At 51.7% G+C, this 115,053-nt stretch carries 103 protein-coding genes, 5 tRNA genes, 1 other RNA gene and 2 pseudogenes; 63 read left to right on the top strand and 48 right to left on the bottom strand.

Going from position 1 to position 115,053, the window contains the following annotated elements; all coding sequences use genetic code 11:
• Position 1 precedes the first annotated feature (1 nt).
• Positions 2–466, bottom strand: coding sequence for a type IV pilin protein (locus SIB68_RS00490; RefSeq protein ID WP_063399651.1), 465 nt, complete (start codon positions 464–466; stop codon positions 2–4).
• Between the two features lie 367 nt (positions 467–833).
• Here SIB68_RS00490 and SIB68_RS00495 point away from each other — a divergent pair, with 367 nt between their 5' ends.
• The 7 genes from SIB68_RS00495 (at position 834) to SIB68_RS00525 (ending at position 6,073) form a co-directional block, all read left to right on the top strand.
• A complete protein-coding gene (locus SIB68_RS00495) occupies positions 834–1,331 on the top strand; it encodes a hypothetical protein (protein ID WP_236068863.1) in 498 nt (165 codons plus the stop codon).
• Positions 1,328–1,756, top strand: coding sequence for a hypothetical protein (locus tag SIB68_RS00500; RefSeq protein WP_063399650.1), 429 nt, complete (start codon positions 1,328–1,330; stop codon positions 1,754–1,756). The genes SIB68_RS00495 and SIB68_RS00500 overlap by 4 nt, the downstream gene beginning before the upstream one ends.
• A complete protein-coding gene (locus tag SIB68_RS00505) occupies positions 1,753–2,295 on the top strand; it encodes a GspH/FimT family protein (protein ID WP_063399649.1) in 543 nt (180 codons plus the stop codon). Before SIB68_RS00500 ends, SIB68_RS00505 begins: the two co-directional genes overlap by 4 nt.
• Positions 2,282–2,887, top strand: coding sequence for a prepilin-type N-terminal cleavage/methylation domain-containing protein (locus tag SIB68_RS00510; RefSeq protein WP_063399648.1), 606 nt, complete (start codon positions 2,282–2,284; stop codon positions 2,885–2,887). Before SIB68_RS00505 ends, SIB68_RS00510 begins: the two co-directional genes overlap by 14 nt.
• A 386-nt stretch (positions 2,888–3,273) precedes the next feature.
• Complete coding sequence (locus tag SIB68_RS00515) at positions 3,274–4,890, top strand: sensor histidine kinase (RefSeq protein ID WP_236068861.1); 1,617 nt, start codon at positions 3,274–3,276, stop codon at positions 4,888–4,890.
• Positions 4,891–4,933: 43 nt separating this feature from the next.
• Positions 4,934–5,749 (top strand): ABC transporter permease, encoded by an 816-nt coding sequence (locus tag SIB68_RS00520; RefSeq protein ID WP_074160274.1) that lies wholly within the window; start codon positions 4,934–4,936, stop codon positions 5,747–5,749.
• Positions 5,750–5,812: 63 nt separating this feature from the next.
• Complete coding sequence (locus SIB68_RS00525; RefSeq protein WP_063399646.1) at positions 5,813–6,073, top strand: hypothetical protein; 261 nt, start codon at positions 5,813–5,815, stop codon at positions 6,071–6,073.
• A gap of 15 nt (positions 6,074–6,088) precedes the next feature.
• On the opposite strand, the gene trmH is transcribed toward SIB68_RS00525, so the two are convergent.
• Entirely contained in the window at positions 6,089–6,778 is a 690-nt protein-coding gene (trmH, locus tag SIB68_RS00530) for a tRNA (guanosine(18)-2'-O)-methyltransferase TrmH (RefSeq protein WP_063399645.1), read from the bottom strand.
• On the opposite strand from trmH, the gene SIB68_RS00535 reads away from it, so the two are divergent.
• Entirely contained in the window at positions 6,777–7,178 is a 402-nt protein-coding gene (locus tag SIB68_RS00535; RefSeq protein WP_063399644.1) for an MGMT family protein, read from the top strand. The two genes, trmH and SIB68_RS00535, sit on opposite strands and share 2 nt — an antisense overlap.
• Positions 7,175–8,530 carry a 16S rRNA (cytosine(967)-C(5))-methyltransferase gene (locus tag SIB68_RS00540; RefSeq protein WP_155724908.1) on the top strand — a complete coding sequence of 452 codons (1,356 nt, stop codon included), beginning with the start codon at positions 7,175–7,177 and terminating at the stop codon, positions 8,528–8,530. Before SIB68_RS00535 ends, SIB68_RS00540 begins: the two co-directional genes overlap by 4 nt.
• A gap of 6 nt (positions 8,531–8,536) precedes the next feature.
• Here SIB68_RS00540 and SIB68_RS00545 read toward each other — a convergent pair whose 3' ends face one another.
• From SIB68_RS00545 to SIB68_RS00555, 3 genes are read right to left on the bottom strand one after another with little or no spacing between them, the layout of a single operon-like run.
• Positions 8,537–10,513, bottom strand: a complete 1,977-nt coding sequence (locus SIB68_RS00545) for a transglycosylase domain-containing protein (protein WP_063399642.1) — start codon at positions 10,511–10,513, stop codon at positions 8,537–8,539.
• Positions 10,510–11,463 (bottom strand): chlorophyll synthase ChlG, encoded by a 954-nt coding sequence (gene chlG / locus SIB68_RS00550; protein WP_063399641.1) that lies wholly within the window; start codon positions 11,461–11,463, stop codon positions 10,510–10,512. Before chlG ends, SIB68_RS00545 begins: the two co-directional genes overlap by 4 nt.
• Before the next feature lie 10 nt (positions 11,464–11,473).
• On the bottom strand, positions 11,474–11,692 hold the full coding sequence (locus SIB68_RS00555; RefSeq protein ID WP_063399640.1) for a DUF2862 domain-containing protein: 219 nt from the start codon (positions 11,690–11,692) through the stop codon (positions 11,474–11,476).
• Positions 11,693–11,748: 56 nt separating this feature from the next.
• Between SIB68_RS00555 and hisF the strand changes: the two genes are divergently transcribed.
• From hisF to SIB68_RS00570, 3 genes are all read left to right on the top strand, one after another.
• A complete protein-coding gene (hisF, locus tag SIB68_RS00560) occupies positions 11,749–12,519 on the top strand; it encodes an imidazole glycerol phosphate synthase subunit HisF (protein ID WP_063399639.1) in 771 nt (256 codons plus the stop codon).
• 146 nt (positions 12,520–12,665) lie between these two features.
• Positions 12,666–13,367, top strand: a complete 702-nt coding sequence (ubiE, locus tag SIB68_RS00565; RefSeq protein ID WP_063399638.1) for a bifunctional demethylmenaquinone methyltransferase/2-methoxy-6-polyprenyl-1,4-benzoquinol methylase UbiE — start codon at positions 12,666–12,668, stop codon at positions 13,365–13,367.
• Between the two features lie 78 nt (positions 13,368–13,445).
• The gene (locus SIB68_RS00570) at positions 13,446–13,796 is read left to right on the top strand and encodes a hypothetical protein (RefSeq protein ID WP_063399637.1); all 351 of its coding nucleotides are present in this window, start codon (positions 13,446–13,448) and stop codon (positions 13,794–13,796) included.
• Between the two features lie 959 nt (positions 13,797–14,755).
• Here SIB68_RS00570 and SIB68_RS00575 read toward each other — a convergent pair.
• Positions 14,756–15,196: a hypothetical protein gene (locus tag SIB68_RS00575; protein ID WP_063399779.1), complete on the bottom strand. Its 441-nt coding sequence runs from the start codon at positions 15,194–15,196 to the stop codon at positions 14,756–14,758.
• Between the two features lie 855 nt (positions 15,197–16,051).
• Here SIB68_RS00575 and SIB68_RS00580 point away from each other — a divergent pair.
• Both SIB68_RS00580 and SIB68_RS00585 read left to right on the top strand, forming a co-directional pair.
• On the top strand, positions 16,052–18,376 hold the full coding sequence (locus SIB68_RS00580) for a class I SAM-dependent methyltransferase (RefSeq protein ID WP_063399636.1): 2,325 nt from the start codon (positions 16,052–16,054) through the stop codon (positions 18,374–18,376).
• Positions 18,377–18,525: 149 nt separating this feature from the next.
• On the top strand, positions 18,526–18,780 hold the full coding sequence (locus SIB68_RS00585; protein ID WP_155724907.1) for a hypothetical protein: 255 nt from the start codon (positions 18,526–18,528) through the stop codon (positions 18,778–18,780).
• Between the two features lie 385 nt (positions 18,781–19,165).
• Here the strand turns inward: SIB68_RS00585 and SIB68_RS00590 are convergent, their stop codons facing one another.
• A complete protein-coding gene (locus SIB68_RS00590) occupies positions 19,166–19,840 on the bottom strand; it encodes a TVP38/TMEM64 family protein (protein WP_081215470.1) in 675 nt (224 codons plus the stop codon).
• A gap of 204 nt (positions 19,841–20,044) precedes the next feature.
• Here SIB68_RS00590 and glyQ point away from each other — a divergent pair, with 204 nt between their 5' ends.
• Entirely contained in the window at positions 20,045–20,947 is a 903-nt protein-coding gene (gene glyQ, locus SIB68_RS00595) for a glycine--tRNA ligase subunit alpha (RefSeq protein ID WP_063399633.1), read from the top strand.
• A gap of 166 nt (positions 20,948–21,113) precedes the next feature.
• Positions 21,114–22,727: an iron uptake porin gene (locus SIB68_RS00600; protein ID WP_063399777.1), complete on the top strand. Its 1,614-nt coding sequence runs from the start codon at positions 21,114–21,116 to the stop codon at positions 22,725–22,727.
• Positions 22,728–23,081: 354 nt separating this feature from the next.
• Here SIB68_RS00600 and SIB68_RS00605 read toward each other — a convergent pair whose 3' ends face one another.
• Positions 23,082–23,330, bottom strand: a complete 249-nt coding sequence (locus tag SIB68_RS00605) for a hypothetical protein (protein ID WP_063399632.1) — start codon at positions 23,328–23,330, stop codon at positions 23,082–23,084.
• A 96-nt stretch (positions 23,331–23,426) separates the two neighbouring features.
• A complete protein-coding gene (locus SIB68_RS00610) occupies positions 23,427–24,092 on the bottom strand; it encodes a Fe2+-dependent dioxygenase (RefSeq protein ID WP_063399631.1) in 666 nt (221 codons plus the stop codon).
• A gap of 3,154 nt (positions 24,093–27,246) precedes the next feature.
• Here SIB68_RS00610 and SIB68_RS00615 point away from each other — a divergent pair.
• The 8 genes and pseudogenes from SIB68_RS00615 (at position 27,247) to SIB68_RS00650 (ending at position 36,674) form a co-directional block, all read left to right on the top strand.
• On the top strand, positions 27,247–28,275 hold the full coding sequence (locus SIB68_RS00615) for a Fe(3+) ABC transporter substrate-binding protein (protein WP_063399626.1): 1,029 nt from the start codon (positions 27,247–27,249) through the stop codon (positions 28,273–28,275).
• A gap of 126 nt (positions 28,276–28,401) precedes the next feature.
• Positions 28,402–29,262, top strand: coding sequence for a hypothetical protein (locus SIB68_RS00620; protein ID WP_413681863.1), 861 nt, complete (start codon positions 28,402–28,404; stop codon positions 29,260–29,262).
• Positions 29,205–30,557 (top strand): annotated as a pseudogene (locus tag SIB68_RS00625) (ComEC/Rec2 family competence protein). The gene SIB68_RS00620 and the pseudogene SIB68_RS00625 overlap by 58 nt, the downstream one beginning before the upstream one ends.
• Positions 30,558–30,584: 27 nt before the next feature.
• Positions 30,585–30,669, top strand: a tRNA-Ser gene (locus SIB68_RS00630).
• Positions 30,670–30,724: 55 nt separating this feature from the next.
• Positions 30,725–31,369, top strand: a complete 645-nt coding sequence (locus tag SIB68_RS00635) for a TVP38/TMEM64 family protein (RefSeq protein ID WP_063399625.1) — start codon at positions 30,725–30,727, stop codon at positions 31,367–31,369.
• 333 nt (positions 31,370–31,702) lie between these two features.
• Entirely contained in the window at positions 31,703–32,542 is an 840-nt protein-coding gene (locus SIB68_RS00640; RefSeq protein ID WP_063399624.1) for a DUF4912 domain-containing protein, read from the top strand.
• Between the two features lie 913 nt (positions 32,543–33,455).
• A complete protein-coding gene (locus SIB68_RS00645; protein ID WP_063399623.1) occupies positions 33,456–34,271 on the top strand; it encodes a hypothetical protein in 816 nt (271 codons plus the stop codon).
• A gap of 1,563 nt (positions 34,272–35,834) precedes the next feature.
• Positions 35,835–36,674: a DUF4912 domain-containing protein gene (locus SIB68_RS00650; protein ID WP_063399622.1), complete on the top strand. Its 840-nt coding sequence runs from the start codon at positions 35,835–35,837 to the stop codon at positions 36,672–36,674.
• 109 nt (positions 36,675–36,783) lie between these two features.
• Here SIB68_RS00650 and SIB68_RS00655 read toward each other — a convergent pair whose 3' ends face one another.
• Positions 36,784–40,458, bottom strand: a complete 3,675-nt coding sequence (locus SIB68_RS00655) for a hydantoinase B/oxoprolinase family protein (protein WP_063399621.1) — start codon at positions 40,456–40,458, stop codon at positions 36,784–36,786.
• A 78-nt stretch (positions 40,459–40,536) separates the two neighbouring features.
• On the bottom strand, positions 40,537–40,779 hold the full coding sequence (locus tag SIB68_RS00660; RefSeq protein ID WP_011129688.1) for a hypothetical protein: 243 nt from the start codon (positions 40,777–40,779) through the stop codon (positions 40,537–40,539).
• Positions 40,780–40,869: 90 nt separating this feature from the next.
• On the opposite strand from SIB68_RS00660, the gene SIB68_RS00665 reads away from it, so the two are divergent.
• Complete coding sequence (locus SIB68_RS00665) at positions 40,870–42,102, top strand: glycosyltransferase (protein WP_063399620.1); 1,233 nt, start codon at positions 40,870–40,872, stop codon at positions 42,100–42,102.
• Between the two features lie 30 nt (positions 42,103–42,132).
• Positions 42,133–42,891 (top strand): sugar transferase, encoded by a 759-nt coding sequence (locus SIB68_RS00670; protein WP_063399619.1) that lies wholly within the window; start codon positions 42,133–42,135, stop codon positions 42,889–42,891.
• 10 nt (positions 42,892–42,901) lie between these two features.
• Here SIB68_RS00670 and SIB68_RS00675 read toward each other — a convergent pair whose 3' ends face one another.
• The 6 genes from SIB68_RS00675 to SIB68_RS00700 form a co-directional block, all read right to left on the bottom strand.
• Complete coding sequence (locus tag SIB68_RS00675; RefSeq protein ID WP_063399618.1) at positions 42,902–43,099, bottom strand: hypothetical protein; 198 nt, start codon at positions 43,097–43,099, stop codon at positions 42,902–42,904.
• Positions 43,100–43,107: 8 nt separating this feature from the next.
• Positions 43,108–44,100 carry an adenosylcobinamide-phosphate synthase CbiB gene (gene cbiB / locus SIB68_RS00680; RefSeq protein WP_413682004.1) on the bottom strand — a complete coding sequence of 331 codons (993 nt, stop codon included), beginning with the start codon at positions 44,098–44,100 and terminating at the stop codon, positions 43,108–43,110.
• Between the two features lie 2 nt (positions 44,101–44,102).
• Positions 44,103–45,098 carry a ketol-acid reductoisomerase gene (gene ilvC / locus SIB68_RS00685; RefSeq protein ID WP_063399616.1) on the bottom strand — a complete coding sequence of 332 codons (996 nt, stop codon included), beginning with the start codon at positions 45,096–45,098 and terminating at the stop codon, positions 44,103–44,105.
• Positions 45,099–45,202: 104 nt separating this feature from the next.
• Positions 45,203–45,805, bottom strand: a complete 603-nt coding sequence (locus SIB68_RS00690) for an ATP-dependent Clp protease proteolytic subunit (RefSeq protein WP_011826624.1) — start codon at positions 45,803–45,805, stop codon at positions 45,203–45,205.
• 91 nt (positions 45,806–45,896) lie between these two features.
• Positions 45,897–46,568: an ATP-dependent Clp protease proteolytic subunit gene (locus tag SIB68_RS00695; protein ID WP_011129694.1), complete on the bottom strand. Its 672-nt coding sequence runs from the start codon at positions 46,566–46,568 to the stop codon at positions 45,897–45,899.
• 30 nt (positions 46,569–46,598) lie between these two features.
• Entirely contained in the window at positions 46,599–47,768 is a 1,170-nt protein-coding gene (locus SIB68_RS00700; RefSeq protein ID WP_063399615.1) for a PIN/TRAM domain-containing protein, read from the bottom strand.
• Between the two features lie 49 nt (positions 47,769–47,817).
• Here SIB68_RS00700 and hemW point away from each other — a divergent pair.
• Positions 47,818–48,822, top strand: a pseudogene (gene hemW, locus SIB68_RS00705) (radical SAM family heme chaperone HemW); the annotation flags it as partial.
• Between the two features lie 181 nt (positions 48,823–49,003).
• Here hemW and panB read toward each other — a convergent pair.
• Positions 49,004–49,822 carry a 3-methyl-2-oxobutanoate hydroxymethyltransferase gene (gene panB / locus SIB68_RS00710; protein ID WP_074160272.1) on the bottom strand — a complete coding sequence of 273 codons (819 nt, stop codon included), beginning with the start codon at positions 49,820–49,822 and terminating at the stop codon, positions 49,004–49,006.
• Positions 49,823–49,865: 43 nt separating this feature from the next.
• Between panB and ffs the strand changes: the two genes are divergently transcribed.
• Positions 49,866–49,962, top strand: an RNA gene (gene ffs, locus SIB68_RS00715) — signal recognition particle sRNA small type.
• Positions 49,963–49,976: 14 nt separating this feature from the next.
• Here the strand turns inward: ffs and ftsZ are convergent.
• The 6 genes from ftsZ to SIB68_RS00745 form a co-directional block, all read right to left on the bottom strand.
• Positions 49,977–51,086, bottom strand: coding sequence for a cell division protein FtsZ (ftsZ, locus tag SIB68_RS00720; protein ID WP_196757088.1), 1,110 nt, complete (start codon positions 51,084–51,086; stop codon positions 49,977–49,979).
• A gap of 188 nt (positions 51,087–51,274) precedes the next feature.
• Positions 51,275–52,084 carry a cell division protein FtsQ/DivIB gene (locus SIB68_RS00725; RefSeq protein WP_063399612.1) on the bottom strand — a complete coding sequence of 270 codons (810 nt, stop codon included), beginning with the start codon at positions 52,082–52,084 and terminating at the stop codon, positions 51,275–51,277.
• Positions 52,081–52,491 carry a hypothetical protein gene (locus SIB68_RS00730; RefSeq protein WP_036911846.1) on the bottom strand — a complete coding sequence of 137 codons (411 nt, stop codon included), beginning with the start codon at positions 52,489–52,491 and terminating at the stop codon, positions 52,081–52,083. Before SIB68_RS00730 ends, SIB68_RS00725 begins: the two co-directional genes overlap by 4 nt.
• Positions 52,492–52,539: 48 nt before the next feature.
• Positions 52,540–53,601 (bottom strand): D-alanine--D-alanine ligase family protein, encoded by a 1,062-nt coding sequence (locus tag SIB68_RS00735; protein ID WP_063399611.1) that lies wholly within the window; start codon positions 53,599–53,601, stop codon positions 52,540–52,542.
• A gap of 40 nt (positions 53,602–53,641) precedes the next feature.
• Positions 53,642–55,084 (bottom strand): tRNA (N6-isopentenyl adenosine(37)-C2)-methylthiotransferase MiaB, encoded by a 1,443-nt coding sequence (miaB, locus tag SIB68_RS00740; protein ID WP_063399775.1) that lies wholly within the window; start codon positions 55,082–55,084, stop codon positions 53,642–53,644.
• A gap of 303 nt (positions 55,085–55,387) precedes the next feature.
• Positions 55,388–55,460 (bottom strand) — tRNA-His (locus SIB68_RS00745).
• A gap of 39 nt (positions 55,461–55,499) precedes the next feature.
• On the opposite strand from SIB68_RS00745, the gene SIB68_RS00750 reads away from it, so the two are divergent.
• The 3 genes from SIB68_RS00750 to SIB68_RS00760 all read left to right on the top strand — a co-directional run bounded on the left by SIB68_RS00750 (position 55,500) and on the right by SIB68_RS00760 (position 59,022).
• Positions 55,500–55,934 (top strand): DUF4359 domain-containing protein, encoded by a 435-nt coding sequence (locus SIB68_RS00750; RefSeq protein WP_063399610.1) that lies wholly within the window; start codon positions 55,500–55,502, stop codon positions 55,932–55,934.
• Positions 55,931–57,184, top strand: coding sequence for an amidohydrolase family protein (locus tag SIB68_RS00755; protein WP_063399609.1), 1,254 nt, complete (start codon positions 55,931–55,933; stop codon positions 57,182–57,184). The genes SIB68_RS00750 and SIB68_RS00755 overlap by 4 nt, the downstream gene beginning before the upstream one ends.
• Before the next feature lie 458 nt (positions 57,185–57,642).
• Positions 57,643–59,022 carry an FAD-binding oxidoreductase gene (locus SIB68_RS00760; protein ID WP_081215478.1) on the top strand — a complete coding sequence of 460 codons (1,380 nt, stop codon included), beginning with the start codon at positions 57,643–57,645 and terminating at the stop codon, positions 59,020–59,022.
• Between the two features lie 11 nt (positions 59,023–59,033).
• On the opposite strand, the gene SIB68_RS00765 is transcribed toward SIB68_RS00760, so the two are convergent.
• From SIB68_RS00765 to murA, 5 genes are all read right to left on the bottom strand, one after another.
• Positions 59,034–59,573, bottom strand: a complete 540-nt coding sequence (locus tag SIB68_RS00765) for a pentapeptide repeat-containing protein (protein WP_063399608.1) — start codon at positions 59,571–59,573, stop codon at positions 59,034–59,036.
• A gap of 21 nt (positions 59,574–59,594) precedes the next feature.
• Positions 59,595–60,836 (bottom strand): bifunctional folylpolyglutamate synthase/dihydrofolate synthase, encoded by a 1,242-nt coding sequence (locus tag SIB68_RS00770; RefSeq protein WP_063399607.1) that lies wholly within the window; start codon positions 60,834–60,836, stop codon positions 59,595–59,597.
• On the bottom strand, positions 60,837–62,018 hold the full coding sequence (locus SIB68_RS00775; RefSeq protein ID WP_063399771.1) for an aspartate aminotransferase family protein: 1,182 nt from the start codon (positions 62,016–62,018) through the stop codon (positions 60,837–60,839).
• A gap of 8 nt (positions 62,019–62,026) precedes the next feature.
• Positions 62,027–62,108: transfer RNA gene (locus SIB68_RS00780), tRNA-Leu, on the bottom strand.
• 23 nt (positions 62,109–62,131) lie between these two features.
• The gene (gene murA / locus SIB68_RS00785) at positions 62,132–63,436 is read right to left on the bottom strand and encodes a UDP-N-acetylglucosamine 1-carboxyvinyltransferase (RefSeq protein ID WP_063399606.1); all 1,305 of its coding nucleotides are present in this window, start codon (positions 63,434–63,436) and stop codon (positions 62,132–62,134) included.
• 158 nt (positions 63,437–63,594) lie between these two features.
• Here murA and SIB68_RS00790 point away from each other — a divergent pair.
• The 7 genes from SIB68_RS00790 (at position 63,595) to SIB68_RS00820 (ending at position 68,599) form a co-directional block, all read left to right on the top strand.
• A tRNA-Leu gene (locus SIB68_RS00790) sits at positions 63,595–63,678 on the top strand.
• A 36-nt stretch (positions 63,679–63,714) separates the two neighbouring features.
• Positions 63,715–63,963, top strand: a complete 249-nt coding sequence (locus tag SIB68_RS00795; RefSeq protein WP_063399605.1) for a hypothetical protein — start codon at positions 63,715–63,717, stop codon at positions 63,961–63,963.
• 31 nt (positions 63,964–63,994) lie between these two features.
• Positions 63,995–64,822, top strand: a complete 828-nt coding sequence (locus SIB68_RS00800) for a TrmH family RNA methyltransferase (RefSeq protein WP_063399604.1) — start codon at positions 63,995–63,997, stop codon at positions 64,820–64,822.
• A gap of 5 nt (positions 64,823–64,827) precedes the next feature.
• Positions 64,828–66,297: a dihydrolipoyl dehydrogenase gene (locus SIB68_RS00805; RefSeq protein ID WP_063399603.1), complete on the top strand. Its 1,470-nt coding sequence runs from the start codon at positions 64,828–64,830 to the stop codon at positions 66,295–66,297.
• 63 nt (positions 66,298–66,360) lie between these two features.
• Complete coding sequence (gene trpC / locus SIB68_RS00810; RefSeq protein ID WP_063399769.1) at positions 66,361–67,266, top strand: indole-3-glycerol phosphate synthase TrpC; 906 nt, start codon at positions 66,361–66,363, stop codon at positions 67,264–67,266.
• Between the two features lie 329 nt (positions 67,267–67,595).
• Positions 67,596–67,814, top strand: a complete 219-nt coding sequence (locus tag SIB68_RS00815) for a hypothetical protein (protein WP_236068880.1) — start codon at positions 67,596–67,598, stop codon at positions 67,812–67,814.
• A gap of 104 nt (positions 67,815–67,918) precedes the next feature.
• The gene (locus tag SIB68_RS00820) at positions 67,919–68,599 is read left to right on the top strand and encodes a hypothetical protein (protein WP_063399767.1); all 681 of its coding nucleotides are present in this window, start codon (positions 67,919–67,921) and stop codon (positions 68,597–68,599) included.
• A gap of 20 nt (positions 68,600–68,619) precedes the next feature.
• Here the strand turns inward: SIB68_RS00820 and sodX are convergent, their stop codons facing one another.
• The 5 genes from sodX to SIB68_RS00845 all read right to left on the bottom strand — a co-directional run bounded on the left by sodX (position 68,620) and on the right by SIB68_RS00845 (position 71,687).
• Positions 68,620–68,976, bottom strand: coding sequence for a nickel-type superoxide dismutase maturation protease (gene sodX, locus SIB68_RS00825; RefSeq protein ID WP_063399601.1), 357 nt, complete (start codon positions 68,974–68,976; stop codon positions 68,620–68,622).
• A 10-nt stretch (positions 68,977–68,986) separates the two neighbouring features.
• Positions 68,987–69,460 (bottom strand): superoxide dismutase, Ni, encoded by a 474-nt coding sequence (gene sodN / locus SIB68_RS00830; protein ID WP_063399600.1) that lies wholly within the window; start codon positions 69,458–69,460, stop codon positions 68,987–68,989.
• Between the two features lie 89 nt (positions 69,461–69,549).
• Positions 69,550–70,182, bottom strand: a complete 633-nt coding sequence (locus tag SIB68_RS00835; RefSeq protein ID WP_063399599.1) for an FKBP-type peptidyl-prolyl cis-trans isomerase — start codon at positions 70,180–70,182, stop codon at positions 69,550–69,552.
• Between the two features lie 1,040 nt (positions 70,183–71,222).
• Positions 71,223–71,417, bottom strand: coding sequence for a class IIb bacteriocin, lactobin A/cerein 7B family (locus tag SIB68_RS00840; protein ID WP_196757087.1), 195 nt, complete (start codon positions 71,415–71,417; stop codon positions 71,223–71,225).
• A 111-nt stretch (positions 71,418–71,528) separates the two neighbouring features.
• Entirely contained in the window at positions 71,529–71,687 is a 159-nt protein-coding gene (locus tag SIB68_RS00845) for a hypothetical protein (protein WP_196757086.1), read from the bottom strand.
• 633 nt (positions 71,688–72,320) lie between these two features.
• Here SIB68_RS00845 and SIB68_RS00850 point away from each other — a divergent pair.
• Positions 72,321–73,796 carry an apolipoprotein N-acyltransferase gene (locus tag SIB68_RS00850; RefSeq protein ID WP_063399597.1) on the top strand — a complete coding sequence of 492 codons (1,476 nt, stop codon included), beginning with the start codon at positions 72,321–72,323 and terminating at the stop codon, positions 73,794–73,796.
• A 4-nt stretch (positions 73,797–73,800) separates the two neighbouring features.
• Here the strand turns inward: SIB68_RS00850 and mnmA are convergent, their stop codons facing one another.
• Positions 73,801–75,030: a tRNA 2-thiouridine(34) synthase MnmA gene (mnmA, locus tag SIB68_RS00855; RefSeq protein ID WP_236068878.1), complete on the bottom strand. Its 1,230-nt coding sequence runs from the start codon at positions 75,028–75,030 to the stop codon at positions 73,801–73,803.
• Positions 75,031–75,080: 50 nt separating this feature from the next.
• Between mnmA and SIB68_RS00860 the strand changes: the two genes are divergently transcribed.
• Together SIB68_RS00860 and SIB68_RS00865 are read left to right on the top strand one after the other, a co-directional pair.
• Entirely contained in the window at positions 75,081–76,682 is a 1,602-nt protein-coding gene (locus SIB68_RS00860) for a bifunctional ADP-dependent NAD(P)H-hydrate dehydratase/NAD(P)H-hydrate epimerase (protein WP_063399596.1), read from the top strand.
• A gap of 112 nt (positions 76,683–76,794) precedes the next feature.
• On the top strand, positions 76,795–77,736 hold the full coding sequence (locus SIB68_RS00865; protein WP_063399595.1) for an RpoD/SigA family RNA polymerase sigma factor: 942 nt from the start codon (positions 76,795–76,797) through the stop codon (positions 77,734–77,736).
• A 61-nt stretch (positions 77,737–77,797) separates the two neighbouring features.
• Here SIB68_RS00865 and pdhA read toward each other — a convergent pair whose 3' ends face one another.
• Entirely contained in the window at positions 77,798–78,889 is a 1,092-nt protein-coding gene (pdhA, locus tag SIB68_RS00870) for a pyruvate dehydrogenase (acetyl-transferring) E1 component subunit alpha (RefSeq protein ID WP_063399594.1), read from the bottom strand.
• 104 nt (positions 78,890–78,993) lie between these two features.
• Between pdhA and SIB68_RS00875 the strand changes: the two genes are divergently transcribed.
• From SIB68_RS00875 to SIB68_RS00895, 5 genes are all read left to right on the top strand, one after another.
• Positions 78,994–80,979, top strand: coding sequence for an ARC6/PARC6 family protein (locus SIB68_RS00875; RefSeq protein ID WP_063399593.1), 1,986 nt, complete (start codon positions 78,994–78,996; stop codon positions 80,977–80,979).
• Positions 80,980–81,048: 69 nt separating this feature from the next.
• Complete coding sequence (gene ffh, locus SIB68_RS00880) at positions 81,049–82,524, top strand: signal recognition particle protein (RefSeq protein WP_063399592.1); 1,476 nt, start codon at positions 81,049–81,051, stop codon at positions 82,522–82,524.
• A gap of 80 nt (positions 82,525–82,604) precedes the next feature.
• Positions 82,605–82,973 (top strand): 30S ribosomal protein S16, encoded by a 369-nt coding sequence (rpsP, locus tag SIB68_RS00885; RefSeq protein ID WP_063399591.1) that lies wholly within the window; start codon positions 82,605–82,607, stop codon positions 82,971–82,973.
• A gap of 8 nt (positions 82,974–82,981) precedes the next feature.
• Positions 82,982–83,953, top strand: a complete 972-nt coding sequence (locus SIB68_RS00890; RefSeq protein WP_063399590.1) for a PhoH family protein — start codon at positions 82,982–82,984, stop codon at positions 83,951–83,953.
• A gap of 76 nt (positions 83,954–84,029) precedes the next feature.
• A complete protein-coding gene (locus SIB68_RS00895) occupies positions 84,030–84,770 on the top strand; it encodes a Bax inhibitor-1 family protein (protein WP_011129731.1) in 741 nt (246 codons plus the stop codon).
• Positions 84,771–84,842: 72 nt separating this feature from the next.
• On the opposite strand, the gene SIB68_RS00900 is transcribed toward SIB68_RS00895, so the two are convergent.
• Positions 84,843–85,364 carry a hypothetical protein gene (locus tag SIB68_RS00900; protein ID WP_063399589.1) on the bottom strand — a complete coding sequence of 174 codons (522 nt, stop codon included), beginning with the start codon at positions 85,362–85,364 and terminating at the stop codon, positions 84,843–84,845.
• On the opposite strand from SIB68_RS00900, the gene era reads away from it, so the two are divergent.
• From era to larB, 4 genes are all read left to right on the top strand, one after another.
• The gene (gene era, locus SIB68_RS00905) at positions 85,335–86,366 is read left to right on the top strand and encodes a GTPase Era (RefSeq protein WP_074160267.1); all 1,032 of its coding nucleotides are present in this window, start codon (positions 85,335–85,337) and stop codon (positions 86,364–86,366) included. The genes SIB68_RS00900 and era overlap by 30 nt on opposite strands.
• Before the next feature lie 177 nt (positions 86,367–86,543).
• Complete coding sequence (gene trmD, locus SIB68_RS00910) at positions 86,544–87,776, top strand: tRNA (guanosine(37)-N1)-methyltransferase TrmD (RefSeq protein WP_074160266.1); 1,233 nt, start codon at positions 86,544–86,546, stop codon at positions 87,774–87,776.
• On the top strand, positions 87,773–88,207 hold the full coding sequence (locus tag SIB68_RS00915; protein WP_063399588.1) for a TIGR03792 family protein: 435 nt from the start codon (positions 87,773–87,775) through the stop codon (positions 88,205–88,207). Before trmD ends, SIB68_RS00915 begins: the two co-directional genes overlap by 4 nt.
• Positions 88,204–88,887, top strand: a complete 684-nt coding sequence (gene larB / locus SIB68_RS00920) for a nickel pincer cofactor biosynthesis protein LarB (RefSeq protein WP_063399587.1) — start codon at positions 88,204–88,206, stop codon at positions 88,885–88,887. The genes SIB68_RS00915 and larB overlap by 4 nt, the downstream gene beginning before the upstream one ends.
• Here the strand turns inward: larB and SIB68_RS00925 are convergent.
• From SIB68_RS00925 to SIB68_RS00950, 6 genes are all read right to left on the bottom strand, one after another.
• Complete coding sequence (locus SIB68_RS00925; protein WP_196757085.1) at positions 88,881–89,048, bottom strand: hypothetical protein; 168 nt, start codon at positions 89,046–89,048, stop codon at positions 88,881–88,883. The genes larB and SIB68_RS00925 overlap by 7 nt on opposite strands.
• A gap of 65 nt (positions 89,049–89,113) precedes the next feature.
• Positions 89,114–89,281, bottom strand: a complete 168-nt coding sequence (locus SIB68_RS00930) for a hypothetical protein (RefSeq protein WP_155724905.1) — start codon at positions 89,279–89,281, stop codon at positions 89,114–89,116.
• Positions 89,282–89,409: 128 nt separating this feature from the next.
• Positions 89,410–90,387, bottom strand: coding sequence for a DUF1517 domain-containing protein (locus tag SIB68_RS00935; protein ID WP_063399586.1), 978 nt, complete (start codon positions 90,385–90,387; stop codon positions 89,410–89,412).
• A gap of 25 nt (positions 90,388–90,412) precedes the next feature.
• Positions 90,413–90,625, bottom strand: a complete 213-nt coding sequence (thiS, locus tag SIB68_RS00940) for a sulfur carrier protein ThiS (protein WP_063395495.1) — start codon at positions 90,623–90,625, stop codon at positions 90,413–90,415.
• Positions 90,622–91,683 carry a thiamine phosphate synthase gene (locus tag SIB68_RS00945; protein WP_063399585.1) on the bottom strand — a complete coding sequence of 354 codons (1,062 nt, stop codon included), beginning with the start codon at positions 91,681–91,683 and terminating at the stop codon, positions 90,622–90,624. Before SIB68_RS00945 ends, thiS begins: the two co-directional genes overlap by 4 nt.
• Positions 91,684–91,858: 175 nt before the next feature.
• Entirely contained in the window at positions 91,859–92,791 is a 933-nt protein-coding gene (locus tag SIB68_RS00950) for a bifunctional riboflavin kinase/FAD synthetase (RefSeq protein WP_074160265.1), read from the bottom strand.
• Positions 92,792–92,836: 45 nt separating this feature from the next.
• Between SIB68_RS00950 and SIB68_RS00955 the strand changes: the two genes are divergently transcribed.
• On the top strand, positions 92,837–93,400 hold the full coding sequence (locus tag SIB68_RS00955) for a DUF3611 family protein (protein WP_063399584.1): 564 nt from the start codon (positions 92,837–92,839) through the stop codon (positions 93,398–93,400).
• Here SIB68_RS00955 and surE read toward each other — a convergent pair.
• Entirely contained in the window at positions 93,385–94,194 is an 810-nt protein-coding gene (gene surE / locus SIB68_RS00960) for a 5'/3'-nucleotidase SurE (protein WP_063399583.1), read from the bottom strand. The two genes, SIB68_RS00955 and surE, sit on opposite strands and share 16 nt — an antisense overlap.
• Before the next feature lie 88 nt (positions 94,195–94,282).
• On the opposite strand from surE, the gene pheS reads away from it, so the two are divergent.
• From pheS to SIB68_RS00975, 3 genes are all read left to right on the top strand, one after another.
• Complete coding sequence (gene pheS, locus SIB68_RS00965; protein ID WP_063399582.1) at positions 94,283–95,290, top strand: phenylalanine--tRNA ligase subunit alpha; 1,008 nt, start codon at positions 94,283–94,285, stop codon at positions 95,288–95,290.
• A 102-nt stretch (positions 95,291–95,392) separates the two neighbouring features.
• The gene (locus SIB68_RS00970) at positions 95,393–96,301 is read left to right on the top strand and encodes an NAD(+) kinase (RefSeq protein WP_063399581.1); all 909 of its coding nucleotides are present in this window, start codon (positions 95,393–95,395) and stop codon (positions 96,299–96,301) included.
• Positions 96,298–96,825, top strand: coding sequence for a DUF192 domain-containing protein (locus tag SIB68_RS00975; protein WP_236068857.1), 528 nt, complete (start codon positions 96,298–96,300; stop codon positions 96,823–96,825). Before SIB68_RS00970 ends, SIB68_RS00975 begins: the two co-directional genes overlap by 4 nt.
• Here SIB68_RS00975 and SIB68_RS00980 read toward each other — a convergent pair.
• Positions 96,822–98,117 (bottom strand): bifunctional cobalt-precorrin-7 (C(5))-methyltransferase/cobalt-precorrin-6B (C(15))-methyltransferase, encoded by a 1,296-nt coding sequence (locus SIB68_RS00980; RefSeq protein ID WP_063399580.1) that lies wholly within the window; start codon positions 98,115–98,117, stop codon positions 96,822–96,824. The two genes, SIB68_RS00975 and SIB68_RS00980, sit on opposite strands and share 4 nt — an antisense overlap.
• Positions 98,118–98,194: 77 nt before the next feature.
• Here SIB68_RS00980 and SIB68_RS00985 point away from each other — a divergent pair, with 77 nt between their 5' ends.
• From SIB68_RS00985 to ribD, 5 genes are all read left to right on the top strand, one after another.
• Entirely contained in the window at positions 98,195–98,461 is a 267-nt protein-coding gene (locus SIB68_RS00985; protein WP_063399759.1) for a hypothetical protein, read from the top strand.
• A 128-nt stretch (positions 98,462–98,589) separates the two neighbouring features.
• Positions 98,590–98,835, top strand: a complete 246-nt coding sequence (locus SIB68_RS00990; RefSeq protein ID WP_063399579.1) for a hypothetical protein — start codon at positions 98,590–98,592, stop codon at positions 98,833–98,835.
• A gap of 102 nt (positions 98,836–98,937) precedes the next feature.
• Positions 98,938–101,451, top strand: coding sequence for a GH116 family glycosyl hydrolase (locus tag SIB68_RS00995; protein ID WP_063399578.1), 2,514 nt, complete (start codon positions 98,938–98,940; stop codon positions 101,449–101,451).
• 81 nt (positions 101,452–101,532) lie between these two features.
• Positions 101,533–102,069: a DUF3122 domain-containing protein gene (locus SIB68_RS01000; protein ID WP_413681872.1), complete on the top strand. Its 537-nt coding sequence runs from the start codon at positions 101,533–101,535 to the stop codon at positions 102,067–102,069.
• A 3-nt stretch (positions 102,070–102,072) separates the two neighbouring features.
• A complete protein-coding gene (gene ribD / locus SIB68_RS01005) occupies positions 102,073–103,179 on the top strand; it encodes a bifunctional diaminohydroxyphosphoribosylaminopyrimidine deaminase/5-amino-6-(5-phosphoribosylamino)uracil reductase RibD (protein ID WP_063399577.1) in 1,107 nt (368 codons plus the stop codon).
• Positions 103,180–103,443: 264 nt separating this feature from the next.
• Here ribD and SIB68_RS01010 read toward each other — a convergent pair whose 3' ends face one another.
• Positions 103,444–104,238: a potassium channel family protein gene (locus SIB68_RS01010; protein ID WP_063399755.1), complete on the bottom strand. Its 795-nt coding sequence runs from the start codon at positions 104,236–104,238 to the stop codon at positions 103,444–103,446.
• Between the two features lie 392 nt (positions 104,239–104,630).
• Positions 104,631–105,287 carry an SOS response-associated peptidase gene (locus tag SIB68_RS01015; protein ID WP_063399576.1) on the bottom strand — a complete coding sequence of 219 codons (657 nt, stop codon included), beginning with the start codon at positions 105,285–105,287 and terminating at the stop codon, positions 104,631–104,633.
• 1,418 nt (positions 105,288–106,705) lie between these two features.
• On the opposite strand from SIB68_RS01015, the gene ftsH reads away from it, so the two are divergent.
• From ftsH to SIB68_RS01035, 4 genes are all read left to right on the top strand, one after another.
• A complete protein-coding gene (gene ftsH, locus SIB68_RS01020; RefSeq protein ID WP_063399575.1) occupies positions 106,706–108,583 on the top strand; it encodes an ATP-dependent zinc metalloprotease FtsH in 1,878 nt (625 codons plus the stop codon).
• 54 nt (positions 108,584–108,637) lie between these two features.
• Entirely contained in the window at positions 108,638–109,594 is a 957-nt protein-coding gene (argF, locus tag SIB68_RS01025; protein WP_063399574.1) for an ornithine carbamoyltransferase, read from the top strand.
• Between the two features lie 141 nt (positions 109,595–109,735).
• Positions 109,736–110,353: a transcriptional repressor LexA gene (gene lexA, locus SIB68_RS01030; protein ID WP_413681874.1), complete on the top strand. Its 618-nt coding sequence runs from the start codon at positions 109,736–109,738 to the stop codon at positions 110,351–110,353.
• A gap of 61 nt (positions 110,354–110,414) precedes the next feature.
• A tRNA-Ala gene (locus SIB68_RS01035) sits at positions 110,415–110,487 on the top strand.
• Between the two features lie 355 nt (positions 110,488–110,842).
• Here the strand turns inward: SIB68_RS01035 and SIB68_RS01040 are convergent.
• On the bottom strand, positions 110,843–114,766 hold the full coding sequence (locus SIB68_RS01040) for a beta strand repeat-containing protein (protein WP_413681875.1): 3,924 nt from the start codon (positions 114,764–114,766) through the stop codon (positions 110,843–110,845).
• Between the last annotated feature and the right edge of the window lie 287 nt (positions 114,767–115,053).

Below are 115,053 nucleotides of genomic sequence, written 5' to 3' on the forward strand. Positions count from 1 at the left end.
TTCAGCTTGCTGCTTGGGTAATTTGCCCGCTGTCTTTGTCTACAGTGATCTTGCATGCTTTGCCTGCAGCTAATGCTTTGCCGTTGCATTTTGCTCTGCCACCAACAGCGTCTGCTTCGGTTGTGTAAGTTACATCCTTCGTAGGTGCTTTTGTTGTATCTCCGCCATTGCAATTGCCTGAGATTGTTAGGCCTGTTGATGTGGTGGGGTAAGTGTCTGGATAAGGGCCATCTGTGATGATGGCTGCGGCACATTCTTTGGCAAGCCCAGCTCCTTCACCGAGTTGTGTGTTGAGCTCAGCTTTTTCTTTAATCCCGGTGAATTGCGGCAGGGCAACCGCACTCAGGATGCCAACGATCACAATCACGATCATCAGCTCCACCAGGGTGAAGCCTTGCTGTAAAGCACTAGCTCCCTTCTGGCGTCTCAACAGCGCAAGCTTTAGCTGTTGGTTGAGGATGCTCATGGTGATATGCGATTTCAATATTGGCCACATCATATTGCCTTGATATGGCGAATTTGTGGTGAAGGATCGTCTAAGGCTTCTCTGAGAGTTTTCTTTGAGCCGGCTTAGAGGCTTATTCACTGTTGGCGCGAGATGTTTTTTTTTTTTGTGCCCCTGAGCTGATCTGCTCTCACCTCTGGCCCCTCAGGCTTTTAGCAATCCGCAGCTTGTTTGCCGATTGCTATCGCTTTTGATTGATTTCAACACCTTTTTAAGAATGCTTTTGCCGGACTGATCTATTGGCTTCTTACTGATCAAGGTCATCATCGTCAGCGATTGCTGCTTGCCTGCGCCGGCGGGGAATCCTTGTCGTAGTTGTTGTTTAGAGATGACTTCCTATCGCCAGCGGGGCTGTTGTCAAAACACCACCGCTGGCTTGGTGTTGCCCCTGGCGCTTTCGGCTGCGTTTGTGATTTTGCTTGGCAGCACTTCACTACATTCGCTTGCGCTCCTGAGCCGTAGTCGCATGCGCATCAGCACAGCTGAGCGGATGCGCGCCGATGAGCTTCGCTCCGCTGCTCAGCAGTTCGCACAGCTGGCTACAGACTCCCACGCCTGCCTTCTCACTTGGCCTTCCAGCAGTTGGAATGATTCGGCCTCTCAATGCGCTGATGCTGATCCCGGGCGTCTTCAACAAGGCTTGATCGGCGAGGACGTTTGGCGCTTGATCGATTGGGTTCCCAGTGGTGACACAGGTCGTTTGAGGCTGCGTCTTGCCGCTGGTGCTCGAGCTGCGTTTCTGCTCGCATTAGACCCTGATGGACCAGTTGTGCGTGAGGTTGGTGCGATGCAACCTCTGGTCACCCTTGAGCAGAAAAGGTCATGAGTTTGACCGAGCTGATGGTGGCTTCACTGTTGTTAGCGGGCACGGCAACGAGCGGACTGCACGTTTGGGGGCAGGCCGGCCTGGCTGCTCGTGTGGGTTGGCTCAAAGAGGAGCAGCTTGAGTCTGTTGAGTTGCAGTTGTTGGCCGGCCAGCGCTGGTTGTCAGGTGTTGCCCATGGTTCTGAGCTGCTCACTGCCAAGGGAAGTTGTCGTTTTGATCTTGCCGCCGTGTCTCGTTCAGCAGATATAGCTTTGCCTTTGCCGGAGGGGCTTCAGCGGCATTGGCAAGCTTATGGGGCTGGACTTTGGCTTGAGATTGAGGCTCATCCGCCTAAGGATTCGCTTGTTGAGCCGCTTCGACGTCGCCAGTTGCTTACGCCCGCGGGGAATGGTTGGTGCAGGCCCAGTCTGACGGCGCAGCCATGAGCCGTTTGTCCTATGCAGCCTCTGCTGAGCAGGGATTCAGCTTGTTGGAGCTCTTGCTGACTCTCTCGATCCTGGCAGTTCTGGCTGGCTTCAGCTTGGTGAATGCTGGTGAGTACCGCCATCGATTGCAGGTGGATTTTGCTGCTCGACAACTGCAGCTTGGCTTGGAGCGCGCTCGACTGTTTGCTTTAAGTCAGCGGCAGCCTTGCGGGTTGCGTGTTTCTGCTGAGGGTTGGCAGAAGCCGCTTGTTAGTGAGTTGCCGGCGTGTTTGTCCTCTCGATTGAGCCTGCAGGAACCATTCGCTGCAGTGCCATTGACTTGGCAGAGCAACTTGCCTCAGCTGATGCGCTTTGCGGCGAATGGTTTGACGTTGGATGGTGGAACCGTTGTTTTGGGCAGCCTTCACAGCCCTTATCGACGTTGTTTGGTGATCAGCCTGCCCTTGGGCGTGAGCCGTGTTGGCCGTTACGACGGCGATCCCCTCGATCCAGCAATTGGTCTTAGCAGTTCACTTTGTTTACCTGATGAAGCGCTCTAAAGGCAATGACGGTTTTGATGGCTTCACCTTGGTGGAGCTGATGCTGGTGATCAGTGTGGGGATGGTGTTTGTTGCGATGGCCCTTGGCGTGATCACTCGAGATCTTTCCCTTGGGAAGGCAATGGCCCAGCGCCTGCGTGAGCGGGGCCTTCAGCAACGCACCCTGATGTTGATCAAGGCTGACTTGGCGCGCGGCTATGGCTGGCTGGCTGATCCGCAAATCTCCAACCTTTGGCCTTGTTCCTTGGCCGGTCGTCAGCCTGTGTTGGCAATCGCTACAGCACAAGATGATCCCGAAGCCCGTCGAAGGGCCATCATCTACTCGGTTGGCTCTGCTCCATCGCCGATCTGGCGCAGCCAGGTGTTGATGCGCTGTGGCCCGGCGTTTGACATCAACGGCGAGCCTAACCTCGCAGGTGGCTTCCAGAATCGTGTGCTGATCGATGGTTTGTCTTCCTCTCTCAGCAATGGCGAGCTTGGTTTTATGGCTCGTCCAGACCCTCTCCTGCCGGTGTTACGCCTTGAACTGGAGCAGCAGTTTCAGACCCCTGACGGGAAGATGCAGCGAATCCGTTCAGCTGCCTCTGCTTGATGCCCTTACACACTTTGATGCTTGATTGACGTATGTAAAATCATGCTTTTTAAATTATAGATGTTGTATTTGGATCAGATGTGAACTGTTGAGAGGTAATTATTCGATATTAATGATGCTTAAATTGTTCGCAGCATGGCTTTCCGCAATACTCTTTCTTTGTGCGGAATTTGTGATGCCAGTAAGCAACTATTTTCACGATGGAGTTTCACTCTTGCTTGTTTTGATAAAAGATCAGCAATGCCATTAATACCCTTCATTTGAAGGGTTGCGTTAGGGGGGAGGAATTTAGGGTTGAATGATAAATATATTAGGAGAATAATTTGGCAAACTTTTGAGATTAGACCCTTCCCTCTTTGGGGGTGTGAGCTAGATCACAGGGATGAATGATCCCGGTCACTGCTGTAGTCGTTGAGGACGGCAAAACTATCTATTACCCAGTGATGAGTTCTTGTTTGGACATTAACCGTTTAGGCAAATCATTAAGCGTAAGAGGGGCTTGGGTCAATCTTAGGAGTCCGCCCTATTCGATCCGCCGCGTTCTAGAGCGCACCAGCCTGATGGCTGTGTTGCTTGGATATGGGCTATTGCTGTTATTTAACGTTCAGCTACCCGCTGAACAGCGACGGCAGAGTCAACTAGAAGCTCTTGAATATGCCAAGGCTGTGCTTAGAAAGTCGAAGGATTCGATCCTTCGCTCGGACCCCGCATCAGCCTCTGGGGAAAGTATTGATCCACTGTTGCTGAAGCGATTGCTCAGCAATTTCTCATCTTTTCGCCTTGTGCTTTGGATGCATCCAAAGGGATTTGAGGCTGGCTTGGTGCGGCCTGATGTGATAAGTAATGTGAGCCTTGGCAGGGTTCTTGCTCTTCGCTATTTGCAGAATCACCAAGGTGATTCGCAATATGGACCCATCCTTATTGATGTTGATTCAGCTCACTATTCAATCGCCAAAGATGAAATTAAGTTGCATGGAAATACATGGAATATTTATCTGCTAGAAGATGTTAGTAGGCAGATTCGTCAGCAAAAAATTCTAACCTTGGTTATTGTTCTGGCTGCTTCGATTGCTTCGATGGTGACCTTATTTCTCACGCGCACAGGCATTCGAGCAGGCTTGGAGCCCCTGCAGCGATTTGGCGGCGTAATTGAATCAGTATCATCAGGATCGCTGGATGATCATCGTTGCGAGCTAGAGCATGAACCTCTTGAGCTTAAGCCTCTTGCCAGTTCATTTAATTCGCTTTTGGATCGTTTAGCTGAGTCTTGGAATCGTCAGCGCAAATTTGCTAATGCCCTCAGCCATGAGCTGCGCACACCGATTACTTTGATAACTGGCTACAGCTCCAGGGTTTTGCTCCGATCAGGAAACCTTAGTGAAGATCAGCGGCATCAATTGACGATCATTGATGATGAGACTCGTCGTCTCGGAAGGTTAATCACTGATCTATTAGATGTTGCGCGTGATGAGTCTGGCACTCTGGTCATTACGTCAGAGCCTTTTTCCGCATGTGAGACGTTAGAGCAGGTGCTTTTACTGAACCAAGGTGATCATGAGGCTCGCTTGAAAATCCAATCGAGTTCACACGGTTTTGATCAGATCTGGGCTCTTGGTGATCACGATAGGGTCGTGCAGTGTCTTAGCAATTTGATTGAGAACGCTTTCAAGTACAGCCCAGAAGACAAGCGAGTTGAATTGAGCTGCATTAGCACGCATGAGCATGTGAAATTGCAAGTTCGAGATCATGGCCCTGGTGTGCCAGAGGCTGATCAGGAGCTGATTTTTGAGCAGTTTCAGCGCGGCAGTAACACGGCACAACAACCTGGCAGTGGCGTTGGTCTGGCCCTTGTGCGCTCGTTGGTGAAGCGGATGGGAGGCCGCGTTTGGGTTGAGAATGCTGCTGATGGTGGAGCGATCTTTGTGATTGAGTTGCAACGTTGTCAGTCGCCCAAGCAACAATGCAGAGACTGTTCTGTCTCATTCCTCAGCAGTGAGCTTTGACCTTTCGTCTTTGCGTCTGTCACGAGTGACCTTGTCGACTCGCATGGCGCGCTGGGGGATGGTGATTGTTGCCATCTATCTGTTGGTGGCCTTAATCACCCCCTTGTTGGTGATGGTGGGTGTTTTGCCTGAGGCCCACGCTGGTCTTGATAATCCCATTTATGCGCCCCCTTCATGGGGGCATTGGTGCGGAACTGATCGTCTCGGACGGGACGTATGTGTTCGCACCATGGAGGGCAGTGGCGTGGCTTTGCAGGTGGTTCTTCTTGCGGTGACCTTGGCTGTGTTGGTGGGGGTGCCCCTAGGGATGATGAGTGGCTACCTCGGAGGTGCTTTTGATCGCATGTTGGTGTTGGTGATGGACACCCTCTACACCTTGCCGGTGCTCTTGCTTTCTGTGGTCTTGGCTTTTTTGCTTGGACGGGGTATTCCCAATGCGGCCGCAGCCCTTTGTGTTGTTTATGTGCCCCAGTACTTCCGTGTGGTTCGTAACCAAACAGCTCAGGTGAAAGCAGAACTGTTTGTGGAGGCTGCCCGTTCCCTCGGCGCTGGCCCCATTTGGATCTTGCGTAAATACCTGCTTCGCAATGTGATCACATCCGTGCCAGTCCTGCTGACCATGAATGCTGCTGATGCGGTTTTGGTGCTTGGTGGCCTTGGTTTTCTAGGCCTTGGACTGCCGGAAACCGTGCCTGAATGGGGTAGTGATCTGAATATGGCTCTGGCAGCAGTGCCAACTGGGATTTGGTGGACTGCTCTCTATCCAGGCCTGGCCATGTTCGTATTGGTGCTGGGACTCTCATTCCTTGGTGAGGGGCTGGAGGCATGGGTGAGTGGTCTCGATGAGTCGACTGCCTGATGCCAGATCACTCCCATTGCATCCTTTGGAGGGCCACACTGGGGGAAGTCTTTGCTTCAAGCCATGCCCTGGTGGATCACATTGATCTTGCTGGCGCTGATGATCTTCCTTTGGGTCTCCGGGCGCCGAAATCCTGATGATGTGATCGGTCTGCTTGAACAGATGCTAGCGATCGGCTTGGCCATGGTTGTGTTGTTTATAGGCCAAAACATTTTGCTGGAAAGCATTGTCTTGCTGATTGGTTTGCGTCTTCCCGCAGCACGTCAAAACCAACTTGTGATCAATCGATCGCATGCAAGCAAAGATGTGCTGATTCCATTTTGAGTGTTAGCTGGTTGCTTAACAGCGCAATCTCACGTTGCGGGGGAGGCTTCCTTGGATTTCGCCTTGATCGTTAAGGGCAGGATATGACCTGCCTTCCTGCTGGCACCATGCTGCAACTTCTGGATAGGCCCACTCAAATAGTCGCTCTTGATAAAGCGCTGGTTCTAGGCCTTCGCCGGCTTGAGGTGCGATCCCAGCCAGCCGTCGTTGACGTAGGGCCTCAAATAGCAAGGTTGCTGCTGCTACCGAAACATTCAACGACTGAACCATGCCGCACATTGGGATGAAGATCCCTTCATCCATCAATGGCGTCGCCAGCTCACTAAGGCCCCATTTCTCAGCTCCTAGGACGAAGGCTGTAGGTTCGCAAAAGTCGCAGTCTCGGTAGTCGCGTGCGTTTCCACCTAGATGGGTTCCATAAAGCCGAAAGCCACTTTCCTTGATGGCCTTGACGGCAACTTCGATGCTGCTGTGCTCCTTGAGCGGTATCCACTTTTGGCTTCCCTGAGCGGTACTGTTGAAGGTGGGCAGCCGTCCTGAATAGTTCACTGCATGGGCTTCCAGGACACCCACCGCATCGCAGCTGCGCAGAATGGCTGAGAGGTTGTGTGGCTTTTCTACGTGCTCAAGCAGAACCGTCAGATCTGCCATTCGGCAATCCAGAACAGCCTTGAGACGATCAAATCGGCGAGGCAGCAGAGGCATGGGCCAAGCGTCTTTTGACTTGAGGGTATGGGATGCCGTGTCCCTGATCCCTTTCGGCCAGTTAGCGACCTATGGTCAGATTGCCGAGATGATCGGTGCCTATGGATGTGCCCGTCAGGTGGGTTGGGCTATGCGTCGATTACCTTTGCCATCCAAGGTTCCTTGGCATCGAGTGGTGAATGCGAAAGGGATGATTTCGATGAGTTTGAGCCGCGAAGGATCTGACTGGATGCAGCGGCAGATGTTGATCTCTGAAGGAATCCTTGTGGATGGCGAGGGTCATTTGCCTTTACGACGGCATCTTTGGCGGCCGCAGTTGAGTGATGAGGGCTTCTTGTTGGGAACGGCTCAGGAAGGTGTTACCTCTGGAAGATTCATCTCAGCCCAGGACAACCATTGAAGTTGTCTTCTTCCGTTGCTGCCGCTGATGGATCTGTACCTGTACCGGGACTGCTGCCGCGGCGGGTGGCATGGGAGCTGTTACAGGCAGTGGCGGCAGGGGCCTATGCAGATGTCGCTCTCGAACGAGCTCTTCGTCAGAACCCCATGAGCGGTGCCGACCGTGGCCTGGTGATGGAATTGGCTTATGGCGCAATCCGTCAGCGGCAATGGCTCGATGCATGGTTGGATCGTCTTGGCAAGGTGCCTGCCTGCAAACAGCCACCAGTGCTGCGCTGGTTGCTGCATTTGGGGCTTTATCAGATTCTGCGTATGCAGAGGATTCCACCTGCAGCGGCAGTGAACACCAGCGTTGAACTTGCGAAGACCGGCAAGCTTGCCCGATTAGCTCCGGTGGTGAATGGCATTTTGCGGGCGGCATTGCGTGCACGCGATGCCGGTATGGTGCTCCTCGAGCCGGAGGACTCTGCCGCTCGGTTGGCTCAAGCGGAATCTCTACCGTTGTGGTTGGTGGAGCAGTTACTTGTTTGGCGAGGCGAGGCGGGTGCTGAGCTGTTTGCTCGTGCCAGTAATCAGGTGCCAACACTTGATCTGCGGATCAATCGACGTCGTACAAGCCGTGAGAACGTAAGGCTGGCGCTTGAGGCTATTGGAGTGGAGAGCACTCCGATCGAGAGCTGCCCTGATGGTTTGATGGTGACTGGTAATGCTGCTGACCTAAGCCAGTGGCCTGGCTATCAGCAAGGACATTGGTGTGTGCAGGATCGCTCTGCACAGTTGGTCGCACCGCTGTTGGGGCCACAGCCTGGGGAGCGGATTCTTGATGCCTGCGCAGCACCAGGGGGTAAGGCCACTCATCTTGTTGAACTGATGGGTGGTTCGGGAGAGGTGTGGGCTGTGGATCGTTCCGCTGGTCGACTCAAGCGCTTGGCGGATAATGCTGCTCGCTTGGGGGGTGACTGCCTCAATGCTCTAGTCGCAGATGCCACGAATCTGTTGGCGGTGAAGCCAAGTTGGCGAGGATCCTTCCAGCGCATTCTTGTGGATGCGCCATGTTCTGGTTTAGGTACTTTGGCCCGTCATGCTGATGCACGTTGGCGTGTCAATCCGTTGCAGGTTGAGGGGCTGGTGATCCTGCAGTCCAAGCTGCTTGAAGGCCTTCTGCCTCTGCTTAGCTCTGGAGGCCGGTTGGTTTACGCCACTTGCACCATCCATCCGGCCGAGAATTTTGATCAGATCGAGGCCTTCCTTGGTCGGCATCCTGAATTGAGCTTGTCTGAGGAACAGCAACTATGGCCTGATCCTGAGCATGGTGGTGATGGTTTTTATTCAGCCGTGTTGGATCTCAGCTGAGCCTGATCAGGGAATAGGCATTGGCTCGAAGTTTTCATTGAGCGGCGGTCCTCCTGGCGGTGCGATGTATCTGGGTGGAGGGCCCAGGGTTTGATCTTGGTCTTTGGCAGCATCTTCGGTGCCGTTCTTTGGTTTGCTCCTCGTTTTTCCCGGTGGCCTAAAGGTGCGGTTCATAACTGGTTTTGGTGGAAAGGGTTGTACCTCAAAATTGTCTTGGATCTTGGTCATGAATTGCTTCCAGGCCCATGCAGCATCACCACTGCCGCCAGATGTCTTTCGGTTGTTGTCGTAGCCAAACCATACGGCGGTTGTTAGTTGTGGTATTGAGCCAATGAACCAGAGGTCACGGGCACCTTCCGATGTGCCGGTTTTGCCCGCCACCGGCCGGTCACCGAGGGATGCCGCAACTCCAGTGCCACCGCTGACAACGCGCTGGAGCATCCAGTTCATGGTGTCTGCTACGTCGCTGTCGAGGGCTCGACGACCTTTGTATCCTTCGAATTGATGGTTCCAGATCACCTCGTCGTCTGGGCCTCGGATCTCTTCAAATGGCGTGGGCTTCATGTAAATGCCTCGGTTGGCTACTGCGGCATAGGCTGCAGTCATGTCGAGCACTGTTTGCTCGTAGGCCCCAATAGCGAGCGGATAGTACTTGCCCAATGGGCGGGTGGTGCCGATGCCAAGATTATTGGCCATGCTGATCACGGCATCAAAGCCCACCTTGTCTAGTAGCTGGACTGCAACAGTGTTTAGGGAGTATCTCAGGGCATCAGCGAGTGCCACTGATCCCAGGTACTTGTTGCCGAAGTTCTTTGGGCAATACCCTCTCCAGCAGCGTTTCGCGTCCACAACCTTGTCCTCTGGCTTGATGCCGGCATTGATGGCTGCTGCATAGGGAAAAAGCTTGAAGGTGGAGCCAGGTGAACGCAGAGCCTGTGTTGCTCGATTGAATTGGCTGGTATTGAAGTTTTTGCCTCCTACCATTACCCGCACTTCACCGGTGCTTGGTTCGATAGACACCATGGAACCCTCTGTGTTCCCTGGGGCGTATTTGCGGATCACCTCTTGGGCTTGCTTTTGCCAAGCCAGATTGAGGCTGGTGTGAATCTTGAGTCCACCCACTTCTAGTTGCTCTGGGGTGAGCAGATTGGGGAGTTGCTGGGCTACCCAGCTGGTGAAAAATGGTGCGCTGCTGTTGAAGTACTTCGGGATCGCTGGCTTGAGATTGAGGGGGCTGTTGCGAGCTGCATCGGCTTCTCTGGCGGAGATAAATCCGGCCTGCTGCATTCGTTTAAGGACAATTGCGCGGCGTTCTAGGGCGATTTTCTGGTTGACCAGTGGTGAATACACTGAGGGAGCAGGGGGCATGCCAGCGATTAGAGCGGCTTCCGGCAGTGTGAGTTGATTGGGGGATTTAGAGAAGTACACCCAGGCTGCATCGGCTACGCCGTAAGCACCTGAGCCCAAGTAGACGTAATTCAGATACTGCTCAAGGATTTGCTGTTTGCTGAGCTGTCTCTCCAGCTTGTAGGCCAGAGCAGCTTCTTTGAGTTTGCGCGGCAGGGTTCGTTCCTGACTCAGGAATACGGTTCGAGCAAGTTGCTGAGTGATGGTGCTGGCACCTTCCCTCACGGAACCCTGGCGGAGGTTTGTCACCAGGGCTCGGCTGATACCCCAGATATCCAAGCCATTGTGGTAGTAAAAGCGGCGGTCTTCTGCCGCTACGAAGGCTTGCTCCACAAGCAGAGGCATCTTGTCTTGCTCAACCTTCTCGCGGGTCGCGGGACCAAGCTTTTGGATCACCTGCCCATCAGTAGAGAGCAGCGTGATGGTGCCTGGCCGGTTGAAGTTGGCAATCCGCCGGGCATCGGGCAGAACCGAATCCAAGGCATCAGTGAGAGTCCTTTCAGCCAAGGCTGCGACACACCCGATGGCGACAGCACTACCTGCAATAACAATCCAGTGACGGCGCTGGCGAGTCACATCCCCTGTGTTAATGGGCTATGGCCTATGGCTAGAGCAGTAACCAGCATGCCAAGGATTAGAAATGGTTGAGCACTGGTCTGATATCTCACATCAAAGGCCAGGGGATCACGCAGTAACCAGATGTCTTGGAATGTGATCTGGGGAATGATCAATAAGATCAAAATTACTGAGGCAAAATGCTGGCCAATGGCGATCAGAACAACAACCATCGCGAGCTGGAAGATGTCGATCATTCCTGCACTGATCCAGCTGGCCTTTTTGATTCCAAAGACAACTGGCAGGGATTGAAGACCGAGGGCTCGATCTCCCTCTACACTCTTGAAATCGTTGATGACGGCAATACCAAGACCAGCCAAGCTATAAGCAAGTGTCAGGAGTGCTGTGGTCCAAGTCAGTTGTCCGAATAGCGCCTGACCAGCCCACCATGGCAGGGCGATGTAGCTGGCACCAAGCGCGTAGTTTCCTATCCAACCATTCTGTTTCAGCTTGAGAGGTGGGGCTGAATAAATGAAGCTCACAAATGAGCCGCCTAGGGCAAGAAACAGCACAACAGGAGTGGTGTGTTCAGCCCAACGATCTAAGCCATAGGCAACTGCAAGACCACCGAGAAGCAGCATCCAGATCTGAAGCTTGACTTGTGTTAGCGGGATGGCCCCGGAGGGAATCGGCCTATAGGGCTCATTGATTGCATCGATCTCGCGATCGTAGTAGTCGTTGATGGTTTGGGTGTAACCGGTTAGAAGCGGGCCACTCATGACCATGCAGGCCGCGGCTGCAAGCACATCTGGTAGGCGCCATTGGTATTGACCACTGGCAGCTGCTCCACAAATAACCCCCCAGAGCAGTGGGATCCAGGTGACAGGCTTCATGAGCTGCAGACGCAGCTTCCAGATGTTGGTGGTGCCAGTGGCACCTTTGATGCCAAGGAGTTGGCGAGCGTCGCTCACGGCAGGCGTCTCAGGCGGAGGTAACTTCGTCGTCAAAGAACCAGCTGACAGTGCCATCGCTAAGTTCTACGACCAAGCCAATGCCCATGCCGTCAGTCATTTTGTAGCCGGTGACCCTACCAACGTCAGATTTCTTGAGCAGATCTACCAGTTTGCCTGGAATGCGATCACGAACGCGAGAGACTCGGACCTTGGAGCCGATTCTGTAGGAAGTGGCAGCCTGGGACATGGCCTGCAAGGCTTAGAAGGTGGCGCAACCTTAACAGTCGTCACTGCTTTATCCCAATGGTCGCGCTTCGTTTGATTCCTTGCCTTGACGTGGCTGATGGTCGCGTTGTGAAGGGCGTGAACTTTGTGGGCCTTCGTGATGCGGGTGATCCCGTGGAGCTTGCCTGCCGCTATAGCCAGGCTGGAGCTGATGAGTTGGTGTTTCTTGATATCGCTGCCAGCCATGAAGGTCGGGCCACGCTGGTGGCGTTAGTTCGACGTACTGCTGAGGCTGTGACCATTCCATTCACAGTTGGAGGGGGAATCAGCTCTTTGGATGGCATCACAGAGTTGCTTCGGGCCGGAGCCGACAAGGTGAGTCTTAATTCCTCTGCTGTGCGGGATCCAGATCTCGTAGCGCAGGGAGCCGACCGTTTTGGCTGTCAGTGCATTGTGGTGGCCATCGATGCTCGACGTCGTCCTGAGGGCTCGGGGTGGGATGTTTTTGTCAAGGGTGGACGCCAAAACACAGGTTTGGATGTTGTGAGCTGGGCTCAGCAGGCAGCGGAACTTGGTGCTGGCGAAATCCTGTTGACCTCAATGGATGGAGATGGAACTCAGGCTGGTTATGACTTGGAGCTCACGCGAGCAGTCGTGGAAGCGGTGCCGGTGCCTGTGATCGCTTCGGGAGGTGCAGGTTGCCTGGATCACATTGCAGAAGCCTTCACGATTGGTAAGGCCTCAGCTGCATTGTTGGCCTCTCTGCTTCACGATGGCGTGCTGAGTGTGGAGCAAATTAAGACTGATCTGCTGATGCGAGGTTTGTCGATTCGGCCTCTTGAGGCCTGAGGCTTTGTCTTTGTGTTCAGCAACACACTCCTAAATTTGGGAGAAGTTCTTTTGGCAAGAGTGCTTTTGGATGTGTTGCTCATCGATCACCCTTGGGCGCAGCAGTTGCTCCAAGCAGTGTTCACGCCCCTGGATGGGATCTTCTTATGAGGCCTGGTGACCCCCAGGCGGTGGAGCAGTTGTTTGATGCGGTCGCTCCTAATTACGACCGGCTTAACGACTTGTTGAGTCTTGGCTTGCACCGCATCTGGAAACGCCAGTTGTTGGCCTGGTTGTCTCCGCTTCCAGGTGAACATTGGCTAGACCTTTGCTGCGGGACTGGTGATCTGGCACTGGCATTGGCCCGCAGGTTGCGACCTGGAGGGTCTGTGTTGGGGCTAGATGCGGCTGCGGCGCCTCTAGCCGTGGCAAGGCGCCGCGCCGCGGTTGAGCCCTGGCTGCCCCTCTCCTGGTTGCAGGGAGATGCTCTGGACACTGGCTTGTCTTCCCATCGTTTTGACGGTGCTGTGATGGCTTACGGCCTGCGCAATTTGGCGGATCCAGGCGCTGGGTTAATAGAGCTTCGACGCCTTTTGCGGCCTGGTGCTCGGGCAGGAGTTCTTGATTTCAATCGCATGGGCGAGGGTTCCTTGGCAGCACGTTTTCAGCGGTTTTATCTGCGAAGGTTGGTGGTGCCGGTGGCTGCCCAGGTGGGTCTGCGTGAGCATTACGCCTATTTGGAGGCAAGTTTGCAGCAGTTCCCAAAGGGAGAGGTTCAGGAGCGACTGGCTCGGGACGCGGGATTTGCCACAGCGAGCCATCGGCCCCTGGCTGCGGGACAGATGGGTGCCTTGCTGCTTACCGCTTGATGAGCTGATCGAGCAAAAAGACTCTTGCGAAAAGACGGATCGATAGCTTATGAAGAAAACATTAAGACGCAGTTCGCTGTGGCCTTCCCTCACCCTTCTCTTCTCTCCTCAATTAAGGACTTGCTTTTGGAGGTGCAGTGGCTTGATGGCTTGATCTTGGTGACTGATTCTCAGCAGGCCACCTTTGTGCCCTTTTCGCAGGTGGATACTTTGTTGCGCAGGGTGCGGGCACGCCCCAATGGTCAGATTGTGGTTGAACGGTTGTGCATGGCACTCCTTGATGACCATGATGGTGGGGGAGCCAAGCCTGTGCTGGTGTTTCAGGGTGATGACAGGTTCTGGCTGGGAATGATGGGCCTGAACGACAGTCACTCGAACCGTGATGGCGCTGTTGCACACCTCGATCGCTGTTTTGCTCTTAGCAGTTGAGTTATTCAGGCCTCAAGGAAGACCTTGATGAGGGAAGTTCATCTTCTGAGCATGAGCATGTCTGCTATTTGGCTTAACCAGTAGTTGACTTGTTGGCAGAGAGATCAGGCTTTTTGTATCGTTTTAAATCAGCTTTCATCCTCAGGCGTTTTACATTCTTAAATCAGGCGAAGAAAACCTCTGCTAGGTTAAAAATCGGAATATCTTCTCAACTTAAAACTGCCGCTTCCCCAAAGTAAGCGTCCAAACTAAACTGGCAAAATCTTCCTGTTTCGAGGAGAGGAAGTAATCTTTAATCTGGCATGAATAGGCTGATTGCCGTAAAGATAACAAGGCTTCCATTTCCACACCTGTGGATATCCACAAAATCATTTGGCATCACTAATAATAACCATCATGAAAGCTACCAATCACTTATCCTTGAAGGACTTGGCATTTAGTAGGTCAAATTAATTGGTGCTTGTGATGGTAATAACAAGCTTCTGGAGTGACCTTGCTGCGCTATTAATTTTGATTTGCATCGATTGCTGTAGGTATGAATAGAATGGTTATGAATAGCAACATAAGATGTTTTATTGGCTTTTTCGTTAGACAATAAAAACCTTATTGTAGTGAATGAATTGTGCTAAAAATAGCCTCAGCTCATTATTGAAGAAGCACACCTTGCTAGAAAGGCGTTGAAGTTATGCTCTGATCTTGAATATGTTGGCGGCATAGACCAAATCAATCTCCATAGCCCTAACATTATTGACATCATCATTTGATCGGCAAAATATACGATGACCTTTTGGGATGTGCAGTGATAAATACAGGATCAAATACTCCGAGGTATTGTCAATGTTGAGGTGAGATCTTTATTGTTTGCATATTAATTCTTGTTCAGGATAAAGGGTTCTGTTGCACTTATGAGCTGATCGAATGATGAAGAGAAAGAATTCCAATAATATTAATAACTTGCCCTAATCGATAACTTCTATAATTCCTTCGGCAACATACACTGCTAAATCCTCTATGTTCTCTGCTAGCTCTTCTCTTGATATGTCCCATTTATCACACATTTTTGTTGATAACTCATGTTGTTTAGCATGTTCTATCATTGTTTCTACTATATGTTGAGTTAAGCTGCTTCCCATTCTTACTTCCAGATAATCCCATACAGATTTCTCTAAGCGACTAATAAATTGAATATCATCACTGCCAGCGTAGTCATATAGACCCATCACCCCTATATGGCAAAAAACCTGCCCTAATTCGTCGTAAGCACTTTCAGAGCCTTCGGCATGTTCATATTCTGCCAAGATCCACTCTAATTTCTCTCTCTCCTTTTTGTTGCCATTCTTTGCTGCCTTGAGAAGCTCGTAGAATTCTTTGAACTCTATGGGTTTTGGCATGAGGGTCATCAAATTCCAGCAAACATCCTACTCTTAGCACTAGAGCTGATCACCAAAAGCTGGTGTGATGAGTAGAGAAATCATTTCAATCCTATCAAGTCCTTGTCAATAGAAATATCAAATGGTTTTTGAACTTATCATTTGTGCTAGAAGATAACTCAAGGATTTAGGTCGCTCATAGTCTTCCTCCTCCCTGCCTAACACTCTTGAATAGAGCTTGATAAGCCTAAATAAAAGCTGTCGATATATACCCTGCATAATTTTATACTTTTCTTTTTTCTATTAACATTCACCGAGTCCCTTCATTCCTTCAAGAAGTGTTTGATTTAAATTCTCATAACATCTCATGAGCATTAACGGATAGATCGTACCTTGGCTTTATGGAGCATATGGTTCGGCTCAAACCTCACCGATCGCACTCTTCCAGGCCTCAAAGGTTGAAGCTTTTAGTTGAGACTCTAAACTGCTATTTGAACGTTTAAGGGCTTGGGAGGCGCAATAGCTCAGCTCATAGTTGTTGCCTCCTGGGCACTTGAACTCATTTGCCTTGGATGGGACAAGTACTTTCCATATAATTAAGGGGAGTAAGGGGAACACTTGCTTCACTGCCTTGCCTGTTGCTTTTGGCTATTATGTCATGCCATTGAAGCAATCATGTCAATGAATTGGCAGACTTTACTTGTCGATGATCTCCTTAAAACAACCAGAATATGACATACTGGGGCCTTCTAAGGTCCAAGGATTCTCGCCCCTTTTTTTGATGATTTCTTGCCCATCAAAAAAGTCCATCGTTTCATGCTATTACCTTCAAGGTTCAAGAATTTCTTTGGCGATTAGATTAAAGAAGAATATCTCGTTGTGAACATGAAAGGATTTGGAGAAAAGAAGAAAATAAAAAATAAACAACCCTCCAAGAAGTTTTCCCGAATACCACCTGACCAACTCAAGGCTATCGCTTTTAAATATCACCAACAAGGCAATATAAATAAGGCACAAAAAGCCTATCAGGAATTTATTAATAGTGGTTTAAGTGATCCAGATGTATTCTCTAATTTCGCGTTAATCTGTCAATCCCAAGGAGAGATTGATAAGGCAATAAACATCTATAAGAAAAGCGTCAAACTATTCCCTGGCCATGCTTTTTCACATGCAAACTTGGGATACCTTTTCTTTCAGATAGGAATGTTAGATGATGCTGAAGTGGCGATACGCCAGTCGATTACTATACAGCCTAACCTCGCGAATGCTTATTCATACTTGGGTTTAGTCTTGCGAGAAAAAGGAAGACTAACCGATGCAGAAGATATAACCCGAAAGGCCATTGAACTTCAGCCAGATTTGGCTGATGCATACGTAAACCTTGGTCAGATCCTACAGAATCAAGGTAAACTAGATGAAGCAGAACATACAACACGCAAGGCAATTGAATTGCAAGATGATTCGGCAAGTATATATCTCAATCTAGGTGGTATCCTGCAAGACCAAGGTAATCTAACTGATGCAGAAGCGAACACAAGAAAGGCAATGAAGTTGCAGGCCGATCTGCCTGATGTCAATTTAAACCTTTCTATAATTTTAAAGGATTTTGGCAGAATTGAGGAGGCTGTATTTCATGTAACAAGAGAAATTGAGCTTTATCCACAAAAGCAATCATCATATTTGCTTCTTAACTCTCTGCTTGAGGAATCTGATCTTTCATTCTTACCTGAACGACAGTCTAGAGTTTTGCTTCGTGGCCTATTAAAGAGAAATGATATTGCACATAAAAATCTATTCTCAGCAATTAATCGCTTGATCCCAGAACAAACACTAGATAAACTTTCAGGCATTCACCATGATTTATTTGATCACCCCTCTTTTCAACATATTCTTGCTGATGATGAGATAATCAGTGCGCTTGGTTTGATGTTATTCACCACAATTGCCTGGGAGAAGGCATTGACTAATATACGCAAGCAAATATGCCTTTCAATCCAAAATAATGGTTTTGATAAAAGGATTATTGATTTAACTATTGCTCTTGCGGAGCAGTGTTTCCTAAATGAATATGTTTTTACATTTACCAAGCAAGAATTTGATGCAATAGAACAGTTTAAACTTTCCTGCTTGAGAAGTGATTTTGATCTAAAAACCATTTCCATCTTAGCTTGTTATATACCCATTACTCATCTTTCTGAACAGTTCCCTTTACTAAGAGGATTCATTGATGTAAATGAGAAATTAAATAATTTAAAAATAATGCAACTCGTTGAACCAGAACGCGAACATGAGTTTGCAGCATCTATGCCTAAATATGGATCTATAGATGATGGTACTTCTATTCAGGTTAAAAAGCAGTATGAAGAGCATCCCTATCCGCGTTGGAGATATGCTTCTTATTCAAGTGAAAATATTCAAACTATACCTTCAGCGATTAACAATGAAATAAACCCTAACCGGATCTCAATCATTTTGCCCAAGCAGAGATCTCGAGTCTTAATAGCTGGCTGTGGAACCGGACAGCAAATATTCGATGCCCTCTCTTATTCTAACTCTGATTTAACTGCTATCGATCTCAGTTCTTCTAGTATCGCTTATGCAAAGCGTAAGGCTCATGAATATGGAATTGAGCATATAAGATTTATAGAGATGGATATTCTTGATCTTCCAAAACTAAATGAAGAATTTGATCTCATAGAATGTACGGGCGTTCTCCATCATATGAAGGATCCATCTGAAGGTCTGAGATCTCTACTTACTATACTCGCAGCCGATGGAATGCTCAAATTAGGTTTTTATAGTGAGCTAGCACGTCAAGATATTGTCGAGGCTAGGAAAATTATTAAATTAGAATCTTTTGAGGCTAGTAATGAAGGCATTCGTCTATTTAGGAATAAACTAATCAACGGCGAATATCCGAATATTCGATCAATCTCAAACTGGCCAGACTTCTACACTACTTCTATGTGTCGAGACCTTTGTTTTCATATTATGGAACATCGTTACTCACTAGAGATGATAGCAGCGCTGCTTGAACAATTAGAACTTAGATTCTTAGGCTTTGTGTTGCCAAGTCTTGTTAAAAAAGATTATGCCAGAGCTTATCCAGCTGATGCAATGCAGACTGACCTCGGCTATTGGCACCAGTATGAACAGGCCAACCCCAACACCTTTCGACAAATGTACCAGTTTTGGACGAATAGAAGATAATGTTTTATGGTTAAATTTATGGTTAAAATTTTTGCAAAAAGTATTGATGGTTTTTGCGCTGAATAATGTTGAACAATATGGACGATTGAGTGTATTGCCTGGCAACCACTCTAATGCTATAATAATACATGATAGTCAATGCAATGATCATGGAAGATTCTGAGGTGAATTCAGGTAAAGATCAAACGGAAGCCTTTGAGCCTCCAAAAAATAGATTTGGAATACCATATTTGCTCGCAACTGATAAAGAAGAAAAAGATATGCCTAAAAAAGAGGTGCTTAATGTGTTAGGCCTACAATTATCGGCACCAGCGGGAATGCAGAACCCGTTGTTGATCTTCTTTGGATTAATTGGTGTTAATATTGCAATTATTGGATACTTTACATACATGCTAAATAAATAGTCGTAACTTAATCTTACTGCTTGCTTTCAAAGGGTATGGTTTGTTCTCTCGTTGTTAATTGATTCATCAAGATCCCTTGAATCACTTAGCGTAAATACTGCTCAGCAGACCTTCCTTGAATTTTTTACTGTTGTGTATCTTGAAAATGCTATAGGTTTGTATCTCTAATCTCTTTAGACATTTACCATCCTTGGATTTAGTCACTACAAACAGATTTACTTTGGAGACCAGAATAATGACTTTATGCGATTGGTATTCTTCCCAGCTAATCTTACTAAGACGTCAAAAGGCTATAAACGAGCCTTAAACTTCTTCTGACTTGATGGTCTAGAAATGAGACACTGAAAGAAGCAATTGCAACGATGTGCTCTTTAAGAGATAATCATTAATTGGCTGTCCTTTTGATATTATCCTGCCTTCTTTGTAGGACCATATTGATTATTGCCAGGGAAAATATTAACGTTATAGAGGCAATGAATATTGTTAGTGGTTGACCTTGGAGTGCTTTTATATTCCCATTAATAATTTCTTGAATCTCAATGCCGCCGAGGCGTTTAAGTGCATATCCACTCGCAACAAATGGTGCGTCTGATATTATGATGCTAAATAATAATGCAGGCAAAAACTTTTTCCATGTAACTTTTGTAAGTCCTAAGCCATAACATACAAAATCAAATAAATTCGACATTAAAAAACTTGTCATCAAAAAAAAGTTTTGCTCTAAATGTTTTTTGCTGAAATTCTCAACACGATTCATCAGATTCTTGCCTACGAGCTTCTCAATTACGGTTTTGCCAAATTTCCTGGAAAGGGTGAAGCAAGAACAACAAGCGAGCAGATCTGCTATGAAAATAACCAATAAGCCTTGTTGGAATCCAAAGAAATAACCAGAGAGAACCGAGCAGTATGTGCCAGGAAGTATTGGGATTATTATACTTATTGACCGTAGGGCAAAAATAATCCCAATTGCCCATAGCCCTATCGATTCCACGCGGCCATCGATACCTTTTAGCCAACTTCCTATCGTTGACACATCTAGAAATTGAGCAATATAAATCATTAGGGCTACTAGGAGAGTGCTGATTATTAAATAAGACCATTTCGTTCGATTCAGATGTATTCTGATCACTTTCTATTGGATTTAACTAACTAAATATAGCATTTAAATGTCTCCGACTCTATTCGTATTAAACAAGCTTCTGCTTAGGTAATGGATAATAGGAATACAATACAATTACAATCAAGGCCCCTCAGAACAGCGCTAGTGCACTTCCAGGACATCATCACGACCCTGAATTCCTTTTGGGCTGATCAGGGCTGTGTGCTGTTGCAGCCTTATGACACGGAAAAGGGTGCCGGCACGATGAGTCCCCATACAGTTCTGCGCGCTATTGGACCAGAGCCCTGGGCTGTGGCTTATCCAGAGCCCTGTCGTCGCCCCACCGATGGTCGCTACGGCGACAACCCCAATCGCGCTCAACACTATTTTCAATATCAGGTGTTGATCAAGCCCTCTCCAGATGGTATTCAGGAGACCTATCTTGCATCGCTCGAAGCTTTAGGAGTCTGTACGGCCGAACATGATATTCGCTTTGTAGAAGACAACTGGGAATCACCCACCCTTGGCGCCTGGGGGGTTGGTTGGGAGGTGTGGCTTGATGGTATGGAAGTTACACAGTTCACTTATTTTCAGCAATGTGGTGGTCTTGATTGCAGCCCTGTGCCGATTGAGATCACCTATGGCATTGAGAGACTGGCAATGTATTTACAGAATGTTGAGAATATTTGGGATCTCAGCTGGAATAACAAACGAAGCTATGGCGATATATGGCTTTCTCTAGAAAAGGGTCAGTGCGACTTTAACTTTGAATCATCCGATCCAAGTCGCCTCAAGCAGCTGTTCGATCTTTATGAAGCGGAAGCGTCAGACCTGATCGCCAAGCAGCTTCCAGCACCGGCTCTTGATTTCGTTCTTAAATGCAGCCATACTTTCAATCTCCTGGAGGCTCGTGGCGTGATTTCGGTCACGGAGAGAACAGCTACGATTGGCAGGATACGCAGCTTGGCTCGCGGGGTGGCAGAGGCTTGGTTAACAGAAAGAGAGGCAATGGGATTCCCATTGCTTCATGACAGGGCACTTGCTTTAGACAAGCAATTGCAATCTTAAATTGCTCAATTTAAATGGCTCAATAATTTCAAGGGCCTGATTCCATGCACCTGACTTTGCCTGTATCAAAAGATACTTAGAGCTGTTAATTGTGTTCGTTGTGAACACGCATCTTTTCACTAACCTTGGCTGGCCCATGTTTTGGGCTTTTTGTGTGAGGAACCAAATGAAACTCTTCCAGCAATTGCTGGTGGCACCTGCTGCCTTGGGCCTGATGGCCCCAATGGCTGCTAATGCCGCAGACCTAGACATCAAAGGTGTGTCCGATTATTCGGCCTCCAGCGAGCAGGTCACCAGCATCTCCCAATTCCAAGATGTTTATCCAACCGACTGGGCTTATCAGGCTCTGAGCAACCTGATTGAGCGCTACGGCTGTGTCGCTGGCTATCCAAGCGGTAGCTACTTGGGCAACAGAGCAATGACCCGCTTTGAAGCGGCTGCTCTATTGAATGCCTGCCTCGATCGCATCACTGAAGTCACCGACGAACTGCGTCGCCTTCTCAACGAATTCGAGCAGGAGCTCGCCATCCTCAAGGGCCGTGTTGATGGCCTAGAAGCCCGCGTTGGTGAACTCGAAGCCACTCAGTTCTCGACAACAACCAAGCTGAACGGTAAGGCCCATATGGTTCTTGGCGGAACCAGCTATACCGGTGACGAGACCGATGACCTTACGGATGATAAGGGTGCATACCTGGGAACTGACGCACTTAGTTTCAACTACACTCTGCAGTTAGATCTGAACACCAGTTTCACGGGTAAGGATCTTCTCTATACTCGCCTGAAGACAGGTAACTTTGCAGATAGCGCATTTGGTGGCAAGGGTTACGTGAAGCCCGCCTACTTGAATGTTGCCAATAACAATCAAGATGTCGTTAAAGTCGACAAGCTTTGGTACACCTTCCCCATTGGTGACGACTTCACTGCTTGGATTGGTGCCAAGATTGAAAACTACTACATGCTTGGTAGTGCACCATCAGTTTATCAGCCAATCCTGAAAGCCTTCAAGTTGGGTGGTAACTATGGTGTTTACGGTGCAAGTACAGGGCAAGGCTTAGGTTTGGCCTGGAAGTCGCCAGTCGATGACCCAATGGATGCCAGGTTTGGCATTAGTGCCAATTATGTGGCCAAAGAAGGCGAAAATGGTGATCCTTCTGATGGTGGTGTAGGCAACGGTAATTCCAAAGGTAAGTTTCTCGCCAAGGTCGATTACGGCAATCCTCAGTGGCAAGTTTCTGCGGCTTATGCCTACACCCAACAAGGCATGACTCAAGGCTTTGGTACGTCAGATGGTGGTGCCAGCGTCTATAGCAAGTGCAGAGGCACAAGTTCTTGTGGTGCTGATTCCAATGGAGTCGCGTTTAGAGCTTTTTGGCAGCCAGATGAGCCAGGCTTGATTCCTTCCTTCAGTGTTGGTTACGACTTCACTGATTACAACCTGCCAGATGAGGCAGCAGATGGCACCCGCGAGCAAAGCATGGCTTGGTTCGCAGGCATGATGTGGAAGGATGCCTTCATTGAGGGCAATACCCTTGGCGCTGCAGTCTCTGAGCTTCAGTGGGTGACCCAACAGAAGGGTGATGACACTCCTGATGACGGCAACATGGCCTTCGAGCTGTGGTACAAGTTCCAGGTCACAGATAACATCTCTGTGACACCAGCTGTTTTCTATCTGAGCCGTCCGTTTGGAGAGAAAACAGGAACAGCTACAAAGTACGGTGGCAAAGGAGCTGATACTTTCGGTACCTTCGGTGGCCTAGTTCAAACGACATTTAAATTCTGATCTGAGCGAGGGAGGGGATCACCCCCTCCCCTGGTTCGTCAGAACATCAAGGCGCCCCTTTAGCGGGCGCCTTTTTTTTGTCTTTAGAAGTTACTCAAAAGCTGAAGAGAGCAATGCAGAACACTTCAACAAGGAAATATGCATTGGTTCTTTTCTGAATAAATCTACGGTCAAAGTAATAGGAAACTGAAACTACTTCTTCCTTTTTCTTCGGGGATTATATTGCCTCTTTTCTGAGTAGATTAGTTTTATTAGCCTAATAAAAAAGGCTTCTTCCTTGTCAGAAGAAGCCTTGGATTGAGCTTGTTTGTCTTCGTTGAAAGTGGTTTTCGTGAAAATTATTTCAGAATAGGTTTACCAGCAGTTTTCTCCTTCGCCGATCGGGACGCAAATATTTGATTTCTTTGCCTTTTTGGCAGCTTTTTTGGCATCTTCATCAGGTTTGCTATCAGCATCGATGTCTTGATCAGTGGTCCACTCTTTCAGTCCTCCCATATTGCCTTCACCACCTTCGCCAGCGTGACTCAGATTTGGCTGAAGTGCGTTTGCCGCCAGCAGTGTAGAAGCTGCAAGAAATATTGCTACAGGAGACTTTTTACTCATGCTTTGCAGATAAGCGAATCTACATACATATTGGCTCCCCTACTCAACCATTGTTTGGTGATTCGATACTTGTCCTAGTATCAAATGATTCAGTCTTCAGTTGCCGAGGCGTCGAAGCAGATTGGTGTACGCCTGAAAAATCAAGTCCAGTTCTGGTGAACGGCCATGTTCGGCAAGAAGGGCGCGGGCACCAGCATTGAGGCCAAACAGAATGGTGCGGTCTTCATTGCTGCTGATATAGCTCTGGATCCAGCCAACACAAACCAGCCGCTCACCAGCAGTGACTGTTTCCACTGCATGCAGGCTTGTGCTGGGATAAATGATCAACTGGCCAGCCGGCAGCTTCACTTTCTTGCTGTCTTGCAAGGTTTGAATGCAGAGAGCCCCCCCCTCGTAGCTTTCGGGTTCGCTGAGAAATAGCGTGAAGGAGAGGTCGCTACGCCCTGAGCTCATGTAGGCATTGTCGACATGCATTCCATAGCCCTGGCCAATACCGGATCGGCTGAACATCACTCCATGAATGTGACTTGGCAAGGCAAAGCTCTTAACAAGTGGATCCGATTCAAGCTTCTCAATCACCAACTGACTGTTTCCTTTGGCGATTTTTGAGTTGCGATCCAGCTGGAGGTTGTTCTTGACTTCGGCCGCTTGATATCCCGCTGTTTTACGTCCGTCCTGCCATGAGGTTTCGTCAGCCAAGAGAGTTGCACGCAATTGGCTCACAGTTGCCTCATCAAGCAATGGATGGGTCAGGGTCTCCATAGAGAATGCTGGGTAAATCCCACAATAACCAATACCTCGACGTTATAAAACTCTGGAGGACTCGTATAAATAAAACTGTAAACCTCCTAATCTTCGGTCTACTTCCAATTCTTCTATACGAGACAAACTTTTTCCCAATCCCTTAGTGAATGAACGGTGGGAGTTTCAAACATTTAATAGAGAAGGCTGGTCTTTGTTGTCTTACCAGATCGATACCACTATCCCACTATTCCATCTGCCCAAATCGATACTAATAAACCTTGTAAACTACCAACCTAAAGTAAAGAATTAAGATGAACCGCTCAAGGTCAATGAAACAAGAAGCTATCTCACACCCCCTTGCAAAAAAAAAACTTCTATGGAGGAATTGAATAGGTGGTAGGAGAGTAAATAACTATCAATATTACCTGTTCTTCAACTAACACCTAAGGCTCTAGCTCGACACCAACAGGTATAGGCACCCCAGCAAATAGTGAAATCAAAAGCCACGACTAATCTATCTCCTAAACACAAACAAGGAATACTACCTCTGTATACACCGACTCCAAAGAATTCAAAGAAGGATCTAAAGAAATAGGTGAAGTTGATGAAGGAGTGGTTGGAAGGAGTTCAGATTCATTAATCCTATCAATCCTCATCAATCTTCCTGTTTTTATACAGGTAGAACCATAAAAATATCGTCCCTACAAGGATCACAATCCCAACAGTTGTATTCCCCGAAAGAATAGTAAACATAGATCACTCAGGTCTCTTGTTATCAAACGTTTCAACCTCTCCTTCAGTTGAATCATAGTATCGGACTTCATCATATTCTTCTGTTATTAACTCCATGTCGAAACCTTTATGATCGTCATCGTTAACGTATTTATTAAACACACGGATGCCTTCTTCCAGGTTTTCAATCTTCTCGTGGTTTGTAGGAGGGTGTCCAGGAGTATCGTAGGCATTGAGTAAGTAACTCATAAGTTAGTTGGGGTCATAATGACGAATGACTTTGTTGGTTCCATCCTCAACTAACTCTATAACCTCATCATTGAAGTCATCATCATCAACATAGAAGTGAAACATCTCCTCTCCCTTCTCTAAAGACAAGTTAGTTTTTAGTTTCGTAGGAAGATCATCTATGTAATACAACAAATGGTAAGTCATATAAGGTTGTTGTTTATCGGTACCATATTTTGTCCTACTTTCCCACACTTGGATTGACCATCACCCTCAACCTCAAAATTTCTTTGTGTTTCTCTTCCCTCTTTGAACGAACCAACTGTAACTACAACCAAAAAGAAAGAAGACAAGCTTAGTAATTCCTAACTCCTCCCAGCTATAACCAACGAAGAATAAAACAAGGAGTAGGATGAACCACTTCATAAAGTTATAAATCCTAAGTTCATTTTCTAAATCTCTCAACTTCTTCATTTGTTGATGAGGAAATAGATGTAGAGGTTTTTCTGTCATCAGTAATCTCCTAATGGTGATTGTTCATTAGTCCAATCTGCCGTTTGAATAAGTCGTTGTCTCTCCTCTATCTTTTCCTTCTCCTCAATAGTCCCCCTCCATTCCTTATCCATCAACTCAGCCAATCCAAATTCCTTCAAACATTCATAATTAATCCAATCTTCCTCCTCATGTGATTGGTTTAATATTCATCAGTTTCAAGATATGGATTGATGACACTATTGTAATCAAGAATGGTTACAGTAACCGTCATCAGTTTATCTCTTATCTTGATGTTGATGTAACTACACTCATCAAGAACACGAAACAAGAAACGAAGATTGCCAATGAGACTTCTTACGCCAACAGAGACTGATCCCTCGTAGACTTCCATCCCTTTACTACTTTCAATAATCCTGTCTCGTTTGTCAGTTATCCAATCCTCTCTATGATTCATTTCCCTTATTCCAATCTTTTGCTGTTGTTTCTTCAGGGTCAGTAATAGATGTAAATACTCCGAAGTTAGTCTAATTATTCTTAGAGAGTTTCTGTCAGAAAATAACGTCGAACGAAAATAAGGTTAGTGACGTAAGAATGGCCCACTAATATTGTGAATACCTTCATTGTTTAGATACTGTCTACAATGTCTGGTCTCATCAAACAAATCCTTCATCTTCGTTTCCCACTGTTTTGTCTTCTTCTCACGTTGGTAATTAAAATATTTCTCTAAGTTATCTCTGCAAACATTTATCTTATGGTTCCTTTCTGACTGTGGGATTTGAGTGATAATCAAGACAAGGAATAGACCGATGTAAATCCAATCTCTTTTGGATAGTGATGATTTCATTAGTTGATGAGGTCTTGGTTTGTTTCACCTAAGTCTAATTAGGAAAATCTCCTGGGTCCATAACTCCCTGTCTTGAATTATCCCAATCTTTGAGTGTTATGCCAGAACCAGAACCTGTTGGGTCCATAGGATTACGTCCCTTTATATGACAATCCCATAAACCACCACTAACACTCTTCAATTCATCACTTGAGAGTTCCTCGTTGACCTCTTCGTTAGTCTCTTTGGATTCAGTTATAGGTGTAAATACACTGATGGTAGTCTAATCATTTATAGAGGTTTCTACCAGAAAATAAAATTAATCTCTGAAGGCTCTTGTCGTATGTAGTTGGTCCATTTTTACCCCGTAGTACCACCTTCGGATGTTGGATAGACTCTAGAAAAGGGTACATACACCTGCTGATAACTTGATTGTTCCAACCCAGTTAAGTAACTGTTCTAGCTACGCCTCTAATTCCCTTCCAGATGCTGGTTTGTGAGTAGTTATCTGTATATTTCCAACAGGTACTCCATGGCTGGGGACGTTTTCTGGCCATGATCCTGTAGGTACTAATACTACTTTTCTCACTTCGATCCGTCGCGATCGGCTTCATAGATTTTCCTTCTATCCTTCACCAGCTCAGACCAGGGCTTCATTCCTCCCTGAGTGGTTTTGACGTGCCACTATTCCAACTCTTTTCTTGCCCCATAAGTAACCATTTCTTTTAGTTCTATTGCAGATGACAAGAATTGCTGAGAAAGTCCCATCATCAGCGCGTTGCTCCTCCCCAGCCGTGAGTGCATCATTTGTTACAGCAGCTGGTATGGAATGCGCAAGGAGGGTTTGAGTGCTCTTAATAGGGTGAGGCTTGCAACGTTAATGGTTTGTTGGCAATGGGTTTGAAGGCGCGTCTTACGTATGCAGGCTTGGCGGCCGTTCTCGCCCTTGGCACTGGATTGAGCCAAAACGGTGTTGCGAAGGCTCGAGAAGTACGTGTTTATTCAGGTCGGCACTACAACACTGATCGTCAAATCTATAAGAAATTTTCTCGGCAAACAGGGATCAAGGTTCGGCTGATCGAATCTTCTGGTATTTCATTGTTAGAGCGTCTTAAACGAGAGGGGGCAAACTCTCAGGCTGATTTGATCATCCTTGTTGATGCAGCACGTATTAGTAATGCGGCAAAAGAGGGTCTTTTGCAACCTTCGCGCTCAGCAAAATTGGATAGCGAAGTCCCTAGTGCCTATCGCGATCCGCAAGGTCGTTGGTATGGCCTGACCCGTCGCGTGCGGGTGATTGTTGCCAATCCATCGAAGGTGAACGTTGGCAGTATTCGCACTTATGCCGATCTGGCTAGCCCCTCACTGAAAGGGAAGGTGTGTCTACGCAAGCGCAACAACGTCTACAACCAATCTTTAGTCGCTGATCAGCTTGTGTTGCGCGGTGAGGCGGCAACCAAGAGTTGGTTGCAGGGAATGATCTCTAACGTTTCCCAGCCTTACTTTGGAGGAGATGTCTCCCTGGCTCGTGCTGTGTCACAAGGCATCTGTGGCGTTGGCATCGTTAATCACTACTATGTTGCGCGGATGCGTGCTGGTGTGAGCGGATCGAAAGATAAGTCTCTTGCTAATAAGCTCACGGTTATCACACCTGATCCCGCCCACGTCAATGTCAGTGCTGGTGGGTTGGCTAGGTATGCAAAGAATAAGAAGGAGGCGATTCAGCTGCTTGAATTTCTTGCTTCACCCGATGGCAGTCAAGGCATGGCTGGCCCCACCTATGAACATCCGTTGAATGGCTATGGCACGTCGTTAGAACTCAAAAAGTTCGGTACTTTCCGCCCAGATCGGGTCACGATTAGCCAGCTCGGAGCGAATAATGCCAAGGCGATTAAGTTGATGGCTCAATCTGGTTGGAAATAGGGTTTTAGGCTTGTGGGTTCAGGGCTAGAGCCCTTCTTAGGGAGATCCTTTGCAAGGCTCTTCCGCGAACCCTGCAGACTGCGAAGCGTAGAGAGGGGAATTCTCGAGATAGTCGTTTGAGTTTGTTTGCGAGGGTTTTCTTCGCCTTTGCTTGTTGCAGGCTTGGCCCTGATAGCACTAGTGCTTGGTGCCCAGCCCTTTCCTTCTCAGGCAATGGTTGTCGTTGTGGTGGTGTTGCTGATCACGGCTCGTTTCTGCTTGATTCGTCTTGGCATTACACAAAGCAGGGCTACAGCATTGGCGTTGATGTTGCCATTGTTGTTGGCATGGGCTTGCTGGTGGGGGCAGCCGAGGCCTGGACCTTTGGATCCTGTGCGTTTGTTGGCGAGTGCCGGTTCTTTTGATCGTTCATCGCGCCTACCGCTTCGAAGCAGCCTCGAAGGTCGGCTGCTGAGTGATAGCCGATTGCTTCGTGATAGCAGGTTTGTGGTTGATAGTTGTCGTGCCTTGTTGGCGGTGAACCGGATTAATGGCTTGTCGCGCCATGGCCGTAGTGAAGTTCAGCTACGACCTTGCCCTCAGCTTTTGCAGCAGGCTTGGCGAATCCGTGTGCATGGTCAGTTGCGCGCTCCGGCGCTAGGGCCTCATTTGCTATTGCCTGGGCCAGCGGAGCGGCTTCAACAGCAGGGAAGTTGGAGCCAATTCTGGGGTGATCAGGTTGAGGTGTTGCAACGTCCCTGGACGCCCATCGCTGATGCTCGCCGTGTGGTCGCCATGCGCTTACAGCAACTGGCAGGTCCACGTTCGGGAGGATTGCTGGCGGCTTTGGTGCTGGGTCGTGCCCAAGTTGATCTGCCGCTTGATTTGGTGAAGGCTTTCCGCGTTGCTGCCTTTCCCATGCCTTGGCGGCCTCGGGTTTTCATCTTTCTGTGCTGTTGGGAGCGTCGCTGGGGATTGCTCGGTTGCTGCAAAGCCCCTTTCGTTTGACGTTTGCTGCAACGGCACTGATCAGCTTTTTGATGCTGGCCGGACCACAACCGTCGGTTGTGAGAGCTGTGTTGATGGGTAGCACGGTGTTGTTGATCAACGAAGGCTGAGGCCGCAGTCGTCCTCTAGGTGTGTTACTAGCGACGTTGGTGCTGATGCTGTTGGTGAATCCCGCCTGGGCGCGATCGATTGGTTTTCAATTGAGTGCGGCAGCTACTGCCGGATTGGTCATCACAGCAGGGCCTCTAGAGCAGGCTCTATCTAAGCGTTTACCTACATGGCTTCGAGGGTTGGCACCGGCGCTGGCTGTTCCTTTGGCCGCAATCGTCTGGACGCTGCCACTACAGATTGTTCATTTTGGATCCACTCCTGTCTATGCCCTAGTGGCGAATCTGCTGGCTGCTCCTTTGTTGGTGATGCTCACCCTTTCAGCGATGGCGTTGGCCTGGTTGTGTTTGCTCTTGCCTGCTGGCTTGCTGACTCCATTGCTGAATTGGATCATTTGGCCGATCCAGCAGTTGGCTGGGTTGTTGATTGCTCTGGTGCGTTGGATCTGCACTTGGCCAATGGCGCAGTTGTTCACCGGTCATCCCCAGCCTTGGTTGGTGTTGTTGTTGGTGTTGGGATTGCTGCCTTGGTTGGTAACGGGATTGCGTCACTGGCGTCACTGGGCAGTGGTTGCGTTGTTGGTTTGTTCGTTATCGCAGGCTGTTGTACAGATGGGCGATGGACTCGTGGTGGTGCATCAGCGCAGCCGTCAATGGTTGCTAGCTAGGCATCGTGGGCGGGCGGTTTTGGTTAGTACGCATGGAGATGGTCGTAGCTGTTGGCAGGCTCGTCGGCTGAGTGAAGCGTTTGGCCATGCCCGTCTTGATTGGGCGATGGTCTTGGATCCGGTTGCCAGTGAGGCGGCGTCTTGTTGGCGAAATCTGGCCCATACCGTGCTGGCTGAGCATCAGGGTGTGATGCCTTTGCAGGTTGGACAGCTGTTAGTCAGTCCTGGCCTGGAGGTGAGACCAATCGTTGCGGCAGAGCAGAGTTTGCAGTTGCGAGCTGGTCGTTTGCGTTGGCATCTGCTGCCAACGCGTCAGGCCTATTGGAGTTGGCGTGATCGTCAGGGTTTGGATGGCGTGGAGCGTCAACCTTTAGTCAAATCAGAGGGTTTGACAGGGGTATGGCTTGGCTTTGTCCCAACCTCTTTTGAGCGGCGATGGTTGCTACAACACACTGCAGGGCGGCTTTGGGTCAGTGGTAGAGCCAGCGGCTCCTTCAGCATGGTGGCCTCAGCGTTTTAAAGTTGCCTTGCGTCTTAGCGGGCGTTTGGAGAGGTGGCTGAGTGGTCGAAAGCGAACGACTCGAAATCGTTTGACGGGCAACCGTCCGTGGGTTCGAATCCCACCCTCTCCGTTGCTTGATTGTTCGCCTCTGGTGCAAAATATGAAAATTGCTCGGGGTATTCAACATGACTAAATTGCGTAAGTTTTTCCTGATTGCATTTTGGCTAGGAGCATTTGTTGTTCTGGTTTATCTCATACAGACGTATGGCATTGAGCCGCTTCGTAATGCTGTGGAAAGTATGGGCATCTGGGCTCCTTTGGGAATAATGCTACTTCGAGGGATTAGTATTATTTTGCCTGCTTTGCCTAGCTCTGCATATTCACTTTTAGCTGGTTCTCTATTGGGGTTTAAAACAGGATATGTAACAATTGTTTTAGCTGATCTTATCTTTTGCCAAGCAGCATTTTTTATAGCTAGAAACTATGGAAGAGAGCCTGTTCGCCGCTTGGTTGGAGTGAAAGCAATGAAGAGAATCGAAGGTTTCAATCAAAATCAACTGGAAGGAAACTTTTTCTTGATGACCGGACTCTTAATGACCGGACTTTTCGATTTCCTGAGCTACGCCATTGGCATAGGTGGAACACGTTGGCGTCTTTTTACTCCAGCATTAATTGTAAGTCTCTTGATTAGTGATTCCATCATTGTCGCTGTCGGTGCTGGAGTAAGTCAGGGGGCTGGTTTGATGCTTGGAGCTGCTCTACTTGGGATGTTTGTACTTGCTAGTGTCGCTGGTCTGACTAAGAAGAGGGCCTCTAGTACTAATCAATAGGATTCAAAATAGTTTTGTTTCCACTATTTTTTTTCTGAAATCAATCTTTAGTGAAAGAGGCTTGGCAGAGATGGTTCAGTGTGCATGAATTTTTGAACCACTTAGAGCCAATTCTTGGCATAGATCCCCCTTTGTTCTCTCGTCTCCCTAAGTGCGAGGACGCCCTCTCAACTTTTTGGCTGTTCAGCAGTGTTTGCTAGAGACCGGCACGATCAAAAGGTTTTGATTGCTGCTGGGCTCTTAGCTTTTGTTCCAGCCGAGGTTTGTTCTGCGTATGTCAGGAGATTCTGGCAAAAGCTTTTATCAAGCCAAAAATGGCCTAAATGATTTGACTTGATTTCTACTGACCTTCCTGTGACAGGCAAAGAAAAGTCCACTAATAAAGGGGTTTCTAGCCTGGTTCAGGGAATCCAGCAACGCTTTCAAGCCTTTGTCGCTAAACCAAGGGGTGCGTCCAAGGCCACGCCACAGGCTTCTGCTAAGCAGCCCAGCCGGACCGAGGATAGGGCCCAGGATTTCAGCCATGTTTCACTGCAGCCCAAAGACTCAAAGTGGGCACGCTGCAGCTGGAGCATCAGCAAAGCCGATCAGCAACGGGCAAAAAAATCAAATGCAAAAGCCCTATGTCTGCGGCTGGTCGATCTCTACAGCCACGCCGATGCCTTGATAAGTACCCATGCCATCAAAGAAATTCTTGTCGATAGCAAGGCTCATGAGTGGTTCCTTCCAGTGCCGATGGGTGGCCGTGACTATCTCCTTGAGCTGGGCTATCAGCTTCCTAAGGGAGGTTGGCTCTCACTAGCGTTTTCAGAACCGGTCTATGTTCCGCAGAGCGATCCTTCAGAGCAGAGTTCTGATCGCTCATATAGCTCTTTCCGCCAGGAGCAAGACGTCGCCTCCCAACCTTTTTCTCCGACTTCGTCTGTTGCTGATTTTGGTGATGACGGAATGCACGAGCAGATGTATCAGCGTGCAATTTCAAATCATCCCAACCCCAGCTTTGGCAGTGGCTCGGAGACTCTTCAGGGGGATGGTCGTTCCGGTCGCACCAGGCGGTTGAGTAATGATTCTGGCGCTGGATGGTTGGACAGTGGTCGTGGACAGTTTTTACGCCGCCGTAGTGAATCTCAGCAGAATGATCCCGATCAGGCATCTGATTCTGATTGGTTCTGACCGGTTGGTGATCACTTCGCTAAGTGTTTGCTTCTGACCTGTACTAGTTAATTGGTTGGTTCATACAGATCAGCGACAGGTGGATGAGTTGATGAATCGCTAATGAGGGTTAATCACGCGGTGTGGTGTTCTATGGAAGTCTCTTGACGTCTCAGAGCGCCCGGGCTAAATAAGACGAAAGGGATCCACTCTGTAATAGTTAAAAGCTGAAAAAAAAAGAATATTTTCTTATCACAAGAAGTGAGCTTTCATCAATTCACAATGTGTTTGGAAAAGGGCAAACAAAATACGGTTTTCATCGCAAGTCAAAGCCAGGATCCTCTTAAATATGGAATAGAGTTGTTATAATTTTAATTCGGTTTTCTGCGCTGATGGACAAAGTCTTAACCATTCAATACTCTGAGGAGAACATCTTTTTATTAGGGTAAGATTCGATTACTTCTTCCATATTTAGCTTTGTTTTTAATTGCTCAGCAGATTGATTTTTTGTCAATAAGAGATGTCCCAGTGCGATCAGATTTTGACACCTGTGCTTTTCTAGATAAAGAAACCGCATCTTCATATGGAGCAGGGTGTGATCAAGAGATGATCATCTGTGAAGACCGCAATTCACTTGATGGTATAGGTCTTCTCTCTGGAGGTTAGTCATCAGAAGAGTATGAGTGTCATGTCATCAGTTTATTTCTTGCGGCTTAAGAGCGTCAAAAGTTTCAACAGGGTATAAAGATATTGCTGGTATTTGTCTTCAATACTTCTTTGGAATATCGTAATGTACTATCTGCAGCAATCCTTCCAAAGTCTTTCTTTTCCTTAGATACGCTGAAGTGTACAATTTAACTAATCTGCCAAGTATTATAGCATGACGAATAGGTTAAAAGTAGAAAAGCTTGCTGTATAATTAATAAAAAGGATTATGGATCCCCGTAAAGAGCAATATCGCAAATTATTTAAAGGAGTTCAGGATGAAATGTCTTTATTGCTATTAAAGGAAACGAAAAAGCTTGAATCACTTGACGTTTCTTTTAAGGATTCAACCGCAAGGTCTGCAGCCCTCAAGAAGCTTAGGATTGACATGTGTGAACCGTTGCAACTGAAGCAATATAAAAAGACACTTCTTTGTGTTGAATTAGCAGGTAGTAGATCTGGTAGAGAGATTATAGAGGCTTTGATTGCGGATGAAAGCATTAAGCAATCTAGACTTCTTTTTGTGGAATTTGGGAGCTTTATGGGAGCTTCATCTATAAGGTGGAGTCAAGTTGTAGATCACATTGATGTCATCACTGTTGATCCATGGATTGATGATCTAAGTGAATACCTATCTGAAATTAGACTCTGTCCTATACGTAGCTCGATGGTTAAAGGTTTCTCCCATGACGAGTATTTCGAGATGATCGAAGATTTAAAGGCCATGGGCATATATTATTATATAAAAACATTACTCAATGACTATGAAAATATATTGCCCATACGCGGTCGATCGCCATATTTGTTGTTCCAGCTTCATCTTAGAGGTATTTATCCAGATATTATTTATTACGATGCAAATAAGAATGGCGTGGATTTGAAAATTGCACTCGAATTGTTTCCTTTTAGCATTTTATGTGGTGATGATTTTATGTGGAAGGATGAGAATGGTCAATTCCCTTTGCAAGAGGCTTTGGAAGAGATTCACAAGATCTACGGAGGTAAGGTAGATTTTCTTGGCCAGTCCTGGATTCTTCGCCGGTAAAGATCATCTTTTGATTTTATCCAGTGTTTCTAATGGCAGTTTGTAACTACTAATGGCTATGTTCTTTATACGATGTATAATTGTCATTATACATCTAGAAGGTAATGATGTTCTTTGTGCTTATTGCTTGACATCACCACGTAATGCGTGGTCGTTTTATATTTTTAGCTTATACTTCTTCTAAGCATTCAAATAAGAGGAACGAATCTACCTCAATAGAATGGTTTTAATTCTCTATTTTTTTGATTATGTGTTTTCATGCCTTGAGCTTCAAGTTGGCACAGATTTCTGTTTATACACTTATTATTCGAGCCCTGATTTAATTGATCGGTATTAGTACCGTGTTGATTTGCAAGTTAGTTGAAGTCATATTAGTCGGAATCTATTTGTCCAATATAATTGCAAAAATGCTTTTCTTGTAGAGGAAGGTCATGAACAATGCAAAAGTATTTACCGCTTCTCATTTACAATAAGAATCTAAGATGAAACCCTATAGTGATGAATGTGCTTAAATTCATCCGCGCAGTATAGACGAACTTTTGCAGAGAGACTGGTTTAGAGTAAAGAGGAGTAAATTATAGTTTTTCCATATATATGCATACTTTGCTTGCATTGGATGTGGTGAAGTATTCGCTTAATAGAACTAGTTGCTTGCAACTGGTTTAAATAGACAAGATTACATTCCTTTATGATGATTGCAATCGAGAATGGTATGTGATGGTTAAAGTATTTAGATAATGGAATTAAAGGTAAAGGGGGTGTAGGTAATTAATTTTGCTTCCCTTATTCGTTAAGGCGCAACAATATACAATTTGGTGGTAAGTACGAGAATTATTCTCGAACTCATCTGTTCTGCCTGCAAATGACACGACATCCGAATAGAGGCCCTCTTGGTATAGCGCCTCAATTTGTAAAATGAGTATTTCGGATTAGTCCACTATGACGGTTGATTCCTTTTCATACTACCAAAATCTGTTCATGTATAAATTCTATTCTCTTTATGTTTACTTGTTTTTGTAATATTCTCTTTTTTCAGGGAATGTCTTATGTTTTTATGCTCCTCTGTTTTTATGCTCCTCCCTCACCCTTCTTTGTATCCAGTTTGAAATTTTACACCTCTCTTTTGCCTCTACTCTTTCAGCCTCTTTTCTTTTATATTTATTCCTTCAATGTTTTTCCTTTCGATTTGGCCAGGTTCCAATTTTGTCAATTACTCTTGTCGTAGCTTTTCCTTGATTAACTGTTTTTTGTTCTGTATTTGACTTCTTGCTTCACTATTTTTTGTTTTAGTTTTACAATCCTGCTTCTATTTGCTCTTTGGTTCTTGTTCAGCACTTGACAGACTTATGAAATCATATTGTGGACCGATTTGGGAAGAAATTCACACTCATCAAGTTATTATAGTTGCCTCAGCCTCGCTATTCTTACTGTTTTATTGCCCAGCCCCCACTCTCTCTTTTGATCGGCTAAAAGCTCGTAGTCGCTGTTCTGTGTCTTCCTTGCTTTGTCAGGAGATTCTGGCAAAAGCTTTTATCAAGCCAAAAATGGCCTAAATGATTTGACTTGATTTCTACTGACCTTGCTGTGACAGGCAAAGAAAAGTCCACTAATAAAGGGGTTTCTAGCCTGGTTCAGGGAATCCAGCAACGCTTTCAAGCCTTTGTCGCTAAACCAAGGGGTGCGTCCAAGGCCACGCCACAGGCTTCTGCTAAGCAGCCCAGCCGGACCGAGGATAGGGCCCAGGATTTCAGCCATGTTTCACTGCAGCCCAAAGACTCAAAGTGGGCACGCTGCAGCTGGAGCATCAGCAAAGCCGATCAGCAACGGGCAAAAAAATCAAATGCAAAAGCCCTATGTCTGCGGCTGGTCGATCTCTACAGCCACGCCGATGCCTTGATAAGTACCCATGCCATCAAAGAAATTCTTGTCGATAGCAAGGCTCATGAGTGGTTCCTTCCAGTGCCGATGGGTGGCCGTGACTATCTCCTTGAGCTGGGCTATCAGCTTCCTAAGGGAGGTTGGCTCTCACTAGCGTTTTCAGAACCGGTCTATGTTCCGCAGAGCGATCCTTCAGAGCAGAGTTCTGATCGCTCATATAGCTCTTTCCGCCAGGAGCAAGACGTCGCCTCCCAACCTTTTTCTCCGACTTCGTCTGTTGCTGATTTTGGTGATGACGGAATGCACGAGCAGATGTATCAGCGTGCAATTTCAAATCATCCCAACCCCAGCTTTGGCAGTGGCTCGGAGACTCTTCAGGGGGATGGTCGTTCCGGTCGCACCAGGCGGTTGAGTAATGATTCTGGCGCTGGATGGTTGGACAGTGGTCGTGGACAGTTTTTACGCCGCCGTAGTGAATCTCAGCAGAATGATCCCGATCAGGCATCTGATTCTGATTGGTTCTGACCGGTTGGTGATCACTTCGCTAAGTGTTTGCTTCTGACCTGTACTAGTTAATTGGTTGGTTCATACAGATCAGCGACAGGTGGATGAGTTGATGAATCGCTAATGAGGGTTAATCACGCGGTGTGCCGTAGCCTCCACCGCCTGGGGTGCAGATCAGCAACGCCTCTCCGGCTTCGACGTTGATCGTTGCGCATCCTTTCAGCGGCTCTCTTGTTCCATTGACGTGTTCAAGTTGGTTTGCTCCTAACACCCCCGGCAGGCCGCCTGATAGCCCGAATGGTGCAATCCGTCTGGATCCAGAGAGAATCGATGCTGTCATTGGCGCTAGGAATCGAAATTGTCTCAGTAGCCCATCACCACCATGCCATCGCCCAAGGCCGCCACTGCCATGCCTTAACGCAAAGAGCTCCAGCCGTACTGGATAGCGCTGCTCAAGGATCTCTGGATCCGTGAGGCGGGAATTGGTCATATGCGTCTGTATGCCATCAGCACCATCAAACCCTTTGCCAGCACCGCTGCCGCCGCCAACCGTTTCGTAATACTGATGTTCGCTGTCGCCGAAGCTGAGATTATTCATCGTGCCCTGGCTTGCTGCCATAACCCCTAGGGCAGCGAACAATAGATTGCAGAGTGCTTGGGAGGTTTCCACATTTCCTGCTACGACTGCTGCAGGTGGGTGCGGGTTGAGCAAGCAGCCATTGGGAACGATCAGTTCAAGCGGTTCAAAGCAACCGGCGTTGAGTGGGATCGTCTCCTTCACTAAACAGCGGAAGACATAAAGCACCGCTGCTTTTGTTACGGCCAGCGGTGCTTGGAAATTGTCAGAGCCCTGGGCTGAGGTGCCAGTGAAATCAACCTTTGCTGTGCGCTGATGCTTATCAATTGAGATCTGCAGGCAAAGCTTTGCGCCATTGTCGAGCTCTACTGAGAAGGCGCGATTGTTCAATGTTGGGATCACCTTGCGCACTGCTTCGGCCGCATTGGCCTGTACATAGGACATGTATCTGTTGACTTGTCGATCACCTGTGCTGGCGACAAGAGCCGTCAGCTCTTGAACGCCTAACTGATTGGCGGCGACTTGCGCTTGTAGATCGGCGAGTAATTCGGTTGGGTTTCGTGGTGGCATGTTGCCGTTGTGAAGCCTTTTCTCCCAGCTCTTGCGGTCGTGGTGACCATCGATCACAAAAGACACGTTACGGAGGAGAAGTCCTTCGTCTTTGATGCTGCGACTAAAGGGCGGCATCGAACCGGGCGTGAGTCCACCTACATCGGCATGATGCCCACGACAGGCGACAAAATAGCTTGGTTTGTCGCTTGTGGTGAACACAGGCGTGATCGCTGTGATATCCGGCAGATGGGTGCCGCCATGGAAGGGATCGTTGCTGAGTACTGTCTCGCCTGGGCGCAGTGGTCCGCGTTCGCCAGCGGTAATCTGTGCCAGAAGATCGGCGACTGATTCACCCATCGAGCCAAGGTGAACCGGAATGTGAGGGGCATTGGCGACGAGTGCACCCTGGTGATCGAATAAGGCGCAAGAGAAATCCAGTCGTTCGCGGATGTTCACTGAACGACTAGTTTGCCGTAGTCGTTCTCCCATCTGTTCGGCGATGGCCATGAAGCGGTGATGGAATAACTCCAGTAACACTGGATCTGGCTTTTGTTTGGCGAGTGCTACAGGGTGTCTGTTAATCACTGAATCTGCAGCGATGGCATCGAGTACAAGAGCTCCTTGTTGATCCATGCTTGCTCGCCAACCGGGCTCTAGCACGATGCAACCTGTAGCTTCTAAGATCAGCGCTGGCCCTTCTAGTACAGACCCTGCTATCAGACGATCGCGATGATGGAGGGGCACCTGCTGCCAGCCAAGATTTGGCCAATGCACCTCAGCATGTTGATGCTCGCCCCGTGGTGGAGGCGTATGTAGTTGGACGTCACCTCGAGTTGATAGGCCTTGATCGCTTGGGGATGCGGGTGCTACTACTGCGACTTCGAGCCTTTCCACCACTAAAGGCTGATTATGAGGGGGGATATAGCTAAAGCGCTGTTGGTGGGCGACCTCGAATGCTTTTTGTATATCCGTGATGCAAGTTGTTGGCTTCAGCGACAGCGTCAAGCCTTGTTCGCTGGATGCGTAGCGCAGTTCTATGCGGGCCCAACGCTTTGGTGGAGCTGAATCAACAGCACTTGAAAGGTCTCCTGATTCCTGTAGGAGTTGTTCTGCTTGCGTTTGTTCCAGCTTGATGAGCTGCTGAAGTTTGTCCAATAGGTCTTCGTTAAGGGCTTCACGCACAGACCTTTCGCGTAATTGACGTTGACGGGCATGGCCCATCCCATGGGCTGAGAGCACGCCCGCTAAGGGGTGAAGCAGCACTCGCTTCAGTCCTAGCTGAGTTGCTAGCCGGCAGGCATGTTGCCCACTGGCCCCTCCGAAGGCCACAAGCACGCCTCCACGGATGTCATGACCGCGAAGTAACGAGACCTGTCGGATTGCATCAGCCATGCGTTCGATAGCGATTGCCAAGGCACCTTCTGCGCTGTCTTCTGGTGTGCTGCCGATCGTCTGCGCTAGTTGTCTAAAGCGCTTTTGCACAACTGATAGGTCTGGGGGCTGGTTAGCCGATGGGCCGAATAGCGCTGGAAATTCGTTCACCTGTAGGCGACCCAGCAAGAGATTGGCATCCGTGATCGTTAGTGGACCGCCACGGCGGTAACAGGCTGGTCCGGGGTCAGCACCAGCTGAGCGAGGCCCAACCTGTAGCCGTTTGCCATCACTGCTGATGATTGATCCACCTCCTGCTGCCACGGTGTGGATTGGTAACCTCTGCGCCATTAAGCGCTGGCCAGCCACCTCTGTTTCAGGGCTGCGTTGCCAATCTTCCTCTTGTTGCCCGGCAGGAACATGAAACACATCGGTGGAGGTTCCGCCCATGTCGAAGCCCAGTAGAGGTTGTTGTGCGAGGCCTGATGCTCGTGCTGCGGCGACAGCACCAACCATCCCTCCTGCCGGTCCGGAGAGAATTGTGTCTTTAGCGAGTAACCATTTAGGTGTCAGCAATGCACCGCTTGAGCCCATCATGCGTAGACGTGTTGACGGTCCGAGCTCCTTGCGGACTTGGTTTAGATACTTGAAAAGTACTGGTGAAACAGTTGCTTCCACCAGGGTGGTTTGTCCTCTGGGTACCAGGCGTGGCAGGGGGCAAACCTGATGGGAGCAAACCACGGAGTTAAATCCCTGCTGATTTAACCAGTCCTGCAAGTGCAGTTCGTGTTCGGGGTTGCGGTAGGCATGTAGGAGAGCAATGGCGCAGCTTTTCAAGCCTGCCTTGGCATGCCGCCGCACTTCATCTTCTATGGCTGCATCGAAGCTGATCGGTTCGATTTCTTGCCCCTTGGCATCGAGGCGGCCTGGTACCTCGATCACGGCTCGTGCCAGGAAGGGCCTGCGGCGGACCTGTAGAGCAAATAATTCAGGCCGATGCTGATCGCCGATGCGGAGCAGATCTCTGAAACCACGATTGCAGAAGAGAAGAACCGCTTCTCCTGCATTTTCAAGCAAAGCATTGGTGGCCACGGTGGTTCCGAGGCGCACTTCTTCAATCAAGCCGATGGGAATTGGTTGTCCTGCTTTGAGCTCCAACACCTCCCGGATCGCTCGGACGGCTGGATCACCAGGCTGGTCTGGCTGTTCCGAGAGCACCTTGCGGACAATGCATTCTCCAGCGGGATTGATTCCGACAAGATCTGTGAAGGTTCCGCCGCGATCGATCCAGAACTGCCAAGGCATGTAATTGAGCCAGTGGCTTGGCAGAGCATCGTGCTTCCATTATCGAGCCTTGCGGGAGTTGCTGACTAGGCCTGGAATTCAGGAGTGAAACAGAAGCACAAGGCCTTGGCTGACTTGGTGGAATTCTCTCTCTTCGCGACTTAGGTCCAAACCGACTTGAAGAGCTTCTTGTAGTGCATCTTCAAAGGGGGGGGTGAGTGGGGCATTTTGTTGTCTACATAAAGCTGCAATGCCCACAGGAGTGGCATGCCAGCGAAAGCGCCCAGTTTCACCAATCGCAGGTTGATTGAGGGCATCTTCAAGGAGGGAATTGATCGGCATGCTTTATGTGGGCTTAACCCAGCTTCGGAATGCAGCACTCTTGCTGCAATCGGCTGAGAGACTTCGTGATGAACTGAGGATCAATCCGCTATGGCTGGCAAGGCCCCAGAAGACTTGCCCAAACGGATTGCTTTGGTGCATGAGTGGTTCACGCCCCGTGCCGTGGGGGGTGCTGAGCAGGTCGTGCAATCTATCGATGCTCTGTTGCTCAGATTGGGCTGTCAACCAGACTTGGCAGCTCTGGTTGATGGAGAAAGCCTTAGGCCAGGAAGCTGGCTGGAAGGTCGCGCCATTAAGACCAGTCCGATTCAACATCTCCCCTGGGGGGTGAGCCATGTGCAGCAATACCTGCCCTTATTGCCCCTTGCGATTGAGCAGTTAGATGTGGGTGATTACCCCTTGGTCATCAGCAGCAGCCATCTTGTGGCCAAGGGGGTACTCACCTCTCCTGAGCAGCTCCATGTGAGCTACGTGCACACTCCCGTTCGTTATGCATGGGATCAGATGCATGCCTATTTGCGTCGCTCGGCCTTGGCACAAAGCGGTTTAGGGCCGTTGATCCGTTGGCAATTGCATGTTCTCAGGCAGTGGGATCAGCTCAGTGGTGCACGCGTGAATCATCTGTTGGCCAACTCCCGCTTTACAGCGCGGCGGATTGCTTGCTTCTGGGGGCGTGAAGCAGAGGTGGTGCATCCACCGGTCAAGGTGGATCGCTTCCGCTGGGATCAGCCTCGCAATGATGTGTACCTCTGTGTTTGTCGCCTTGTCCCTTACAAGCGAGTGGATCTTGTGATTGAGGCCTTCAATCGATTGCGCTTGCCATTGTTGGTGGTTGGCGATGGACCGGAGCGGACATTCCTAGAAGAGTTGGCAGGTCCCACAGTGCAGTTGCTAGGTCGTCAAACCCAGGCGCAGGTTGAGGCCTTGATGGCAAGTTGCCGAGCCTTCGTTTATGCCGCTTTGGAGGACTTTGGAATTGCACCAGTGGAAGCCATGGCAGCGGGGGCCCCAGTGATTGGCTTGGGGAGGGGTGGCTTACTCGATACCGTGCGTTGTGCGGCGGCGGGAAGGCCTTACCCAACAGGGGTCTTGTTCCCTGAACAGACAGTCGCATCAGTCGCGCAGGCGGTTGCCTGGTTTGAGGAACGTCAGCTTTGGCAGCAGTTGACCCCTGAAGTCGTACGCCTTCGCGCAGAACAATTCCGTCCGGAAGCTTTTGCGTCGCGTTTTGAGACTGCACTGCGTCAGGCCTGGCAACAACATCAGCAGGCCTGTGCCGTTGCGGCGAGTGACCCTGTGGAGCTTTTAGAGTTTCGATCCTGATCTTGAGTAGGAGAGCCGCTTGGAGAGATCATGAGATTGGCCTCCATGCGCTTTGTGTTTCAGGGGGGTAGTAGAGCCCTGGGCCGAGGGGCTTCTCGTCGTCATCTTGAGGTGCTTTCAGCTCCAGCCTCAACGTTGCCTGCGAATGCCTTGATTGGTCAGCAGAGTCGCTTGGGGAGATCGATTAAACGATCTGGAGATGTGGTGTTTTCCCTCGCTGTGATCAGCCTCGGCTCTCCTGTCTTTCTGCTTTTGGCGTTGCTGGTCAAACTCAGCTCACCTGGGCCTGTTTTTTATGTGCAGCAACGAGTAGGTCGTGATTATCGACACTTTGGCTGTATCAAGTTCCGCACGATGAGAGCAGATGCCGACGACATCCTTGCAAATTTGCTTATTAAATCTGCTTCGATGAGGGCTGAGTTTGAGCGTGATTTTAAGATTCGTAAGGATCCTCGGATCACACCAATTGGTCGATTTTTGCGTCGTTCCAGTCTTGATGAACTGCCTCAGTTTTTGAATGTGCTGCGGGGTGAAATGAGTTTGGTTGGTCCCAGACCAATCGTTGATAAAGAACTTGAACGCTATGGGGAGTTTATGCATGAAGTTGCATCTGTACGCCCTGGGCTGACTGGTCTGTGGCAGGTGAGTGGTCGCAACAATCTCAGCTATGCCAAGCGGGTTCGCCTTGACCTTGCTTATGCCCGGGGGCGCTCATTCATGTTGGACTTAGCGATTATTCTGCGCACCTTTGGTGTTCTGTTGCTGCCTATGGATCGCGGTGCCTACTGAGGAGAAGGGGTCAGTTTCGTGCCCAGCGTTGGTTGCAACGAGCTGAACACATCATCTCGCTTTCCGGATAGCTGTAACCAGCCTTACGAGCGTTCTTCTCCACTTCGGCGGGATTGGAACCGCTGAAGGTTCTGGTGTTTTTTGCCTGAGCAGGGATCTGCACCGACCGCAGCAGCAGAGCTGTGGCGGTGATGGTGATCATTCGCATTGGCTTGGTTAGAGCAGAACCAGCGCAATCATGATCCAGACCAGTTCAAGCCAACTGGTGAGTGCCAGGATGCGCTGCAGAGCATCTGGGTCTGCTGGCGGTTGATCGATTGCCAGCAAGGGTTTGTCCACCCATCGGTTGCCGTATCGGTTGCGTCCGCCCATTCGCACCCCGGCACAGTGGGCATAGATCGCTTCGGACCGTCCGGCGTTGGGGGAGTGATCCAAGGCTCCGTCCTGTTCTGCTGCCATCACCAGAGCAGGCAACTGGCGCCAAGGCTTGCTGATTAGAGGAAGGGTGAGCATCACCAGGCGGCAGGGGAGCCAGGTAAGGAGATCATCGAGTCGTGCTCCGGCAGTGCCCAGCCATTGCAGCGTTCCCTGCCGATAGCCCAGCATCGAATCAAGGGTGCTGGAGGCCTTGAAGCTCCAGGCCAGTGCTAGAGGGCCTGGCCATGCATTGGAGACATGCCAGAGGCCAGCACCGATCAACATCCAAAATAGCGGTGCAAACACGCCATCCACGGCGTTTTCGGCAGCGCTTTCAGCGGTAGCCCGCAGAATCTCCTGCTCATTCAACTGGGTTACATCGCGTCCCACGATCCAGCTCAGCTGCAAACGGGCGATAGACAGGTCTCCTCCTGCGTCTGTGGGCAGCGCCTTCAACACCTTCAAGATGCTGTGGCGGAGGCTGCCGGCGGCGAGGGCACTGGCCAGAGCGATCACCAGCATGGGGATCCCGAGCCAGGCTTGGGCGATGCCTTCCTGCAGGGCGAGGCGTTCGATGGCCCAACCCAGTGCACCGCTGCCGCTGATCAGCACAGCGGTGATCAGAACGCCGCTAACACGCAGCAGCACAGGGCGATTCCCGGCGATCGCTTCGGCAAGATGACGCAGATGTTTGATCACAGATCCCATCAACTCAACGGGATGTGGACACCAGCGCGGATCACCGATCAGCAGGTCGAGACCTGCTGCAGTGATGACTAGCAGAATGGCCAGGGTCAGGCTGTTTTCAGCCAGCTGAACATGGCGCGGAGACCTTTGCCGACCTGCTCAATTGGATGGGCGGCATCGCGATCGCGAATCTTCTTCATCTCAGGTTTGCCTGATTCGCATTCGGCAACAAAGTTTTTAGCGAAGGTGCCGTCTTGGATGTCAGCGAGGATACGCTTCATCTCAGCTTTGGTATCAGCGTTGATCAGTCTTGGCCCACTCACGTAGTCGCCGTATTCGGCAGTGTTGGAGATTGAATCACGCATGGCAGTGAGGCCGCCCTTCACCATCAGATCCACGATTAACTTCACCTCGTGAAGGCATTCGAAGTAGGCCAGCTCAGGCTGGTAGCCAGCTTCTACAAGGGTTTCAAAGCCTGCTTTGACGAGCTCTGAGAGTCCGCCACAGAGCACGGCTTGTTCGCCGAACAAGTCGGTTTCGGTTTCTTCCTTGAAGTTGGTTTCGAGGATGCCCGCTCGGGTGCCGCCGATGCCCTTGGCGTAGGCCATGGCCAGTGCACGTGCTTGGCCGGAGGCATCTTGTTCAATTGCGAATAGGGCTGGGACGCCCTGCCCGTTCTGATATTCCCAGCGCACGGTATGGCCGGGCCCCTTAGGAGCGATCATCACCACGTCGACATCAGCTGGTGGCTGAATCAGCTCAAAGCGGATGTTGAAGCCGTGAGCAAAGCTCAGAACCTTACCCGCATTGAGATGCGGGGCGATCTCTTTTGCATAGACGTCTTTTTGGAATTCATCCGGCAGCAGCACCATGATCCAGTCCGCTTTGGCGGCGGCATCAGCGACGCTGAGCACTTCCAGTCCATCGGTGCGGGCCTTCTCGGCGGAGCGGCTGCCTTCATATAGGCCCACAACCACGTCTACGCCGCTGTCTTTGAGGTTGAGGGCATGCGCATGGCCCTGAGAGCCATAGCCAATGATGGCGACGGTCTTGCCATTGAGTAGGCCGAGATCGGCATCGGAGTCGTAGAAGAGCTGGGCCATCCTGGCTGGATTGCGTTCAGGGCAAGGTCAGAGCTTAGGCAAGGGCCCCATGGCTTTGGCTGAAGGCCTAATAGTCCTTCTCGGTTGTCAGTGCAACCAACGCATCAGGCTTCGTTCGGGTGGGCAATCACACGATCGATGAGGCCATAGTCTTTGGCCTCGGCTGCACTTAAGAAGTAGTCGCGGTCGGTGTCTTTTTCGATTTTTTCAAAGGTCTGACCTGTCAGCTCTGCCATGGAGTGGTTGAGCATGTCTTTGATGCGCAGGATTTCTCGCGCTTCGATTTCGATGTCGCTGGCTTGTCGTTGGTTGGTTCCACCCAGCGGTTGGTGGATCATGATTCGGCTGTGGGGCAGGGCGAGTCTTTTCCCTTTGGTTCCTGCAGTGAGAAGGAAGGCGCCCATCGAAGCTGCTAAGCCAACGCAGATTGTTACGACATCACTTTTGACGTATTTCATCGTGTCGTAGATCGCCAGGCCAGCAGTGACTGATCCACCTGGGGAGTTGATGTACAGATAGATCGGTTTTGTGCTGTCTTCAGAATCGAGGTAGAGCATCTGTGCTACCAAGCTATTGGCAACACCATCACTGACTTCCTGGCCAAGGAACAAGATCCTTTCCACCCCAAGGCGGGTATAGATGTCGACCCAGCGCTCCATCTGGCTGCCGGGAAGACGGTAGGGAACGCTTGGGGTACCGATCGGCATAGTGAAAAAAGAAAGGAGGAAATCAGAATTGGATTAGGAATGATCTGAGATTGAGCCTGGAAGGGTTGAGTCCAGGGTTGCAGTGGATCGTTCAGTTCAGTGACTCTGAACTGGGTAGCTCTTTACGGCTGCTGAGAATCCGATCGATGATGCCGTATTCGACAGCGTCCCCAGGGGTGAGATAACTCATTCGATCAGAATCCTTTGATAACTGCTCAATGCTGCGGCCTGTGTTGCTGGCAAGAATTTTGAGCATGGCTTGCTTGTTATGCAGCACTTCCTTGGCACGGATCTGAATGTCGGTGGCTTGACCTTGGGCACCACTGCGAGGTTGGTGCAGCACGATTGAGGCGTGGGGAAGGGCGGCCCTGTGGCCTTTGGTGCCTGCCGAGAGAATCACCGCTGCCGTGCCCATTGCTTGGCCGATGCAGATGGTGTGGACAGGGGGTTTGACGTAACGCAGGGTGTCACAGATCGCAAAAGCTTCGGTTTCAAAGCCGACGGCATCACCCGTATACCAGCTGGTACCAGTGGAGTTGATATAGAAGTAGATGGGCTTTTCTGGGTTGTCGAACTCCAGATAGAGAAGTTGGGCAATGATCAGTTCGGTCACATCCATGCCCAGCTGCCGCTTGGCATCGTCGTCGGAGAACAGGGGCAGTCCTAGGTAGACAATGCGTTCCTTGAGAAGTAGCGATGGCAAATCCGGAGGCGGTGTACGCATCACGGTTGATTCGCCGTAGTAGGGAGCTGACACTGTCATCTGCAGCACATCTTTGGCGGAGTTTGGAGACTAGCGAGGGTTGGCCGGTGGGCGCTCGCTGGTCTTACTTGATTTGCGGGTTGGCTGATTTTTCTCGAACCTTCCAAAGACCATCCTGCCGGTAGGGGTTTGCAGCGCTCCAGTGATCACAACGGGTAGCCGCTGTCCAATGGCCTCTCTGCCGCCCTCCACCACCACCATCGTGCCGTCTTCTAGATAGCCCACCCCCTGGTTGTCTTCCTTGCCCTGTTTGACGATCTTGAGATTCAGCTCGTCGCCGGGTTGTACTTCAGGTCGCAGGGCAATCACGATTTCGCTGAGGTTGATGGCTTTGAGGTCTTTGACCTTGGCGACTTGGGCGAGGTTGTAATCGGCAGTGATCAAGATTCCGCCTGTATCGGCAGTGAGTTTGAGCAGTCGCTCGTCAGTGCCCGATCCCTCGTATCGGGTGCTGTTTAAAACCAGCCTTCTGCCATAGCTTTCGCGTAATTCAGTGAGCAACTTCAAACCGCGTCGACCTTTGGCTCGTTTTTCGGCATTGCTTGAATCGGCCAGCTGTTGCAGTTCATCAATCACGGTTTGGGCCACGATTGCCTGACCTTCCAGCAATCCGCAGGCCAGTAGTCCACGAATGCGGCCATCGATGATCACGCTGGTGTCGAGAATCTTTGCAGTGGCAGGTGTTAGAACCCCATCGGCGACCAGTAACGCCTCGGTGCTGTTGGGATTGAACAGGCGTAGCAGGGTTCGGCCGTGGACCTCCGCCAGGTTGTATCCAAGGACCCCAAAGAAGACATTGCTCAGTACTGCGGCCAGAGGCTTCACCAACACAACCTCAAATGGGAGTGGCAAAAGCAGGATTGGTGCCAGCAGCAAATTGGCAACCAGTAGGCCAAGAATGAGGCCTACGGCTCGACTGACCAAGAGGTCGGTGGGCATCGTGCGAACCTGCTGCATCAGCCTTTGCCGCAGTCGCTGGAAGAAGAATCCAGCCAAAAGTCCAAAGCAGGCGCTCAACCCACTCAGGACCAACCTCAGTCGATCGATATTGATCGTTTGTTCCAGAAGCTGTTCGGGCAACAGCTCAACTCCTAGCCAGCCAGTGGCCGCGCCAGAGATCAGAAACAGCACCAGGATGAGCAGGTCAACCATGGGGTCAGATCGTGCTTGCTCGCTCCAGATGCAGGCAGCATGCACCATCCTCTGGAGCTTGGCCCGGGCAGATGTCCGCACCTTTGCGGATTGATTGATGAGAGACGGTTTTGCTGTGTTGCCACCTCGCAGTGCCTATCTGCATATTCCTTTCTGCCATCGGCGTTGCTTTTATTGTGATTTCGCTGTCGTGCCCCTTGGCGATCATGCCAATGGGGCAAGGGGTTCTGGCAGCGCCTCGATTCAGTCTTATCTGCAGCTATTGCAACGGGAGATTGCGCTTGTCAAGTCTGGGCCAACACTGGCCACGGTTTACATCGGCGGCGGAACACCATCTCTGCTCAGCTCAGCTCAGATTGGTGCCCTGTTGGATCAGCTACGCCAACGGTTTGGCGTTCAACTTGGTGCAGAGATCACGCTGGAAATGGATCCAGCTAGTTTCGATCAGGCTTATCTAGAGGCCGTGCTAGCGGCTGGTATCAACAGGGTGAGCTTGGGGGGGCAGAGTTTCGATGATGCAGTGCTCGAGACGCTTGGGCGCCGTCATCGTCGCCACCATTTACTGGAGGCTTGCGCATGGTTGCATCAGGCTCATCAGTGCGGAGAGTTGAAAAGTTGGAGTTTGGATCTCATCCAGAACCTGCCTGGACAGGAGTTGGTGGCATGGAAGCAACAGCTTGTTGAGGCCATTGATACTGGTTCACCTCATCTTTCGATCTACGATTTATCTGTTGAACCAGGCACGGTATTTGCTTGGCGTCAGCGGCGTGGGGAGTTGGATTTGCCCAATGATGATTTAGCAGCTGAGCAGATGCAGACCACCAGTGTCTTGCTTCGTCAGGCAGGATTTGGTCGCTATGAAATCTCCAATTACGCCTTGCCAGGGCACGCCTCACGCCACAACCGCGTGTACTGGAGTGGGGCAGGGTGGTGGGCTTTTGGTCAGGGTGCGACCAGTGCGCCCTGGGGCGAGAGGCTGGCTCGTCCGCGCACAAGGGATGGTTACTGCAACTGGATTGAGGTTCAGGAGGCAGAAGGATTGGATTCCTCTCTAGTTGCGGCTCAGGCAAGACCCTTACCTCTGGATGAACAGTTCTTGGTGGGTTTGCGTTGCCGTGAGGGAGTGGATCTTGAGGCCCTCAGTAGGGCTTGGGGCTGGACTCATGAGCAGTGCAACGCTCTATTGCCGTCGTTGCATGTGCGCTGGCAGGCGGCGTTGGATCGGGGCTGGTTAGAGCTGCATGGACGACGTTGGCAGCTCAGTGACCCCGAGGGGATGGCCATCAGCAATCAGGTTCTGGTGGAGATGTTGTTGTGGTGGCAGTCTCTGCCTGCTGATGCAGTTGCTTCACCCAACCTTGAAGGGCTTCTACGCAAAGCTGGCGACCTTGGATCAATGGCGGACTGAAGGGGGGTTGGCTGGGAGTCAGTCCCAACAGGTCAGCGGTGACCCTTACCTGTCCATCGCAATCTTCGCCAGCGCCGATACCGATCACGGGGATGGTGAGTTGTTGACTCAGGCAACGAGCGATGGAACTCGGCACATGTTCGACCACTAGGGCGAAACAGCCCGCTTGCTCAAGTTGTTTTGCTTGTTGCAGCAGTTGCGCTTGGCTGCGAGGGTCCTCCGCCTGACGGCGGTAGCCGAGCTGATGTACTGCTTGTGGAGTGAGGCCCAAATGCCCCATGACTGGGATCCCCATCCGCACCAGACGCTCAATGACTGCTAGGACCTCTGGCTCTGCTCCTTCTAGCTTCACGGCGGCTGCACAGGAGTGCTTGAGCAGGCTTCCAGCTGCAGCTACAGCCTTGTCTTCTCCACATTGATAGCTCAGGAATGGGAGGTCGCAGACGACGAGGGGCTGTTGTGGCAGAGGGCGAGTGAAACCCCTACCCACCGCTTGGGTGTGGTGGAGCATCTGCTCCACTGTCACAGGCAGGGTGGTTGCATGGCACAGTGCCACCATCGCTAGCGAGTCTCCTACTAGAACCACATCGGCTCCAGCGGCCTCAACCAAGGCCGCGCTTATGCCATCCCAGGCTGTGAGGATGCTGATCGCTCGCCCGTCCTGCTTGAGTTGAGTTAATTCGCTGGGGCGCATCTGCTTCTCCATGCCCTCGAGGGTCCATTGCTAGCATCGTGTTGACTCGGACCCATGCGGCCGCGACGCCTAAATCTGGTCAGGACCGGAAGGGAGCAGCCACACGGGATGCTCGTGACAGGCGTGGACTCCGGGTCACCCACATGGACGAAGGTTAGATCTCGTTATCGTTGCGAGGTTGACGCTTGCGCAGGAATTCGGGAATTCGTGCACCCGATTCGTTTGCTTCAGGCTGGCTATAGATCGATTGAGAGGCAATCTTGTTGATTGAGCGTTCGCTCCGGTAGGGCTGGTTGCCTTCAAAGCCTGTGGCGATCACGGTGACGTGGACTTCACCTTCGAGTTTTTCGTCCACCACAGCTCCAACAATGATGTTGGCTTCTGGATCGACCACGTCGTAGATCACTTCCGATGCGGAGGTCATGTCCTCAAGGGTCATGTCGCGACCGCCGCTGATGTTGATGACGCAACCTTTGGCTCCGTCGATGCGGGCAGCCTCCAGTAGCGGACTACTGATGGCTGCTTGGGCTGCTTCTATCGCCCTGGAACGTCCTGAACCTTCACCAATCCCCAGCAGGGCCGTGCCGGCTTCGGTCATCACCGAACGCACGTCGGCGAAGTCCACATTTACAAGACCAGGACAGGTGATGATGTCGCTGATGCCTTTAACACCCATACGCAGGATGTCATCTGCACTTCGGAAGGCTTCTTGAAGCGGAGCTTCGGAGATGACGTCTTTAATGCGGTCGTTGGGGATCACAATCAAGGTATCCACATGATCGGCCAGGCGGCTAATGCCTTCAGCGGCCTGTCGCATGCGACGACGTCCCTCAAAGCTAAAGGGTTTGGTGACGATGCCCACAGTGAGCGCGCCGCTTTCCTTGGCAACTTCGGCAACCACTGGAGCGGCACCAGTGCCGGTCCCGCCACCCATGCCAACGGCGATGAAGACGAGATCGACTCCTTGCAGAGCTTGTTGCAGTTCTGCTCGAGATTCCTCCGCCGCCTTCTGACCGATGCTGGGATTACCGCCAGCTCCTAACCCCCTCGTAAGGGTCTGACCCAGCTGCACGCGGTTACTGGCTGCAGACTGAAGCAGGGCCTGAGCGTCCGTATTCATGACCCGATAGTTCACACCATCGAGGTCACTGAGAATCATGCGGTTGACGGCATTGCTGCCGCCTCCGCCGACGCCAATTACTTCAATGCGAGCTGATTGGCTGGGAAGGATCCCTGCGGTCTCCATGGAGGTGGACATGGACATGTTTTTGATCGCCATCTCCATTGTCGATGTCGAACCATTGAGGTGTTGATGCATTATGTCCGTGTTGGAGCTTTTCGCTGAAAGTTTCAACACAGTTGATTTTTTGCGCCATCTCTGCAACGGACATTTGGCGATTTCAGGTCAACTGTCATTGCTTTTGCTTGACATGCCTTGCAGGACGATTGACCTCACTTAGAAGGTTGGGGCATTTGCAGTTCCGGTTTGGAGGGATCGCTCATGTCGATTGTTGTGCCTGTTTTATGGCGAAAACTTGACGGCAGGGTTTTGCTCAATTGGGCCACAGTTTCTAGTTGCTCCTTTAGCAGGGTGCTATTGCTGCCTAGCTGGATCAGGCCAAGGGTCTTGGTTTGCAGGCTGAGCTCTCCATCAGGAGCCACGAGGATTCGCTCTAGGGGGCTGCCAAGCTGATTTCGTTGCTCAAGTACCTGGGAAATGGCTTGCCGTTTGCTGGCCGTCCAGCCTTCCACGGTTAAGTTTGTAGAGGGACGCTCGCCTTGTTTTGCCACGTTGAGTGGTATCCACATCGCAGTGCTGTCGACCATGCCCTGCTCTTGGCCATAGGCGCGTTTTCGTAGTGCATAAGCAACGGGTTTTCGTTCTTGAAGAGCCACATCTATTCCTGGAGGGAGTAGGCGCCTTTGCACGACGACCGAGTTGAGCGGCAGTTTGCGCAGCAGGGTTTGCTCTAGTTCTTTGGGGTTGAAACCAAGAAGTGGCTGGGGGAAGTGGAGCTTACCGGCCTTGATCACGGTGTTTGTTTGGATGTTGCGGCTGCCTTGCACATGGATTTGCTTGGCGTTGTTGAGGCTCCATCCTTGGCTGAGTAGTACCCATCCCAGGCCTGCGGCAATAGAGATGAATGTCAACATTCGCCAGAGGTAGATCAGTTGCTCTCGGCGGCGTTGTTGGCGCAACCGGCGCCGCCTCTCTACCCCTGGGCCGTTTGCAGGCCGTCGATCAGGGGTGGATGAGCTCACAGGTCACAGCGTGCCCGGGCCATCAGCTGATCCACCCAACGGCGAGCCTGTTCTGCATCGGCAAAGGGCACATCCATTTCTTGGCCATTGCCGATTAGCCGAAGTCGACAACGGCCCTGAGATTCTTGGGTGAGAGGGGCTTCCCCTGAGGTAAGGGCCATCAGTTCCAGCATCTCCAACTTGGTGACTTCAAAGTTGCCCTGCTCTTGAAAACGGCCTGCTTCAAAGCTGCTCCAGCTGAGCATGCCTTGTTTCAGTCGAGCAGCTCCTGAGCCGTCCAGTTTAGATAGTTCAGAGTCCTCAGCCCAGACGCGGAAGAGGTTTTGCCGCCGCCTCTCTAGCCACCCGAGAGCAGTGAGAAGCACAAAGACCAGGAGCAAGGGGAACCAGAGCAGACCGTGAATCATTGGCAGGTCAAAGATGGAAGTCCGGAATGCCATCAAGTTGGAACTTGTTTATTCTCCCGCTGTGATCACAAGTTGGCTCACGAGCTCTTCGAGCGTTACACCAGAAGCCTCCCAGAGCATTGGATACATGCTCTGAGATGTGAAGCCTGGCAGGGTGTTGATCTCATTGAGCCAAATTTCATTGCGTGCAGCGTTGTAAAAAAAGTCGACCCTGGCCATGCCATGGGCGGCTACGCAGCGACAGGCTTGTAACGCCAGTGTGCGGATTTGTGCTTCAACTCCCTCTGGTAGAGGCGCTGGAATGAGCGTATGGCTGCAATTTTCGCTGTATTTGGTGTCGTAGTCGTACCAGTCCGCATCAAAGCAAATCTCCCCTACGACCGAGGTTTGCAGCTCACGCTTGCCTAGGACAGCGCATTCAAGCTCTCTTGCGCTCACTCCCTGCTCCACCACAATGCGCCGATCAAGGCTGGCAGCCTTGTCGAGACCGATAAGCAGCTCTTTGCGGTTTTGAGCTTTGCTAATACCGACTGAAGAACCCAGGTTGGCGGGTTTGACAAAACATGGGTATTTGAGTTTGGCCTCCAAGTGTTTGGCGACGCCTTGACGCGATTCATTGCCGATGAGCTCTGCGGCATCAACGGCGACGTAAGGCACCTGGGGTAACCCTGCTGCAGCGAAGGCGGCTTTCATGGCCAACTTGTCCATGCTGAGGGCAGAGCCGAGTACGCCTGAACCCACAAAAGGTTTTCCCATCAGTGTGAATAGGCCTTGCACGGTGCCGTCTTCGCCATTGGGACCATGCAGAACTGGATACCAGACCTGTACCCTTTCGCTCCCCTCAGGCAGTTTGGTAAAGCCCTGCGGGGCAAGGGGCGTCGACAGTTGTTCCGGTTTGGCGGGATGACCTTGCTTCAGCACTGCTTCAGCCACGCATGCTGGCCACCAGCGGCCTCGTTGGTCGATGTAAATCGCAATGACCTCGAAGCGATTGTTGTTCACTCCGCTGCGTAGGGCACCGACCACTGTGATGGCTGATCGGATTGAAACGGCATGTTCCTCGGACGCGCCGCCGAACACCACGCCTACACAGGTGCGGGAGGAAGGCATGGAGATCCTGCAAGGCCTTGGTTGTTAGCGACCAAAGGTATCAGTGCCGACTTCTGGTTTGCTCACAAGGGGTTCCGCTCAGGGAGAAAGCACGCACACTATTAATCTGAATGTCGACGAGATCGCCTGGGCTATAGCGGCAACCTTGGGGTCCTTCGGCCGCAAAGAATGTGAGCCGGTTGGTGCGGGTGCGTCCCATCAGCTGTTGTGGTTTTTTGGGATTGATCCCTTCGGCTAGCACCTGCTCTACCTTGCCGGAGTAGCGGCTATTGCGCTGCAGGGCTACGCGTTCCACCAGCGCATTGAGTTGCTTGAGTCGCTCCACTTTCACCGCTTCGGGGAGTTGGTTGCTCCAGGTGGCTGCAGGCGTATTTGGACGGGGGGAGTAAGCCGCGGTGTTTACCTGGTCGAAACCCACTTCCTCGACGAGGTTCAAGGTGTTTTGGAACTGGGCGTCGGTTTCGCCTGGGAAGGCCACGATCACATCAGTACTGATAGCGGCATCGGGCATAAGCTCCCGGATTCTGTTCACGATGCGTCGATAACGCTCCACTGTGTAACCCCTAGCCATGGCCTTAAGCACATCGTTATCACCGCTTTGGAAAGGGATGTGGAAGTGTTCGCACACTTTGGGTAGATCAAAGCAAGCTTCGATCAATCGTTCCGTGAAGTAGCGCGGATGGCTTGTCGCAAAGCGGATGCGCTCGATTCCTTCCACGTCATGAATGTGATGGAGAAGATCGGTGAGTGTGTTTTGGCGGCGGCCTTCAGGGGTGATCCCGGGCAGATCGCGTCCATAAGCATCAATGTTCTGGCCAAGCAATGTGATCTCCCGAAATCCACGGGCGGCCAGGCCCTCGATCTCCAGTCGGATCGCCTCTGGCGATCTTGATTGCTCCTTCCCCCGAACGGAGGGCACCACGCAATAGGTACAACGCTCGTTACAGCCGTAAATCACATTGACCCAGGCGCAGATTGTGCTGTCCCGTCGAGCTGTGGTGAGGTCCTCGAGAATGTGGTTGTCATCTGTGGCGACAACCTGCTGACCATTGTCCACCTGTGTGAGTAGGGCTTCAAGGCGGTTGGCGTGTTGGGGCCCCATCACAAGGTCGAGTTCAGGGATTCGTCGCAGTAGCGCTTCTCCTTCCTGTTGTGCTACGCAACCGGCAACGACCAGCTTCAGATGGGGGTGTGTTCGTTTGCGGCGGGCCTGGCGTCCTAGGTAGCTATAAACCTTCTGCTCGGCGTTATCGCGAATTGTGCAGGTGTTGTAGAGCACGAGATCAGCTTCTAGTTCTGCTGGCGCCTCGTGGTATCCCATCGCTTCAAGAATTCCGGCCATGCGCTCTGAATCGGCCTTGTTCATCTGACAACCGAAGGTTTGAATCCAGAAACTGCCTTGATGCTGTGCGGTTGTTACCGGATTACTAGCGAGGGCGGAGGTGGCGACCAAGGCAAGAGGCGAAGCGAACGATCGAAACAATCTCATCAACTCCTTGAGTGTGTCGAGCCCTGATGGATTGTGTTGATTTGGAGATGAGGCCGTGAGCGCTATTTATTTACTTGAGTTGCTCAGCCGTTGGAGTGTCTTCAGCATTGCTGGTAGATGCTTTTTGCCACTCGTATTCAGCTTAATTTGGCTGGCCTTGATGATCAGCTGGCCTTTTTCTAGCAGTGAAGGTGGCGATCACACCGCTTAGCAGGCTTCGAAGAGCTTCTAGGCGTTGCAGTTGGGGCTTGCTCGTTGTGGACGCTTTGACTCTTGTGAAGCCATGGAAAAGTTGAGGGCGAGCGAGGGGATTCGAACCCCCGAATAGCGGCGCCACAAGCCGCTGCCTTAACCACTTGGCGACGCCCGCCGCGTCGGTAAGAATTTACCAATTCGCCTTGAAGCCATCCTGCAGAACCCATTTGATCAACGTTGCTGGCCATCCGGACCATGTTTGGCTGGTGTTTTAGTCCTTGCAGGTTGTGGTGCGGTGTTGGTTTGGACCAACCCTTCCATGGAGGATTACAGCGATTATGCAGGTGATCAGTTGGTGGAACTTGCGACTGAGGAGTTATGTGAGCAGAAGGGGCTGCCGATGGTGTTGAGGCTTTGGATTAGAAATTGTCCAGAGCTGATCGCAGCGCAACAGCCGGTGCTGGCATCCGTTGCAGGAGAGTTCACCACAAGACTCAATTTTGGTTTGGGCAGTCTTTACACGACCAAGTTGGATGGTCGGAATTTGCTCCCGAAGATGCGTCTGCCCTCCTATACCGTGAGAACTATTGCGGGCGCTGGGCGTTTCCTGACCATTCAGACTCGGACGGATCCGGGCAATGTGGAGTGAGCCAGGAGCGCAAGGGATGCCTAGAGGCTTGGGTGCCGCGTGGTTTGTTGACACGGGAAGTGGATGTCTTATCAGCACGGGTCACTGCTGAGGGTCTATGTCCTCTGCGCATTTGTTGGCAGGACGGGCGCCTCTGCTCTTTTGAGCTGATTGATGTTGATGTTTTATCGCCGAAGCGGCTGCTTTTGCCGAGGTTGGCAGAGCCCCATGCTCACCTCGACAAGGCATTCACCTGGCTTGAGTTTCCCAACCTGCAGGGCACCTATGGCGGTGCCATGGTTGCGAACTTTAAGGAGCGTCAAAGCCGCACGTTGATTGGGGTGAGGCAGCGTGCTGAGAGATCTCTCAAGCTTGCGTTGAGGAATGGCTTGAGAGCCATGCGCAGTCATGTCGACAGCCTTGGTCCAGCGACCGATAGCAGCTGGGAGGCTTTGCTTGATCTACAGCGTCAGTGGCAAGAGTGGATGGAGTTGCAATGGGTCGCTCTGGTGCCGATTGAGTACTGGAGCACTCGCGAAGGCGATCAGCTAGCGGGTCGGGTCGCAGCGGTAGGAGGTCTGCTGGGTGGTGTGGTTGTGCCCCCTTTTGATCCGGGGAAGACGCGAGATTCATTGCGGCAGATGCTGCAACTTGCCGATCGCTTGGGCTGTGGCATTGACCTTCACATTGATGAGTCGCAAAGCCATCCTGCGGCTGGCTTAAAGCAACTGCTGCTGGTGCTTGATCGCATGTCAATCACAGTGCCGATCACTTGTAGTCATGCCAGCAGCATGGGGTTGTTGCCGCCGGGAGCAGTGCGTCGTTTGGCTGATCGGATGGCGCATCATCGACTCAATGTGGTGTCTCTGCCTCTGACCAATGGCTGGTTGTTGTCGAAGCAACCTCGTCGCACTCCTGTGGAGCGACCTCTGGCACCCATCCATCAACTCCAGCTGGCAGGGGTAACGGTGGCTGTGGGAGGCGACAACGTTCAAGATCCCTGGTTCCCGGTTGGCAACTTTGACCCTTTGGCATTGATGGCTTTTTCGTTGCCTTTGGCTCATCTGGCACCTTGGCAGCGCTTAGGGCTTGCTCCTTTCACCACAGCTGCGGCCAGGCTGATGAACCTATCTTGGGAGGGAACATTGCAGCCAGGCAGCCCAGCCAACCTGCTGCTTTTGGAGGCTGGCAGCTGGGTTGAGGCCCTAGCTGCTCCACCCCGCCGCCAGGTGATTGTTGATGGAAATTGGCTGCAAGACCTAGACCAATAAGCGTCTTTCTTCAATCAAAAAAGAGCAGGTATTTTATTGTTTGAATGTTGAAGCCTTTTGGGTTGGTATTCAACATTAGTGTTTTTTTGATCTTTGACTGGAGCGATTGAAGAGTTGGTTGAGAGATATTTATTTGTAACGCTGAAGGGAGAATGGCTTCGTGCTAATGACGGAATTCAAGGTGTCAAACCTCTTTGAAAGAGAAGATTGTGCTCTAAAAGTTATGAGCCTGTTATGGCTGATGGGCTTTAACGGAGAAACTGGTATTGATTGTAGAACTTGCACATGTAACTATAGTTCTACGGGTGGAGATATTGTTTAGATCTAGTCACTAATAGTAGCTTTGGAGATCTAGGTAGGGTCTAGTTTGCTTATGCTTTTAAAGTTGAATTAGCTGCTAGGTCTAGAGATTTAGCCGCTTTGGAGGCTTGCTTGGCTGCTTAACGTTTGCTCTGTTGATGGATTGCCGCTATCAATTTGTCTTAGCGGTTTGGCCGATGACCAGCACCAGACTCCTTGCCGATTGTTGTGCCGAGCTGACGGCCGTTGCTGATTTGGAGCTCATTGATGCGCCGGTGGAGTTGAAGCGCTTTTCACGGGATGCCTATGACTTCTCTCCTGTATTGCTTGAGCAGCTGGAGGGCTGTTGCGCCGAAGTTGTTGTCCGCCCCCATACGGTGGCGGCGGTGGCGGTTGTGGCTGGTGCTTGCACGAGGTATGGCATCCCTTTGACCCTGCGAGGTTCAGGAACAGGGAACTACGGCCAGTGCGTTCCTCTCCAGGGGGGGGTGGTCATGCTGATGGGTGAACTTTCTAAGGTTCGGCATCTCGATCCCGACACGGGAGTAGTGACGGTGGAGTCGGGCTGTTTGCTGCGCGATCTAGATCAACATCTTTCTCTCCATGGTCGGCAGCTGCGTCTGCTGCCATCTAGCTGGCGAAGTGCTTCGGTGGGTGGATTCGTGGCTGGCGGCTCGGGTGGGATTGGTTCTGTGCGCTGGGGTTTCTTGCGGGATCCAGGCCATCTGTTGGCTTTGGAGGTCGTGACCGCTGAGGATTCGCCCCAACAGTTGCAGTTGGATGCGGCTGGATCGGAGGCCCTCAATCATGCTTACGGCAGCAATGGCATCATCACGGCCTTGAGCTTGGCAACCGCTCCGGCTGTGCCCTGGCAGGAAGTGATGATCGATTGTGAGGATTGGTCAAAGGCCGTGGCCCTTGCGCTCCGCTGTACTCGTGCAGCAGTTGATCTGCATCTCTGTAGCTTGCATGAGCGACCAATTGTCGATCAGCTGCCTCAGTGGTGTGGTGCTTCTAATGGTCAGCATCGCCTGCTGCTACTTGTGGCTCCCGATGGTGTTAGCACCCTGAAGCGTCTGGCAGCAGAGGCAGGAGCTCATTGCAGGGTATGGGGCCCAGAGGCTGATCGGGGTGGCACAGGGTTGCGTGAGCTCACCTGGAACCACACCACGATGCACATGCGTGCTGTCGATCCCGACTGGACCTACTTGCAGATGCTTTTGCCACAGCCTGAGTTAGCTGCGATGCAGGTTCTCAAGCAGCAATGGGGCGATGATCTTCTTTGGCATCTGGAGGCGGTGCGCCAGCAGGGTGTGCAACGCCTGGCTGCATTACCCATCGTCCGCTGGCGCGGCCGGCAGTCGTTGGAGCAGCTAATGAACGATTGCCGGCAGCTTGGGGCTGTTTTGTTCAACCCGCATGTGATCACTGTTGAGGATGGCGGGCTTGGGGTTGTTGATGCCGATCAGGTGGCGGCTAAGCGACGTTATGACCCCAAGGGTGTGCTCAATCCAGGCAAGTTGAGGGGCTGGTTGTAACAGCCATTCGTTCAGCAATTCAAGCTCTCGAAGGTTGCGATGCCGGTGATCTGGTTGATGCCGTCGGCATCAAGGCAAAGGCGGCGCTGGTCATCAAGATCGAGTAGCGCATCGCTGAAGTCGGCACCATCAATCTGCGCTCCTGCGAAGCTGCTGCCTGAGGCAATCACCCCTTTGAGGACACTATTGCGCAGATCCGTATCGACGAAGTCGACACGATCCATCAGTGCATCAGAGAGGTCAGCGCCGCTGAAGTTTGATTGGGTAAAGGTTCCTTGGGTGAGGATCGCGCCACGCAGATTGCTGTTGCTGAAGTCGGCAGCTCGCGCAACGGCACCAGCGAAGGATGAGTTGGAGAGGTCTTGTGCGTGGAAGTCTTTCCCGTTTTGGTTGGTGAGGGTGTAGTCCAGTCGTTCTTGGAATAGAGCCCGATCCTGTAGCCCAACCCCTGAACTGGTGTCGAGAGCCTGCGCAGGGATAGCGATCAGCAGGCAAAGCATCCAGCCCAGAAACGTCATCAGGCTTTGACGTTGCGACAACAAGCTCGGCATCGGCTTTACGGCAGCACCCTTTCACTCTGCCTTGATGGTTTGCTTTGCGAGAAGATCACCTAATAAATAGAGGGAACCAGCTACAACTGGAGGTGGATTTGGCCATCGATTCTGTTTGAGCAGGATGGAGAAGACCTGTTCAACATTGTCAGCAGATTGGAGTTGGCTTGATAGGTCCGGGCAGTGTGCTGCGAGTTGGTGTTGCGTCCAGCTGCAGTGTTCTGGCACCGGCACGATCCAAGCCAGATCGCTTGGCTTGAGTAAATGGCGAAGCATGGCTGGTGCTTGCTTGTGGGCTTGTAGACCAAGCACCCAGCAAACCCCAAACTCTTGATTGCTCCACTGCTGCCGCTCTTGGGCCAACCGTTCGGCTGCTGGTGGGTTATGGGCACCATCAATGAGCACTGGTTGGCTTTGCCAGTGAACGGTCTGCAGCCGCGCAGGCCAGTAGGCGTTGGCCAGCCCTGTGCGAATGACGTCTTGATTGAGTCGCCAGCCAAGTGGGGCCAGGGATTCAAGAGCACCCTTGGCTACCGCCGCGTTCTGCCGTTGCAAGACTCCTGGTAGTCCCAAGTCCCAGTGTTCTGGGAGGGGTGAAACCCATTGCAAGCGGGCTTGTTGATGTTTTGCCTTGTCTTCAAGAATGCTCGCCACTTCAGCTTGTTGGCGAGCACTGATGACAGCAGCCCCAGGACTGATGACGGCACTTTTTTCTGCTGTTATCTCTTCCAGGCTGTAACCAAGGTGTTCGCAGTGGTCGAGGCCGATGTTGGCCATGGCAATGATTGGTCTGTATGGATGAGCTGTGGTGGCATCGAGGCGTCCTCCGAGGCCCACCTCAAGCACAAGCAGCTCTACCTCGCAGGATCTGAAGTGATCAAAAGCCGCGGCCATCAATAGCTCGAAGGGGGTGAGTCGGTGAGTTTGGGCAAGGGGTTGAAGGGCGGTGAGTCGTTGGCGTAGCTCAACGATTGAGATCAGCTCACCATCGCTGCTGATTCGTTCACACCAGCTCACGAGGTGAGGTGAGGTAGTCAGACCCACGCGAATGCCAGCGGCCTTAAGGCTGCTGGCAATGAAGCTGGCGATGGATCCTTTGCCATTGGTCCCTACGACCTGAATGGCTGGAATAGAGGCACAGGGGTTTCCCATGGCCTGCAGTGCTTGTTGCATGCGTTCAAGGCCAAGATCCATCCCCCGCTGATCAAAACGAGGGATCAGATCGCTTAAATCTTCCCTGCTTGGACTTGTGGGCTTGGCCACTTAGCGGAAGTGCGCCAGGGTGGCCTCCAGACGTTGGAGCAGTTGGCGGATTTCATTTGGTTTAATCACCAGCGGCGGCACCATCCGCACAACCTTTGGGCCTGCTGCTATCACCAGTAGCTTTTCTTCAAGGGCGGCTTGGGCGAGATTTGGGGCTGTGAATGTGCTTTCGTCTTGGAGCACCAATCCCTGCAGTAGCCCCCAGCCTCTTACCCCTTTGAGTTGCCTCGGGAAACGTTGCACTAGGTCAGTGAGGCCTTCGCGAAGCTGTGCGCCTCGTTGCTGGACCTTTGAGATCAAACCCCGTCGTTCGATCTCCTTGGCAACTGTGAGAGCTGCCTTGCAGGCAAAGGGATTGCCGCCAAAAGTACTGGCGTGGTCACCTGGTTCGAAAAGATCAGCGTGCTGTTTGACAAGCAACGCTCCGATGGCATGGCCTCCCCCGAGTCCTTTGGCCAAGGTGAAGGCATCTGGTTCGACCCCAAGCTGCTGATACCCCCACCAGTGACCACAACGGCCCATCCCGACCTGAACTTCATCAAAGATCAGCAGGATCTGATGCTGGTTACAGAGCTCTCTAAGGCGCCGGAAGAAGCTTGCTTCGCCTGGATTGACTCCACCCTCACCTTGCAGTGGTTCGATCAGCACGGCGGCAACAGAGGGTCCCTGAGCTTCGAGGCGATTTAGCTGCTGCTCGAAGGCTTGGAGGTCATTGAACGGGAAAAATTCAAAGCCCTCAACCATGGGTTCGAAACCTTTGTGGTAGTTGGGCTGACCTGTGGCACTTATGGCGGCAAGTGTGCGGCCGTGGAAACTGGAATTGGCGGTGAGAATGATTGGCCGATCAATGCCGCGATGGCGATGACCGTGTTTGCGAGCAAGCTTGATGGCGGCTTCGTTGGCTTCTGCACCGGAATTGCAGAAGAACACGCTGTCTGCACAGCTGTTTTCTACTAACCAATGGGCAAGAGCCTCTTGTTCAGGAATCCGATACAGATTGGAAACATGCTGAAGTTGTTTCAGCTGCTGGCCAAGAGAGCGGCGCAGGGCCCGGTCACTGTGACCGAGGGAGCAGGTCGCGATACCGGCAACAGCGTCAAGGTATTGACGACCATTGTCATCCCATACCCAGCATCCTTTCCCGCGTAACAGAGTGACGGGAAAGCGTTTGTAGGTGCCCATCACAGCAGTGGGAGCGGTGGGACTTGAACCCACATGCCCGAAGGCGCTGGATTTTGAATCCAGTGCGTCTACCAATTCCGCCACGCTCCCGTGGAGGTGATGTTATGCCAGGGTCATCCTGAGGGCTGATGCCGAAGGATATGGGCTCCAGATGAATTCAATTTGGTTTCAATCCCGTCATAACCTCGATCGAGGTGGTTGAGGCCATCAACTTGACTGATGCCGCGTGCGGCAAGACCTGCTAACACGAGCGCCGCTGCGGCTCTTAAGTCGTTCCCACTGACTGGTGCAGCACTGAGTTGGGGGATGCCTTCGACCACAGCCGTGTTTCCTTGAAGACGAATCGAAGCGCCCATTCGTTGCAGCTCAGCGACATGCTGCATGCGGTTTTCGTAGATCTTTTCTGTCACCACGCTTGTGCCTTTGGCTGTGGTTAACAGGGCCATAAAGGGGGCCTGCAAGTCCGTTGGGAAGCCTGGGAAAGGTTGGGTGATGATGTCAACGCCATGAAGATCTCCAGGGATCAGCGTGATTCCTTGCTTGTCAATCTCAAGGGTGCAGCCGCAATCTCTCAGTTTCTGGAGCACGGCATTGAGATGCTCAGGGATGACTGGAGACACTCGAACAATCGAGCGGGTGATTGCCGCTGCGATCAGGAAGGTCCCTGCTTCAATGCGATCAGGTATCACCGAATAGTTGCAGCCGTGTAAACGTTCAACGCCTTCGATGGTGATGATTGGACCACCAGCACCGCTTACACGAGCACCCATGGCATTGAGCATTTTGGCCAGGTCTTGAACCTCAGGTTCCTGGGCAGCGTTTTCGATGGTGCTAGTGCCTTCCGCCAACACAGCTGCCATGAGAATGGTCTCGGTTGCACCGACACTTGGGCAGTCGAGCACGATTGCAGCACCTTTCAGTCGCCGCGATGTTCCTGGTACTGAAGCTGTGACAACGCCATGCTCAACTTTCACCATGGCACCAAGAGCTTTAAGCCCTCTGATGTGCTCAACAACAGGCCGGGCTCCGATGCGGCAACCACCTGGCAGGGGGACTTTGGCGTGACCGAGTCGTCCTAGCAGTGGGCCGATGCAGAAAAAGCTAGCTCTAAGGCCATTGACTAGATCGTAGGGAGGTTCGGCGTGATGAAGGTCATCAGCCTGCAGCCAAACGGTCTCCTGACTCCGTTTTACACGTACCCCCAAGGAGGCGAGGATGTCTGCCATCCCCTGTATATCTGTGAGCTGGGGGACATTGTGCAGCTCAAGGGGGCCTTCGCTGAGAAGGGCTGAGGTCATCAGCACGAGGGCAGAATTCTTAGCTCCGCTGACTTTCAGCTCTCTGGAAAGAGTATGTCCGCCTTGAATCTCCAGATGCGGCTTGAGAATCTCTTGAGATATGGATACCGCTGCGGGCATGTCCCGTTAATTATTCTTGAACGAAGACATATTGACAATTACATGTGAGACAGTCTAGACGTCCAGACCTCAAACTGGTTCAAAACTGTCAGGTTGAGATAAGGCTGTCTGGCAGTCGATGTCTTATCGTCTTGATGTCGCTTGCGCGACGCACGCCAGCGGATGTGGCGGAATTGGTAGACGCGCTAGTTTCAGGTACTAGTACTAGCAATAGTGTGGGAGTTCAAGTCTCCCCATCCGCATTATCTTGAATGAGTAATCGACCTCAAGCTGCATCCATGATTGTGCTCAAGATTAACAATGCCTCTGAGTTGGTTGCTTCAAAAGTGGGTCGTTTCCTTGAACGTCTAACCCCTGATGATTTAGACAGTTCCACTGTGGAAGATCAAGTCATCAAAAAGATGATTGAAAGTCTTGCTGCTGAAGGCTTGAAGGGTGAAATCGCAGCAGTCAATGGGCTTGATATTGATGGCGAACAGATTGTCCTGAATGAAGGTTTGAAAGTGCGTCAGCAAGCAACATTCTGAGGTTCTGTAGATCGGAGCCCATTCCTCGCTATTGATTTCAAGTCGCCGCAATCCTCTGGTGCGGAGATTGAAACTCCTCGCTAGCAGGGAAGGACGTCAAGGGCAGTCTTTGCTGCTGCTTGAGGGAACCCACCTGCTCCAGGAAGTGTTGCGAACCACGCATCGTCCTAAAGAGATTGTGGCGACCAACTTTTGGCTGGAGCGTCATGGGGATCTTGTGCAGGCTTTGCCTGCAGAAACCTTGATTCATCTGGTTACCCCAAGTGTTTTGGAGGCTTCGTTGACGACAGTCAGCCCAGATGGTGTCGCGAGCCTTGTGCCCCTTGATTCTCTTCCGCAGGCTGTTAATCAAGCCAAGTTTGTGTTGGCTTTGGATCGACTGCAGGATCCTGGCAACCTTGGCACCTTGCTGCGAACAGCCTTGGCGGCAGAGGTGGAGGCGGTTTGGCTTGCGTCTGGGGCGGATCCCCTTAGCCCAAAAGTGCTGAGGGCTTCGGCGGGGGCCATCCTGCAGTTGCCCCATCAGCGCTTCGGGTCATCAGGGCAGGAGGCTGTGGAGCAGTTAGCTGAGCAACTTGAATGTGCTGCTAGTCGCGGCTTACAGGTCGTGGCCACCATGGTGCCGGGCTCTTCTGCAGCTCATTCTTGTTTGCCTTATTGGCAGCTGGACTGGAGAAAACCGACTGTGTTGGTGCTAGGCAATGAGGGATCCGGCCTGCATCCGCGGCTGCAGGCGTGTTGTACTGATTGCGTCACCTTGCCGCATAGCGCTGCGGTTGAGTCGCTCAACGTGGCGGCGGTGGCGGTGCCACTACTGCTTGAGCGGCGACGAGCCACAATGACCTCTTCCACGCAGTAGTTCGGGTGAGCGAAGCCAGTTTCGACTTCGATGTGATCGTGATCGGTGCGGGTTATGGCGGTTTTGATGCCGCCAAGCATGCCGCTGATGATGGTCTCAAGGTGGCGATTGTGGAATCAGGTGATATGGGCGGCACTTGCGTGAATCGAGGCTGTGTGCCATCTAAGGCATTGCTCGCTGCCAGTGGAAGGGTGCGTGAGCTGGCTGATGCTGAACATCTATCTGGTTTCGGCATTCATGCTGCACCTGTGCGTTTTGAACGCCAAAAGATTGCTGACCATGCCAACCAGTTGGTGGCCACGATTCGCAGCAACCTCACCAAAACGTTGCAGCGGGCTGGTGTCACGATCCTGCGGGGCCATGGACGATTGGAGGGAAGCCAGCGAATTGGCTTGAGAGAAAAAAGTGGTGTGGATCGGGTACTCACCGCAAGGGATGTGATCCTTGCCACAGGCTCTGATCCATTCGTGCCCCCTGGGATTGAAACCGATGGACGCACGGTTTTTACCAGTGATGAAGCCGTGAACTTGGAATGGCTGCCGCGTTGGATTGCCATTATCGGCAGTGGTTATATCGGCCTTGAATTTGCCGATGTTTATACGGCTCTCGGTTGTGAAGTCACGATGATTGAGGCGTTGGATCGGGTCATGCCAACCTTTGATCCCGACATCACCAAGATGGCAGCTCGGCATTTGATTGAAGGACGTGACATCGATGCTCGTGCTGGTTTGCTGGCTAGCAAGGTCACTCCTGGCTGCCCGGTAAGGATCGAATTGGCGGAGATGAAAAGCCGTGAGCTGGTGGATAGCTTGGAGGTGGATGCGGTGCTCGTCGCTACTGGTCGGGTGCCAAGTAGCAAGGGGCTCAATCTTGAGTCGGTTGGTGTGGAGACCAATCGCGGCTTTGTGCCGATCGACGACAGCATGAGGGTATTGGTCAACGGAAAGCCGTTGCCTCATCTTTGGGCCGTCGGGGATGTCACTGGCAAGCTGATGTTGGCCCATACAGCTGCAGCACAGGGCACTTTGGCTGTCGACAACATCCAGGGACACTCCCGCACGATTGATTACCGCAGCATTCCAGCCGCAACCTTCACTCATCCGGAGATCAGTTCAGTGGGGTTGAGTGAAGCTGATGCCAAAGATCTTGCCGCCAAGGATGGGTTTGAGTTGGGGAGTGTGCGCAGCTATTTCAAGGCCAATTCCAAAGCACTAGCAGAGCTGGAGAGTGATGGATTGATGAAGTTGTTGTTCCGCAAAGACAATGGTGAAGTTCTTGGTGCTCATATCTATGGATTGCATGCCGCTGATTTGATCCAGGAGGTAGCCAATGCGGTGGCACGACGTCAGAGCGTTGTTCAATTGGCCACTGAAGTGCATACCCATCCCACCCTTAGTGAAGTGGTGGAAGTGGCCTATAAACAGGCGGCCAAACAGCTTGATAAGGCGGTTGTTGCCTCGGCCAGTGCTTCCTAGGCCGCTGTTTTTCAAGCAGGTCTTAGCCCTGCGATTCACTGTTTTTAATTGCACTATCACCCGATGGAGATCCGCAGACGTCCGCCCAATCCAAGTGTCAAGGTGGCGCATTTGCAGTACGCCATTCCCCACGCCGATGCTGAGCCGCGCCACATTCTTGAGAAGATTGTTTGGGAAAAGGACCGTGAAGTTGAGACGGCAAGACAGCGCGTACCTCTAGAGACGCTTAAATCTCAGATCGCAGACTTGCCCATCCCTCGAGATTTCATTGCTGCCTTGCGTCAAGCTTCGGTGGCTCCGGCAGTGATTGCTGAAGTGAAGAAGGCCAGCCCAAGTCAAGGTGTGATCCGTGCGGACTTTGACCCTGTTTTGATCGCCAATGCCTATGCGGAAGGTGGTGCTAGTTGCTTGTCTGTGCTGACCGATAAGAGCTTCTTTCAGGGTGGATTTGAGGTGCTTGTTGAGGTGCGGCAGACGGTTGGACTACCACTGCTATGTAAGGACTTCATCCTGACGCCATATCAGCTTTATCAGGCGCGTGCTGCAGGTGCAGATGCTGCCTTGTTGATTGTGGCGATCCTCTCTGATCAGGATCTGACGTATTTGAGCAAGGTGGCCAACAGTCTTGGACTCACTGTCTTAGTGGAAGTGCATGATGCTGAGGAACTTGAACGGGTTCTCAACCTTGGTGGTTTCCCACTGATTGGCATCAATAATCGTGACCTCACCACCTTTGAGACAGATCTTGAAACCACTGAAACACTGAGCAAGCAATTCGCTACTCGATTGCAGCAGCAGGGTGTCTTGTTGGTGAGTGAATCGGGCTTGTTTAACCGCGCTGATTTGGACAGGGTTCAGGCAGTAGGCGCTGAAGCTGTGTTGGTAGGAGAAGCCCTGATGCGTCAGTCGGATGTTTGTGCTGGCTTACAGCAGCTGATGATTGGAGACGAAGGAACGAGCAACAGCTGATCACTTTTTTTCTCTTTTATTTGAGGAATCGTTGCGATGTATTGCCACACTAAGAGGTTGATCTGAGCTTGCGGTGAGTTAAGGATGAGCCGTTGCTCTTTGAGCTCAAGACGAGCTTGGTTGAGGTCTTGGTGAGTGTCTTTAAGTTCCTTGTTTTGGTTGGCGTTTTCTCGAGATCTTTCGCTGCTTCCTTGTTGCGTTAATTCTGTTTGTTTCTCATAGGTGTCATCCTTCTGTGTCTCATCTTCTAACTATTTCAGGGATTTTCCAGGGGGTGGTCCTGTTGTTTCGATTCAACAGCCTTGATGTGATGACGACACAAATTGGCAATGCTCGATGTTCTTGAGTTGCCTGAGCTGATTGCCTCTTTACGTGCAGATCATGTTGAGAAATCATTGCGCTTGCTTGCAGACGACGACTTTGATAATCAGATGAGATCTCTGATTAACGAGCGTTCGCAGCGCTTATTTGCGGATCAAGAGGCAAGCGACTGTTGTGTTGAGTTCCTTGCTTCTCTGCGCGATGAACAGCTCAAGGCCCATGCATGAGCAGAGTTTGCCCACAATGCTTATTGCGCCTGATCTGTTCAGCAGTGGCATCAGCGCAATTCCACCCTCAATCCGTCAGACTTCCTCTTGACTGTTTCGATTTCATGCTGATCAGCATCCTCACGGGCTTCGCTGCGGGAGCCCTTCATGTGGTGGGTGGTGCTGATCATCTTGTTGCCATCGCACCGAGCGCATTACGTAAGCCCGCTACGGCATTACGCAGTGGCCTTGCTTGGGGGATTGGCCATTCAACAGGTGTTCTGGTTCTTTCAACCATTGCCATTGTTTTGAAAGACCTTGTTCATATCGAGCGCATGTCCTCCTGGGCCGAATTCTGCGTGGGAGTGGCGTTGCTTGTGGTTGGAGCGATGGCAATTCGTACTGCTCTTGGCCTGGATATCCACACCCATCAGCACACGCATCAGCAAAACTATGGTCACGCCCATGACCATCAACATGTGCACCTGCATCTGCGTGGGCGACACCAGCACGGGCGACATGCTCATGCAGCAAGCAGTCTTGGCCTCCTTCATGGCTTAGCTGGGGCCAGCCATCTAATTGCAGTGATTCCCGCGCTGGCCTTGCCTCCTCTTGGGGCTTTGATCTATATGGCGGCTTATCTGTTGGGTTCCATCGCAGCGATGGTTGCCGTTGTTGGTGCGATTTCCTTAGCCACATTGCGTGTGGGGCGTCGTGCCTTGCCCTTGCTGGTTGGATCAACAGGTGGGCTATCGATCATCACGGGCTTCTTTTGGTTGCAGCAAACATCCCCTCAGCTTCTTTGATTGCCTAATTTGCTGGGCTCTTATGCGCTGAAGGGAACACGCCATACGCATTCAGCGATGCCAAGCAGGCTGTCGCGATTCACCAAACCGAAATGCCGGCTGTCTGTGCTTGCTTGCTCGTTGTCACCACGTAGTTCCAGCCCGGAATTGTTGATTGCAATCAGGCGTTTGATCAGCAGGGTTGCTGGTTGCAATGGATGACGGACAACCACAACGCAGCCTGCCTTGAGCCGCCTGTCATCGCTGGTGATCGGTTGAAAGATCACCAGGTCGCCAGGGGCAAGGCTGGGGCTCATTGAGTCTCCATCGACACGAGCGTGGCGACGAAGACCTGAAAGCAGCAGGAACAGCGAACGCCAGTTCGCTGTTGGCATCATGTTTGTTGGCTTAACTGGCTCTCACCCAGGCGTCATTGCGACCCTTGGATTTCCAGAACATCGTGTGAATGGCTTCCACAGCTTTGATCAGTTCATCTGCCTTGGATTGATCGATGTTGACCTTGCAGGCGCTGCAGAGCTTGGCCGCTTTCCAGAAGATGTCATGCAGATTCGGGAAAGTTGCCAGATGCTCTGGCTTGAAATAATCCGTCCAGAGGATCAGCAGCTCGTTTTTGGTTTGCTGAGCTTGTTCTTCCTTGATGGCGACGAAACGGGAGAAGGTGTTGTTGTAAGCCGCCCAAGCAGCCGGATCGTTGCCTGAGGGAGGCTGCAGTTCGAGCAGCTTTTTGGTCATCGATACGACGGCTTCAGCTGAGACTCTTGCCGAGGCGGGATCGTAAACGCCGCAAGGGCCATCACAGTGAGCCTGGACCGAAGCGGCCGGCAGGTTGCTGTGAAGTGTAGAAAGTGCCGAGCGCAACATCTGGCAGGTAGAGAAAGCCAAACTGAGCCTACCCAGGCTGATTGCTAATTGGGTTTGCTTTTGATTTGATTTTCTATTCAGCCTTTAGATCATTTGATGCCCAGGAGTTCGACTTCGAAAATCAACGTGGCGTTGCCAGGGATGACACGGCCTGCGCCGCGGCTTCCGTAGCCAAGCTCTGGGGGGATGACCAGCTTGCGCTTGCCGCCCACCTTCATGCCAGCAACGCCTTCATCCCAGCCTTTGATCACTCGTCCAGCACCGAGGGGGAACTCGAACGGCCCACGTTTGTAGCTGCTGTCGAATTCCTGGCCGTTTTCCAGTGTGCCGCGGTAGTTCACGGAAACGGTTTGGCCTGCTGTGGCCTCCGGGCCATCGCCGATCTTGAGGTCCGTGATGCTTAGACCACTGGCTGTTAGTTGGGATGGTTCTGCTTCGATTGGGCCGCCAAGGGCTGAGGCATTGGCTTGCGCGGCATCGATTTCAGCAGCATCTGCCTTGGAGCCGTTGATCGCCATCTTGAACAGTGTTGGGTTGGGATCGTCGGGGTCGAGTTCAAGCACTGCCATGCTCAAAGCAGCTGGCTCGCCAGTTCGCACCTCTGTCTGAACGGCATTCACATTGCTGTCGGCGACCACAACTGAGGGTGACACGATCTGGCTGACAAAGGCCACAACCACGCACACCACAAAGACGGCTGCACTGATGAAGATGTCGCGCACTGAATCTCATTGATCAATCAACATGATTCTGGCAGCAGTTGCAGCTTTCGGCTGCGCTTGAGTCATGTCTGCTGTTTCAGTTGCCTTCGCTGCTGCTCCAGCTAGTTGACCCTGCAGAGCAGTTCATCGAAGTCTTTCTGGCTAGCTAAGTCGAAACCCTAGAAAAATCTTGCCGCGTTTACGTTCAAGCTTGAGAGGCATTGATTGGATTGGCTCAGGAATTTTTTTTACCACGCAGGCACTTGAATATGGCTTCCAGTAGGGCAGAAGCATGTGGTTGATTTAGGCATCTAAGGTTTACCCCTTCTTGAAGACATAGATATAAAATTGATCTCTTGATGTGACTGAGGACCCAGCAAAAATTGACGATAGAAGTAAACTTTAATAGTGGTTGATCTGTGCCATGTTTTCTTTTGTTTCAGATCCATCTAAGAGTTGTGGTATTTGCTTCAGCCTTGCATCCCAACTCCAAGGACGTTGTTATTGGCTTGGTGAGATTCATTGTTGAGGCTATTGGTGCAGCTAGCCAATCGTCCGGGTCGAAGGAAATGGACTTTTCTGCTGGACACCATCAAGCATGACTTGGTGAAGTAAAACATTGATTCAATAGCTTAACTCTGCTCTGGAAATCTTCTCAGCTGTACTCGTTGTTAGCTTCATTATTCATTCATTCCTTTATTAGTCATCTTTGCCGATAGTTTTACGTCTCTGTAATAAATGATTTGTCATTGGTTTCATGCTCGCAATAAAAAGCCCCGTAGGTTTTCGGGGCTGTATCTAATACGAAGCGGCTAGTTGTTACACTCTGCATTTTGAACGGATCCTATTGGTTCGTAATCTCACCAATTAGGATATCTAGTTGCAATAGGCAGGCAGGGCTTATTGAATTCTTCCCATTTTGGGAATTTAATTCATCCACCCTCTTTTACACCGCCAGAACAAAGCGATAACTGAGCAACTTTCAGTTGATGGTCTTACTTGGTTGTCATGGTTAAGTAGTGAATTTGATGTTAATTTAAAAACAAGTAGAACTATTCATTTTACTTGAGTAGTTTTGATACTCCGTATGCAGCTCCACCGCCAACTGCAGCGACAGCAGCGACAGCAGCGCCGCCGAGTTTAACTGCGACTATAACTGCAAGAGGACCGAGGCCACCAGAAACATGCTGTAGTTGATCAAGAGAAATCTCTTCATCAATAATTTCGCTTGTGAGAGAAGAAGTTGAATTAGTCATGGTAAAAGTCAATCGTCTTGTGAGTATCGAGATTTTGTTTCCCGATGTCTCAACAATGCCTGAACTATTCATCTTGCTCAGTATTTCGGATCACAGACTTTTTGGGTTTTCTCACAGCAGTGCTTGCTTTAGATCAATGCTTAGAAAGCTTGTAAATGTGATGGTATTTGCATCGAAGGCAATCAAGCCGTCGGTCTTAAACATCCAATCAACCTTAAAACCATGGCGAATCTCAGCCCTGACTGCCACAACAGTGAACTGCTTGACCAAGAGCTGACTACTGAAGAACTATCTGATGTTTCTGGTGGCCGGCTTCCAGTAAATCCCTCTGGTCCCAGATGGTGGTCGGGTGGAGCGATATGTCGCTGGCCTTGGGATGTATATAGGCGGTAGATACTGGGAGTAACTTAATCTCTCTATTCGTGTCTATTAGGTAATCCCCATTCTGCGATCTTCAATTCAAGAATATATTAGCCAATCCCTTGCACTTGCAGGGGATTTTCTTTTGTCTGCAAATACTATAAATCTCTTAGAAAGATTATCGATAACTGGCAGCTTCCTGTATCTTTAATGTTCAAGATTACGTGGATCCGGTCAGTCTATATGATTATAGTTACGCGCCAGTACAAATCATCAACTTCTCATCTCTAAATAATGTCATTATCCCCTTAAGTAACCCTCATGACTGCAACGGAAGATCACCGTTTCTGATTCCATTTGTACCAGGGAGCCTGACTGCAGCTTGACTCTGCCTCCTTGGCGATATTGTTGAGTCAATAAGAAATATCGCCAGTGGTGGCAAGCCCATTTAGCAAGAGTTGCTAAATGGGCTTGGCTTAATCCATCGCAGCTTTTGGACGTTCTCCGATCGCGTCAAGATGGCTTTGGTGTTTGGTGTTGACCATGGGCAATGACCGATCCCTAGCGCTGTTGCAGGGGGCGGTTGGTGGTGTCTTGGCAGGGATTGCTCTTGCCCAGGGGGGGCTGCTTTGGATGGCACCGGCCCTGGCCTTGCTTTGGTCGGCGTGTCGCTTTCCAGTTGCAGCCTCTCTTTGGGGTTTGGTGGCTGTGCTGCTCAGCCATCGCTGGTTGTTGGCGTTGCATCCACTCACTTGGGTTGGCGTGCCTGCACCGCTGAGTTTTCCTATCGCCGCATCAATTTGGTTGTTTTGCGGCGCAGCTGCAGCATTGCTTGTGGGGCTTTGGGCTTGCCTGGCAATCTGGATTGCTCATCTGACAACGCGAGAAGCAGGCATCCGCGCTCAGGTGTTTCATGCCCTGCTGATGGCATCGATCTGGGGGCTAGCGGAAGTTCTGTTGGCCCGTTCACCCTTGTTTTGGATTGGCGTTGGCGGCAGCCTTATGCCCGGTGATCGAGCCTTGGCTGGTTTGGCCCGCTGGTTTGGGGCTGGAGGTTTAGCCACGCTTCAGTTGCTGATCGGTTGGTGGTTATGGCGTATGGCGCTGGCCTGGCGTCGTGGAGTGGGTTGGCGTCGTTCTTTGCTGGTGGGGCTTCTGTGTTTGCTCTTGGCCCATGGTTTTGGCTGGAGTTTGTTGCGTTCATCAGATGCATCAGCACCCATTTCGGTTGCGGCTTGGCAGCCCGCTATCCCTACGCGCAGCAAGTTTTCTGAGGCGCAGCAACGTCGCCTTCCCGAGGCTCTTCAAAACGCTCTCGATCGAGCTGAGGAGCTTGATGCTGCCTGGTTGGTGGCTCCAGAAGGCCTTCTCCCCCCTGATGAGGTGTTGCTCAGGCCGGCTCCGCTTCCACTGCTTAGCGGTGGTTTTCGCTGGCTGCGCGGTCAGCAACGCAGTGCTTTGTTGGTGGTAGATCGCGGCGTAAGGCAGGCTTCCGCATTCATTGATAAACACCGTTTGGTGCCGCTGGGGGAATGGCTACCGGCTTTGCCTGGTGGTGTTTTTCGTGGCTTATCAGCTGTTGGTGGTCTTCAACCTGGTGCTGCTTCGCGCTTGTTGCAGTGGCCAGGTCCTACCGCTGCCGTGGCCATTTGTTACGAGCTCAGTGATGGGGCTGCTTTAGCCCAGGCGGTCGCTGATGGAGCGCAATGGTTGTTGACGGTAGCCAATCTTGATCCCTATCCCTTGGCCTTGCAGCGGCAGTTCATTGCTTTGGCACAGCTGCGCAGCATCGAAACCGCCCGTGATCTACTCAGCGTTGCGAACACAGGCCCCTCTGCTTTGGTTTTGGCGACAGGCAAGCAGCAGCAACTGCTGGCTCCTTTTACGGAGGGGGTTGGCCTGGCGGATTTGCATCTCCATCAAGGCATCAGCGGTTACACCCGCTGGCGTGAAGCACCTTTAATTGGCTTGATGCTCTTTGCAGTGGTTGGGCTGGGCTGGTCGCGTGTTCGCTCCTAGCTGATCAGATTGATGCTGTGTTGATCTGCTGGATCAGTCCACCGCCGAGGACTGCGTCAGCGGCATAAAACACTGCAGCCTGGCCAGGTGTGATTGAGAATTGCTCTTCTTTAAAGGTCAGTCTGCAGCGGTGAGGACGGTCGGCAGCAATGTCATCTGCTGTGGCTTCGATAGGGGTGAGCTGGGCGGCAACGGGTCCGCTTCTGTAACGCACTTGCACCTCCACATTGATGGCGCTGCTTGGCGGTGCTATCGAAATCCAGTTCACTGCACCCACAACGCAGCTGTCGCGCCCCGCCTCTGCTCGAGGGGCAACGATGACGCGATTTGCTGCCGCGTCTAGTTGCACCACGTGCAGAGGCTCTCGCCAGGCCACACCAAGGCCTTTGCGTTGGCCAATGGTGAAATGTTCGATTCCATCGTGTTCACCCACGACTTTGCCGTCTTGCAGCACAATCTCGCCTTGTCTGGCAGGTAGGTAATTGTCAAGGAAGGCTTTCATTGAGCCGTAGTGATCAGCAAGGCAAAGATCCTGACTTTCTGCTTTCTTGGCTGTGCGTAGGCCGTAACGCTCTGCTTCTTGTCTGGTCTCTGTTTTGGTGAGCTCCCCTAGGGGAAAGATCACCTTTGCCAACACATCTTGAGAAAGGTCATAGAGGAAGTAACTCTGATCTTTGTTCTGATCGAGACCACGTAAAAGCTGGTGCCGTCCAATGGAATCCCCAGGTAAGGCTTGTTGAGGTTCTGGATCCTCGCGATGGCGAATACGGGCATAGTGCCCTGTGGCAACGCGGTGTAACTGGCGTTCTTTTTCAGCCCAGCTGAGCATTGCCGCAAATTTCACCGAGCGATTGCAGCGTGAGCAAGGTAACGGTGTCACCCCTTGTTGATAGCCCTGTACGAGTTGGTCGACGATTTCTGCTTGGAATGTGGCGCGTGAATCCACAACATGATGAGGGATTTTGAGTTGCTCACAGATGCCGGCGGCATCGATAAGTCCATCGCTGCAGCATGCGCCCTTGCCACTCATCAGCCAGAGAGTGAGACCTTCCACCTGCCAGCCCGCTTCCACGAGTAGGGCGGCGCTGAGGGAACTATCAACACCGCCAGAGAGACCTACCGCCACCCTCTGCTCGCCTGGCCAACACTGCAAACGTGTCAGGGCTTTTGCAACTGCTGGTGTGGCTGGTGTTCGAGACACATGCTTAAGGGGGGCTGGGATTGGCGGCTGCATAGGCGTTACCGCAATGATGTCTTCATAGTGAGGTCCCATGCGCTCCAGTTTTGTCCTGGCCACCATCGAACGCTGATCATCTTTTGGTTACTGCTGCGCAGATGGCAGCTCTCGAGGAGGAGATGTTTGCCAACGGCTTGCCGGTGGCTGCTTTGATGGAACAAGTAGGCCAGGCGATGGCGGCTTGGTTTCGCCAACACCCTGAGTTGTTGGCAGATGGTGTGGTGGTGTTGGTGGGCCCTGGCCATAACGGTGGTGATGGATTGGTGGTGGCCAGGGAGTTGCATCTTGCAGGGGTGAAGGTCCAGCTCTGGGCACCTTTGCAGATCCGTCAACCATTAACGGCCCAGCATTGGACTTACGTTAAATCGCTTGGCATTCAGCAACTAGATCACGCTCCTGATGTTGCTGGTGAGCCTGTTTGGATAGAGGCTCTGTTTGGACTGGGACAATCCCGCCCACTCCCTGAAGCGTTGGCAACGTTGTTGCAGGCGCGTCAGCGCTGCCAGCCAGGCAAGTTGGTGAGTTTGGATGTGCCTGCAGGGCTGTGTTCAGATTCCGGCATCCCTTTCCCAGGCGGCGCTGCCGTGGCGATGACGACGCTCACTGTGGGGTTGCTCAAGCAAGGCCTTATTCAGGATGCGGCGATCGATCATGTTGGCCGCCTGGTGCGGGTTGATATGGGCGTGCCGGAGACCTTGTTGAAGCAGTTACCACAGTCGCAACCTCGGCGGCTCTGTTCTGCGGATGTGGCCACCCTTGCCTGGCAGCATCCAGCAGCAGGCGCGATGAAATATGAACGAGGGCGGGTGTTGGTGATTGCTGGTAGTGATGATTACCCTGGGGCGGCTTTCCTGGCAATTCAGGGTGCTATTGCTAGCGGTGCAGGCAGCATTCAAGCCGCTGTGCCTGTTGCAGTAGCCGATCAGCTTTGGCAAGTGGCGCCTGAAGTTGTTTTGGCGGCCGCGCTTGAGAGTTCTGCGGCAGGTGGCATGGCCGTTGCTCCTTGGTTGGCGAGTCATGATCTCAGCCGTTTCGATGTCGTGTTGATTGGGCCAGGCTTAGGTCGAGGTGGAGAACCTTGGTCAGTTCTGGCAGAACCGTTGCAGCGCTTTGCAGGCTTGTTGGTTTTGGATGCTGATGGTCTGAATCGATTGGCGCTGGCTACTGATGGATGGCAATGGTTACAGCAGCGCCAAGGGCATACCTGGCTTACTCCCCATGCTGGTGAGTTCAGCAGATTGTTTCCGCAGCTCAAAGCTCGGCAACCTCTTGATGCGGCTTTGGAAGCATCCCGGCTTAGTGGAGCAGCTGTGCTGCTCAAGGGAGCACACAGTGTGGTTGCGGATCCATCTGGTGCCGCCTGGCAGCTAGCAGAGACAGCAAGTTGGGTTGCTCGTACTGGGCTCGGGGATCTGTTGGCTGGTTATGCAGCTGGCTTGGGATCTATGGATGCTGCTAAGGCTCAGGCTTGCCATTGCCAGGGTGAGTCTTTGGCCGTAGTGGCGTTGCTTCATGCAGAGGCTGCACGTCGATGCCGTCAAGGCAGCTCAGCAAGGTCTATCGCTCAGTCCCTTGCAGAACTCACGATTAGCTTGCAATCAAATGAATGTGATCAAGGGCACTTCAAAGGGTATGAATGCAAACGATAAATACCTAATTATCTCGATTTCCCTGCATGAATCCGAAAGCTTTTTTAAAGCTGCAGGGTTTTGCTGAAATTTGTAGGAAGATTTCCTTCCAAATAAATCAGGAGCCGTTGAAATGGTTTCAGCAGCGCCTAAATCAGCAGAAACACAGAGGCGTAGAAGTTCTGATCCTGTCAGCTGGTATCTCACAACGATTGGGCGTATACCTCTTCTTACCCCTGCTGAGGAGATTGAACTTGGCAATCAAGTTCAGACGATGATGAGTCTCACTCAAGACGGCTCACTTGCGCCTGATGATAAGGAGTTTACGACACATCAGCGTCGGATGATTCGCATTGGTCGTCGTGCCAAAGAACGCATGATGAAGGCCAATCTTCGTCTTGTTGTGAGTGTTGCCAAGAAATATCAAGGCAAAGGACTGGAACTCCTCGATCTCATTCAGGAGGGTTCACTTGGTTTAGAGCGTGCTGTTGAAAAGTTTGATCCAACCCGTGGCTATAAGTTTTCGACCTATGCGTTTTGGTGGATTCGTCAGAGCATGACACGTGCGATTGCGTGCCAGTCGCGCACGATTCGCCTTCCTGTACATCTCAGTGAAAGGCTGACCACAATTCGAAAGGTTTCTCTGGATTTGGCTCACAAGCTTGGAGCAATGCCCAGTCGCTCCGAGATCGCTGAAGCAATGGATATCCCTGTTGATGAACTCGATTCTTTACTGCGTCAGGCGCTAACAACCAGCAGTTTGGATGCGCCAGTGAATGGCGAAGAAGGACGAAGTTTTCTTGGTGATCTGATCGCTGATTCCTCTCTTGGGGAACCTCTCGACAAGGTGGAGCAGCGTATTCATCATGAGCAGCTCGGGCGTTGGCTCAGCCATCTCAGTGAGCAGGAGCAGCATGTCCTTAAGCTCCGTTTTGGTCTTGAAACCCATGATCGCCACACCTTGGCTGAGATTGGTCGCTTGATGGAAGTCTCGCGTGAGCGTGTTCGTCAAGTTGAATTAAAGGCCTTGCGCAAGCTGCGTAACCTCACGCGTAGGGTGCCCAACGGGATCTGAAACTGCCTTCCTTATCTTGTTGGCTTTGCTTGCTTTCAGTACTTAGTGCTCAAGAGGGCTATCAATCTTCAGCCCAGATGTAGCGAGTGAGTTCTTTGGGGTTTGGTTCGGCTGCGGCAAGGGCAAACTCCACGCAGTCATTTACTTCTGCATCGATCTCTTTTTCAATAGCGCGTAGCTCTTCAGCACTCACCAAAGATTCAGAGGTGAGATCCTTCTCAAGAGCCTTTAGGGGATCTCGTTTTGCCCAGAATTGCTTTTCCTCTTCGGCGCGTAGTTCATCTGGATCAGCAAGAGAATGGCCACGGAATCGATAGGTGAGGCACTCCAGCAGGGTGGGACCTTCACCAGCCCTGGCTCTTTTTATTGCTCTCTGAGTGGCAGCTCTTACGGCGAGAACATCCATGCCGTCAACCTCTTCGCCAGCCATCCCGAAGGCAGCAGCTTTTTGCCAGATTTCCGGTTCACTGGTGGCTCGCTCATGGGCCATGCCAATGGCCCATTTGTTGTTCTCGACAACGAACAGGATTGGCAGCTGCCAAAGCTGCGCCATGTTGAGGCACTCAAAGAACTGGCCGTTGTTGCAGGTGCCGTCACCGAAAAAAGCTGCTGTTACAGCATTGCTGCTGGCATCACCCAGGGCATCCCGCTTATAGCGACTGGTGAAGGCTGCCCCCATGGCGATGGGAATCCCTTCGCCGATGAAGGCAAATCCTCCTAGGAGGTGATGCTCTTGCGAAAAGAGGTGCATGGAGCCCCCACGACCTTTGCTACAGCCGGTTTCCTTGCCGAAGAGCTCACTCATGACTTCGCGGGCGGGTACACCGGCGCTAAGGGCATGAACGTGATCGCGATAGGTACTGCAAAACCAATCGTGCTGGCGTTTCATTGCACCGATCACACCTGTGCTAACGGCTTCTTGGCCGTTGTAGAGGTGAACGAAGCCAAACATTTTCCCCCGGTAGTACATCTCGGCACATTTGTCCTCGAAGCGTCGCCCAAGGGTCATGTCTCGGAAGAGTTCTAGGCCGACCTGACGATCAACCTTGGCGCGTTTGGAGCTGATTAGCGTGGAGATTCTCTCGCCATGGCGGCCGGCTGCCAGGGGTTTTGCCGTGGTTTGGCCTGAGCTCACGGAGGTTTTCTGGCTCATGACAGACGACCGTCATTCGACTCACGACTGTAATGGTCCGTTGATTAGGAATGGGCAAAATCCCTTCCAATGTCTAGAGTTTTAGGCCAATCGCTGCGCAGCTGGTGGACCTGCCAATTGATCATTTCCGCTTGCTGGGTGTCAGTCCTTCGGCAGACAGTGAGGCGATTTTGCGGGCCTTGGAGTTGAGGTTGGATCGCTGCCCTGACCAAGGTTTCACCCATGAGGTCTTAATTCAGCGGGCAGAATTGTTGCGGCTTTCAGCAGATTTGCTGACAGATCCGCCACGGCGTCAGGCCTATGAGACTGCCTTGTTGGAGCTCAGTCGTGATCATCCAGGCGAGACCGCCGGTCTTGATGTGTCACCTAGTAGAGAGGTGGCAGGGCTGATCTTGCTGTTTGAAGCGAATTCTTCTCATGAGGTTTTTCATCTCGCCTGTCAGGGATTGCAACCGCCCCAGTCCCCGACGCTAGGTAGCGAACGAGAAGCTGACCTCGCTTTGTTGTTGGCACTGGCCTGTCGGGCTGCAGCCGCTGAGGAACAGGAACAACGGCGTTATGAAGCAGCAGCGTCTCTTCTGCATGACGGGATCCAGTTGCTGCAGCGGATGGGCAAGCTCTCCGAAGAGTGCCACAAGCTTGAGAACGATTTAGATGCCCTTCTGCCCTATCGCATCCTCGACTTATTGAGTCGGGATCTTGGTGATCAGGTTTCTCACCAGGAAGGACTGCGCCTACTTGACAACTTTGTGAGCCAGAGAGGAGGCCTTGAGGGAACGGCCCCATCGCCTGCACCTGGTGGTCTTGATCAGTCCGAATTTGACAACTTCTTCAAGCAGATAAGAAAGTTTTTGACTGTTCAGGAACAGGTTGATCTTTTCCTGCGCTGGCAGCAAGCCGGATCAGCAGATGCGGGTTTCCTTGGTGGGCTGGCTCTTGCTGCTGTTGGATTTTCGCGTCGGAAGCCTGAACGGGTGCAGGAAGCTCGGCAGCACTTAGAGAGTCTTGAACTGGATGGATGCGACCCGTTGCCGATGCTGGGTTGCTTGGACCTCTTGCTTGGAGATGTGGGCCGCGCTCAGGAGCGCTTTCTGCGCAGTACAGATCCTCGAGTGAAGGACTGTCTTAACAGCCACCCTGGCGATGAATTGGCTGCTTTTTGTGAGTACTGCCGCTCTTGGCTGCGAGGGGACGTGCTTCCCGGTTATAGGGATGTGGATGCTGAGGCCGTTGATCTAGAGGCTTGGTTTGCTGATCGGGATGTTCAGGCCTATGTGGAGCGCCTGGAACGCAGCGAAAATCGTGCTTCGTCTTTAGGTAAGGCCTTCTCAGGATCGTCTGTGAAGCAACCCTTCCCTTGGGCGCCTCTTGATCCCGATGGGATTTTGCCCCTCTCTATTGGTGGGCCTGATGTTGGTCAACCTGCAGCTGACCAGAGCTCTGATGAGTTTGCCAGCGATGGCATTGCATGGATTGATCGTTTAGCAGATCTGCCACGTCCGACGCGGCCGGTGCTGATCGGTTCTGTTGTCTTTGCGGCCCTGATTGCAGCCTTTGCAGGCTTCAGTTTGTTTGGCCAACGTCCTCGTCCGTCAGTTAGTACGGCTGCTGATCAGCCTCAAGTCACAGCACCTCCTACAGCCACACTGCAAGAGGAGGTCCTCATGCCTCAAGTCCCTGTCAGCGCTGTGGTTGAGCCGCTTACTTTGGAGCAGCCGAATCAGGCACAGCTCAAAGGCCTGCTTCAGGTCTGGCTCAGCAACAAGGCAGTCGTGCTTGCCGGTGGCAAGAGTGATGCACTGCCTGAGGTCGCAAGAGATCCATTGGTGCAGCGCGTGGCGCAAGAGCGTTCCAGGGATGCTGCTTTAGCTCAGACCCAGAAGGTTGTGGCCAGCATCAGCTCTGTGGAGGTGGTGAGTCGAACGCCGCAGCGTATTGAGCTGAATGCCGTTGTGACCTATCGCGATCAACGCGTTGATGCTGCCGGCAAGGTTGTTGACCAAACGCCCCAAAAAGATCTCTCGGTGACTTACATCCTTGGTCGTGATCCCGATCGTTGGCGCCTGCATGAATACATCAGCGGCAAATAATCACTGTTCTGCCTAAGGGCTAGCCATTGCTTTTTACGATGAGATCAAAGCCCTTGGCACGTAGGCACCATGTTTGAAGAACTTTCAGCCCGCTTTGAAGATGCAGTTAAGGGGCTGAGAGGCCAGGCAAAGATCAGCGATACCAATGTTGAGGATGCTCTTAAGCAGGTGCGACGTGCCCTTTTAGGGGCTGATGTGAGTCTTGAGGTCGTGCGCGAGTTTGTCGACGAAGTGCGGCAGAAGGCAGTTGGTGCCGAAGTGGTGCGAGGTGTGACTCCTGATCAGAAGTTTGTTCAGGTGGTGCATCAGCAGCTGGTGGAGGTGATGGGTGGTGATAACGCTCCCATGGCTGAGGCTGAAGATTCACCAACAGTGGTGCTGATGGCTGGATTGCAGGGGGCTGGCAAAACCACTGCAACAGCGAAGCTTGGACTTCACCTCAAAGATCAGGGTCAGCGGCCACTGATGGTGGCTGCTGATGTCTATCGGCCGGCTGCCATTGATCAGCTTCGCACCCTTGGTGAGCAGATCGGAGTGGATGTGTTCAGCCTCGGAGACGATGTCAAACCTGAGGAGATCGCGGCAGCAGGACTTGCCAAGGCTCGTGAGGAAGGTTTTGACACCTTGCTAGTGGATACGGCAGGTCGGCTGCAGATCGATACAGAGATGATGGAGGAAATGGTGCGAATTCGTTCTGCCGTAGAGCCCGATGAAGTGCTCTTGGTGGTGGATTCGATGATTGGTCAGGAGGCGGCTGAACTCACTCGGGCCTTTCACGACAAGGTTGGTATCACTGGATCTGTTCTCACCAAGCTGGATGGTGATTCCCGCGGTGGGGCTGCGCTTTCGATTCGCAAGGTGAGTGGTCAGCCGATCAAGTTCATAGGTACTGGAGAAAAAGTTGAGGCTTTGCAGCCTTTTCATCCGGAACGCATGGCCAGCCGCATTCTCGGTATGGGCGATGTGCTCACCCTGGTGGAGAAAGCTCAGAAGGAGGTGGAGCTCGCTGATGTTGAGAAGATGCAGAAGAAGCTGCAGGAAGCGTCGTTTGATTTCTCCGATTTCCTGCAACAGATGCGACTGATCAAACGGATGGGTTCTCTCGGTGGTTTGATCAAGATGATGCCGGGCATGAACAAGCTGGATGACGGCATGCTCAAACAGGGTGAGCAGCAGCTCAAGCGCATCGAGGCAATGATTGGTTCGATGACTGCTGATGAGCGCAATCAGCCTGAATTGCTTGCTTCACAGCCTTCTCGTCGTCGTCGTATCGCTGGTGGAAGTGGCCACAGCCCCGCTGACGTGGACAAAGTTTTGGCTGATTTTCAGAAAATGCGTGGCTTTATGCAGCAGATGAGTAAGGGTGGTGGAATGCCTGGAATGCCTGGAATGGGTGGTGGGTTGCCCGGTATGGGGGGGCCTGGTGGTGGCATGCCTGGCATGGGAGGCGCAGGCATGCCAGAGCCAGCTTCAGGTGGTCGCGGTGGTGGTTCCCCCAGGCGTCAGCGACCGGTGAAAAAGAAGAAGGGATTTGGAGAGTTGTAATTGGCCGCAGGTTATGGTTGTTGTTTGGCGTGTGTGTAAAACACCGCTGAACCATCCACCTTTTCGAACTTAGGGCCACGATGATCAAGCTCCGCCTGAAGCGGTTTGGCAAGAAGCGGGAAGCGAGTTTCCGCCTTGTGGCCTGTAACAGCACCTCTCGTCGTGACGGTCGCCCTTTGCAGGAGCTTGGCTTTTACAACCCTCGCACGAAGGAAACGCGGCTCGACACTGAGGCACTGCGTTTGCGTCTTAGTCAGGGAGCTCAGCCCACTGATGCAGTTCGATCTTTGTTGGAGAAAGGCGGGCTGATCGAAAAGACCGTTCGTCCTGCTGAGGTTGTTGGTAAGGCTAAGCAGGCTAAAGCTCGTAAGGCTGGTGAAAAGAATGTGGCCAAACAAGCTGCAGAAGCAAAGGCTGAGGAAACTCCTGCAGACAACACAGAAGCCTGAGTTGTTGCATGGCCGGAGTTACCTCAGAGGGTCACTTCGTTCTGGATCTTCCCGATACTGACGCTGCGCTAGCTCTTGCAGGCAACGGTGAACAGACCTTGCATCACCTTCAGGCCTTGACCGGGGCTTCTTTGGTGATTAGGGGGCTTCAGCTTGTGATCGGCGGCCGCCCTGCTCAATTGGAACGTGCCGCAGCAGTTGTTGAGTTGATCAGACCTCTGTGGCAAGAAGGCCAGGCTGTTTCAGCTGTTGATTTACAAGCGGCGCTCACGGCTCTTGATACCGGTCGTAGGGATGCTCATGCGGAATTGGCTGATCAGGTGTTGGCCCGCAGTCAGCGAGGCAACATGCTGCGGCCGAGGACATTGCGTCAGAAGGCTTATGTCGAGGCGATGGAGCGCCACGATCTCACCTTCGCTCTTGGGCCTGCAGGAACTGGTAAAACTTTTTTGGCCACAGTGTTGGCAGTGCGCATGCTTAGTGAGCGAAAGGTTGAGCGCCTGGTGCTAACTCGGCCAGCGGTTGAGGCTGGTGAAAGATTGGGCTTTCTGCCCGGTGACCTACAGCAGAAAGTGGATCCTTATCTGCGTCCGCTTTATGACGCTCTTCACGCCCTACTAGGAGCTGAGAAAACCACCACATTGCTGGAGAAGGGGGTGATAGAAGTGGCCCCCCTCGCTTATATGCGAGGACGCACCTTGGAAGAGGCTTTTGTGATCCTCGATGAGGCTCAGAACACAACGCCGGCTCAGATGCGCATGGTGCTTACTCGGCTTGGGGAGCGTTCGCGCATGGTTGTCACGGGTGACACCACCCAGGTGGATCTGCCACCGGGCCAGCTCAGCGGCCTTGTGGATGCTGCTGAGGTGCTGGCTGATATCAACGGTGTCGCTGTCTGTCGCCTCACCTCTGCGGATGTGGTGCGTCATCCGCTTGTGCAACGGGTTGTGGATGCTTATGCGCGCCGAGATCAACGATAGGGAGACCCGCACTCAACAAACTCAGCAAACTTTTTTTTTGATGGCAAAGTAAAGGGGTTACGTGATCTGGTGAGCCATGCCGGCAAGCAGCAATTTCCAGGAGGCCATTCGCGAGGCGCAATCCAGCGCCTTGGTTGGCCCCAATGTCGTTAACAAGGCCCTGCCCTATGTGGGTGGTGGCATGGTGCTCACCGCCGGTGGAGTGTTGGGAGGGATCGCCACTGTTCAATCCATGGGTTGGCAAGCGTTCCAGCCCTTGTCGCTGATTGCGATCATCCCTTGGTTCATCCTTTTCTTTGTTGCTCAGAATGCAGCAAAAAAAGGCAATAACGCCACCGCTCTTCCCCTTCTAGCCACCTTCAGCCTGTTGACGGGTTTCACCCTCACTGGTTTGGTTCTTCAGGCTGTTGCCGTTGCTGGTGCGGCCTCTATCGGTATCGCCGCTTTGGCGACTGGTCTCACCTTTGCGATTGCCTCGGTTGTTGGTAGGCGCATGAGCGACAGCGTCGGTCAAGCCCTCTCAGGTGTGGTTGGTCTTGGTCTGATCGGCCTGATCATCGCCATGGTTGTGCAACTGATTGGCAGCATTTTTGCTCCGCAGGTTTTCGCGATCGGCACCTTTGAATTGATGATCGCCGGCTTTGGCACGGTGCTCTTTGTAGGTATGGCGTTCGTGGACTTCTACACGATGCCTCGCACCTACACGGATGATCAGTACCTTTCAGGTGCTTTAGGGATGTATCTCACCTACATCAATTTGTTCATCTTCATTTTACGTCTAATCATTGCCATTCAAGGTGGCGGTCGACGTAACTGAACTCAGAAAGAAAACTGCTTCAGCCCCGCCTATTCGGGGCTTTTTTTGTTTCTTGATTCAGTTGAGATCTGTTCATGTTTCTGCGATGGCCTCGATTGAGGCTGTAATCGCTTCCTTCTGCTCGTCGTCATAACCCCAGCGATTGAGGAAGGCGACATCTTCCCCACGAGTGTGCTTAACAGCCTCAAGTAGTTGTTCCAGTCTTGTTTTGACGGACTGAGGTTCGAGCAGACGCAGCAGTTCAGTGCAGCGGGATGTCACTCTCTTCGATCCAGCCTGCTGTTCCATATCGCCTGCGCGTTGATGGTGCATGGCCATCGCCGTGCTCATCGCTAGGTTGCGCACGGTCAGGTCAACGACACCTTCTCCAGCAGCCCTTAATTGCATCACCAGGGCTTCGGGTAGGCGATCCATCAGTGGGGAATCCCCTGCCAGGCTCACCACAAAGAATCCACGGGCGCCATCACGACTGGCCACCAATTCCGCGACCCGGTCGGCGAGTACTTCATCACTGAGTTCGCCCTCTTCCCATAGCCTCAGCCACTGAGCGGTGATTTCAATCGCTTGTTCAAAGCTTGGCGCTGGGGTGCTCATGGATGTTATGCATGCTTTCAGTCAGGCTATGGGGCCACATTGAGCCAGGTCATGTCACCTGACGCCATGGAGTCTCTCCCTGAGGGATATCGTTCCGGTTTTGTCGCTTTGATTGGCAGGCCCAATGTGGGCAAATCCACCTTGGTGAATCAGTTAGTGGGAGAGAAGGTGGCGATTACTTCTCCTGTGGCGCAGACCACGCGCAATCGGCTGCGGGCCATCGTCACCACCCCCGAGGCTCAGATGGTGCTAGTGGACACCCCTGGGATTCACAAGCCTCACCATTTGCTTGGTGAACGGCTGGTGCAAAGCGCCCGTGCAGCCATTGGTGAGGTTGACCTGGTGTTGCTTCTGCTTGAGGGCTGTGAACCACCCGGTCGTGGTGATGCTTTTATCGTGGAACTTCTACGCCAGCAGGATCTGCCGGTGTTAGTTGCTCTTAATAAGTGGGATCTTGTTGCTGAGCAGCAACAAGACCCGGCGGAGGAGGCTTATCGGCAGCTGTTGGCAGACTCTGCTTGGCAGCTCATACGTTGCAGTGCGATTAGTGGTGAGGGATGCAATGGGCTTGTAGAAGCTTTAGTGGGGCAGCTGCCACTAGGCCCCCAGCTCTATCCAGCTGAGATGGTGTGTGATCAGCCGGAGCGGGTGCTGCTGGCTGAACTGATTCGCGAGCAGGTGCTGATGCATACCCGTGAGGAGGTGCCCCATAGCGTGGCGGTAAGCATTGATCGGGTTGAAGAGATGCCTGTTGCCAATGGACGGTCTGGTCGACAGGGGAGGACGGCTGTGTTGGCCACCGTGCTGGTGGAACGCAAGAGCCAGAAGGGGATTCTGATCGGCAAGGGAGGCTCGATGTTGAAGACCATTGGTCAGGGAGCGCGCTTGCAGATGCAGACCTTGATCGATGGCCCTGTCTACCTGGAATTGTTTGTGAAGGTGGTGCCTGATTGGCGCTCTAAGCCAGCGCGATTGGCGGAGCTTGGTTATGAGGGCAAGTGATTGTTGCCCGTTTCAAATGGGCGACTGAGAGGATTGATGAATGATTGATTCTCCAAACCCCTTTTTACAGTCTTTTGGGCTGAGGTTGTTTCTTCAGGGGTGCTCTGATCATCGGATGAGCTTGCCTAGCGTCTGTGCGCAGATCTGTTGGTTCTCCCATTTAGCGGCCTGAAGGAGATGGCGCCTTTTCGCCTTGATGTGGTGACTTTGGTGCCACAGGCGTTTACTCCTCTTGGTGAACTCGGGGTGATTGGACGTGCTTTTGCCTCTGGCATCGCTGCCTTGCATACCCACAATCCCCGCGATTACACCACGGATCGCTACCACAAGGTTGATGATCAGCCTTATGGCGGTGGTGCTGGCATGGTGCTTAAGCCAGAACCAGTTTTTGCTGCTTTTGAGGCGATTCCTGTTCAGTCGCGACGGCGGGTGCTGCTTCTGACCCCTCAGGGAAAACCGCTATGCCAGAAGGATTTGCATCGTTGGGTAATGACCGCAGATCAGCTTGTGCTGATCTGCGGTCATTACGAAGGTTTTGATGAGCGGATCAGAAGTTTGGCAGATGAGGAGGTGTCTGTAGGGGATTTTGTGCTCACCGGTGGTGAGCTACCAGCGATGACGGTGATCAATGGTGTTGTGAGGTTGTTACCGGGAACTGTTGGAACGGCAGAGTCGCTGCGGGATGAGAGTCATAGCGATGTCCTCCTCGAGCATCCTCACTACACAAGGCCAGCGAATTTTCGCGGCATGGTTGTTCCAGATGTGTTGCGCAGTGGTGATCATGGTGCGATTGCTCTGTGGCGACAGCAACAGCGGCAGCTGCGTACTCAGCTGCGTCGTCCGGACCTCTATGTTCGCTGGTCTGATCAGCAGCAATCATCAACACTGACAATGGAGTCCCATGGTTCTGACTCCATGCAGTTTCGTATCGGCAACGGGTATGACATTCATCGCTTAGTGCCCGGTCGCCCCTTGATTCTTGGTGGCGTGACACTTGATCATCCCGATGGGTTGGGGCTCGATGGTCACAGCGATGCTGATGTTCTTGTTCATGCGCTGATGGATGCCTTGCTTGGGGCTCTTGCTTTAGGTGATATCGGTAAATATTTTCCGCCGGATGATCCCCGCTGGAAAGGGGCCGATAGCTTGATGCTGCTTGAGCAGGTTGTGGCTCTGGTACGAGATCGCGGCTGGCAGGTTTTGAATGTGGATGCCGTGGTGGTGGCTGAGCGTCCCAAGCTCAAGCCTCACATCAATGCGATGCGTAGCAACCTTGCACAACGGTTGGGTGTGGAATTGGATGCCGTGGGTGTGAAGGCCACCACCAATGAAGGGCTTGGACCAGAAGGTCGAGAGGAGGGGATGAGTAGTCAGGCGATAGCACTGTTGCAGCAGATAGGCCTGACATGAGTTACAGAATCTTGTCTAGGTTGATTGCCTTTCTGCTTAGCTTTCTGGTAATGCTGTCCAGCCATCCTGATGTCGCGATTGCCGCTCGTCATGATCCTGATGGCGGCGATGACGTTGCTGTCGTCGAGCATCTGCGCATCAAGGTGCCGGCCCATGCACGCGAGGCTTGGCTCAAAGCTGAGCAGGGCAGTTGGGAACCCTGGCTCGCGAAGCAGAGTGGCTATCTGGGGCGGGATATTTTTTGGGACGCTGAACAGGAGGAGGGCATCTTGCTGATTCGTTGGGCCAGTAGAGAACAGTGGAAATCGATTCCCCAGGCTGAGGTGGATGTGGTGCAGGCCCGTTTTGAACAGCTGGCCCGTGAGGGCGCAGGCCAGGCCAGTGGTCATCCTTTCTTGCTGCAATATGAAGGCGAATTGGTACCTCAGTGACTGAGCCGCAGGTACGGCTGGATCTTCAGCGGCGGCAGCGGCTTGGCATGGTGGAGGCGATCTTTGGTGAGCACAAGACCAGCGAACAGATCGCAGCATGTCTGAGTCGTCTTGAGGCTGAGGGTGAACTGGCCTTGGTTACGCGGGTTGATCAAGCCAAGGCGGCGGCCGTGGCCGATCTACTTAGCAATGTGCAGTTTCATGCTCAGGCTCGTTGTCTCACACTCGGGGATCCGGCAATCTTGCTGCCGGCACTTGGTGAGGTCGTGGTGCTTAGTGGTGGTACCAGTGATCTGCCTGTAGCGGCGGAAGCCGCTTTGGCGTTGCGTTGGCATGGCATCCAGAGCGAACTCTTGCTGGATGTGGGTGTTGCTGGTTTGCAAAGGCTTCTCGATCAGTTGGTACGGCTGCAACGAGCCAAGGTGCTGATTGCCTGTGCAGGAATGGAGGGTTCACTGCCGACTGTGTTGACAGGGCTTTTGCCACAGCCTGTGATTGGTGTTCCCGTGTCGGTGGGTTATGGGGTCAGTGCAGGAGGCCGTACAGCCCTTGAGGGAATGCTCGCCAGTTGTGCGCCTGGTCTGGTGGTGGTGAATATTGATAATGGCTATGGAGCTGCTATGGCGGCACTGCGGATACTTAAAGCAGCCGTCTCAGGCGCAGTAGCTGTCAATCAATAATCAGGATCGTGAGACAGCAACTGGTGAGAGTCTTGGGGGCTGAGTTCAAGTAGCTGTTCAACCCAGAGCTTCATTGATCGTGGCAAGCGATTCTGTTCGTAGCGCATCATGGCTTCCACCAAAACGGGTGTATTTACCCAATGCAACGAACGTGAACCCATGCATTTTTCTTGATTGAGCGAACGATGGGGTACCTAATTGAATCGCGCAAGGGGAGTGCCGGGATTCACTCTGATTCTTCGTATTTGGCACCAAGTCGCCATAGCTCATTGCTGTGACTTGGCAATTCAACATCACGCAAACGGCGAACTAGTTCAAATAGATCACCACGAGCCAATTCACCATTGGTTTGCCATTCCATTGCACGGGGGTCAGGTCGGGACGCGGCAGACAAGGTGGGTGCGGGAATGTGTTCGAATCAAGGTATCAATACTTAGGCCTTGTGTTTAGTTCATGACGATCAATCTTTGTGGAAGATTTTGTGAAGACCTGCCTTTAGACCTTCTTGATCGGGGTATGCAATCAGAGGTGCTGCAAGTTGGGGTAGGACGTCACAACCTCTTCCGCACTCAGAACATCGCCTCGACCTTCGGGTTGCCAGATCACCTCCAGGGCCATCAAATCAGTTGAAGAGGTGGATCCAAGGATGCGAAGGCTTTCTCGTAGCTGCTCGCTGCTGATTGATTCGCTCAGCTTGATGCGGCTGCTGGATGCAACCAAAATCGTGACGACGATGTATTCATTTGCTGCATCGGCCTCGCCGGCGCTCTTTTCTGAAAGCTCATCAGTTCGTCTTTCACCGGAAACGTTGGATGTCACCTCCGCTCGCAATTTGCTGCGTTCGGTCATCGAAAGACGGTTAAATGTGGATTCTGCGGAAGCAAATGGCACGCTGCCAGTTTCTACATTGGCGTAAACCCAGAGCTCTGGCTGACGCAGAAGGGCAAGGGTGGTTTCCTGCAGAACCCGTTGCAGCCCGCTTGAACTGCCTGTTTGCGCTGAGGCCGCAAGCTCACGCAGGTCTTCCTGTAGAGCCTTGGCGCTGGCCAGAAGCCCTACTTGCAATTGCAGCATGGTGACGGGTCCAGCCGCAGTGGGTCGTTGAGCGAGTTCGCCTGAACTATTGAGGGCGGCATTTCCCCTGCCACCACCCCGTACGGCATTGACCAGTACGCCCACAATGGACATCAGAATTAGGAAGCCAAAAAGGCCGCCGCCACCGAAACCAAATATGGGAATGAGGAAGGGAAAACCGATGCCACCTCCGCGGTAGCCCCCGCCGTATCCTCCATAACCTCCTCCATAGCCGCCGCGCATACCACCGCTGCTGCGTGGCATTGAGGGAGCACGGAAGCTTCCTCCTCCGATGCGTCCACCACGAGCGGCATGGCTTGGCTCGGGTTGAACCAGAATCAAGCCTGCTACCAGGAGCGGCAGCAATAGAGCCGTCAGCCAGCGGCTGAACGTGCGTCTGGAGGGAAGGTTTGGCAAGCGGGCCAAAACGTTGCGGCGGTTGGTCTGAACTCTAGGAACCTCCGCCGACGATAGTGACGATTTCCAGTTGGTCCATTTCCTGCACCAGCTGCTCCTGCCAGTGATTTGGTGTCAGGATCGTGCCGTTGAACTCCACGACGACAAGGCGAGGGTGGTAGCCCAGTTGTTCGATCACGGCCGCCAGCGAGGTTGGCACCGGTTCTGGTTCGATGTCCCTGATTTCACCATTCACCATCAGTTTCATCTCAGAGCCTCCAGTAGTTGAAGGCTGGTAGCGGCAGGATCTTGGGAATTCATGATTGCTCCGACCACAGCGATTCGTTTTGCTCCGGCTTGACGTACTGCTTCTAGGTTTGAGATGTTGATGCCACCAATGGCAAACCAAGGTAGCTGGGTGGCTTTGGATGCCTCCTTGATATAGGCAAGCCCAATTGGGTGTCGTTCCGGTTTGGTGGCTGTGCTGTTGACAGGCCCCACTCCTAGATAGTCGCAACCTTCTGCTTCAGCTTTTTGAAGCTGGGCAAGGAACTGTGTGCTTCGACCCAGTAGCCGTTCGCTGCCGATGAGTCCCCTTGCTACGTCTGTCGGGAGGTCGTCCTGACCGAGATGAACACCATCGGCGTCCACCGCAAGGGCTAAGTCGATTCGGTCATTAACGATGAATAGCGCCTCATGCTTTCTGCATAGGCTGGCCAGCTCTTTTGCCTGAGTCAATCGTTGCAAGTCACTAGCTTCTTTATTGCGGTATTGCACCATGTCGATGCCAGCGACTAGTGCTGCGCTCACTGTCTTGAGTAGATCGTTGCGATGTAGATCGGATTGTGATGACGTGATCAGGCAAAGATGGCAGGCCTGCAGTTGTTGGCGTCTCTTTTTGCCTGCGTTGGCCTGCAGCACGGTCACCTCTAGGTCGTAGAGGCCATAGCGGATTGCTGCAGCGCTGGCAGCCAGCTGAGGATCTGGCTGACGGGCGAACTCTTCCAGCACGCGTAGAGCTTCTTGAACGCGTGCGCAGTTGGCTGCCACAACATGCCATGGTTCGTGTCGCTCTTGCTGAGCAGGATGACTGAGGCCGATCCCTTGATCTGTAGAAGTGGAGCGTGCTTGTTTGTAGCTGTCGTGATGATGGCGACCCAGTCGCTGACGCCAGTCTTTGAGAGTCACCACAATGTCTTCACGATCTAGGCCGAAGCGGCACCAGTCTTCGACGACTCGCAGTCCTTCCCGAGCTCGATCGAGGTTGGCATCAATCAGCTGAGCAACACGTAGATCTGCGATCGGGGCGACAGGCATCGATTTCATGGCAGTCTTGGCACAATTGCATCCCCATTCCGATCATGGACAACAGTGGTTCAGATAGCACCATGAACGTTCTGATCTGGGGGGTTGTTCTTTTAGGTGGGATTGGGGTGTTCATTGTTTGGGGTTTGACGAATGCTTATCCCACCCCTGCTTGATCTTGCCTTTTAACGCCGGCTTATTGGCCCTTCAATTTGCTGCGTGCTAGGTCGGCATCGCGGCCAATCTGGGCACTGAGTTCTTCAAGGTTTGCGAAGCGTTGCTGGCCTCGAAGTCTCTGGACCGGTTCAACCAAGATCTCGCATCCTTCCAGGTCCATTTGCTGATTCAGCAAATGGACCTCTACGGCGGAGGGCGATGTTGGATCCACTGTGGGTTGGGGGCCCAAATTCATCACGGCAGCATGGGGTTCGCTTTCATCTTTGACTGATGCCCAGGCGGCATAGACCCCAAGACCTGGCAGGAATTTGCGACCATCAACTTGCAAGTTGGCTGTAGGCCAGCCCAGTTTTCTCCCAAGGCCGCGGCCGCTGACGACACGGCCGCGGAAGCGATAGGGCCGGCCCATCAGGGTCGTTGCTGCCTGTAGATCGCCTTCGCTGAGAGCGGAGCGAATGCGGCTGCTGCTCATTCGCCCCTCTGTGTCTTCCAGGATTGGCAACACCATCACTTCCACTCCGGCGGCTGCGGCGAGTTGCTGCAAGGTGGTTGTGTCGCCCTCACGATTACGTCCAAAGCGGAAGTTGGCCCCAACGGCAATGCGCTGCGCTTTGAGGGTGTGGATCAGCATTTGCTTCACAAAGGTTTCGGCACTGAGGGATGCCAGAGCACGATCGAAGGGCACCAGCACAAGTTGTTCGACACCAAGCGGAGCGAGGAGGCAGGCTTTTTCGGTAGGCAGGTCCAGTCGTAATCGCGGTTCGCCATAGAGCACTTCGCGGGGATGGGGCCAGAAACTCACCACCGTTGGCACGCCAGGCGCATTGTTTACAACTGCCTCAATAACGCGGCGATGGCCAGCATGAAGGCCATCGAAACTACCGAGGGCAAGCGCTGTCGGGGTTCTTGCCTGCTGAGGGGGGCAGAGAGGAATCAAGGTGGCCGTGCACATGGCGCGCGTAGATGGCAAGTTTGAACGACCGCCGCAAAAACTTGGATGGCTGACCCTCTCGATCTTCAAATGGTTTCGCTCGGGTTGCGCCGCATGGGATGGATTCGTTTTTGGATACAGACAATCCTTGGGGTTGTTGTTGTTGGCGTGCTGTTGTTCAACAACATCGGTAGCAGCTTGGCCCGCAACTCGGAGCGAGCTCTAGGGCTTGGTCCTGGCTTGTCACTGACAAGCTTGGCGTTCTTGTTTTTGCTCTACAGCCTTTGGCAGGGTTGGCTGATCGTTCGCCTCGGCAGGGCTCTCAACAGTGCTGTTCGCCCCAGTCGCGGTGAGACCAGTCGTCTGCTCAAGCGAGGAGTGATTGTTGATCTGCTCGGGTTGGTATTTTCCTCCATTGGCTATCAGTCGTTGGCTGGAAGTTTGTTTGTACAGGCGTCGATGCAAGCGCCGGGAATATCGATTGGTGCTGGGCGTTCTGCATTAGATAATTACCCGATCACCTCCTTGGAGATGCTTTCAGTTCTGAGCAACACCCAGGTGTTATTTGCGCATTTGGTTGGTCTGATCTTTTCGCTTTGGTTGTTGCAGAGGATTTATCGCACTGGTTGATTGGCTACGCATGCTGCTGGTAGAGCAGAAAGATCACCACGCCAAAACAGATCGGGTTGGATGGGTGTCAAGGAGGGGGAATTTGTTTCGATTTGGGCCACGTCGCTGGGCCAGTCGCGTGGACCATCGCCGGCGGTCTCAAGATCTTTAACCACTTCTCCGGCTAACCAGAAGTAGGTGCGGCTGTGAGGATCGACACGGCGACTGAACTGTTCCTCGTAATGGCGTATTGAAAGGCGAGTCCAGCGAAGTGATCCCATCTGCTCTGGATGGCAGGGGGGAATGTTGAGATTAAGCAGCAGGTTGTTGGGCCAGTGGTCTGCCAATGCATTCTCTGCAACATCCATCGCTAACTTGGCAGCAGCCTGGAAATCCCTCCATTGGAAGCAGGCGACGCTAACCGCAAGCGCCGGCAATCCCTCAAGGGTGCCTTCCATTGCTGCAGCCACCGTTCCTGAACAGAACACATCAGTTCCTAAGTTGGGGCCATGGTTGACCCCAGAGAGCACTAGATCTGGCTTCTCTGCCAAGAGTTCCGAGAGGGCCAGTTTGACGCAATCTGCCGGCGTGCCACTGCAGGACCAAGCCGTCACACCTGGCCCATAGAGCTCATCGACGCGTTCGGCTCGGATTGGGGTATGGATGGTGAGGCCATGGCCGGTAGCAGAGCGCTCATGGTCGGGACATACCGCTGTGACGCTATGGCCGCGGCTGGCGGCGGCAGCGGCGAGGCAGCGGACGCCTTCAGCTAAAACTCCGTCATCATTGCTAATCAGAATTCGCAACGGAGTCATCTCCTCGTATCCACTGCGGGGAACTTAATCATGATGACTGCCTAAAGCATGATGACTGCCTAAAGTCAGTGGCTGCGATCTTTCTTCAGTGAGCGCCACTATCTCCCTGCAGCAGCTCACCGACCAGCTTGATGCCCTCGAGGCTGAGGCGGTGTCTGCTATCGCTGCTGCCGCAGATGCGGATGGCTTGGAGCAATTGCGGGTGAGTCTGTTGGGCAAGAAAGGTCGCTTGTCTGGTGTTCTCGGGGCGATGGGCAAGCTCCCTAGTGAAGAGCGACCGCTTGTTGGTCAGCGCGCCAATGTGCTTAAAACACAGGTGCAAAACCTGCTAGGGGAACGGTTGCAGGTGGTGAAAGCGGCAGCTTTGGCTGATCGGCTGCTGCGGGAAACGATTGATGTCACTGCGCCTTCCAGTGGCATTCCTGTGGGGCATCGCCACCCTTTGATTACAACAACTGAGCAGATCGTGGATCTGTTTTGTGGTTTGGGCTATCGGGTGGCGGAAGGCCCGGAGGTGGAGACCGATCACTATAACTTTTCCGCCTTGAATATTCCCGAGGACCATCCTGCTCGAGACATGCAGGACACGTTCTATCTGGGCGGCAATCTGCTCCTGCGTACCCACACCTCGCCTGTGCAGATTCGTTATCTAGAAGAGAATCCGCCGCCGGTAAGGATTGTGGCGCCAGGCCGGGTGTATCGGCGTGATGCAGTGGATGCGACCCATTCGCCTGTCTTTCATCAGGTTGAGGTGTTGGCCATTGATGAAGGCCTTGATTTCAGCCATCTGCGCGGCACGGTGATGGCCTTCCTGAAGGCCTTCTTTGGCGATATGCCGGTGAGATTTCGGGCTAGTTATTTCCCCTTTACTGAACCATCGGCTGAGGTGGATGTGCAGTGGCGTGGGCGTTGGCTGGAGGTGATGGGTTGCGGCATGGTTGATCCAGCAGTCTTAGAGGGCCTGGGGCTTGATCCCGAGCGCTGGAGTGGGTTTGCGGCAGGCCTTGGCGTGGAACGCTTCTGCATGGTCCGTCATGGCGTCGACGACATTCGCAGGCTTTATACGAGTGATCTGCGCTTCCTTGAGCAGTTTTGAGTCGATAGCCGATCGTGCGCTGGATGAAGCATCGCCGCGGTGCTGCATCCAAAAACAGCTTAATCCCCATAAAGTGAGCTCGTTCTTTGCTTCATTCGATCGGTGCCCTGTGTCGGACTGATCGTTAATGACGGCAAAGAGTTGGCGGTAGAGACCGCATTGACCCTTCAGTCGCGGCTTGAACAGGCTGGTATCGAAGTGGTCAGAGCAAGTAGTTCTGGCGGAATGGTTGGCTTTGCCAATCCAGATCAGCATTTGCGCCTGCTTGGTTACAACGCATGCGTACCTGAGGGATTCGATGCCTCGATGGCACTGGCGATTGTTCTGGGTGGTGATGGCACCGTGCTTTCGGCGGCACGGCAGACAGCTCCTGTGCAGGTGCCAATCCTCACCATCAACACTGGACACCTTGGCTTCCTGGCGGAGGCCTATTTGGCTGATCTCGATCGGGTGCTTGAGCAGGTGCTTAACAAGCAGTGGACGATTGAGGAGCGTTGCACCCTTGTGGTGAGTGTGTTGCGCGGTGATCAGTGCCGCTGGGAGGCACTCTCCCTCAATGAAATGGCTTTGCATCGTGAACCGCTCACGAGCATGTGTCATTTCGAAGTCGCGATTGGTCGCCATGCGCCAGTGGACATCTCTGCTGATGGCGTGATCCTCTCGACGCCTACAGGATCAACGGCTTATGCACTTAGTGCAGGAGGCCCGGTGATTACACCTGAGTGCCCGGTGCTTCAGCTTGCACCGATTGCCCCTCATTCGCTGGCGTCAAGAGCGCTGGTTTTCAGCGACCAGGAGCCAGTGACTGTGTTTCCAGCGACGGCTGATCGCTTGATGATGGTTGTTGATGGGAGTGCGGGTTGTTATGTGTGGCCGGAAGACCGAGTACTGATTCGTCGTAGTGATCATCCTGTGAGATTTGTGCGCTTGGCAGATCACGAGTTCTTCCAGGTGTTGCGCAACAAGTTGGGATGGGGTTTGCCGCATGTTGCTAAACCTGATCGAGTATGAGCTGCAGGGCCCTCTGCTTGCAGTGGGGGAAGAGATTGCGGTTCCCTCTGTTCTGGGCAGGCCTGGCGGTAGGTCTCAGCGTTCTTTCAGCTATTGGTGTGCGGGCAGAACCCCCGCCTCAGTATTTGCCTCTCGAAGCTCAGTGGTGCCTGAAAAGCGGTACTTGTTTGTTATTGGAGGTAGCAGATAAGGCTGAGGAACAGCGCTTGGGATTGATGCAGCGCCATGCCTTGCCATCAGGACAGGGCATGTGGTTTCCGTTTCAGCCTGCGAGGCGATTGCGTTTTTGGATGCTCAACACCTTGGCCGCGCTTGACATGGTTTTTGTGAGTCAGGGTCGGGTGATTGCGATTGAGGCAGCTGTGCCTGTGTGCCCGCATTTGCCCTGCCCGAGTTATGGCCCGAAGCTGCCGGCGGATGGAGTGGTGGAGTTGGCGGCCGGGGAGGCAGCACGGCTATCCATCAAGGTTGGTGATGTTGTGCAGATTCAACCTTTGCCGAAGCCTGTTGATTGGCAGCATTAAGGCATCGTGCCTTTGAGGATCATCACCGGGTTCATCGGCGCCATGCGGGTGCCATCTGCCAATGGCAGGCCCCTCCAGGCTTGGTGTTGACTCACGTTCACGGTACAACCGCAATCTTGAAGTAAGGGCTTGAGTTCTGCCATGGCTTCAACGGTTGCCAGTGGAATCACGACGACTCCATGTGGTTGAAGTTTTTGCAATACGGCCTTGAGGAGAGCAGCTCGCTGGCGCCCGCCACCGCCTAGCAGTACCCGATCGGGGTTGCTGAGTTTTGCTGGTAGATCAGTTCCATTCAGCAGACTGAGGGCCTCGGCTTCGAGCACTGCAGCAGGCTGAACAGCAAGCCGGGCAGCATTGGCCTTAATCAGCGCTGCGCCGCCGCCACGCTTTTCAACAGCAAGCAATTGCAGTTGTGGGCGCAGGCGTAGGGCCTCTAAGCCCACGCTGCCAACTCCGGCACCTAAATCCCAGAGCACGCCCTGTTCTGGTAGCTCTAATTCTGCGAGGAGCTGAACACGAAGCTCCCGTTTGCTCATCAGGCCAGGGCGATCGTCGCGTTGCAGGAACCAGCCATCGTCAAGACCGAACAATGGAAGTTCGCCTGGATCTCCTGGTGGAGCAGCTTGTTCTGCAAGTAGCACCACCATGTGTAGGGGATGAAGATCCGATGGCAAGGCATCCTGTGGCGTCAGCCGTTGCACCCGTTCATTGGCGTGTCCGAGCTGTTCGCAAAGCCACACTGCATAGGCAGCTTCAAGACCAGAAGCGCGCAAAATCATACGCACCTCTTCGGCTCCTCCGCGGCTGGGATCGGTGAGTACAGCCAGAGCTGAGGGGCGTTGTTGCAGCTTTTCAGCCAAGGGGGCCGGGTCACGGCCATGCAGGCTGATCCAGGCAGCATCCTGCCAAGGGCGTCCAAGCCTGGCAAAGGCAAGTTGCAGTGAAGAAGGAGCTGGATGAAAGTGCAGTTGATCAGCAGGAGATGCTTCGAGTAGTCGCCTGCCGATGCCGAACCAGAGCGGGTCGCCGCTAGCAAGCACGACGGCTGTGCCCTGCCGCTGGCGCAACCAGGCGATTAGAGCCTCTGGTTGATCGCTGGCCATCAGTTCTGGCAAAGGCTGATCCGTGTGCTGTTGCTGCCACCAGCTCGGCAGTTGCGGCAATAGGCGACGGGGTGCAGCCAGCGCTTGGGCTGAGAGCACCAGCTCTTGCAATGGAGTAGCAAGGTGATCTAGGCCTGCGGCATCGGTGCCGATGACGTGGATCGCTGCGGAGCTGATTGAGGCGGGCATGTTGTCATTCTCGGCTGAGAGGTTGTATGGCTGACTTGTCGTTGCTTTGAATGGTGAACAGCGCGTTGGCGGACGAGATGGCGGGCAAGGTGCAGGAAACGGAACAGGATGCGTTTGTGCTTGATCGCCGTCGGCGTTTGCATGAGTTGGTGGTTGCCTTGATTCAGCAGCAGGACGAGCTGGAATTGCTTGATGGCGAAGCACCTCGCCTCGATGTTGCTGCAAGTTCAGCTCAATCTCATGATCCAGCGCGCTGGTTGGATCGCAATCGCCGTGTGCTACAGCGCTACCAGGCTTTGGTTCGTTCTGCCGTCACCATCGATGCTTTGTTGGATGCTGAGTAGGGCGTAAGGGTTCGGGATTATGCTTGAGTAAGGTCGTATTTAGCTAATCTTTGGATTGATAAATTACACGTTAATTACCATCTTTTGGATGGTAATTGTTAGGAGGCCGGATATTACTTTGACTATGCTTGTGTTGCAATGACACCCTCAAGGGTGATCGAGGAGTTGATACCTACACCCTGAGTCGTGGTGATGATGTGATTATCGGCTTCTCATTCGCTGAAAACGATCGCATCTCTGTAGCAGATGGAGTGGAGCTTTCTTTGACGCAAGTTGATGATGATCTATTGATCACAGTAGATGGCATTCACACCACCCTGCTTGATGTGGATAAGGGTGAGTTTCTCGCTGCTGATGTTGTTGACTTTATCTGACCTATAGAAAATGTTGGTATGCCATCAAGGTTCAAACGATGTCTTGATCCCCTGGCTGGCCGGCTGATCTGCTGACAAGCTGGGCGCATCATCTCTTGCCCCATGGCCCTTTTTGGCGTTTCAGCTTTCAGATCCTTGTTGCAGCGTGGATCGAGCTTGAAGCCTTGGAGTGTGCCTGCCGCCAGCTGGAGCCGTGCTTTTGGATTGCCTTGGCAACAGCCCTACACGGTGCGTTATGCCAGCAATCTCGATGATGGGCCCTGGCATGGCATGCCCCTGGGAGGCTTCGGGGCCGGTTGTATCGGGCGTAGCCCGCGCGGTGATTTCAATCTCTGGAATCTTGATGGTGGTGAGCATTGGCAGGGCAGTATTCCTGATTGCCAGTTCGCTTTGTTTGAGCGGCAGGGCGATCAGGTGCGTGCTCATGCGCTGGCTGTAGAGCCACAAACCGATGACTCTCAGCCTGAGCTAGACAAGCCTCTCTCCTCTTGGAGCTGGTATCCAGCCAGTACAGCGCAACGCATGACTGGTAGCTATTCAGCTCGCTATCCGCTGAGTTGGACCCATTACAACGGAGTCTTCGCGGCTGAGGTGGTTTGTGAGGCGTTCAGTCCAATCCTTCCTGGTGATTATCGACGCACCAGCTACCCCCTGGCCGTGTTTCGTTGGCAGCTTCAGAACCCCACATCGCAATCTCTGGAATTGTCGCTGCTGCTGAGTTGGCGCAATACATGTGGCTGGTTTACGAACACCGATCCCTCCGCCAGCGTTCATTTCCGCGATGACGGCAGCCCTGAACATAGTTATGTGCCTGCCATCGGTCGTGGCGAGGGCCAGTGCAATCGTTGGATTGATCAGCCAGGGCTGATTGGTGTCTTGATGGATGGTGAGCGAGCTGCCCCCTTGGCTGAGGGTCAAGGGCAGTGGTGTTTGGCTGTCCCTGATCATCTGCCTGGTGTGGAGGTGATGCGTTGTAGTCGTTGGGATCCCAGCGGAGATGGCAGCGAACTATGGAGTTCCTTCGCAAGTGAAGGAACCATTCCAAACAGCAATACCGCCCACAAGAGCTTGGCGGGCGAGCAGACCAGTGCTGCTTTGGCGGTGAAGGTCACCCTGGCGCCTGGTGAAAGTCTTGAGATCCCTTTGGTGATCAGTTGGGATCTACCGGTGACGGCTTTCGCTACAGGCGTTCGCGATTTGCGCCGTTACACCGACTTTCACGGCAGTGATGGGCAGGGGGCTGCTGCTCTTGCTGCCGAGGCCTTGCGTGATTGGCCTGATTGGCGTGAGCAGATTGATGCCTGGCAGGCGCCGGTGCTGGCTCGTGAGGATCTGCCGGAGCGCTTGCGAATGGCTTTGTTCAATGAGCTCTACGACTTGGCTAGCGGTGGCAGCCTTTGGACGGCAGCCCGTCCAGGAGATCCGGTGGGTCGCTTTGGGGTTCTTGAGTGCTTCGACTACGCCTGGTACGAAAGTCTTGATGTGCGCCTTTATGGCTCCTTGGCTCTGCTGCAGTTGTGGCCTGAACTCGATAAGGCTGTCTTGCGTAGTTTTGCTCGAGCCATTCCAGCGGCAGATGCCACACCACGTCCAATCGGCTGGTACTTCACCCAGGGGCGTGGCCGGGTCGAGGCTCCCCGCAAGAGGGCGGCGGCTACCCCCCATGATCTGGGAGCTCCGAATGAGTCGCCGTTTGATGCCACCAACTACACCGCTTATCAGGATTGCAATCTCTGGAAAGATCTGGCAAGTGATTATGTGTTGCAGGTATGGCGAACGTTTCTTCTCTCACCGAATGGTGAAGATCTGAGTTTCTTGGCTGAATGCTGGCCGGCGGTAGTGCAAGCCCTCAGTTATCTCAAGCGGTTTGATGTCAATCACGATGGTCTGCCCGATAACGGTGGTGCTCCAGATCAGACTTTTGACGATTGGCCTTTACAAGGTGTGAGCGCCTATTGCGGTGCTCTTTGGATTGCAGCTCTTGAGGCTGCTCTAGCCATGGCACAGCGCTTGCAATTGGACTTAGGACTGAATACGGCAGAGGAGCAACATCAGTTCAGCGGTTGGCTTGAGCAATCACGGGCCAACTTCGATCGGCTGCTTTGGAATGGGGAGTACTACAAGATCGATGCTGAGAGTGGTACACCCGTGGTGATGGCTGATCAACTCTGTGGAGATTTCTATGCTCGCTTGCTGGGGTTGCCCTCTGTTGTTGCTGATGAACGCAGTCGTAGCAGTCTGAATGCAATTAAAGAGGCCTGCTTTGAAGGCTTTGAAGGTGGCCGTTTGGGAGTTGCTAATGGTTTGTGCCGTGATGGCATGCCACTTGATCCCAAGGGAACCCATCCCTTGGAGGTATGGACTGGCATCAACTTCGGTCTAGCGGCCTACTACCGGCTGATGGGCGATGCAACGACGGCCACAGCCATCTGTTCAGTGGTGGTCAATCAGGTGTATGGCGGTGGCTTGCAGTTCCGCACCCCAGAAGCGATTACTGCAGTGAAGACCTACAGGGCTTGCCACTATTTGCGTGCAATGGCGATCTGGGCCCTTTGGGCAACGCATACCGATTGGCAGTTGATTCCAGGTGCCGAACGGGCAGGGTCTGAGGGGTGAATGAGTGGCGCCAATCTGTGAGGGATGTCCTATCGGCAGCGATGGGTTTTTGCATACGCTGTGAAGACCTTCTTTGAGGTCATGGCCAGCGCAGGGAGTTCTGCATCGCATCGATGGTCTGGCCTTTTCATGCTGAAGAGGGCTTTGGCTTGCTTCTTTGTGGCCGTTGTGCTGTTGCTGCTCAGCCCATCTCTTGCCCAGGCGCAGGTGTTGACCAATGAAAGTGATGAAAGTTCTTTATTTGTACGCAGCTTTGAGACCCTGCGTGATCTCGAGTATCACAGTTGGCAGTTGGTGGCTTACCGCCAGGGCCCGCCAGGTGAGCCAGTGGTGTTGAGGATTGTTGGTTATCCCGGCAAGGTTCGCCTCAATCATCCAACCGCACTGCTCGTGCATGCCGGTCGCCGCGACTGGGCCTTGGATGACATCACAATGGCCAGTCCGCAATTGGCGAAGGATGGCCGTGAAGCAGCAGCAGAATTCGATCTCGACCCTTTGCTGGATGATTTAACCAACAATCGCCCGCTGCGCTTGCAGCTCGCCGGTGTGTTTACTGAACTGCCTGTGCCTCCTTATGTCGTCGGCGAGTGGCGTTCATTGCCGCAGGCTTCTCAATAGTTGATGAACGTCAACCCCTCTGCCAGTGCTGTTTGGCTGCCATGGATGCGGCGGGCGTTGCAGTTGGCTGCTCTCGCAGATGGTCGCACCAGTCCCAACCCTCTTGTTGGGGCAGTTGTTCTCGACAAGGCTGGAAAGCTTGTCGGAGAGGGTTTTCATGCCCTCGCTGGGCAACCTCATGCTGAGGTAGGAGCTCTCACACAAGCTGGTGAACAGGCCAGAGGTGGAACCCTGGTGGTCACTTTGGAACCCTGTTGCCATCAAGGCCGCACGCCTCCCTGCACGGAGGCCGTCATCGCTGCCGGACTTCGCCGAGTTGTGGTGGCAATGCAGGACCCTGACCCACGCGTTGCTGGGGCCGGCATCTCTCGTTTGCGTGATGCCGGCCTCGAGGTGATCACTGCTGTGTTGGAGCCCGAAGCCGCACATCAGAACCGGGCTTTTGTGCATCGTGTTTGTACTGGGCGCCCCTGGGGGATTCTCAAATGGGCGATGAGCCTCGATGGACGCACGGCTCTGCCTAATGGTGCCAGTCAGTGGATCAGTGGTGGTGAAGCGCGTCGCTGGGTGCATCGCTTACGTGGCCAATGTGATGCTGTGATCGTTGGCGGCGGCACTGTGCGTGCGGACGATCCGTTGCTGACCAGTCGTGGGCACTCTGACCCCGAACCCAAGCGGGTGGTGCTGAGTCGCAGTCTTGATTTGCCTCAACAAGCTCAGCTTTGGAACACTGCAGTGGCTCACACCCTCGTTGCTCATGGCTTAGAGCCTGGCCATGAACAGTTGGCTCATTTGCCTGAGGGGCCTGAGCTACTTGCTTTGCCTGCCTCTGAACCGCTTGAGTTGCTCCAGGCCTTAGCTCAACAAGACTGCAATCGTGTGCTGTGGGAATGCGGGCCAGGCTTAGCAACCGCAGCACTGCAGCAAGGCTGTGTTCAAGAATTGGCGGTGGTGGTTGCTCCCAAGCTGTTGGGTGGCTTGCCGGCTAGAACACCACTTGATGATCTTGGCCTCACAAGCATGAAAGAGGTTGTCGGGCTCGCGCCTGGCTCATTGCAGCAGTTGGGGGCTGACTGGCTCTTGCAGCATGAGCTCTCTAAGCATTGCTGAGATATACGTAATATCTATCGTTTGAATATTCTTGGCGTAAGTTATGTATATGCATTGGTAAATATTATTAGAGGCTGACTACAGAAAGTTATCGCAACAATGTTGGAAGCATCAATCGAAGATTGTTGTGGTGTATTAGCAATTGACAAGGCTTGGGATGAATACACCGATTAATTGATCTCATTCGTCTTAGCAAATCCATGCTCTCCTCTATATCATAGAGCTTATTGTTTGATCTTAATGTTGTTAAGCTTGGGGCAAGATTCATCCATCTTTTTGATCAGTAGTGACCTCCTGCTGTGAAGGTTGAGTGTTTTTTGGGTTCGATTCTTTGTTAAGCCGCTTGCTGTTGGTTTTGCCGGAGAATCTGCTGATCAGAGCACCCATCATCAGCGTTAGATAAAGAGGGCCAACAATGCTGGTGGTAACGCTCACCATCCTTGCTGCGGGCAGAATCGGCTTGATCCCCCCGAAGCCAACGGTGGTTAGGCACACGAAGGCAAAGTAGTTGATCTCGGCAAATCTCTGAGGCGTATTCAGTACGCTGTGATTGGTGCTGGTGATGGCCTGGTTGGGTAAATCCAAGAGCGCAAAGCTGTTGGGTTCAAACGTATACAAGGCATTCATCACCAGGCCGGCACTGATTCCTAAGAGTAAGTATCCAGCGGCTGCTCCCATCAACACCATTTCGCTGACTTGGTGCTCACGACTCAGCTGCTTCACCAGTCGAATTAAGCTCCAGCCCACGAACAAAATCCAGCTCCATATCAGGGGAATCCCGCTGTAGGTCCAGTGACTTGGCGTGAGCACCCAGAACCACAGGCTCAGCAATGCTGCCCATCCCAGCCACTGATAGAGCCTTTCTCTCCAAGCATGGCGTTTGACTTTTCTCGCCAGCAACCTGGTGATAAGAATTGCGATGACTGAATAGCAAATTGGAGCAGGCCAATAAAGCTGCGGGACAGCAAAGCTTGCTAATAGCAGCAGGGTAAAAGCGAGCAAGAGGCGATAAAGCCTCTCTCTCTGTTGATGTTTTTGTCGTCGTGGTGTAGTAGTCACACGAAACAATCAGCTCATAAAATGCTTAGTGAAGCTGTGCGTTTGTCAAGCCCCAGCTTGGTGAGAGGAAACGGTTTCGATGATTGTTCGATAGGTCATGGAATTTGCACAATAGCTCTGAGAAATCCGCATCAGCTTTTATATGGCTTGAGCACTAATTTGGATGCATTTTTTAGGCTTTGAGAGGCTTTATATCGTATTGGTTTCGGTAGAGCTTTTGCTTAGATCAAGTAAAGATATTCCCTAGAGGTATTGTTAACTCTTTGTTTGCGAAGATTTCCGTTTCATAAATGACTTAACTCTCTTCTTTTTTCGTCAGTCAAGTTGTATTAGAGAATGGTCATTCCTTGAGAGACCTGATTTGTGTTGCGAGAGATCAGTACAGCCCTGGATCAGAAAAGCTGTAATTGATTTGGGTTGCTCCTTGAAGCCATTTGGGGGGCTCGGCTCACACACCAATCATGTGGATCCCAAGGGTTAAGCAAGCTTTCAAGTGCATGCAAGTGGGTGGCATCCCCTTCTTCAAGCCAGGCCTCTTCTAAGCCATTTGGCACGATGGCAGGCATCCGCGTGTGTAGTGGACGCACTAAGGCATTGGCGCGCGTGGTGATGACGCAACAGGTTTCTACTTCGCTGCCATCGGGCCCGATCCAGTGATCCCAGAGCCCCGCCAGCCAGAACGGTTCACCATTGCACTGATGAATACGTTGCCCTTTTTCATAAAAACCATCGCTAGGTAATAGGCAGCGATGGTGACGCCAAGCTGCGCGAAAAGATGGCTTCTCCGCAAGGGTTTCGGCACGAGCATTGATTGGCCTTGGGCCTCGCCAGGGGTCTTTCACCCAGCTGGCCAAAAAGCCCCACAGAAAATGGGTTACATCCGTATGTCTTTGATGCTCTCTTAGCGCCAGCACAGGCTCGCCTGGGTGGATTGCAGCGCGAGGGGCGTAGTGGTTTAGCCATGTAGACGAAGAGCTGTTGGCCAGCCAAGGCGCCAGGACCTTGCGCAGAGTGTCCTTTGGGGTGGTGAGGCTATAGCAGCCACACATGGTGCCTCTCTCTCCCAGGGCTTGATTGTCTCTGATAAGACCTTTCTGTTGATCTGCTTTGTGTATTTGCGTTGATAGATGGTCGAGATATGGAATTTTCTTATTCTTCAGCCTCTCTTAGCTGCTCAACACAGCTGGTTAGACATTCGCCGTCATCAAGTGAGCAGGTTGAAATGCATTCAAAGTAAGTCTCAACAGCATCCCAAGTCTGCTCTGATTCTAACGAAAACTCATGATTTGACTTCGTGTTTTCAGTGATACCCCAAGGGCTGGCAGAGTCGTTCTCCATTAAGACGTTTGTTGCCGTATCCATCAGCAGAGCAAGTGGTGGATATGGCCATAGCTCATCTGGCTGAAGAGGAGAAGATGGAGGCAGCAACATTGCAGGAAGACCTTTAGACCTCTCTAAATAGTCAAGATGTGATTTCGCTGAGTGCAGTCCTTCGCAATAAAGGCATTGAGATCTTGAGCAAACTCGAAACAGGCGACCTCTGTCGCCCTCGAAACACTGAATTGTCCCGCCTTTTGCACTTACGTAGAATGGATGGTACTTCATGGCGGTGAGTTTTTTCGTTGCTTAGATCAATAGACTTCAGGGTCGACCTGTTGATGCTTCAACGACTGATCTTTATATCGGTATTGGCCTTTTTGAGAAGTCAAGATGACTTGTGTTTTAGATGTTTATGCATAGAGATATCAGCATTTATTTGCTATTGACACACCCGTGAGAAATTACCTTGTTGGGGTTGCCTTGCTACTGCAGTTGACGGATATGGATTTGTGAATGCCTTCAGGAGAATGCAGCCGATTGGTTGCGGTAACAGCCAAGTGCGGTTTAGGTTTTCACGGTGAAGCGAATGCCTCCCTTTTGTTTAATGAATCCTAGCCCACTTTCTTGGGGTTGAATGTTTGATTAATAATAATAAAGCACCTAAGTTACATCGCTTAGGCGCAATTGCCTGAGAGTAAATACCTTCATGGCATTGACTCGCTCTCATGGCTAACGAAAATGTCTTCCTTCTACAGAAAACAAATTGATTGTTCAGGCAGAGCTTTTCAGAAGAGGGCTGACGACATCAAGACTTGTGGTGCCAATCCACTACAAGATTCTTTTTTTGCCCTAGGGGTGTCGTTGGTTGCCTTGAAACTGCCTTTGCAGCATCGGTTTCACTAGTATTCAGATGGCAGTTAATGGCTTGGTTTGGGGAAAATAAGTAAGTGTCTTTGATTGGTAGTGAACTCCTTAAAACCCTTGCCGAAAAGGTTTTGTCTTGGCGGCCACTGACAATGATGCATTGACGTCTCCAAGGCAGCCAGCAGCGCTTCGTTTGGGGTGACGTTCGGTTCTCACACCAGTAAAGGCAAGCGCTTACAGATTGATCGTCTTAGCGTGAAAGCCCGGAAATCAATTTTTTTCGATGGCGATCCGTGAGGATGACAACAAACCGAATCGACGCTTTGGCATCGTCAATTTGGTGTTGATCGGTTTCGGTGTTTTGTTGCTTTTCAGCAGCTTCTTACCCAATCCTGCTGCACAGGTGCCGAGGGTTCCCTACTCACTATTTATTGATCAGGTTGACGATGGTGCCGTGAAGCGGGCATTCATCACTCAGGATCAGATCCGATACGAACTGGCCAATCCTGAGGATGGAGCACCATCGTTGCTGGCCACGACGCCGATCTTCGATATGGATCTGCCCCAACGCTTGGAAAGCAAAGGAGTTGAATTTGCAGCAGCGCCGCCGAAGAAGCCCAATATTTTCTCAACCATTCTCAGCTGGGTTGTGCCTCCGCTGATCTTCATCCTTGTACTGCAGTTTTTTGCCAGGCGTTCGATGGGTGGTGGTGGTGCCCAGGGGGCTCTTAGTTTCACGAAGAGCAAGGCGAAGGTTTATGTCCCTGATGAAGAGTCACGAGTCACCTTTGCCGATGTGGCAGGGGTAGACGAGGCCAAGGATGAGCTCACTGAGATCGTTGATTTTCTCAAAACACCTGAGCGATATACAGAAATAGGTGCGCGCATTCCTAAGGGTGTGCTGCTTGTGGGCCCACCTGGTACAGGTAAGACCTTGCTCTCCAAGGCTGTTGCTGGGGAGGCAGAGGTTCCCTTTTTCATTATTTCTGGTTCGGAGTTTGTTGAGCTGTTTGTCGGCGCTGGTGCGGCCCGCGTGAGGGACCTGTTTGAGCAGGCCAAGAAGAAGGCTCCTTGCATCATCTTCATCGATGAACTTGATGCCATCGGTAAAAGTCGTTCTGGCTCAATGGGTGTCGTGGGAGGCAATGATGAGCGGGAGCAGACCCTGAATCAGCTGCTCACGGAAATGGATGGCTTCTCGTCCACCGATAAGCCCGTCATCGTGTTGGCCGCGACCAACCAGCCCGAGGTCCTTGATGCGGCCCTGCTCCGGCCTGGTCGTTTTGACCGACAGGTCCTTGTGGACCGTCCAGACCTTTCTGGCCGCAAGACGATTCTCGAGATCTATGTCAAGAAAGTGAAATTGGCGGAAGGGGTTGATTTAGATCGCATCGCTCAGGCGACCAGCGGTTTTGCCGGAGCTGATCTGGCCAATATGGTTAATGAAGCGGCCTTGTTGGCAGCTCGTGGCAAGCGAAAAGAGGTTGAACAGCAAGATCTCAACGAAGCCATTGAGCGTGTTGTGGCAGGTCTTGAGAAGAAGAGCCGAGTGCTTCAGGATGACGAGAAGAAGGTTGTGGCCTATCACGAGGTGGGGCATGCCATTGTTGGACACCTGATGCCTGGAGGCAGCAAGGTCGCCAAGATTTCAATCGTGCCAAGGGGGATGAGTGCTCTTGGTTACACCTTGCAGTTGCCTACTGAGGAGCGTTTCCTCAATTCCAAGCAAGACCTTGAAGGTCAGATTGCCACTTTGTTAGGAGGGCGTTCAGCAGAAGAAATCGTGTTTGGCAAGATCACCACTGGTGCTGCTAATGATCTACAGCGCGCTACTGACCTTGCTGAGCAGATGGTGGGGACTTATGGGATGAGCGATATTTTGGGCCCTCTGGCTTATGACAAGCAAGGTGGGGGGCGTTTCCTTGGTGGTAACAACAATCCACGCCGAGTTGTGAGTGATGCCACTGCTCAGGCCATCGATAAGGAGGTGAGGAGTTTGGTGGATCAAGGTCATGAGAGTGCCCTTGCGATTCTTCGGCATAACCTCGCCTTGCTAGAGACCATCGCCCAGAAGATCCTCGAAAAGGAAGTGATCGAAGGCGATGAGCTGATCGAGATGCTCAATTCCAGCGCTCTCCCTAGAGGTGTTGTTATTGCCTGAAGGCTTGACGTCAGGGGGGCTGGTCTCCGATAAAGACTCTTTGAAGCTTCCCTAATGGCTGTCAATCCCCAAGGTGTTGCAGCCGTCCTTGCTGACCTCAAGGGTCGAGACTTTCTTTCCTGCGCTGATTTCACTGCTGAGCAGACTGTTGCCTTGCTTGAGCTTTCCCGTCAGCTGAAGAGCGGGGATCGTCGCATTGATTTGGGAAATCGAGTTCTCGGATTGATTTTTACGAAGGCATCGACGCGCACACGAGTGAGCTTTCAGGTCGCGATGGCACGCCTTGGCGGTCAAACGGTGGATCTCAATCCTCAGGTGACCCAATTGGGCCGGGGCGAACCCCTTGAAGACACGGCGAGAGTGTTGAGTCGTTTCTGTGATGTGATGGCGGTGCGGACCTTTGCTCAGCAGGAACTGCTGGATTACGCCCATTGGGCTTCGATTCCGGTGCTCAATGCCTTGACTGATTTGGAGCATCCCTGTCAGGCAATGGCTGATTTCCTAACGATTCAAGAGGCTCTCGGGTCATTAACTGGCCAGACCTTGGCCTATGTGGGCGATGGCAATAACGTCTCACATTCTTTGATGCTCTGCGGCGCTCTCTTGGGGGTCAACGTTCGGATTGGCTGCCCGAAGGGATTTGAACCTCTACCTGAGGTGATTGATCAGGCCCGCAACTTGGCAGTTGCTGATGCTCGTATTGAAGTGATGACAGATCCAGTTGATGCAGTGCGAGGTGCGCAGGCGTTGTACACCGATGTTTGGGCCTCGATGGGACAGGAACAGGAACAGTCGCTTCGGGAAGAGGCCTTTCGTGGCTTCTGTCTCAATGAGGATTTGCTTGCTCAGGCAGATCCCAACGCGATCGTGTTGCACTGCCTACCGGCTCATCGAGGGGAGGAGATCAGTTCAGGCGTGATGGAAGGTGAGGCCAGTCGAATTTTCGATCAGGCTGAAAATCGTTTGCATGTTCAGCAAGCTTTGCTTGCGGCCGTGCTTGGTGGTCTCTAGTTCCAGGCTGGATTGCTGCTTTCGCTTTTGAGCACTCTGGTCAACTCGGAATCGTCTTGCGGCTGCACTGTTTGGTGTTTATACCCTTGCCAGATCCAGCGCCTATAGGTACACATGTATTGACGAATCAATGCATTGTCATTGGCTGCCTCTTCTCCTGAGTTGCTTACTTCTGCCCAGCAGGAGCTTTATGACTGGTTGGCCGATTACATCAGCAGCCATCACCACAGCCCTTCGATTCGACAGATGATGCAGGCGATGGGTCTGCGCTCACCAGCGCCGGTGCAGAGCCGGCTTCGACATTTGCAGCAGAAGGGATGGATCACTTGGCAGGAAGGGCAGGCGCGTACCTTGCAGCTGCTTGGCGGCTTGGTGTCCGGTATTCCCGTGTTGGGGGCAGTTGCCGCTGGTGGTTTGGTGGAGACGTTTGATGATGTTCAGGAGCGGTTAGATCTTGCACCAGTTTTGGAGACCCGTGGCCTGTTTGCGCTCACCGTGAATGGTGATTCGATGGTGGATGCCTACATTGCAGATGGCGATGTGGTTCTGATGGAGCCAGTGCCTGAGCCTTCGCGCCTGCGAGATGGAACGGTGGTGAGTGCACTTGTGCCTGGAAGTGGCACCACGCTGAAGCACTTTCACCGCAACGGGGCCTCGGTGCGGCTTGAGGCTGCCAATACCGCCTATGAGCCGATTGAGCTACCAGCCGATCAGGTGCAGGTGCAGGGCAAGCTGGTGGCTGTTTGGCGTCAGGTTTGAGGCCTTGCCGTTGTAAGCTCTGTTTTGACGGCGGTACGAGCCCAGTGTTACCGGCGTTTATGGGGCCATAGCTCAGCTGGTAGAGCACCTGCATGGCATGCAGGGGGTCAGCGGTTCGAATCCGCTTGGCTCCATTGAGATTGCATCTAGACGTTTTGCCCAGATAGTCCAAAAGAGATGGGACATGTTTTAGGACTAACCCTTCATTCTTTTTGTGCATCATTGAAAGGATTCATTCTTGCTGTTGATTAAGGGTCAAGATGGGTATCTTTCTTTCTGCGGTCAGCCGAAAGACAATCGCAGAATTATTGAAACTACAAAGTCTGCTGGCTTGGCGATCAGCCTGTGATTAGCCAGCAGAGTGATTTGAGTTAAACAGCAGAATTGATTTGATGATTGAGTGATATAACTTGCTTTTGGTATTTGTAATACGATTGATTGAAGTGAATTAAAAAAAACTAGAAGCATATTTCTTTATTCGCTTGATTGTTATCCCCAAATGCCCCCGCCAAGATATGACAAATGTGCATTATGAACAATTCCCAGATAATCAACGTTTGAGTTAAAGACAGTGTCGTTGTCTAAATGCGTAGACTGTGCGGAAATGCTTTGATCGATTTCAACTTTATCCCGACCAATTTCGAAATCAAGGATTTCTGTATGCCCTGATCCTGCTTCAAGAATAAATGTGTCGTCCCCAACTCCTCCGGAAATAGAATTAATCCCCAGCCCTCCATTGATGATATCGTCTCCACCGCCACCAGAGATATTATCGAATCCATCAGTACCTATAATCGTATCATTGCCATCTTCTCCAAAGATCATTGAATTGCTGATTCCACTAGATTGCGAATTCGATAGGTTGATCATATCATTGCCCTCTCCTGCTTTAATTGTACTATTAATAAAAGTGCCCTTGACCTCAATATTATCTTTAGCAGCCCCAGTATCGATCTCACTATGAGCAACATAACCTGAAATGGTGATATCATCTTGACCTGATTTTGTGACTACAGAAGCGTTAAGCAAAGATCCAGTGTTAACTGTATTATTGCCGTCACCGAGATTTAACTTACCATTTTTAAAAGAACCGTTAATCGAGACATTGTCATTACCATTTAGTGTTTGAATATTGGAGTTTTTTGCATAGGCATTGACATTAACATGATTGTTCCCCGACTGTAGATTAACATCTGAATTTTGTAGGGATTTGGCTATTTTTAAGGAGTCACTTTGAGAACCACCATCAACGGAACTAGTGCTTAGATAACCGCCTATTTCTGCAGTGTTCGTGCCTTTGCTACCGAGATTAATGTGGGTGTTATTGGCATTGCCGCCAATGAAAAGATTATCATTGCTGTTGCCGCCAGTGTATTCAAGAGAGTTTGCATCGCCTTGGATGGTTAGAGAATTTTCACCATTAGCGACATCGACAGAGAGTTGTTTTACATCTCCAGCGATTGCGATGATATCGCTGCCATTGCCAGCTTTAATAGAGCCAAAATTATAGAAACCACCTACATCAAGAGAGTTATCACCTCCTCCAAGGTCGATGGAGCTTTTATAAATGTCTTTGGCGATGTCAATAGAATCGGAATGAGAACCAGTATCGATCTCACTAAGAGCAACGAAACTTGAAATAGTTATATCATCCTCACCCTTGTCTGTGAGTAGAGAAGAGTATTGAAAATAATTTCCAATGTTAACTGTATTATTGCCGTCACCGAGATTTAACTGGCCATGTCTAAAATACCCATATGTAGAGACAGTGTCATTACCATTTAGTGTTTGAATATTGGAGTTTTCTGCATAGACTACATCAATATGATTGTGCCCACCGTTGAGATTAATATCTACATTACTGATATAGCCCCCTACTTTTAAGGAGTCACTTTGAGAACCACCATCAACGGAACTAGTGCTTAGATAACCGCCTATTTCTGCAGTGTTCGTGCCTTTGCTACCGAGATTAATGTGGGTGTTATTGGCATTGCCGCCAATGAAAAGATTATCATTGCTGTTGCCGCCAGTGTATTCAAGAGAGTTTGCATCGCCTTGGATGGTTAGAGAATTTTCACCATTAGCGACATCGACAGAGAGTTGTTTTACATCTCCAGCGATTGCGATGATATCGCTGCCATTGCCAGCTTTAATAGAGCCAAAATTATAGAAACCACCTACATCAAGAGAGTTATCATCTCCTCCAAGGTCGATGGAGCTTTTATAAATGTCTTTGGCGATGTCAATAGAATCGGAATGAGAACCAGTATCGATCTCACTAAGAGCAACGAAACTTGAAATAGTTATATCATCCTCACCCTTGTCTGTGAGTAGAGAAGAGTATTGAAAATAATTTCCAATGTTAACTGTATTATTGCCGTCACCGAGATGTAACTGGCCATGTCTAAAATACCCATATGTAGAGACAGTGTCATTACCATTTAGTGTTTGAATATTGGAGTTTTCTGCATAGACTACATCAATATGATTGTGCCCACCGTTGAGATTAATATCTACATTACTGATATAGCCCCCTACTTTTAAGGAGTCACTTTGAGAACCACCATCAACGGAACTAGTGCTTAGATAACCGCCTATTTCTGCAGTGTTCGTGCCTTTGCTACCGAGATTAATGTGGGTGTTATTGGCATTGCCGCCAATGAAAAGATTATCATTGCTGTTGCCGCCAGTGTATTCAAGAGAGTTTGCATCGCCTTGGATGGTTAGAGAATTTTCACCATTAGCGACATCGACAGAGAGTTGTTTTACATCTCCAGCGATTGCGATGATATCGCTGCCATTGCCAGCTTTAATAGAGCCAAAATTATAGAAACCACCTACATCAAGAGAGTTATCACCTCCTCCAAGGTCGATGGAGCTTTTATAAATGTCTTTGGCGATGTCAATAGAATCGGAATGAGAACCAGTATCGATCTCACTAAGAGCAACGAAACTTGAAATAGTTATATCATCCTCACCCTTGTCTGTGAGTAGAGAAGAGTATTGAAAATAATTTCCAATGTTAACTGTATTATTGCCGTCACCGAGATTTAACTGGCCATGTCTAAAATACCCATATGTAGAGACAGTGTCATTACCATTTAGTGTTTGAATATTGGAGTTTTCTGCATAGACTACATCAATATGATTGTGCCCACCGTTGAGATTAATATCTACATTACTGATATAGCCCCCTACTTTTAAGGAGTCACTTTGAGAACCACCATCAACGGAACTAGTGCTTAGATAACCGCCTATTTCTGCAGTGTTCGTGCCTTTGCTACCGAGATTAATGAGGGTGTTATTGGCATTGCCGCCAATGAAAAGATTATCATTGCTGTTGCCGCCAGTGTATTCAAGAGAGTTTGCATCGCCTTGGATGGTTAGAGAATTTTCACCATTAGCGACATCGACAGAGAGTTGTTTTACATCTCCAGCGATTGCGATGATATCGCTGCCATTGCCAGCTTTAATAGAGCCAAAATTATAGAAACCACCTACATCAAGAGAGTTATCACCTCCTCCAAGGTCGATGGAGCTTTTATAAATGTCTTTGGCGATGTCAATAGAATCGGAATGAGAACCAGTATCGATCTCACTAAGAGCAACGAAACTTGAAATAGTTATATCATCCTCACCCTTGTCTGTGAGTAGAGAAGAGTATTGAAAATAATTTCCAATGTTAACTGTATTATTGCCGTCACCGAGATTTAACTGGCCATGTCTAAAATACCCATATGTAGAGACAGTGTCATTACCATTTAGTGTTTGAATATTGGAGTTTTCTGCATAGACTACATCAATATGATTGTGCCCACCGTTGAGATTAATATCTACATTACTGATATAGCCCCCTACTTTTAAGGAGTCACTTTGAGAACCACCATCAACGGAACTAGTGCTTAGATAACCGCCTATTTCTGCAGTGTTCGTGCCTTTGCTACCGAGATTAATGTGGGTGTTATTGGCATTGCCGCCAATGAAAAGATTATCATTGTTGTTGCCGCCAGTGTATTCAAGAGAGTTTGCATCGCCTTGGATGGTTAGAGAATTTTCACCATTAGCGACATCGACAGAGAGTTGTTTTACATCTCCAGCGATTGCGATGATATCGCTGCCATTGCCAGCTTTAATAGAGCCAAATTCATAGTAACCGCCTACATCAAGAGAGTTATCACCTTCTCCAAGATCGAATGAGCTGTACTTAATGTTCTGGCCGACGTCAACAGAATCTGAATCAGCCCCAGTATTGATATTACTGTCATAAACGCTACCTGAAATACTTATCTCATCCGCACCTTGTGAGCTCTTAATCGTACTATCTATAACACTTCCATTGATCGTAATATAATCATCTCGGCTATATGTCTTGAGCTCCTCCTGGTTTAAGGAGTCGAGGTTAAAAACAGCCATGACTTTTAAGGCTAAAGCCTTATTTGTGTTGGTTTATCTAGGATGACTGCTTTCAATTTATTGATCAGTGACAGCTGCCATTGCCCTCCGTGAGCTTCATCACATCCCAGAACTACTCGGCAAGTAGGGCTTTTACTGGTGTCCTTTAAAGGCAGTCCATATCAACATCAGTAAAAGGACATTGATCAACCTCGAAGACTGAACATCAAAAAGCCCCGCGATTTGCGGGGCTTTGCTTATTTGATTTCTTCCCCCCTAAGGCGGTGGCGACTTTTTGGTTTCATCCT

Source organism: Prochlorococcus sp. MIT 1323, assembly GCF_047304905.1.
GTDB classification, from domain to species: Bacteria; Cyanobacteriota; Cyanobacteriia; order PCC-6307; family Cyanobiaceae; genus Prochlorococcus; species Prochlorococcus marinus_D.

What these genes read in the sequence shown, in the direction of transcription:
- SIB68_RS00890 (WP_063399590.1), top strand. Translation starts at nt 82,982, where the DNA reads ATGGCCGGAGTTACCTCAGAGGGTCACTTCGTTCTGGATCTTCCCGAT.
- SIB68_RS00765 (WP_063399608.1), bottom strand. Translation starts at nt 59,573, where the DNA reads ATGCCGAGCTTGTTGTCGCAACGTCAAAGCCTGATGACGTTTCTGGGC.
- SIB68_RS00520 (WP_074160274.1), top strand. Translation starts at nt 4,934, where the DNA reads ATGGCGCGCTGGGGGATGGTGATTGTTGCCATCTATCTGTTGGTGGCC.
- SIB68_RS00980 (WP_063399580.1), bottom strand. Translation starts at nt 98,117, where the DNA reads ATGCCCGCCTCAATCAGCTCCGCAGCGATCCACGTCATCGGCACCGAT.
- SIB68_RS00795 (WP_063399605.1), top strand. Translation starts at nt 63,715, where the DNA reads ATGATTGTGCTCAAGATTAACAATGCCTCTGAGTTGGTTGCTTCAAAA.
- SIB68_RS00850 (WP_063399597.1), top strand. Translation starts at nt 72,321, where the DNA reads ATGGGCAATGACCGATCCCTAGCGCTGTTGCAGGGGGCGGTTGGTGGT.
- SIB68_RS00945 (WP_063399585.1), bottom strand. Translation starts at nt 91,683, where the DNA reads ATGAAATCGATGCCTGTCGCCCCGATCGCAGATCTACGTGTTGCTCAG.
- SIB68_RS00590 (WP_081215470.1), bottom strand. Translation starts at nt 19,840, where the DNA reads ATGATTTATATTGCTCAATTTCTAGATGTGTCAACGATAGGAAGTTGG.
- SIB68_RS00585 (WP_155724907.1), top strand. Translation starts at nt 18,526, where the DNA reads ATGGAAGATTCTGAGGTGAATTCAGGTAAAGATCAAACGGAAGCCTTT.
- ubiE (WP_063399638.1), top strand. Translation starts at nt 12,666, where the DNA reads ATGAGGCCTGGTGACCCCCAGGCGGTGGAGCAGTTGTTTGATGCGGTC.
- ribD (WP_063399577.1), top strand. Translation starts at nt 102,073, where the DNA reads ATGAACGTCAACCCCTCTGCCAGTGCTGTTTGGCTGCCATGGATGCGG.
- SIB68_RS00535 (WP_063399644.1), top strand. Translation starts at nt 6,777, where the DNA reads ATGGGCCAAGCGTCTTTTGACTTGAGGGTATGGGATGCCGTGTCCCTG.
- SIB68_RS00490 (WP_063399651.1), bottom strand. Translation starts at nt 466, where the DNA reads ATGAGCATCCTCAACCAACAGCTAAAGCTTGCGCTGTTGAGACGCCAG.
- SIB68_RS00495 (WP_236068863.1), top strand. Translation starts at nt 834, where the DNA reads ATGACTTCCTATCGCCAGCGGGGCTGTTGTCAAAACACCACCGCTGGC.
- SIB68_RS00600 (WP_063399777.1), top strand. Translation starts at nt 21,114, where the DNA reads ATGAAACTCTTCCAGCAATTGCTGGTGGCACCTGCTGCCTTGGGCCTG.
- SIB68_RS00995 (WP_063399578.1), top strand. Translation starts at nt 98,938, where the DNA reads ATGGCCCTTTTTGGCGTTTCAGCTTTCAGATCCTTGTTGCAGCGTGGA.
- SIB68_RS00660 (WP_011129688.1), bottom strand. Translation starts at nt 40,779, where the DNA reads ATGCCGATCAATTCCCTCCTTGAAGATGCCCTCAATCAACCTGCGATT.
- SIB68_RS00775 (WP_063399771.1), bottom strand. Translation starts at nt 62,018, where the DNA reads ATGGGCACCTACAAACGCTTTCCCGTCACTCTGTTACGCGGGAAAGGA.
- hisF (WP_063399639.1), top strand. Translation starts at nt 11,749, where the DNA reads ATGGTCGCGCTTCGTTTGATTCCTTGCCTTGACGTGGCTGATGGTCGC.
- SIB68_RS00575 (WP_063399779.1), bottom strand. Translation starts at nt 15,196, where the DNA reads ATGACCCTCATGCCAAAACCCATAGAGTTCAAAGAATTCTACGAGCTT.
- SIB68_RS00840 (WP_196757087.1), bottom strand. Translation starts at nt 71,417, where the DNA reads ATGACTAATTCAACTTCTTCTCTCACAAGCGAAATTATTGATGAAGAG.
- SIB68_RS00895 (WP_011129731.1), top strand. Translation starts at nt 84,030, where the DNA reads ATGCCGGCAAGCAGCAATTTCCAGGAGGCCATTCGCGAGGCGCAATCC.
- ilvC (WP_063399616.1), bottom strand. Translation starts at nt 45,098, where the DNA reads ATGGCCCAGCTCTTCTACGACTCCGATGCCGATCTCGGCCTACTCAAT.
- SIB68_RS00635 (WP_063399625.1), top strand. Translation starts at nt 30,725, where the DNA reads ATGACTAAATTGCGTAAGTTTTTCCTGATTGCATTTTGGCTAGGAGCA.
- SIB68_RS01000 (WP_413681872.1), top strand. Translation starts at nt 101,533, where the DNA reads ATGGCCAGCGCAGGGAGTTCTGCATCGCATCGATGGTCTGGCCTTTTC.
- SIB68_RS00500 (WP_063399650.1), top strand. Translation starts at nt 1,328, where the DNA reads ATGAGTTTGACCGAGCTGATGGTGGCTTCACTGTTGTTAGCGGGCACG.
- SIB68_RS00555 (WP_063399640.1), bottom strand. Translation starts at nt 11,692, where the DNA reads ATGTCCCAGGCTGCCACTTCCTACAGAATCGGCTCCAAGGTCCGAGTC.
- SIB68_RS00865 (WP_063399595.1), top strand. Translation starts at nt 76,795, where the DNA reads ATGGTTTCAGCAGCGCCTAAATCAGCAGAAACACAGAGGCGTAGAAGT.
- SIB68_RS00505 (WP_063399649.1), top strand. Translation starts at nt 1,753, where the DNA reads ATGAGCCGTTTGTCCTATGCAGCCTCTGCTGAGCAGGGATTCAGCTTG.
- SIB68_RS00730 (WP_036911846.1), bottom strand. Translation starts at nt 52,491, where the DNA reads ATGATTCACGGTCTGCTCTGGTTCCCCTTGCTCCTGGTCTTTGTGCTT.
- trmH (WP_063399645.1), bottom strand. Translation starts at nt 6,778, where the DNA reads ATGCCTCTGCTGCCTCGCCGATTTGATCGTCTCAAGGCTGTTCTGGAT.
- argF (WP_063399574.1), top strand. Translation starts at nt 108,638, where the DNA reads ATGGCTGTCAATCCCCAAGGTGTTGCAGCCGTCCTTGCTGACCTCAAG.
- ftsH (WP_063399575.1), top strand. Translation starts at nt 106,706, where the DNA reads ATGGCGATCCGTGAGGATGACAACAAACCGAATCGACGCTTTGGCATC.
- SIB68_RS00510 (WP_063399648.1), top strand. Translation starts at nt 2,282, where the DNA reads ATGAAGCGCTCTAAAGGCAATGACGGTTTTGATGGCTTCACCTTGGTG.
- rpsP (WP_063399591.1), top strand. Translation starts at nt 82,605, where the DNA reads ATGATCAAGCTCCGCCTGAAGCGGTTTGGCAAGAAGCGGGAAGCGAGT.
- SIB68_RS00615 (WP_063399626.1), top strand. Translation starts at nt 27,247, where the DNA reads ATGGGTTTGAAGGCGCGTCTTACGTATGCAGGCTTGGCGGCCGTTCTC.
- thiS (WP_063395495.1), bottom strand. Translation starts at nt 90,625, where the DNA reads ATGAAACTGATGGTGAATGGTGAAATCAGGGACATCGAACCAGAACCG.
- murA (WP_063399606.1), bottom strand. Translation starts at nt 63,436, where the DNA reads ATGCCCGCAGCGGTATCCATATCTCAAGAGATTCTCAAGCCGCATCTG.
- SIB68_RS00645 (WP_063399623.1), top strand. Translation starts at nt 33,456, where the DNA reads ATGGATCCCCGTAAAGAGCAATATCGCAAATTATTTAAAGGAGTTCAG.
- SIB68_RS00735 (WP_063399611.1), bottom strand. Translation starts at nt 53,601, where the DNA reads ATGCCTTCCTCCCGCACCTGTGTAGGCGTGGTGTTCGGCGGCGCGTCC.
- SIB68_RS01015 (WP_063399576.1), bottom strand. Translation starts at nt 105,287, where the DNA reads ATGTGTGGCTGCTATAGCCTCACCACCCCAAAGGACACTCTGCGCAAG.
- mnmA (WP_236068878.1), bottom strand. Translation starts at nt 75,030, where the DNA reads ATGCAGCCGCCAATCCCAGCCCCCCTTAAGCATGTGTCTCGAACACCA.
- SIB68_RS00605 (WP_063399632.1), bottom strand. Translation starts at nt 23,330, where the DNA reads ATGAGTAAAAAGTCTCCTGTAGCAATATTTCTTGCAGCTTCTACACTG.
- SIB68_RS00690 (WP_011826624.1), bottom strand. Translation starts at nt 45,805, where the DNA reads ATGCCGATCGGTACCCCAAGCGTTCCCTACCGTCTTCCCGGCAGCCAG.
- SIB68_RS00610 (WP_063399631.1), bottom strand. Translation starts at nt 24,092, where the DNA reads ATGGAGACCCTGACCCATCCATTGCTTGATGAGGCAACTGTGAGCCAA.
- SIB68_RS00695 (WP_011129694.1), bottom strand. Translation starts at nt 46,568, where the DNA reads ATGACAGTGTCAGCTCCCTACTACGGCGAATCAACCGTGATGCGTACA.
- SIB68_RS00950 (WP_074160265.1), bottom strand. Translation starts at nt 92,791, where the DNA reads ATGTGCACGGCCACCTTGATTCCTCTCTGCCCCCCTCAGCAGGCAAGA.
- panB (WP_074160272.1), bottom strand. Translation starts at nt 49,822, where the DNA reads ATGCGCCCCAGCGAATTAACTCAACTCAAGCAGGACGGGCGAGCGATC.
- SIB68_RS00955 (WP_063399584.1), top strand. Translation starts at nt 92,837, where the DNA reads ATGGCTGACCCTCTCGATCTTCAAATGGTTTCGCTCGGGTTGCGCCGC.
- SIB68_RS00515 (WP_236068861.1), top strand. Translation starts at nt 3,274, where the DNA reads ATGATCCCGGTCACTGCTGTAGTCGTTGAGGACGGCAAAACTATCTAT.
- SIB68_RS00820 (WP_063399767.1), top strand. Translation starts at nt 67,919, where the DNA reads ATGCTGATCAGCATCCTCACGGGCTTCGCTGCGGGAGCCCTTCATGTG.
- SIB68_RS00815 (WP_236068880.1), top strand. Translation starts at nt 67,596, where the DNA reads ATGCTCGATGTTCTTGAGTTGCCTGAGCTGATTGCCTCTTTACGTGCA.
- SIB68_RS00900 (WP_063399589.1), bottom strand. Translation starts at nt 85,364, where the DNA reads ATGAGCACCCCAGCGCCAAGCTTTGAACAAGCGATTGAAATCACCGCT.
- SIB68_RS00670 (WP_063399619.1), top strand. Translation starts at nt 42,133, where the DNA reads ATGAGATTGGCCTCCATGCGCTTTGTGTTTCAGGGGGGTAGTAGAGCC.
- ffh (WP_063399592.1), top strand. Translation starts at nt 81,049, where the DNA reads ATGTTTGAAGAACTTTCAGCCCGCTTTGAAGATGCAGTTAAGGGGCTG.
- sodX (WP_063399601.1), bottom strand. Translation starts at nt 68,976, where the DNA reads ATGATGCCAACAGCGAACTGGCGTTCGCTGTTCCTGCTGCTTTCAGGT.
- pdhA (WP_063399594.1), bottom strand. Translation starts at nt 78,889, where the DNA reads ATGAGCCAGAAAACCTCCGTGAGCTCAGGCCAAACCACGGCAAAACCC.
- SIB68_RS00580 (WP_063399636.1), top strand. Translation starts at nt 16,052, where the DNA reads ATGAAAGGATTTGGAGAAAAGAAGAAAATAAAAAATAAACAACCCTCC.
- SIB68_RS00985 (WP_063399759.1), top strand. Translation starts at nt 98,195, where the DNA reads ATGGCGGGCAAGGTGCAGGAAACGGAACAGGATGCGTTTGTGCTTGAT.
- SIB68_RS00760 (WP_081215478.1), top strand. Translation starts at nt 57,643, where the DNA reads ATGGATTGCCGCTATCAATTTGTCTTAGCGGTTTGGCCGATGACCAGC.
- ftsZ (WP_196757088.1), bottom strand. Translation starts at nt 51,086, where the DNA reads ATGTCCATGTCCACCTCCATGGAGACCGCAGGGATCCTTCCCAGCCAA.
- trpC (WP_063399769.1), top strand. Translation starts at nt 66,361, where the DNA reads ATGGAGATCCGCAGACGTCCGCCCAATCCAAGTGTCAAGGTGGCGCAT.
- SIB68_RS00925 (WP_196757085.1), bottom strand. Translation starts at nt 89,048, where the DNA reads ATGGGTTCACGTTCGTTGCATTGGGTAAATACACCCGTTTTGGTGGAA.
- surE (WP_063399583.1), bottom strand. Translation starts at nt 94,194, where the DNA reads ATGACTCCGTTGCGAATTCTGATTAGCAATGATGACGGAGTTTTAGCT.
- SIB68_RS00665 (WP_063399620.1), top strand. Translation starts at nt 40,870, where the DNA reads ATGGCTGGCAAGGCCCCAGAAGACTTGCCCAAACGGATTGCTTTGGTG.
- SIB68_RS00675 (WP_063399618.1), bottom strand. Translation starts at nt 43,099, where the DNA reads ATGCGAATGATCACCATCACCGCCACAGCTCTGCTGCTGCGGTCGGTG.
- SIB68_RS01040 (WP_413681875.1), bottom strand. Translation starts at nt 114,766, where the DNA reads ATGGCTGTTTTTAACCTCGACTCCTTAAACCAGGAGGAGCTCAAGACA.
- SIB68_RS00915 (WP_063399588.1), top strand. Translation starts at nt 87,773, where the DNA reads ATGAGTTACAGAATCTTGTCTAGGTTGATTGCCTTTCTGCTTAGCTTT.
- SIB68_RS00700 (WP_063399615.1), bottom strand. Translation starts at nt 47,768, where the DNA reads ATGGTGCATGCTGCCTGCATCTGGAGCGAGCAAGCACGATCTGACCCC.
- sodN (WP_063399600.1), bottom strand. Translation starts at nt 69,460, where the DNA reads ATGTTGCGCTCGGCACTTTCTACACTTCACAGCAACCTGCCGGCCGCT.
- SIB68_RS00655 (WP_063399621.1), bottom strand. Translation starts at nt 40,458, where the DNA reads ATGCCTTGGCAGTTCTGGATCGATCGCGGCGGAACCTTCACAGATCTT.
- SIB68_RS00975 (WP_236068857.1), top strand. Translation starts at nt 96,298, where the DNA reads ATGAGCTGCAGGGCCCTCTGCTTGCAGTGGGGGAAGAGATTGCGGTTC.
- trmD (WP_074160266.1), top strand. Translation starts at nt 86,544, where the DNA reads ATGGCGCCTTTTCGCCTTGATGTGGTGACTTTGGTGCCACAGGCGTTT.
- SIB68_RS00525 (WP_063399646.1), top strand. Translation starts at nt 5,813, where the DNA reads ATGCCCTGGTGGATCACATTGATCTTGCTGGCGCTGATGATCTTCCTT.